Source organism: Bacillus cereus group sp. BfR-BA-01316, assembly GCF_022664195.1.
Classification (GTDB): domain Bacteria; phylum Bacillota; class Bacilli; order Bacillales; family Bacillaceae_G; genus Bacillus_A.
In genome coordinates, this window is sequence record NZ_JAKUGX010000006.1 from 1 (window position 1) to 115343 (window position 115343).

The window sequence follows — 115343 nt, forward strand, 5'->3', positions numbered from 1 at the left end:
CTTTTTTGTCATTTTGAACATTCTCCGATCCCAATTTTCCTCTTATTATACAAGAAATACCCTATAGAATAGACTTTTTTTAAGTGTCTATTCTATAGGGTACATTTTATTTGATTCTATAACTTTTTTTGTTACTATTGATAAGGATAGAAAAAATAAAGTAGTAGGGGAAAAGTACATGAAAAAAACAATTGATCATATCGGCATTGCAGTTCGTGATATAGATAGTACGATACGTTTTTATGAAAAAGTTTTGTTAGGAACTTTAATAGATCGATACGTAAGTGAAGCACCCGGTGTTGAAAGTGAAGTAGCCATTCTTGAAGTAGATGGTGATAGAATTGAATTACTTGCACCGACGAATAATACAACTTCTCCAATAGCGCGATTTATAAAGCAAAAAGGTAAAGGCGTTCATCACGTTGCGTATCGTGTAGATGATTTAGATGTAGCTTTAGAAGAATTGAAAGAACAAGGCATTCGAACGTTAGAGCATACACTTCGAATTAATAAACACGGTAGAAGATTAATTTACCTTAATCCGGCGGATACAGAGGGTACAATTATTGAGTATTGTGATTATCCAGAAGAGAAATAAAGGAAGTTTATACTTGAGAAGAGGTGTTACGTAATAACGTAACACCTTTTTTAATTTATTCATTTCACATTTCCTTCACAAATGATTCACGATAACTTTTCTTCTTTAGAAACTTACATAAATATATTTTATGCTATAATAATAATCAACTTTAAAAATGTAAGTTGCATCTATGATGGTAGTTACTAATATATTGAAAGTTTAGAGGTGAGTGATAAACAGAGAGTAATACGGTATAGATCCTTATACTTAATCAGGTTAATATTTTATCAAGAAATAAAACTTGGGAAGTAAAAAGTAATGAAAGTGTAGTGACGAAAAAGAAAGAAGTGAAATGAGTGTGAAAGTAATGAGAAGGTTAGGGGCATGGCTATTAATAGCGTGCGTGTTTATCATATTGATACCAAAAAGTGCATCTGCTCATGCGTATGTTGTGAAATCAAACCCAAATGAAAACGAAACGTTGAAAAAAGCGCCATCTGTTGTGAAAATTGAATTCGATGAGGACATACAAGTTTCGCGTTTTAATACATTGTTCGTAAGAGATACCTCAGGTAAAAGAGTAGATTTAAAAGATGCTCATATTGATAAGAAAAACAAAAAATTATTAGAAGCTGGGTTAAAAGAGAATCTCAGAAATGGTCTCTACTCTATTCAGTGGAAAGCTATTTCAGCTGATGGGCATCCAATTCAAGGAGTTATTCCATTCCGTATTGGATTAGCAGAAGCGGGAACAGACGATATACAAGTAGAAGAGATGGGCTATGTTCCGCAAATCGATATGATTATGGAACGTGGAATTTTATATACAGGTTTTTCTTTATTTATCGGTGTTCTATTATTTAATCTTATCCTATATAAAGGAAGTGCAAGTCAAGTTCGGTCGAGGAGTAAGAAAATAATATGGATCTCATTATTTGGGATATTCATTAGTTTACTATTCAATCTACCATTGCAAGCGAAAATGAATGCTGATGTTTCATGGTTAGAAGCATTCGATCCTTTATTATTAAAAGAAACATTACAGCTATCTGTTTTTGGTTATGTATGGATGGCTCAAATGGCTCTTATTAGTATGCTTATAATTGTTACATATTTTGCGGTGAAGCGTGAAAAGCTTTCATCTTTTAAAGTATGGAGCATTCCGATTGTATTGTTTATTGGCTTACTTGCAATGAAAGCCTTAAATAGTCACGCATATGGTTTAAAGTTTAAAGGAATTGCTGTCGTTATGGACTTTCTACATTTATTCGCAGCTTCGTTATGGATTGGGGGGCTATCATCGATTGTTCTTCTTTTACGTAAAGAGGATGACAAGTGGACTATGTATTGGGATGCGATCAAGCGTTTTTCGCCATGGGCAACAGGTGCCGTCATAGTGATTTTATTAACGGGTCTTTTTAACAGCACATTTTTTATTCCCACGATCCATTCCCTATTTGATACGAAGTATGGATTGGCCTTATTAGCAAAGATACTTTTATTCGTGTGTATGGGGATATTGGGAATTATTCATTATGTGAAAGCGAGAATGCGAGCGCAGCAAAGGTTAGGAGCTACGGTGAAAGTAGAGTTTATCATTGGAATTATCGTTTTTGTAATCGTAGCTTTTATGACAAATGTACAAACGCCGCCGATGCCTCCTACGGGACCTTTTACAGAGAGTAAACAATTAGATAATGGATATGAACTTACTTTACATGTAAGTCCTAATAAGGTAGGACAGAATACATTTCATATTACTTTGAAGGATGAGAATGGACAGCCTGTTACTGATATGGAACAAATTGTATTGACGACTCAATCTTTAGATATGAATATGGGCAAAGGTTCATTTAAAGTTTCGGCAGTGTCACCGGGAGAATATGAAGCGGAAGGAATGTATATTAACATGACAGGAAACTGGAATATACATGTTCATGGGTTAACAAAATCGCTTGATAGTTTCGATATAGATTATAAATTTATTGTAGGTGGCAGATAAAGTGAAACTTTAATCAGTGGGGGTTTTGTTCATCCCCACTGATTATTAGTTGAACCAATCGGGCTTTTACGGGCAGTAAGACTCCCACCTAACTTCTTTGCTCCAGCCGAATTTTGAGGTGGGAGTCTTACTGCCCGTTAATGCGGGATAAAGAGAAGTTACAGAGGAAAAGGAGTTATAAGAAAATGAAACGTATAAAAAAATTAGGAACAACAATGATAGCAACAATAATTGCAATGGGGATTTTTTCGTTACCTGTTAGTGCTCACGTAACTGTGAAACCAGCAACTTCTGACGTTAACTCTTGGGAGATTTATACGATAAAGGTACCAGTTGAAAAGGATATTGCTACAACAAAAGTTACACTGAAAATACCATCTGGAGTCGAGTTTCAACAGTATGAGCCAGTGCCAGGATGGAAAGTGGAAGAACAAAAAGATGCAGCTGGAAAAGTTAAAACTGTAATATGGGAAGCAACAGGAGAAGGGATTTTACCTGGTCAGTTTCAGCGATTTACTTTCGTTGCCAAAAATCCAGATAAAGAGCAAAAAATAGCTTGGGATGCATATCAACAATATAAAGACGGAGAAATTGTTGAATGGACAGGTGATGAGAAAGCTGAGAAACCACATTCCCTTACTACGATTGCAAAAGGTACGTCACTTACAGGAGAACATGGTGAAGTATCTAGTGTGGAAAAAAATGAAGGTACGAGCAGTATGCAAACAGTAGCAATTATTTTATCAATTTTAGCTATCGTATCGTCAGTGGGGACATGTATTTTTGTAGTACGTCGTAAAAAATAAGATATAAGAAAGAGCCTACAACAATAGGCTCTTTCTTATATCTTTTTATTTAACTTCAGCTTGTTGTCCTACAGCAAGTGCTTTCGGTTTTATATTTACAAAACAAATGCTTACGACAATAAATAATAGTCCAATAAATAAGCTCATTGTAATGGCCTCATGTAAGAAAATAGAGCTTACAATAATAGCGATAAGAGGGATAAGGAATGTATAAGCCCCAACTTTACTTGCCTCACCAGCTCCTACAAGTGTGAAGTAAGCAAGCCACCCCATTGCAATAACAAAGAATGAGATGAATAGTAGTACACTTACAAATGGTATACTCCAAGCGATGTTAGACCAACTTTCAAATTCTGAACCAAATCCGATTAAGCAAAATCCGCCAATAATAAGCTGAAGTGTTACCATCCAAATGGCATTAACGCGGTGTCCAGTTTTCTTAATAAATACTGTGCCGAGTGCCCAGCCGATAGCGCATCCTAAAGCAAGTAGTACACCGATAATAGAAATATGTCCAGTTAAACTACTAGAGCTAATAACCCCAACACCAATAAAACCAAGAATAAGTCCGAAAATTTTCAAGCCATACATTGCCTCTTCAAGCCAAATCCATGAGAAAATGCCGAGTAAGACAGGTTGGAGAAATACGATTGCGGAGAAGAGTCCGGCGGGCATATACTGAAGTCCGACAGTTTGTAGTCCGTAAAACAAAATAATATTGAGTAAAGATGAAATAAAGTATAAATGCCAAGTTTCCTTTAAATTTAATTGTTTGTATTTCGGTAATGCGAAAATAAGTAAGATAAATCCTCCTATTAAAGTTCTAATCCCTGCAAAGAGTACGGGTGGTGTGTAATGCAGAGCGAATTTAGATAACGGCCAATTAATTCCCCACATAATAACGAGAAATGTAAGGATTATTGCCGTCTTAGTTCGAGAAAGCTGTGTCACTGTAAGACCTCCTTGTTGTAATTCATTTCCCTATGATATGATATCGAGTGTAATAAATAAAATGAATCTTTTTTATGGGGAGTATAAGTAATTAGTTATGACCATTACACAACTTCAAGTTTTAATTAAAACGGTTGAATTAGGAAGTTTTACGAAGGCTGCTGGGATGTTGAATATGACGCAACCAGCTGTAAGTCATGCAATTTCAAGCATTGAGTCAGAATTAGGGGTTACCATTCTTATACGTGATAAACGAAAAGGGCTAATCGTTACAGAGGTGGGAAATCGAATTCTTGTACATATTAGAGAAATTTTGAACGGTGTGGAGAAGATTGAGCAAGAAGTTGCGATGGAGAAGGGGCATGAAGTTGGAACGATTCGAATCGGGAGTTTTCCGAGTGCTTCAGCATATTTCTTACCTAAAATGATTAATATCTTTCGTGAAAAGTATCCGAATTTAGAATTAGTTCTTTGCGAAGGTACACTTAAAGAAGTAGAAGATTGGCTATTATCACGAGTAATTGATATCGGAATTGTTATTTTGCCTAATAAAGATATGGAGATTGTGCCCTTAACGAAGGGGAAAATGGTTGTCGTCTTAAGAGAGGATCATCCTTTGTGTAAGAAGAAATCTATTACAATAAGTGATTTAGAGAATGAACCAATCATATTATGTAAGGGTGGATATGAACCTCCCATTATTGATATGTTTAAACAAGAGAACGTACCACTTCGGGCTGAATATGTAATTTCGACAGTTACAACAGCTTTAAATATGATTCAAGAAGGATTGGGAATCGCAATTTTGGCTGAGTTATCTTTAACGAGTTTACCAAAGAATATACAAACGAGAGAATTGGAACCACAAGTATGGAGAGAAATTGCTTTAGCTGTTCCTTCATTAAAGGACTCTTCACTCGCTGTACAGCTATTTATTGAAGAATTCCAAGAGTTATTTGCAGAATAAAAAGAGGTGTCTCATATATCATAATGGGACACTTTTTTAATTTGCTTATAAAAAATCTATAAAAAGGATTGACTTATTTTTTGGTTGTAACTATAATGATTACATCGGGTGGTGATTACGATGAAAATTAGTAGCCGCTTTTCTATAGCTGTTCATATTTTATCTATTTTAAAAAACAATCCATCTTCAGTTTGCACTTCGGACTATATGGCTGAAAGTGTAAATACAAATCCGGTAGTCATTCGTAAAATAATGTCTTACTTGAAACAATCTGGATTTGTTTACGTAAATCGCGGACCAGGTGGCGCGGGATTATTAAAGGATTTACATGAAATCACATTGTTAGATGTGTACCATGCAGTGAATGTAGTAGAAGAAGACAAACTATTTCATTTTCACGAGCAACCGAATCCAGATTGCCCAATTGGAGCGAATATTCAAGCGGTGTTAGAAGTTATTTTAATTCAAGCACAATCCGCGATGGAAGAAGTTTTGAGAAATATTACGATGGGGCAGTTATTTGAATCTTTACAACAAAAAATGAATGCATAATATGATAATCGCAAGTCTCTAAAAGAGAATGCATATTTTTTCCTTAAAATTGTAACTGTTCTGGTTACATCTGAAAATAAAAAGAAGGTAAGGTGCAAATAATATGGCTGTGAAAATGAAAGTATACTCAGATTTTATATGTCCGTTTTGCTTTTTAGCAAAAGGTCCATTAGATGAAGTAGCGAAAGAGAAAGATGTGGAAATCGAATGGATGCCGTTTGAATTGCGTCCAAGTCCATATTCTAAAATAGATCCTTGGAACGAGCCAGATAAGTTAGGTTCATGGGATTCTTTCATTCTTCCTACTGCAAAAAAATTAGGGGTTGAAATGCGTCTGCCACGTGTTTCTCCGCATCCATATACACATTTAGCTTTTGAAGGGTGCCAATTTGCGAAAGAGCGTGGACTTGGCAATGAGTATCATCACCGAGTATTTACTGCGTTTTTCCAAGAAGAGCAAAACATTGAAGATATTGATGTATTAACGAAATTAGCGGTAGAAGTAGGGCTTCCTGAAGCTGAATTTAAAGATGCTTTAGTAACTCGTAAATATAAAGAAAAACATCAAGAATCAATTCAGCATGCATATGATGAAGCGAATATTATGGCTGTACCAACTGTCATGATTGGAGATGAAGTCATTCAAGGACTTGCTAGTAAAGAAACGTTAGAAAGAGTAATTGATAAAGAAATCGAAAAGGATAAAACAAATTCATTTGAAGGTATGCAATGTAAGACGGATGGATATTGCTAATTCGTCTTGCATGAAAGAATCAAGTTGATTTGTTTAAATAAAAATAATAAAACATATATTTGGAGGAATTAAAATGTCAGCAACTACAACAAATTTAAAAGAAGCAATCGTGAACCGTCGTTCAATTCGTAAAGTAACAAAAAACGCTACAATAACAAAAGAAAGAATTGAAGAAGTTTTAAAAACAGCTTTACATGCACCAACATCTTTCAATATGCAAAGTGGCCGTATGGTCGTATTAATGGATGGAGAGCATGAAAAGTTTTGGGGTATCGTAAAAGAAACATTAAGAGCTCGCGTGCCAGCAGAAAACTTTGAAGCGACTGTAGAAAGACTAAAAGGCTTCTATGCAGGTGTAGGAACAGTACTATTCTTTGAAGATCAAGCAACAGTAGAAAAAATGCAAGAAAATGCACCATTGTATAAAGATCAGTTCCCATTTTGGTCTCATCAAGGAAATGCAATGTTACAACATACTGTATGGATGCTATTATCGGCTGAAGGAATTGGAGCGTCATTACAACATTACAATCCAATCGTAGATGCTGAAGTAAAAGAGACTTGGAACATTCCAGCAGAGTGGAGCTTAGTAGGACAAATGCCGTTTGGTGAGCCAAATGAACAACCAGGGGAAAGAACATTCTTACCTACTGAAGATGTAGTGAAATTTTATTAAGAAATACAATTCAAAACCAAAATTTAAAAAAGTTAGATAAATTAAAGGACAATACATATTAGTCAAATATAATATGTATTGTCCTTTTTTATTTAATATTCACGCCCGATTGGTGAAGGCTAATAATCAGTGGGGGATGAACAAAACCCCCACTGATTAAAGTTTCACTTTATTTTTTTGAAAGGACAGTAAACATCCCCGTCATGTTTGGTGAGTAATCTTTAAAATCATATTTTTCATAGAACGATTCTTTACCTTGTGATGCAAACAAACCGACAAACGCCTTATCGGGGGCATTCTGATTTAAGTATTCAACCAAAATATGCATTATTTCTTTCCCAATACCATTTTTCTGATAATCTGGATGAACCACTATATCTTGAATATAGAAATAGATAGCCCCATCACCAACAATTCTCCCCATGCCCACAATTTGTTCATTATCCTTGACTGTGATGCAGTGGATAGAATTCTTCAGTGATGTTTCCACCACTTCAAAATTCATATAATTAGTCCATCCAACAGACTCGCATAAATACTTGTACTCTTCCAATGTTGGAATGTTATTTTTAAACTCATATTTCTTCAAAATGTATCCTCCAAGTCCTCAATTTCAACAAATAAATAAATTCGACATTTTTTTATCTATTCCTCCTATGCAACTAAACCCCCTTTAGCTATTGAACATAATACCCTCTGTTTAGTCTATTTAATTTAGTACAGCTTATTTGTGTTATTTTATAAGAGTTTAGGGAAGAAATATAAGAAGTGATCTGGTTAAAAAGGAAGTGGAAATATGAGTGATGAGAAAAAATATACAGTGGTAGGTACTGAAGTCGAGGAAGTAAAACGTTTAAACAAAAATTCAGGGTTAACGTATAACCAAGTGAAGGAATTGTTAGCGAAGCAAATGCAAAAAAGAAATGATTAGATTGAAATAATTAAGCTTTTCATTTAGCATTTTTCTAGAGAGAGTTAAGTAATAGATAACTCTCTTTTTTCAATATAAAAAATTTACTAAGGAGCAACAGTCTAAAAATAGACGTTCTCCTAAAATATAGAGTTGAAAAATAGTTTTTAGAAAAGTATTAGATGAAAAATCAGACATTAAAAAAGAAAAAAAGGATTCTTCCTAATTAGTAAGAAAGATTGTCTATAGAAGTTCATAAAATGTAATATATCCAATTTCCATCCATTGAAGGGGGAGGTTAATTTTTAATGAATGAAGTGAAAAATTTCTTTCGAAGTAGAGGGTTTCAACGGTTTCTCGTTTTAATAATATTAGTGCTTGTATTGTATGGATTAAAAAGTATGATTAATTTAATATTAATTACGTTTATTCTCACGTTTTTGATGGATCGATTTCAAAAGTTTATTTCAAAAAAATTGAAAGTAAATAGGAAAGCGGTTATTGCTGGTTTATATATTGTATTAGTGACGTTTATTGTAACTACACTATATAAATATTTGCCTGTACTAACGATACAAATTTCACAATTGATTTATCAGTTTAAATTGTTTTTTCAAAACCCACCTGATAACGAGATAATTAAATATGCACTTTCGACAATTAATGGAATGGAAGTATCGAAATATATCGAACAAGGTGTAGATGTCATTTATCAATCGATAGCAAACATAGGAAAAGTCAGTTTACAAATACTACTTTCTCTTATTTTAAGCTTATTTTTCTTATTAGAAAAAGAACGCATTATAGCATTTACTTCGAAATTTAGAGATAGTAAGCTGAAAATTTTTTATGAGGAGATTGCATATTTCGGTGAAAGGTTTGCAAGATCGTTCGGAAAAGTGATTGAAGCACAGTTTTTAATTGCGGTTGTAAATTGTGTGCTCACTGTAATTGCACTTGTCATTTTAGAATTTCCACAGCTTCTTGTATTGGCTGTCATGGTCTTTCTACTCGGTTTGATTCCAGTTGCTGGTGTTATTATTTCCTTGTTTCCACTTTGTATAATTGCCTATAACGTCGGCGGGGTTATGTATGTTGTATACATACTAGTATTCATTACAATAATCCATGCTCTTGAAAGTTATTTTTTAAATCCAAAATTTATGTCTGCAAAAACGAATTTACCTGTTTTTTATACATTTATGATTCTTATCTTTTCAGAGCATTTCCTCGGAATATGGGGGCTTATTATCGGGATTCCAATTTTTATCTTTTTATTAGATGTACTTGATGTAAATAATGATGAACCGATTAAAGATAATAAATGATAGAAAATGACCGATGTTTTCTCTTGATGAAAACATCGGTCATTTATTATTTTTTCTTTGGAGGAGGTAGTTTAATGAAGGTATTTGCAATTAAAGCTATAATAACAGCAGCAAAAATAAACAATGCGATTACACCAACTCCCATACCTGCCCATCCGCCTATAAGGAAGATACTTATCGGTATTGCTAACAAGCTTAAAATAATTAGAATCAATCCGAGATTCTTATCATATTTTTTTGTTGGAAAAAGCGTTCTGATGATTAAGAAGAGGAAAAGTATTAAGGCTGTTACAGCTAATAAGAGGAGTACAATCGTCCAAGAATCATACATGAAATCACTCCTTTCTATTATGGATAATATTACAGTTTATATTGAGGGGGAACAAAATATATAAAAAAGCAATCCAACATAAATTGGATTGCTTTTTTGATTAAAATATACGATTAAAGTACAGGAGCCATTGTTCCTTTCAATACTTGAACAGAGTGATCGAATTTTAATTCTTCTTCTTCACTTAATTCAACTTCTAAAATTTCACGAACGCCGCCGCGGTTTAAGACAGCAGGTACGCCAATATAAACGTCTTGTTGGCCGTATTGACCTTCAAGATATGCTGATACAGTTAATACACTGTTTTCATTGTTTAAGATTGCTTTCGTTACACGCAGCAGTGACATACCAATGCCGTAGTATGTAGCACCTTTTCGTTCAATAATGTGGTAAGCTGCATCGCGAACGTTTATGAAAATCTCATCTAAATCTTTTTGGTTGTATGTGTTGTCTTTTCCAAGAAGTGTTTCTAGCTTTTGAATACCAACTGATACGTGACTCCAAACTGGAAGTTCTGTATCACCGTGCTCTCCGATAATATAAGCATGAATGTTATGAGGTCCAATATCGAAGTATTCACCTAACATATAGCGGAAACGAGCAGAATCAAGAGTTGTACCAGAACCGATTACGCGTTCTTTCGGTAATCCAGATTCTTTCCAAGTTACGTAAGTTAAAATATCTACAGGGTTTGTTGCGATTAAGAAGATACCGTCAAAGCCGCTATCCATAATGCTACGAACAATTTGCTTGAAAATTTTAGCGTTTTTCTCAACTAAATCTAAGCGTGTTTCACCTGGCTTTTGTGGCAATCCAGCTGTAATTACAACAAGATCTGCGTCTTTACAATCTTCATAACTACCTTTCCAAACCTTTGTTGGAGCTGGTGCGAAAGGAACAGCATGGCTTAAGTCCATTGCTTCTCCTTCAGCTTTTGCTTCATTTACATCAACTAAAACAAATTCTTCAGCTACAGCTTGGTTAATCATACAGTAAGCATAACTACATCCAACTGCTCCTGTTCCTACTAATACAACACGGTTAATACCTTTTTTCATGTCAAAATTCCTCGCTATTTCATTAATTTTATTATGTAAGATAATACGTCTTACTTCTATAGTTTCATATCTATTTTATTACATTTTATAAAAGATATTCAAGTAATTGAAAATGTATCCGCTCAATTACTTGAATGAAACATAGGAATTCTGTTAAACGAATATAATTCAGTAAAATCCTTCGTAAAAGGGGAATTGGCATGGGGAATCCATTATCGATGGAAAAAATGCTTCAAATTATTCATGAAGGGCTTGCCAAAACGAATAACCCCAAACGAATTACAGTTGCTGGTGCAGGGATATCTGGATTAGTTGCAGCATCTTTATTAAAAGAGGCTGGGCACGAGGTAACGATTATAGAAGCAAATAACAGAATAGGTGGCAGGGTGTATACGATTCGTGAACCATTTAGCGCAGGATTATATTTTAACGCAGGTCCTATGCGTATTCCGGATACTCACGATTTAACTTTAGCCTACATTCGTAAATTTAAACTACCGTTAAACCTTTTTATTAATAAAAATTCTTCAGATATAATTTATACGAATAACAAAAGAACGAGATTGGATGTGTTTGAAAAGGATCCAAGTGTACTTGGATATCCAGTTTTAGATAAAGAAAGAGGGAAAACGGCAGAAGAATTAATGTTAGAGGTATTAGAACCGATACTTAATTATATTAAGAAAGATCCTAATAAAAACTGGATTATTGTTGAAAAAAAGTATAAAACATATTCGCTCGGTTCATTTTTAATTGAGTACTATTCAGATGGAGCAATAGATATGATCAGAGTACTTCTTGATATGGAAGCATACATGGGAATGTCTTTAATTGAAGTATTACGAGAAATGATCTTTTTCACTTCAACGACGAAATATTATGAGATAACAGGCGGGATGGACGCATTACCAAATTCATTTTTACCGCAGCTAAAGGATAATATTTTCATGTCATATAAAGTAGAGAAAATAATTCAAGAAGATAACCAGGTAATGATGCAAGTGAATCATGAAAAAACGTTAGAGCAATTTATAGTAACGGGTGATATTGCTATTATCACAATTCCATTTTCAGCTTTGCGATTTGTAGAAGTCCAGCCGTATCATTTATTCTCTTATTATAAAAGACGGGCAATTCGTGAATTAAATTATATTGCATCGACTAAAATTGCGATAGAGTTCAAAAGTAGATTTTGGAAAAGAGCGGGGCAGTGTGGTGGTAAATCTATTACAGATTTACCGATACGTTTTACATATTATCTAAGCTATGGCATTCAGTCACCAGGGGCAGCTATCGTTATAGCAAGTTATACGTGGGCAGATGAAGCGTTAACGTGGGATAGTCTCTCGCATAGAGATCGTATTCGTTACGCATTAAAAAATTTAGCACAAATATATGGTAACGTGGTTTATAGTGAGTTTGTTACAGGCGCTTCTTTTAGTTGGAGTCAAAATCCGTATTCTTGCGGAGCATTTACAGCTTTTGAACCAGGGCAAGAGCTTGAATTGTTTCCATATATTACGCCGCCAGCGGGCAGAGTGCACTTTGCAGGAGAACATACGACATTAACACATGGATGGATGCAGGGAGCAATCGAGTCTGGAATTAGAGTTGCTCATGAAGTGAATGAAAATGAAACGATAATCTAGCAGTTTTGTTTACAAATAGGTATTCTTTTAATAAAATGATAAGTATAAATCATAATAATTACGCTTTGATGAAATTTGAAGTAGAGAAATGGATGGTCGGTCGAATGAGCAAAGTAGAAATTCATATATTAGGTGGTTTTTTAGGTAGCGGAAAATCAACATTGCTGCAAAATTTATTATTAGCAGAAAAGAAGAAAAATCGAAAAGTTGCTGTGTTAATGAATGAAATCGGTGAATACTCGGTAGATACAGATATTATTGGAAAAGAGAATGTGTTAAGGGAACTTCTGAAAGGATGTATTTGTTGTACGTTAAAAGAAGAGCTTGAAATACAATTACACTCTTTATATCAACAAGAAAGACCAGATGTAATTTATATAGAAACAACAGGTGTCGCACATCCAATTGAAGTGTTAGATGCATGTGTATCACCAATTTTAGCACCTTTCCTTGAAGTGAAATCTATAGTAGTCGTATTAGATGCAGTGAGATGGTTAAACCGAAGTGTATTAAGTGCAAATGTACAACAGCTATTACATGAACAAATGAAATATGGAAGTCATATTCTCATTAATAAATCTGATTTATTAACAGATGAAGATAAGAACAAAGTATTTGAAGACGTAAAAGCAATAAATAATCATGCGAAATTGTATGAAACAAAATATTGCAATATATCTTTAAATGATATAGAAGAAGCTGAATTTGGAAGTAATAAAGAGCATGAAACATTACATGTTAAACAGCATTTACATATACAAACAATGACGTATCAATTTACGAAATCGATTGATCAAGACAAATTATATGAATGGCTCTCGAATTTACCAGATAGTATTTATCGTGTGAAAGGTTTTGTGAAATTCCATGGAGATAAATACCCTCACTTATTCCAATATTCATTTGGAGTACCAACTTTATTAGAACAGGATTTCGGTTTCCCGACAAACTTGGTGATAATAGGGGAAGGGCTAGATAAGAAACAATTGGTTGAAGGGTTAGAGAAGGTCGAAAATAATTAATCAGTTTTTCTATTCATGTTTTTTATGTAAGCTGCAAATAATTGACTTAATGAATTAAGTTAATTATTTGCAGCTTTTTGCGTGATGATTACTGTAATGAAACAGTAATTTCATTTGAACAACGGAATATATATTGATTGTATGTCCGTTTCCATTTAATAGGAAGGTGATTATAGATTTGTGCCGAATGTAGAGGTTACTACAAGAGTTTTCCATTACCAATTTTGAAGTCATGATTACGGACAGGGGAATTTGGCGTATTTGATTCTATCAGAAAGAAAAGTATGGGGAGGATCACAATGTCGATGAAAAAACGTAAATGGCTAAAAACGGTGGTTACTGGTTGTGTTTTAGGGTCGTTATTAGTAACAGCAGCTTGTTCAGGAAAGAAGACAAGTACAGAAGATGAAAAAACAATTAAGGTAGGGGTTCTTGCTTCACTAACAGGCCCGCTAGAATCGTATGGAAAACAAACGGTAAATGGATTTGAATTAGGATTAGACTATGCAACAGGTGGAACAGGAAAAGTGGAAGGAAAGAGGATTAAGTTTGTTGTAGAAGATACGGAAACGAAAGCAGATGTAGCGGTTAAGAAGGCTACGAAATTATTAGAAGAAGAGAAAGTTGATTTTTTAGTCGGATCATCTAGTTCAAGTGATACATTAGCAGTTTTACCACTAGCTGAAGAGTATAAAAAGATTATGGTTGTAGAACCAGCAGTTGCTGATAGTATTACCGGGAAGAACTGGAATAAATATATTTTTAGAACAGGGAGAAGCTCTTCACAAGATGCGATTGCAGGGGCTGCCTCGATTGCTAAAAAGGATGTAAAGATTGCGACGTTTGCTCCAGATAATGCATTCGGTCGTGAAGGAATTGCTGCATTTAAAGCGGGAGCGAAGAAATTAGGTGCGAATATTGTAAACGAGCAATACGCTGATACGAATTCAACTGATTTCACTGCAAATATTCAAAATATTATTAGCTCAAAACCAGATTATTTATTTATCGTTTGGGCAGGTGCGAATTCACCGTGGAAACAGTTGAAAGATATGAATGTGGAAGCACAAGGTATTAAAATTTCTACTGGTGCACCTGATATACCGGCATTAAAAACGATGGATGCGTTAGTAGGAATGCAAGGATTTTCTGTATATTATCACACACTTCCTAAAAATAAGGTGAATGATTGGTTAGTAGAAGAACATAAAAAACGTTTTAATGGTGCTGTTCCAGATTTGTTTACAGCAGGAGGGATGTCAGCGGCAATTTCTATTGTCGAAGCTTTAAAGAATACAAAAGGTGATACAGGTGTAGATACGCTTATTAAGAAAATGGAAGGAATGGAATTTGAGACACCGAAGGGAAAGATGAAATTTAGAGAGAAAGATCATCAAGCATTACAAACTCTATATTCTATAACGCTGAAAAAGCAAGATGGTGTTGATTATCCAGTACCAGTGTTAGAGAGAGAATTAACGATGAAAGAGACCGAACCATCAATTCAGGATAAATAGACTGAATTTTCTGTTGTTTTTATATAAAGAGGGGATACCCTCTTTATACTTATTTCTTTCATAAACATGGTTTTCAGTGGGAGGGATTTCATGACACATTTGTTAGAGACGAAAAATCTTTGTGTATCTTTTGGTGAGCATCATGTTATTAAGGATGTTAATTTAACGGTACAAAAAGGAAAGCTCATTTCAATTATTGGACCGAATGGTGCTGGAAAGACTACTTTATTTAATTTGCTAAGTGGACAAATTTCTCCGACGAAAGGTGAAGTTTATTTTAAAGGACAGGATATTACAAAGCTATCGATTTCAGATCGAACGCGCTTAGGAATTGGTCGTTCTTTTCAGTTGACGAATATTTTCCCAGAACTAACAGTACTTGAAAATGTGCGTTTAAGTGTTCAATCATTCGTTCAAGACTATTACAGTTTCTTTCCGAATGCAGCCAAGTTAAAGCAGCAAACTGGAGAGGCGAGACGTCTTTTAAAAACAGTACTACTTCACGAGAAAGGAGAAGTAGTAGCTAAGGATTTAGCTCACGGGGAAAAAAGAAAGTTAGAGCTTGCTATGTTATTAGCATTAAAGACAGATGTATTGCTACTTGATGAGCCTACGGCAGGTATTTCAGTTGAGGAAGTTCCGGCTATTTTACAAGTAATTGAAAATATTAAAAAGAATCCAGAGAGCACAATCGTACTTATCGAACACAAAATGGATATGGTGCTAGATTTATCAGATCATCTTATCGTTTTATTTCATGGTGAGTTATTAGCGGAAGGATTGCCGGAAGAGATGATGAAAGACGAACGAGTACAAAGTGCTTATTTAGGGGGATTATATAGTGGCACTACTACAAGTGAATAATATAGAGACGTATTTAGATCAGTTTCATATTTTACAAGGAGTGTCCCTTTCGGTTGAGAAGGGAACGATTACAGTATTGTTTGGAAGAAATGGAGCTGGAAAAACAACAACATTGCGGTCGATTATGGGGTTTCACCGAATAGAAAATGGAGAAGTTTATTATGATAATACAAAAGTAAATGGATTATCTACACATTTAATTTCAAGAAAAGGTATAGGCTATGTACCAGAAAATCAAGGTATTTTTCATGATTTGACAGTAGAAGAGACATTCGCACTTGCTAGGGGAAAAAATGGGGAAGAAGCTGAAGAGAAGATAGAATGGATGCTCGAACTATTTCCAGATTTAAAGCAATTTTGGTATAAAAAAAGTGGGCTGTTAAGTGGGGGACAAAAACAAATGCTGGCAATTTCAAGAGCATTTATTAATAGTGATGGACTATTGCTTATTGATGAGCCGAGTAAAGGGCTGTCTCCAATTATGATAGAAAAATTAATGGTAGCTATTTTGAAAATGAAGGAAAAAACGACTGTTTTACTTGTTGAACAAAATTTTATGATGGCTAGTCAAATCGGTGATTATTTTTACATTATGGATAATGGGCGCATTGTGCATAACGGTTTCATGGAGGAACTGCGAGAGGATAAGGAAACATGTCATAAATATTTAGGTATTTCTTAACATTGATACGGGGGGATAGAACGTGGATGTGCTAATTAACTTATTTGTAAACGGCGTTTCGACAGGGATGCTTATTTTTTTATTAGCGTCTGGTCTATCACTTATTTTCGGTTTAATGAGCGTACTGAATTTTGCGCATGGTGGTTTATTTGCATGGGGAGCATTTACAGGCGTTTGGTTATTCAATATGACAGGTAGTTATTTATTAGCGCTAATTGGCGCAGTCGCTATGGGCATGTTTCTTGGTTTCATTTTAGAAAGATTTCTTATTAGACCAGTGTATGGAAACCATGTTCGGCAGCTTCTCGTTACACTCGGAGGAATGCTCGTTCTTAGCGAGTGCATCAAAATATTTTGGGGTCCTAATCCAATTGCTGCAAAATTACCGTTATGGCTTCAAGGAAGTTTTACATTTGGAGGAGTTATCTTAATAAAATATCGCCTATTCGTTATTTTAGTTGGGATACTAATTTATATCGCTTTACTATTACTGCTGAAAAAAACAAAGATAGGACTAATGATTCGCGCTGGTGTAATGGATAAAGAGATGGTTCAAGCTCTCGGAATTAACGTAAAAGCGATATTCTCGTTTGTCTTTTTATTAGGAGCAGGGATGGCAGCGTTAGGTGGTTTCCTACTTGCACCGTATTCTGGAGTTATTTTCGCTGAGATGGGTATGCAGTATGCAATTTTAGCTTTTATAGTAGTGATTATTGGCGGATTAGGTAGCGTACAAGGTTCAGCGCTAGCATCTTTAATTGTCGGATTAGCCGGTGCTTTTACAGCGTATTATGTGCCAGATTTATCTCTTGCAATCAATATGTTAATGTTACTATTTTTCTTAATAGTGAAGCCAACGGGACTCGTTGGTGAAAAGGGGTGACATGGTGAACAGCATATCGGGTCGAATTAAAGTATACTTCGGAGTTTTTATGCTCATTTGTTTAAGTGTATTTCCATTCGTAAATGATTCACGGAGCTTGTTAATTTTGTTCACTCAAATCTTCATCTTTGCTATTTTTGCTATGAGTTTTGATGTTCTCCTTGGATATACGGGTATTGTTTCATTCGGTCATTGTATGTTCTTTGGAATAGGAGCGTATGGTGTGGCACTCTTATTTGATCGGCAAGGGGTGTCTATAACGAACTTTTTTATAGGAATAGCAGTCGCAATAATCATTTCAGCAATCGTTAGTTATATAATCGGATTGCTTTCTTTACGGTTGAAAAGTCATTTTTATGCAATGTTAACACTTGCTATTTCTCAGTTGTTTTTTGTACTTGCTGAAAAATGGCGTGGGCTCACTCACGGAGGAGATGGATTTACATTTGGTGTACCAGATATATTCCGTGATCGTTTTACGTTTTATTATGTGACACTTATATGTTTAATAAGCATCTTCATTTTGTTACGTCTTTTCACAAAATCTTCTATTGGAAAAGTATTAAAGGCAATTTCACAAAATGAACAACGTGTTGAAGCGCTTGGATATAAAGTTCTCCATTATAAAATTATCGCAAGTGTTGTGGCAGGAATAGTGGCTGCGATTAGCGGTGGTTTATTCGTTATCACATTGCGTTTTGTCAATACGACGGTATTTTCAATTGAAATGACGCTAAATGCATTATTGATGACAATGATCGGGGGAGTAGGAACGTTAATCGGAGCAATCGCTGGAGCTGGGATTATTGAATCACTGAAATACTATTTATCAGAACTAGCATCGGAGTATCCGATTTTTGAAAGATGGACGATTATTCTTGGTTTATTATACATTATCGTGTTACTAGTTTTCCCGAAAGGATTAGTTGGAACGGTTAAGAATTTGAAGAATTTAAAAAAGAGTAAGAAGGAGAAAAGTACAGGGGTGGAGCAGAACGTGTGAAAAATCGATAGAAGAGAATGTAAGTGGAGTAAGAAAATAAAAATCCCTCCTTTAAGTAAAAGGAGGGATTTTTATTTTCTAGAAAAGTTATAACATATATAATTCGTGAAATTGTTATTTTGTAAAAAAACATTGTTCTAGTTGAATAGTTCAATTGGAATCTTTTTATCTAACTCTCGATTTGTAAAAAAATGAACAGCTAATTTCTCTATTGGAACATCTTCAATTGGAACTAGTTTATTATTTCTAATTGGTAAAAAAGCTATTCCATTTCCATCATTAATAAACTCTTCAATAAGCGAATATGAATCTAACTGTTGAAGTTGACGCTGAGATAGGTTGTTTTCTTTTAGAAATTGTATTGTCTTATTTCTAAAAGGGCACTTCTTGTCATTGCTAACGAAAAAAAGTTCCTTTGAATAGTCAATGGTACACTTTTCTTTCGCTTTTAATAAGCCTATAGAAATTGAAGTGGTAAATACTTTTTTAAACGCTGCGTCGGGATAATCATCATAAGTTATGATCATATCAACTATTTGTTGCTGTAGTAGTTTTTGTAAATAGCTACTACTTTCTATGTATATTTGATAATTCCTGAAATTTTCTTTAATACGCATACTTAAATAATTTGTCAAAATAGATTGTGAAGTCGCTATTACATAAGAAGTACCACTCGTTTTAATTTCATTTTTCGCTTCTTCTAATAGAGTTAATATTTTATTCGTGTAGTTTAATAAAATGTCACCAGAAGGTAACAGGGAAACACCTTTGTTATCTCTATGTAGTAAAGGAGTTTCTAACTCTTCTTCTAATTTTTTGATTCGCTCAGTTACATTTGGTTGCACATAACCTAGCTCTTTAGCAGCTTTACTAATAGAACCTTCACTGGCTACAGTTTTGAATATAATAAGATCATTAATTTCCATTTATCTCAGCCCCTTATACGGTATCATTATAAATGATACCAAGCATAATTTATACCTATTTTACGTTAGTCAGTCATCAGTTTATCATTATGTATATAAGATCGAAAGTGAGTGATAAACATGATTGGAATGCAATATAAGGTCATTTTGCCAAAGGATTATGATATGGAGATTATTAGGAATAGGGTAAAGGATAATGGGTATAAAACAGATGGTTTTCAAGAGTTGAAATTTAAAGCCTATTTAATTTCTGAGGCAAGTAAGGATGGGAATTTCTATAATTGTTATGCACCTTTATATATTTGGAATGCTCATGAAGGGATGAACAAATTTATCTTTGAAGGATATTACGATAATATTTTACAGTCGTTTGGGTGGCAACAAATAAATATAGGTGCTCCATTAGTTGTTAATCTAAGCGATGATTTTAAAAAAAGTAGATATGCTGTTGAATATGCAGGAAGTATTTCTCAAAGTAAATCTTTGATTGGGGCTCAATTTAATATTTTGAATCAGAATGTCCAAAATACGGAAAATTGTATAGGGAATGTAATAGTGTATAATCCGGATAAATGGGGATATAGTCAATTCAGTTTTTATAATGAAAAGCCTGAAATAGATATAATGGATAATGCTACTATATATGAGATTTTACACATTTCATAATGAAGTTTTGTTAAATGCCAAAATAAGAAAAAGGAATGAGAATATATGCCTTTTGTGAACGTGTATTATCCTGAAAATGATTATTTTCAAATGTTTTTACCTTATCGACTAAACGAATTTTTTTATAATCCATATTATTTGTTAGAACAAGAAGAAAAGAGAACAGAGAACATAATCCATGTTTCTATTACATGTGGACCAGGAAGAACAATAAAGCAAAAAAAGGAGTTGTATCAATCGATATCCTTTAGAATTTCGGAACATTCAAATATTAAGAGTGCTGACATTTTTATTACACTACATGAGACAGCTGCTGAAAATTGGTCATTTGGTCAAGGGGTGGCACAATTGGTAAAAGTGGAGGGGGAGCAAAATGATGAATGAACCAATTGAATTTTATATTCAAAAGAAAATGAGAGAAATAGCACCTGCATTTGCTCATTATAGTGAAGAGATATTGTTTGAGGAAGTGTGGCGGGATGCCACTTTAACATTAAGAGAAAGAAGTTTATGTACAGTGGCGGCACTAATTAGTCTCGGTAATACAGAACAATTACCATTTCATTTGAAGTTAGCTAAACAAAATGGGATTATGGAAAATGAACTGGTTGCATTAATAACACATATGGCTTTTTACGTTGGCTGGCCAAAAGCTGTGGCAGCTTTAAATATAACAATGAATGAGATTGAAAGTTAAGTTTAGGTTATACTCTGGTGAGGCGATTTTTTAAACTTTTTCTCTTGCATTACTATCACTTGAGTGGTAAAGTGATAGTAAGATTCACGATAGGAAGTGATCAAATATGCGTGAAAATACGATAGGATCGTTAATCTGGTTACGTTTAATACGATTTACGAACCAAAGTAATCAGATGTCAAATGAGTTTTTGAAACGTTTTGATTTGACGACAGCTCAATTTGATGTACTTATGCAAATACGGATTTATCAGCCCCTTACACAAATGGAGTTAGCGGAAAAAGTTACTGTGACGCAAGGTGGTATTTCTAGAATGTTAACACGTCTTGAAAAAGAAGAATATATAGTGCGTAAACAAGACTGGAAAACGAAAATGATTAGCCTTACTGAGAAGGGTGAAGCAGTCTTAGAAAGAGCATTGCCAGAGCAACTTGCATTTCAATCATCTTTTTTTGATGATGTATTAGATGAGGAAGAACAGAAAATACTATACGCGTTAATGACAAAAGTTCATAAGCAGAGTGAAAAAAAAGAATTACCAGTTGAGTAATTTTTTTTACACCATCAATTGACTAATCAAGTGATAATTAGAGGAGGAAATATTATGTATACAATTCCAGGGCATCACCACATTTCTATGGTGACAAAAAATGCGAAAACAAATAATGATTTTTATCAAAAAGTATTAGGATTACGCCGAGTGAAAAAGACAGTCAATCAAGATAATCCATTTATGTATCATTTGTTTTATGGCGATTTAACAGGGAGTGCTGGAACTGAATTATCATTTTTTGAAATGCCGAATGTAGGAAGAACAATTCGTGGTACAAATGCAATAACACAAATAGGCTTGCTCGTACCTTCAATAGAAAGTCTTACATTTTGGAAGAGACGTTTTGAGTCGCTCCAGGTGGCGCATGGGGAAATTACAACTTACGCTGGCCGAGACGCACTGCACTTTGAAGATCCAGATGGCCTACGGTTAGTGCTACTAAATAATAACGGTGAAGAGGTGCCTGAATATTGGACTGCATGGGATGAATCTTCTGTAGAGCAGAATCATCGTATTTTAGGTATGGGAACAGTTGAAATGACAGTGCGCAGTTTAAATAAATTATCAAAAACATTAACAGGTTTGTTTAGTTATAAAGAAGTATCTCGTTCAGATGATGAAGGGATTTATCAATCTATTGCTGGTCAATCTTTTGGAGAAATTTTGGTAAAACAGCAAGAGGGAGAGAGTGAAAGACCTGGAAAAGGAAGTATTCATCATTTAGCTATTCGTGTAAAAAATGATGAAGAACTGCGTTATTGGAATGAAGCGGTGAAAGATAAAGGGTTCCAATCAACAGGCATTATCGATCGCTTTTATTTTAAAAGCTTATATTTCCGTGAGTCAAATGGCATTTTATTTGAGATTGCGACGGATGGACCAGGATTTACTGTAGATTCAGCAGTTGAAAAATTAGGAAAAGAGCTGGATTTACCACCATTTTTAGAAGAGAGAAGAAAAGAGATTGAAGAGAAATTAATACCGCTTTATTAAAAGGGAGAGAGCAACTATGGAAAAATACCGTATTGATACAAGTAAAGGAATTGAATTTGGATTATATTCAATTGGAGATCATATTTTAAATCCACATAATGGTTCGAAAATAAGTGCAGAAAAAAGAATTCATGAACTAATTGAAACAGCTAAGTTAGCAGATGAAGCTGGAATTGATGTGTTTGCTGTCGGTGAAAGTCATCAAGCGCATTTTACAACGCAAGCTCATACAGTTATTTTAGGAGCTATAGCACAAGCTACGAAAAATATTAAAATCGCGAGTTCTGCAACAGTATTAAGTACGTCAGATCCGGTTCGTGTATATGAGGACTTTGCCACAATCGATTTAATTTCTAATGGTCGTGCTGAAATCGTTGCTGGTCGTGGATCTCGTATTGGAGGATATAGTTTACTTGGTTACGATGTGAATTATTATGAAGAACTATTTGAGGAGAAGATGGATCTTTTATTAAAAATAAATAAAGAAGAAAGTGTAACATGGAAAGGGCAGTTTAGAACGCCACTTGAACATGCGGCAATTATACCGAGAGCTAAAAATAACAATATGCCAATTTGGCGTGCTGTTGGAGGGCCACCTGCTAGTGCAATTAAGGCAGGACGCGCAGGTGTACCAATGATGCTTACGACACTTGGTGGCCCAGCTGTTAATTTTAAAGTTTCGATTGATGCATATCGTGAAGCTGCTGAGCAAAGTGGTTTTGATCCAGCGACATTACCAATTGCGACAACAAGTTTATTTTATACAGCAGAAAATTCACAAGATGCACTTAGTGAATATTATCCTCATATTAATGCTGGTATGCTTGCACTACGCGGTGGTGGATATCCAAAACAACAATTTACTAATGCAGTAGATCACCGTGATGCGTTAATGATTGGTAGCCCGCAACAAATTATTGAAAAAATGCTTTACCAATATGAGTTATTTGGGCAACAACGTTTTATGGCACAAATTGATTTTGGCGGTGTACCATTTGATAAGATTGAGAAAAACATTGAATTAATTGCTACTGAAATTATGCCGGCTGTTAGAAAATATACAACGAAATAATGATAAAAGTACCGGGAATATAACCTATTCTCGGTACTTTTTTATTTAGTCAGTTTGGAAAAATGACGAAAAAATGAATTTTTAGTTTAAAAAAAGGAAAGGATTTTTCTATTTGTGAATAACAATATTCTTGATTTGAATTTTGGAAATACATTTTTCACTTGACAAAATTCAAGAGGTTTTCATGTTGATATTCGAGGACAATTTTCAAGAGGAAAGTCAAGCGTATGAAGAGAAAAACGTAATGATAATTGATATAAGAGTATGTTGTATGTTTGAAAAATACGTTTTTAAAATATGAGAAATCTAATTCAAAAAAATTACAAAAGACATATTTCAGACAAAATCCTGTCAATAATACGTCAAAAATCACCTGAATTTATTATGTAAGTATATTATACAATTCGATTAACGAATAAAACACTACTGAAATAGTGAAAAGGTAAATCGTATGAAGAAAGTTCTTTTGTAATAATCCAAAAAACTGACAATCTATATTTTCAGAAAGTACATAAACGAATTTATCTTTTTGTATTTCCAAATGATTGAATTGTTCGTTATGAAGTGAATTCATACAATTCAATCGATATTACGATATAAAAAATTATGAAGGAAGTGACTTTAGCATGGAAACGCTCGAATTGGCACGAATACAATTTGCATCTACAACGATTTTTCATTACTTTTTCGTTCCGCTATCTATTGGTTTAGCTTTTATCATTGCGTTAATGCAAACGTTGTATGTGGTAAAGGGACAAGAAGTTTATAAGAAAATGACAAAGTTTTGGACACAAATATTCCTTGTTAACTTTGCAGTAGGTGTTGTAACAGGTATTTTACAAGAATTTCAGTTTGGTATGAACTGGTCAACATATTCACGTTTTGTTGGTGATGTTTTCGGACCATCACTGGCAATTGAAGGTTTATTAGCATTTTTCATTGAGTCTACATTCCTAGGTTTATGGGTATTCGGTGAGGATAAACTTCCGAAGCGAGTTCACCTTTTATGTATTTGGCTCCTCTCAATAGGAACAATGTTATCAGCATTTTGGATTTTAACTGCAAGTGCATTTATGCAGTCCCCGGTAGGATATGAAATGGCTGCAGATGGACGTGCGCAGATGAATGATTTCTTGGCGATTATTCAAAATCCACAACTATGGGTGCAATTCCCACATACAATTACAGCGGCACTTGCAACAGGCGCATTCTTTATTGCTGGTGTTAGTGCATGGAAAATTGCAAAACAACAAGAGACTGAGGTGTTTAAGAAGTCTTTCAGAGTTTCTATCGTTGTTGGAACAATTTCAACAGCATTGGTATTATTTTTCGGTCATGCACAAGCACAAAATTTAATTAAGACACATCCGATGAAAATGGCAGCAGCTGAAGCATTATGGAATACGAGTGAGGATCCAGCTCCATTTACAGTATTTGCAAAAATTGATACAGAGAAGAAAGAAAATTCGTTTGAAATTCAAATCCCTTATATGCTGAGTCTATTGTCATACGATAAATTTAGCGGTCAAGTAGAAGGAATGAATCAAATTCAAAAACAATATGAAGAAAAATATGGACCTGGGGATTATATTCCGCCAGTACATACTATGTTCTGGAGTTTTAGAGCGATGGTAATGAGTGGAACATTCATGCTTCTTCTAGGAGCGTACGGCTGGTTCTTATCAAGAAAAGATCGTTTAGCTGAAAAAACTTGGTATTTAAAATTAATGGTATATGCAATTGCACTACCATTTATCGGAAATACAGTAGGTTGGATTATGACTGAAATGGGACGTCAGCCTTGGGTTGTCTTCGGCGTTATGAAAACAGAAGATGCAGTATCTCCAAACGTTACATTTGGAGAAGTATTATTCTCTCTTGTTTCATTCACATCACTATATGTAATTATTGGAGGCATTACTGTTTACTTATTCGTTCGTATCATTAAAGGACATGCGAATAAGAAAACGAAAAAGGATTATCAAAGCCATGATCCATTTGATAAGGAGGAAGAGTATGTTATCTCTTAATGAGTTATGGTTTCTAATTATTTCAACCTTATTCGTTGGATTCTTTGTACTTGAAGGTTTCGATTTTGGTGTAGGAATCGTTTCAAGGTTTTTAGGAAAGAATGATTTGGAAAAACGTATATATTTAAATACAATTGGACCGTTTTGGCATGCAAATGAAGTATGGCTTGTTTGTGCTGGTGGTGCTATGTTTGCGGCATTTCCACACTGGTATGCAACTTTATTTAGTGGGTTCTATATTCCGTTTGTGTTTATGCTTCTTGCTTTAATTATAAGAGGCGTTTCCTTTAAATTCCGTGCGAAAATAGAAAACCATAAGTGGAAAAGTTTCTGGGATTGGGGCATGTTTATTGGAAGCATGCTACCTCCTATACTTTGGGGAGTTGCAATCGCAAACTTTATGACAGGTGTACCAATTGATGAAAGTAAAAATATGGTAGGCGGATTCATGAAATTACTTCACCCATTTGCGTTACTTGGAGGAGTTATGTTTCTTCTTCTATGTATTGTTCATGGTTTGCAATTCCTTACTATACGTACAACAGGGAAATTACGAGAACGCGCACGTATTGCCGCGACAAAGATTGCACCTTTTGCATTAATAACACTTCTTGTTTTTGCAGCTGTAGGGTTATGGAAAACAGATATTTTCACCGCACATGGTTCAGAGTGGCTAATGGTTCCAATTGGAGCTTTTGTAGCGCTATTTGTTTCTACTTTATTAAATAAAAGAAGAAGAGATGGTTGGGCTTTCTTTATGACGAGTTTAACAATCATTTTGCTAAGTGCAAGTGTGTTCATCGGTATGTTCCCGCGTGTCATGATTAGCTCATTAGGAGCGGTAAATGATTTGACAATTTATAATGCGGCATCAGGACCTTATGCATTAAAACTGATGAGCTATTTTTCTCTTGCTATTTTACCGTTTGTTATCGGTAGTCAAATATGGAGTTTCTATGTATTTAGACAACCTGTTAAGTCAGACAAAGATTTGGAGTACTAATGAAAAGAAAAAGAGGACTTCCGTCGTATCCTGGTAGCCGAGTTTTATATGTAACTTTAAGTCTTATTAGCATTTTAGAGGCGTGTAGTATCATTGCACAGACAGTGTTTTTAGCACGAGCAATCACATTTTTATTTCATGGAGAAACAGTGCAGGCTGTGCTAAATGAAACTGTTTATTTTGGGATCACGTTTGCAGCACGCCAAATGTTGGTGCGAGCATCGCAAATATTGGTTGAGCGTTTCGCTGAAAAAACAGGATTGGCATTACGTAAACAGTTAATAGAAGCATATTTTACATTAGGGCCGAGATTTGTCCAAACGAATGGGACTGGCCATCTGGTTACTTTATCGATAGAAGGTATTGAGAAATTTAAAACTTATATTGAATTAACAATTCCTAAAATGATTAGAAGTAGTATCGTACCAGGGCTAATTGTTCTATATGTTTTTACACTGGACATTAAGTCTGGAATTATTTTAGTTGTAACGATTCCAATTGTGATCATATTTATGATCCTTCTCGGATTAGCAGCGCAGAAAATGGCGGATAGCCAATATGAAACATATCGTGTACTTTCTAATCATTTTGTAGATACGTTAAAAGGATTAGAAACATTAAAGTATTTAGGAAAAAGTAAACAGCACGAAGGAAAGATTGAAAAAGTAAGTAAACGATATAGAAAAGCAACGATGCGTACTTTGCGAGTTGCTTTTCTTTCTTCTTTTGCATTAGATTTCTTTACGAGTTTATCAATTGCATTTGTAGCAGTTGGATTAGGGATACGGTTAATAGATGGGACAATTATACTGTTACCAGCTTTTACGATTTTAATTTTAGCGCCGGAATATTTTCTGCCGATTAAGCAAGTTGGAGCAAATTATCATGCTACATTAGATGGACAACTTGCACTGGAGCAAATAGAAGAAATTCTACAGAAACAAAAAGAAATAGAAAAGAAAGATTCAAATGTAGATATAGTATGGAATTCTTCTAGTAGCTTGAAATTACAAGATGTAAAAGTAAATAATGATGAATCTGAAAAGGCTATATTAGAGGGAATTGATTTTACTTGGCAAGGTAACGGTGCTATAGGCATTATTGGTGAAAGTGGGGCAGGGAAATCAACGCTAATCGATGTGTTAGCAGGATTTCTCCCCCTGTCGGATGGGAAGATGTTAGTAAATGGTGTAGAAATTGATGAATCTACTCGAGAAGATTGGCAAAAAAATATTGCTTATATTCCGCAACAACCTTATATTTTTCCACTTTCGTTAAAAGATAATATTTGTTTCTATGAAACGAATACACCTGATGAAGAGGTTGAGAGAGTTATAAATGAAGTGGGCCTTCGTTCGCTCGTTGCATCACTACCACATGGGATGTACGAAAGAATTGGAGAAGGTGGACGTATGCTTAGTGGCGGACAAGAACAACGTGTCGCTATGGCACGTGCACTTTTAAGTAAAAAGCCAATCATTTTATTAGATGAACCTACAGCACATCTTGATATTGAAACTGAATTTGAAATAAAGCAATCGATGTTACGTCTGTTTGAAGGTAAGTTAGTATTTCTTGCAACGCATCGTCTGCATTGGATGAAGCAAATGGATCATATTCTTATTTTAAATAAAGGGGAAATCAAAGAAAGTGGAACATATGAAGAACTTTTAAAGAATGAGACATTACATTTTTATAGGGAAGAGAGGGGAGAGCGATGAGTAACTGGATTAAACCTCATATACAGCAAAATAAAGGTAGAATGACGTTGACTATTTTCCTCGGGCTTCTTGGAGTTAGTTCAGGTGCGATGCTACTTTTCATTTCAGGTTATTTAATTTCTAAATCTGCTCTCAGACCAGAAAATGTAATGGCTGTATATGTTCCTATAGTTGCAACGCGTGCGTTTAGTATAGGGCAAGCTGTCTTTCATTATTTAGAGCGTTTAGTAGGGCATGACGTCGTTCTACGAATTTTAGAAAAAATGAGGACAAAACTATATAGAATTGTAGAACCACAGGCGCTATTTTTACGCTCTCGATTTCAAACTGGTGATGTACTAGGTGTATTGTCTGATGATATAGAACATTTACAGAATCTATATTTACGTACAATATTCCCTAGTATATTAGCGTTAGTTGTATATAGCATTTTCGTACTTGTTATCGGTGCATTTGACTTAGTATTTGCACTTATCTCAGCTTGTATGTTAGCTGTTATTGTTTTTCTTCTTCCATTCGTATCACTACTTTTGATGAAACGACATCATGTTGCTTTGAAGCGAGGAAGAAATCGTTTGTATCAACAATTGACAGATGCTGTATTTGGGTTATCTGATTGGCAGGCGAGTGGTAGAAAAGATGAATTTATTAATGCGTATGTAGGGCAAAATGTCCAGTTGTTAAAGACAGAAAAGAGAGTGAAACGCTGGTACCATATTCGAGACAGTGTCATTCATTTAATAGTGGGTATTGTAGTTATTTCAATGATTTTGTGGACTGGAAATCAATCAGCAAGTGGACAAATTGCACCTACAGTCATCGCGGCCTTCGTATTAATGACGTTATCAGTGACAAATGCGCTTATCCCTATATCAGATGCTATTGATCGAATTCCATCTTATGTAGAATCTGTTCACCGGCTTAATGGCGTAGAAAGTGATAGCGCTTTGGATGATAAGGAGTTACCTGGAGATAAAGAATACGTTGTACCAAAACATGTAGATATTGAACTGAGTAATGTGTCGTATAATTACCCGAATAGTAATGAATCTGTATTAAAAGGCGTATCATTGCAAATAAAGGCAGGAAAGAAAATTGCTATTTTAGGTAGAAGTGGAACAGGAAAATCTACTTTACTAAAACTGTTAACTGGGGCGCTACGTCCGGTGAGTGGCCAAATTATATTGAATGGTGAACAAGCTCATACGAATCTTTTGTCAAAATATATTTCTGTATTAAACCAAAAACCACATTTATTCGATACGACAATTGGAAATAATGTGCGGATCGGTAAACCAGAGGCTAATGATGAAGAGATATGGAAAGCGTTAGAGAAAGCACAGCTAGCACCGCACATTGCTTCTCTTCCTGATGGATTACAAACAAAAATGCATGAAATGGGAAAGAGGTTTTCTGGTGGAGAAAGGCAAAGGGTAGCATTTGCAAGAACTCTTATGCAAGAAGCATCGATCATTGTCCTTGATGAACCGACTATCGGTTTAGACCCTAAAACAGAATTAGCCTTAATAGAAACAATGTTTTCTGCAACAGAAGAAAAGACTGTTATTTGGATTACACATCATCTTGTAGGAATTGAACATGTAGATGAAGTTATTTTCCTTGATAGTGGCCAAATCGCTATGCAAGGTAGTCATGAACAGCTACTGAAAGAAAATGAGAAATATCGTAGGTTATACGAGCTTGATAAAGGTATATAAGAATGAAATGCAAAAAACACAAATTCTTGATAGTTCAAGGTTTGTGTTTTTTTGTATTTGTGGTGAAATCATATAGACTGTATAAGCTAGTTGAGCATGAAATGGTTATATATTGTTAGAAAGGGTGTTTAAAACCTATCCTTTCAAGGCAATACTTGAGTCATAGTGAATGGATTGTTGGAAGGCGTGATTATATGTTTGAAGAGGATGGCATTGTTTTAATTCTGGAGCCTGCTGATGAACGGAATATGAGGAAATTTATTTTTACAGTACCGAAGTCAGTTTATGAAAAAAAAGAGATTTTATTACATTACGGAACACCTTTAGGCCAAGGATATACGGATATTATAGAAGATATTGTTAGTGTACATATAGACATAGATATTGTAACGGTAATAGGGCGTGTGAGAGGATAAGGGAATGATAAGCTCCCCCAAAAAAAACAGATGTACTTAAAAATAAGTATGTCTGTTTTCTTAGGTAAATGAAGATAGTTGCGAGGTGGAAATGTATAAAATTAGTAGGGATAATTTTGGGACGAAAGGATCGAAGAAATAAAAATTCTTATTATGGTAATATGTTCGATATCGTTTGAAATACATGTTGAACAGGAGAATAATGATTTTTCTAGAATGTATATAATGAAGATGAAAAAATAAGGCGTGCTGTGATAAGGTGTATAAGGAGAAAAATAAGTGCTTATAAATGTACAAAAGAACTATTATTAGTAGGAGGTAAAATGAAGTTTATAAAAATAATGTTATTTTCAATTGTAGTTTCAATTGGTTTGATGGGATGCTCGATAGTAGAGGAAGGGAAGAACTCCCTAGATTATGCTCAAAAAGCGACAGACTATGTGAATAAAATAAGTGCATTTGCAAATGAAGCGCCAGGATTAGCTGAGAAGGCTATAAATGATGGAGAAGCTCGAAAAGAATTGGAAACGAAGCTTAGTGAAATTAAACAAGATATACCAGCTTTTAATGAATTAACACCACCGGATGTAGCAAAGGATCTTCACCAACAAATCGTCGGATATAATGAAAAGTTAAATACATTAATTGATACATCTATGAAAAAGATAGAGGAAGGAAAAATGGATGTAGAACAGTTTAAAAACTCTGAGCTTATGCAGACAATAGAACAAGTTCGTGATTTGAAAGATAAGGTTCAAAATCTAGGGCAGTGATGAATAAAGATAAAAAGATCCGTTTATCACAAACGGATCTTTTTATTATTGTATACAATAAACGATTACACCAACAACGATAATAATGTTGCCGATGATTTTTCGTTTCGTTATTTTTTCCCCTAAGAAATACCAGCTGAAAATTAATATAATGATGTAACTTAATGATTCTAATGCAGATGCTTGCTTTAATGCCAAGCCTTTTAATGCGATCACATTTAATCCGGCATTAATTACAAATAAAAAGTAGCCGATGATAACATAAGGATTCACATATTCTTTTATTCTAGAATCGTATTGTTGTAAAGTAGCCTTTTTTAATAATATTTGTGAGTAATTGGCTAAAATTATCCCAAATATCAATAATAACATATAACTATTCATCTTTTGTCACCACCACAATTCCGACGATAATAATAGCTGCGCCAAGTATGTGATTCCACTGTATCGTATCTCCAAATAGGAATACTGACCAAAGCATGGACCATAGTATTATAATCCCACGGTGTGAATATGCTCTAGAAATTTCAAAATTCTTAATGACTTGTTGCCATAGAATTGCATATCCGAATAAAAGTACAACAAGTCCGAAGTAAGCAATAAAAAATGAAATTGATGCAATAGGGAATTGAGATGCCCATTTCATGTAAACCATAATGATAGAATATATCAAGAAGGCCACATGTAAAAATACATAGTTTTTAATAGTTGGTTTCATATATTCACTCTCTTTTACATGTAAATAAATACATTTGAAATGAATTTATTTATTTAATCAATAGTTTCTTATTACATAATGTACATTGAAATTGTCTTTTCAGTACATATCATAGATTTTTGCTTATCATTTCACATTCCAAAATATATAGTAACATGTCTTCTATTGTAAAACAACAGAAGACATTAGGCACTATTTGTTATGAGTGATATCCACTTTCTTCTATTAAAAATGTAATTGTATTTTTCAGCATTACAAGATAGTGGAATAAGTGTCGTTAGTCTCTCCATCGCTCTATAATTTGTACCGTTTTATTTGTTGCATCCATCTCTACTTGAATACCTATTGGCAAAGTAATCATTGGATGAGTATGACAACAATCAAAATCGGCTAGAAAAGGAAGTTTTTGATTTTGTAATACTTCTAATAATATTTCGTAAGGTTTTCGATTTGTACCACAATCATCGAATTGCTCATGTTTTCCAAGGATGATACCTGAAATTTTATCAAAAACGCCGTTAATTTTAAGTAATGAAAAACTTCTTTCGATAGTAGATGCATCTTTTGAGCTATCTTCAATAAAGAGAATGTCACCCTCTTGAATATGTGGCATATAGGGGCTGCCTCAAATACCTTGTATAGTGTTTAAATTCCCACCAATAATACGTCCAGTAGTTTTTCCGCCCATTACTGAAATCCAATTGTTCGATCGAAGTTCTTTTTCCTGCGTTTTTTCTTCCCAATTAATAAATTCATCTGACCAAAATAACGGTTGGCTTAAGTTGTAAGGAAGATGTTGATCAGTTATTAAAGTATCCGCAAAATATTTGTACGTGCAATCTACGAAAGGCTCAAATTCACCAAAAGAAGGAACAAGTGCTGGACCATAAAATGTAGGAATTCCTGTTTTTGCATAAATCCCTAGTAATAATGCTGTTGTGTCTGAATAGCCAATCATTATTTTAGGGTTCTTTTGAAAAGTCTCATAATCAATATAAGGTAATAATGAATTTGAATTCAGTCCCCCAATTGTCGACATGATACAAGAGACGTTAGGATTTCTAATCAAGTTATTTAATTCCTCAGCACGCTCTTTAATGCTCCCGGAACGATAATAATCATATTGACCTGTTAGTGAACCTTCTAATATATGAAATCCTTTCTGTTCTAAGTATAATTTTGCTCGTTTAAACCTTTTTGAAGAAGTGTAGGTTACTGGTGAAGAGGAGGAGTAGATGCCGATTGTATCTCCATATTTCAATCTTTTTGGAAGTATCATTTGTATAATTCCTTTCTATTATATAGTGTTTTTGTGTTTATATGGTATTGAATATTCTTATATTTCGTTATTTTTAGTGTAACACATATGAAAAAGAGAAAGAGGTTGAAATAATAATTGCTGTAAGATGAATAAATATGCTTTTTACCTTGACGATATAAAGTAATTGTTGTTATGGTTAAACATGAGTGTATAAAAGATTTGCTAAAGGAGTTTTGGGATGAATCGGTTAAAATGGGGAATATTAACAATCCTATTAGCAGTAATTCTGGGTATATGTTGGTTCTTTTTCCAAGGAGTTCAAAAGAGTGAAACAAATGTAGATACTCAGCCTTTACAAGTGGCAGAGCTACCTAAAACAGGGCTATCTGAAAAAGTAGTTCCACCAAAATATATACCACCAGAAATTGATGCAAAAGCAGCTATTATTATCAATGCGAGTAATGGAGATGTTATTTATCAAAATAATGAAAATGAAGCTGTTGCCCCTGCTAGTATGTCAAAAATGATGACAGCATATCTCGTTTTAGAGAGTATACATAATGGAAAAGTCCGCTGGGAAGATCCAGTGAAAATAAGTGCGAAATCGGCACAAACAGAGGGTGCAAAAATCCCAATGCAAGTAAATGATACATTAACTGTTAAGGACTTATATCATGCGTTAATGATTGAATCGGCTAATAATTCGGCTGTCGCTTTAGCAGAACATGTAGCTAAGACAGAAAAAAACTTTGTTCAACTTATGAATGAAAAAGCCCAGCAGTTAGAAATGTCAGATAAAGCTAAATTCGCGAATGCTTCCGGATTACAGGAGCCCGACGGAAGTGAAACAAAAATGACAGCAGCTGACGTAGCAAAATTAGCGTATCATCTTATAAAAGACTACCCAGAAATATTAGAAGTGACTCACTTACGTCAAAGTCAGTTAGCATTTAACAATGTTAATGTTACAAGCACAAATGAGATGTTAAATAAAAATAATAAAGCTTTATATATAGAAGGAATAGACGGATTAAAAACAGGATTTACAGATAGCGCAGGGTATTGTTTTACAGGTACTGCAAAACAAGGTGATAATCGCATTATTACAGTTGTTATGGGGACAAAAGGTAAAACAAAACGTTTCACAGAAACACAGAAGCTAATGTCCTATGCTTTTCAATTGGTTAATTAGGTGAAGAAGTAAGTTAATTGCTATAAAAAAAGACAGACAGTTTATTTGAACCTTGATGTTGGTGATAATAAGCTGTTTTTTAATTTTTGAGAGTATGGGGAGTAAAAACTCAAGTGATATCATTTGAGTTTGTTTTTGTTTGTTGATAGTATTAAGTTAAGAACTTATTAATAATAAGTTTAAGAGGCATTATATGCTTCGTACATATGATACTGCCTCAAATGAAAAATTGGAGGGAATTGTAATGGCAAAAGATTTTTACTTAGCGATTGAAGACAGAAGATCTATTTACGAGATTAGTAAAGAGCAAGTAGTTTCTGATGAAAGAATTCAAGAAGTGATTTATCATGCTGTGAAACATACACCTTCGGCTTTTAATTCTCAAAGTGCAAGAGTTGTTGTATTACTAGGTGAACAACACGACAAATTATGGGATGTTACGAAAGAAACGTTACGAAAAATTGTACCTGAAAATAATTTTGCACCTACTGAAGAGAAAATGAATGCATTTAAAAGTGGCTATGGAACAGTTTTATATTTCGAAGATAGTAAAGTAGTAGAAAGTTTGCAAGAGAACTTTGCGTTATACAAAGACAATTTCCCTACATGGTCTCAACAATCTTCAGGAATGTTGCAATTTGCGATTTGGACAGCGCTAGAGATTGAAGGTTTTGGTGCTACATTACAACATTATAATCCGTTGATTGATGAAGAAGTAAGGAAAGAATGGGATGTACCTGGACACTGGAAGTTAACTGCGCAAATGCCATTTGGTAAACCAGTAGTTTCTGCAGGAGATAAAGAATATCAGGCATTAGAAACTCGTGTGAAAATTTACAAATAAAATAAAATAAAAGGTGAACAGAGATATAATCTGTTCACCTTTTTATACATGGTAAAAGTTTGTATGCTGAATTGTTTTCATCTGTTCTTTTAATTCGTTTTTCTTTGTTTCAATGATTGTTACCTTTTTAAATGTTGTAAACGATAATAAGTGAGTAAGAGCGTAGTAAAGTTCGATATTATTATTTATGTGATCGTCTATTATTTTTTCCACAAATGCAACTCCTCTTTTCATGTGATTATACATACTCTATCAATAAAACCCTAATAATTCCATATTTAGTAGGGAAACAAAATGGTCAATTGTGTTTTTTGAATGGGAATGCTCTCGAGTGGGGGGGTTTTTGTGCATGAAATCTTACAAATCATCACTTTGTTTAAAATCATACATAGTATAGAGAATTCATTTTCTTAAAATATTATACTATTGATAAATAAAGTGTTTTTTGTCATGATAAGAGTGTGCCTCATGAAAAAGAACTTTCTAGAAAAACATATTGTGTTTATGTATTAGATTAATGGAATTTCTATATTAGATAAAAAGTGTAAAATTTATATTGAAATAACGTAGGAAGTTTTTAAATTTTGATGTAATACATAAGAAATTTGAAAAAATCGTTGCAAAAACACACAGTTTAATGGTAAAGTTCACATGAAGTTCACACGGAAGTCACTTCAATCGTTTAAAATAAACGACGTGTGAAAAATAAAACTCTTGCTAAAAAATGGAACTGGATGAATATTTTACTTTGATAATATTGTAAAGTACTAAGTTTATAGTTTTTCTCAAGAGGATAGTAGGGAAAGGAAGTAAAGACAACTTATGAAAAAAGTAATCGCAGGTTTAGCAGCAGCATCTGTAGTAGGCGTAGCAGTTCCAGGAATGGATTCTGCTCATGCACAAGTTTCAAATGATGCGCTAAAAGAAATTAATGGACAAACACAAACTCAAACGACTGTAACTGAAACAAAAACAGTAGAAACAACTTCTGAATTAAAATACACGGTAACAGCTGATGTATTAAATGTACGTTCAGGTGCTGGTACAGGACATAACGTTATTTCTAAAGTAAAAGCAGGTCAAGTACTTCAAGTAATTGGACAAGAAAACGGTTGGTTCAAAGTTAGTGTAAATGGTCAAACAGGTTATGTAAGTGGGGACTTCGTAACAACTGGTGGCAATAAAGGAACTACTGTTCAACAAGGAACAGGTACTTACACAGTAAACGTTTCTTCACTAAACGTACGTACAGGCCCAAGTGCATCTCATACTGTTTTAGGTTCTGTAAATAAAGGTAAAACAGTTCAAGTTGTAGGTGAAGTTCAAGATTGGTTTAAAATTAACTTCAATGGTGGAACTGGATACGTAAGTAAAGACTTCGTAACAAAAGGTGGTTCAGCTGTATCTAACGAAACACAGCAACCAACTACAAACAACAACAACAATACTACTACAGTTCAAACTGGTGGTTCATATGTTGTTAATACAGGAGCTTTAAAAGTACGTACAGGTCCAGCTACATATAACCCTGTAATTGGTGGGGTAACAAACGGTACAGTATTAAACGTTACTGGCGCTGAAAATGGTTGGTATAAAATTAACCATAACGGCCGCACAGGTTACGTAAGTGCAGACTTTGTGAAGTTTGTAAAAGGCGGAGTGAACAATGTAGTTACTGGTGGTAACCAAGGTACGAACCAAGTACAAAAACCAACAGCACCAACAGGTGGAGATACATCTTCAATCGCTGGATTCGCTAGATCTTTAAATGGTTCACCATACAAAACTGCTGGTGTAACACCTGCTGGTTTTGACTGCAGTGGATTCATCCACTACGTATTAAATCAAACTGGTCATTCAGGCGCTCGTCAAACAGTTGCTGGATACTGGAGCTCTAAAACAAAAACTAGCAATCCACAACCAGGTGATTTAGTATACTTCCAAAATACTTATAAATCAGGTCCTTCTCACATGGGCGTTTACTTAGGAAATGGACAGTTTATCAGTGCAGAAAATGACGCAACTGGTGTACGCATTAGCTCTGTAAGCAACTCTTACTGGAGTAAGCACCTATTAGGTTACACAAAAGCATACTAAGAAAAAGTATTTTTTATACTTTTTGTATAGAGAAAAGGCTTTCCAGGGAAACTTGGGAAGCCTTTTTTATAGTTAGATAAACTGACAGTATAGTAGTATTTATCTCGCTATTTGCGGGATAATAATCAGCGGGGGATGGACAAAACCCCGCTGATTAAAGTTTCACTTTATGTCAATTTCCCACGCAAAAACTTAGCATATAAATCATGAAAATAGTTTGGACGGAATAAGTTTGCTGCATGACCTGCTAATGGAATTTCTTTATATAAAACGTTCGGAAGAATGGACTTCAAATCAAAGAGACAAGATTTATAGAGATGATCATGTTCTCCCATCACCCATAATATAGGATGGGGAAGTGCTTTTAATTTAGATTTCAAGTCGAATTCTAAGCGATGTCGTAATGACTCAGCAATAATGGACGAGTGTAATTGTAATCCGAAACGGTAATAAATATTTCGTGAAATAACAGCGAACGGATTTGCCCTTAGTATTCCACTTGGAAAAATAGTACTAGCATACTGAGAAAGCCAAGATGAATATTCATCACCACGTTTTTCCCAAAATTTTCGAAAAACATTATATAAACGGGAAGGGTTATTATAATGTCCACCAATATGACAAATGCTTAATACTTTTTCTGGATGCATTTGTGCAAATGTCGTAGAGATATAACAGCCATAGCTTAGAGCACAAATATGAGCCTTTTCAATTCCCTCTTTTTCATACAAGTTCAATAATTGATCTACGAGGCGCTGTATTGAAAAGTCGATAGCTTCTCCTTTATCGTCGCCGTGACCTAATAAGTCATAAGTTATAATGTTGTAGGATGCAGAAAATCGTTTATGCTCTTTTTTGAAGGCGCGGCGATTTCCAACTAATCCATGAATAAAAATGATTGTTTCCTTTTCGGAATGTTTATTTGTTTGCAAAAAGGATACTCCTTTCAATGCTGGAGATTTATATAGTATTTTAAATTAGCTAATTGAAAAAATCAGTTATTATTATTCTATGCGTAGTCTATAATTCACATAGAATAATAAGTACCAGGTAATAATATCAGATATTTACACTTGTTGTAAAGATGAGTTTATATGTATATTTTGTAAAAATAGAAAAAGTGTGTTTACATTCAGTTTACATTTATAGCGTATTCTAGTTTTAGAGATAATAGTTTTGTTTATAACGAGGAGATGAACGACAATGGAAGTTAGGAATATAGAAAAGAAAAAAGGGAATTGGAGGCAGTTTTTACGTCTTATTCGAGATACAAATCCACCGAAAGGCATTCTTATTTTTGCATTACTAATGAGCTTACTTTCTACTGGAGCGAGTTTGTTTATTCCAATGCTGACAAAAGGTTTAGTTGATAATTTTTCACTTTCCTCAATTAGTACGGGACAAATTGTTGGATTAATTGCATTCTTTATTATTCAAACAATTGCTGCGGGATTGTCTATTTATTTACTGAATTATATTGGACAAAAAATTGTGGCTGGACTTAGGGAACGATTGTGGAAAAAGGTACTTATTTTACCAGTGTCTTATTATGATCAAAACAGAACGGGAGATACAATTAGTCGTATGACAAATGATACAGGTGTTGTTAAAACATTAATTTCTGAGCATTTGTCAAACTTATTAACAGGCGGTATCTCAATTATTGGGTCATTAATTGTATTATTTGTTTTAGACTGGAAAATGACAATTTTACTTTTAACGGTTATTCCATTATCGGTACTAATTTTAGTTCCACTTGGACGGAAAATGTATAAGATTTCAAAAGCGCTTCAAGATGAAACAGCTTCGTTTACAAGTGTGTTAACACAAGTGTTATCAGAAATTCGTTTAGTGAAATCTTCAAATACGGAAAAAAGAGAATATGAAACAGGGAATACAGGTATCCAAAAATTATTGCAATTTGGTTTGAAAGAAGGAAAAGTGCAAGCATTAATTTCACCAGTTATGTCGTTTGTTTTAATGGCATTACTTGTTATTATCGTAGGGTATGGTGGAATGCGAGTTTCTAGCGGTGCATTAACAACAGGTGAACTTGTAGCATTTATTTTGTATTTAGTTCAAATTATTATGCCGATGAGCCAGTTATCTATGTTCTTTACTCAGTTCCAAAAAGCAATTGGTGCAACCGAAAGAATTAATACGATTTTAGAATATGAAGTAGAAGATCATGAGACAGGTATGAATGTTACAAATGCGAAGCAGTCGATCGTTATTGAAAATGTACATTTTGAGTATAACGAAGAAGAGAAAGTGTTGAAAAATATCGACTTCACGATTGAATCTGGAAAAGTAACAGCGATTGTAGGACCAAGTGGTAGCGGAAAAACAACTTTATTCTCGCTGTTAGAACGTTTTTATGAGCCAACTAGTGGTTTCATAAAATTAGGGAAAGAACCAATTACAGCATATTCATTACAGTCATGGCGACGTCAAATTGGTTACGTTTCACAAGATAGTCCGTTAATTGATGGAACGATTCGTGATAATATTTGTTACGGTGTTGAGGGTGAAGTGACTGACGAAGAAATTGAAAGAGTAGCAGCGATGGCGTATGTTGATGCGTTTATTCATGATTTACCAAGCGGATATGCAACAGAAGTTGGAGAGCGTGGTGTGAAGCTTTCTGGAGGGCAAAGACAACGAATTGCGATTGCTCGAGCGTTACTACGAAATCCGCAAATCCTTATGTTAGATGAAGCAACTTCAAGTCTCGATAGTAAATCAGAGTCTGTCGTTCAAAAGGCGTTAAATAACTTAATGAAAGGTAGAACAACTTTAGTTATTGCACATAGGCTTTCTACCGTAGTAGATGCAGATAAGATTATCTTTATTGAAAAAGGGAATCTGACAGGTAGTGGATCTCATGACGAATTATTACGTACACATGACATGTATCGTGAATTCGCAATGCAGCAGTTGAAAATTAAAGAAGGTGCCTTATAGAATGAAAACAATCAGTGAGGGAGCACTTCACTGATTGTTGATTTTTGAGAGTTGTAATAAGTATGTTAAGCAGAAAGGATATGATTCCTTGATACCTAAAATATTAATTGTAGATGATGATCCGCACATTAGGGAGCTTGTTACTCTATTTTTGGAACGAGAAGGTTTTCAAACATATGAGGCGGTTGATGGACTTGATGCTCTTCGAAAAATAGAAGAAGTGAAAATCGATATGGCGATTCTTGATATTATGATGCCGAATATGGATGGATTTGATTTATGTTATGAATTAAGAAAATACTATGATATCCCGATTCTTATGCTAACTGCCAAAGGGGAAACGTCTCAAAAAGTAAAAGGATTTCACCTTGGAACAGATGATTATCTTGTAAAACCATTCGACCCTATAGAACTAGTAGTAAGAGTAAAGGCATTACTGAAACGTTACCAAATTACAGTATCGCAATCTATTCAAGTTGGAAATGTACTGTTAAATCGTAAAACATTTGAAGTTACATCCGGAGAACAAACGGTTACGTTACCGCTAAAAGAATTCGAGTTACTCTTTACATTAGGTTCTAAAGCGGGAAGAACTTGTTCAAGAGAGCAATTAATTGAAGATGTATGGGGATATGATTTTGAAGGGAATGAACGCACGCTAGACGTTCATATTAATCGGTTACGTGAAAAATTTCAAGAAGAGAAGTCAAAGTTTAGTATTAAAACGATAAGAGGCTTAGGGTATCGCTTAGAGGTAAGTAAATGAGAAAAAGAGAACGAATGAGTAAGTTGAAGATGCTGAAAGTAATCGGAGCGATAATAGCGCTCTTTTCTTTTCTCACTATAATTTGGTCTATAGCATTTTATGTATCATCAAGTATAATAAATGCTCTTGAAATAAACGTATCGCCTTTTGTTACTTTTCTAATTAGTGACATGGTCGGCTTTGTATTTATTGTTCTTATTTGGACATTGATCGGAATATTAATGAGACCAAAACGAGAGGCGATGATTTGGACTATTATTGAACCGATACAAAAAATTGCAAAAGGAGACTTCTCCGTAAAAATACGAAATGAAGAAAAGTATGATGGAGAAATTGGTGTACTCGTAAAAAGTATAAATGATATGACAGAAGAGCTTAATGCAATGGAGAAAATGAGGCAAGAATTTGTATCGAATGTTTCTCATGAAATACAGTCACCTTTAACTTCTATAAAAGGGTTTGCTAGAGCATTACAAGATAATAATCTTTCTGAGGAAAAAAGAAAACATTATCTTACCATTATTGAAACTGAAACAACGAGATTATCTAAACTGAGTCAAAATTTACTGAAGTTAACCCTTTTAGAGTCTGAAGAGTATACACCAGAAAGAGTGACTTATCGATTAGATCAACAATTAAAGCAAATTGTATTAAATATTGAACCGCTCTGGGCTGAAAAGGAAATTGAATTAGATCTTGATTTAGAGAAAGTGCATGTAACTGCCGACCAAGAAAGTATGAGTCAAGTGTGGATTAATTTAATTCATAATAGTATTAAATTTACTCCAAGCGGTGGTACGATTACAATTCAGTTAAAAGAACATGAGGAATTAGTGGAAGTACGTATTCATGATAATGGAATTGGTATATCAGAGGAACAGAAGCAGCATGTTTTTGAACGTTTTTACAAAGCAGATTCTTCACGGAATCGCGCTCATGGAGGTAGCGGATTGGGATTGGCGATTGTAAAAAAAGTAGTAGATCTTCATCAAGGGGAAATTAAAGTTAAGAGCACGGAAGGAAATGGTGCGGAATTTATTGTACGTATTCCTTATTATAAAGAAAAACAGGATTAGGGAAGTTTCCGCATGCCCATCAACCTAGAGAATCAAAATCCCCCATAACTAAATTTCTATTCATTACTGACTACTGATAATGATGGGTTATGTTAATTAGAATATTTCATATTGTTAAAGAGTATATTTGAAAAATAGGTTTAAGTTGATGATTTTATAAAATAAAAGAAGGCGTTCCATATCTGGAATGCCTTTTCTTGATGTTTTGTTGCTAATGTGGGTTGTTAAGTTATTTATATTCGCTTAATTCTCGTTTCTTCTTGATGAGGAGTAATTGGCGCATTTGAAATATGGTGGAGGAACAAAGAAGGGTACACATTGGATATTCAACTTCGTAAAAAACGAGATCATCAGGCTGCATATGCCTTTATGAAAAGACACCTATTAAAGAAATTTACCTAGTTATTAAAATTTGCCACATCCTTTTCTTACATAACTATTAATTGATATGCCTATTTTAAAAAGGGTACATCTAATATTTTTTATGAATTAGTTTAAATATGGAAAAGAAAGGAATTTTCATGTCTAATATAAAGAAATTGACACTTTTTGGGTTAATTGGTATTACAATGGCTTTTTTTGGAACGGTACGAAGTGTGCCGACTCTTTCAATTACTGGTTGGACCCAAATCTTCTATATGTTGATAGCTGCGTTTGCATTCGCTCTACCTATTGCGTTAATGTCAGCTGAACTTTCTACGGCTTTCCCTGAAGAAGGTGGACCTCAAGTTTGGGTGGAAAATGCATTAGGTGAGAAATGGGGATTTGTCACCTCATGGTTATTATGGGTTCAAATGTTTTTTGGGATGGTAATGGTTGCGTCAACTGTTGGTATTCTATCGGGTTACGTTATTAATAAGCCAGAACTATCTTCAAACAACTACTTTATTTTTGCCATAATCTTAATTTCATACTGGAGTGTGACTTTATTAAACCTTAAGTTTGATATGGTAAAAGTTGCGGGTAACTGGGGCGCTGTTATTGGTGTGTACATTCCGTTTGTCATTCTTGTTGTTCTAGGTGTCATTTATATGATAAAAAACGGGATTCAATCGAATAGTTATTTAGGCGGCTTTAAGCCAAGGGATCTTATTCCTAATTTTAAGGACTTAGGAAGTTTAACTTATTTATCAGGAATTATCTTTATTTTTGCAGGAGTAGAAATTTCGTCTGTACATGCAAATAATATTGATAATCCAAAACGTAACTATCCAATTGCTGTTATCACTTCAGTAATTTTATTAGCAATTTTTAATATCATTGCTGGGTTAACTGTTTCAAATGCGGTATCAAAAGGTAAATTAGAGCTTGCGAATATAACACAGCCATATATGATTTTCACCAAAAATCTAGGGATTCCATCTATCTTTGTTAACATTATTTCTTTAATGATTTTAATTGGGGTTTTAGTTCAGCTAAGTGCATGGGTACTTGGACCAAGTAAATCTATGATTAAAGTGGCAGATGAAGGGAATTTGCCGAAGTTTTTTCAAAAGAGAACAGAGAAAGATATTCCAATCACTTTTGTGATGATTCAAGCAATTGTAATTTCATTAGTATCTATCTTATATATAGTAGTTCCAGATGTAAACAGTGCATTCTTAATAATAACAATTACAACAACAATTTTGTATTGTGTTGTGTACTCTTTAATTGCTATTTCAGCTGTTAGCTTGCGTTATAAGATGCCAGACGTTAATAGACCATTCAGATTAGGGAGTAAAGGGAATGGATTAATATGGACGGTCTCTATTCTTTCAATGATAAGTATTGTTTTTACGATTATTGTAAGTATTATTCCGCCATCTATTTTAAAGCCAAGTCAATATACTGGATATGTTATTTATCAAGTGGTCGTTACATTAGCAATGATTGGTATAGCACTTATCATCAACAAATTTAAAAAACCAGAGTGGAAGAAAGATAATAGCTCACCTGAGGATATAAGGAAATCAAGCTAAAGAACAAATAAATATTTGGTACGTATTCCTTAAGTTTTGTTATCAAATGAGCTGGCTTATTTGATTAACAGTGTTTTATATCCCGTTTTTGATGGCAGATATTAATTTATGTGTGAATTTTTTGTGCAGAAAAAATCAAAAAATAATAACGTATTTTGTATCGAGGTTACTTAGGGAATATTTGTGATAATTTGGAGGAAATGAAAAATGAACTATAAAATACCGGATATTAATTTAAAAGCATTATTCTTAGGTGATAAAGGTGAAAATGCCGATTTATTTAAAGAGCTGTTAATTAAAATCGTAGATGAACATGTAGGTTGGCGTCAAAATTACCAACCACAAGACCTACCAGTTATTACTCCGCAAGATAAAAGCTCGAAAAATTTCGTAGAAACTGCTGACCATATCCGCAGTGTAATGGATGTGTTATCTTCAAAACTTCGTACCAATTCATTACCATGGCATTCGGCAGGGCGGTTTTGGGGACATATGAATTCAGAAACATTAATGCCGGCTATTATTGCATATACAGCTGCAATGTTATGGAATGGGAATAACGTGGCGTATGAATCTTCTCCAGGCACTTCTCAAATGGAAGAAGAAGTAGGGCATGAATTTGCTGCTCTTATGAGTTATAAAAAAGGTGAGAGTTGGGGGCATATTTGTGCGGATGGTTCTATTGCTAATCTAGAAGGCCTTTGGTATGCAAGAAACATGAAATCCCTTCCTTTAGCGATTAAAGAAGTAGCTCCTCAATTTGTAGAAGATAAATCAGAATGGGAATTATTAAATATGTCTACAGAAGAAATTTTAAATATTTTAGAAAGAATACCTGGAAAAATTGATGAAATTAAAGCACATTCTGCGCGTAATGGTCAACATCTACAAGAGCTGGGCAAATGGTTGATTCCACAAACTAAACACTATTCTTGGCTAAAATCAGCGGATATTATTGGTATAGGCCTTGATAATGTGGAAACAATTGATGTTGATCATAACTATCGCATGGACATTGATAAACTTGAAGAAAAAATCCGAGAATTAGCTGCAGAAAAAATACCTATTCTTGGTGTGGTAGCTGTTATTGGTACAACAGAAGAAGGACAAGTAGATCGTATTGATAAGATTGTTGCGTTGCGCGAAAAATTAGCACAAGAGGGTATTTATTTTTACATTCATATAGATGCTGCTTATGGCGGGTATGCTCGAGCGATTTTCTTAGATGAGAACAATGAATTTATTGACTATAACAAAATCGATGAAACATATGTAAAATATGGCATTTTCAATTCGGAAAATGAATGGTTGACAGAAGATATTTACAATTCTTTCAAGGCAATAGACCAGGCTGAAACCGTTACAATTGATCCACATAAAATGGGGTATATACCATACTCTGCGGGTGGGATTGTTGTAAAAGATATTAGAATGCGTGATGTAATTTCTTACTTCGCAACATATGTGTTTGAAAAGGGAGCTGATATTCCTGCATTACTTGGTGCATATATGCTTGAAGGTTCTAAAGCAGGGGCAACTGCAGCCTCAGTTTGGACAGCCCATAAAGTATTACCATTAAACGTGACTGGTTATGGTAAATTACTAGGTGCAAGTATTGAAGGAGCTTACCATTTTTATCATTTTTTACAGGATAAACAATTTAAAGTTGGAGATAAAACTATTCATGTTTATCCATTAACAAAGCCTGATTTTAATATGGTTGACTATGTATTTAATGAAGAAGGAAACACAAGTTTAGCAAAAATGAACAAATTAAATCATGATTTTTTTGGTCAATCTTCTTATGTAAAAGGAAATATATACTACAATGAATTTCTTACTTCTCATACAGACTTTGCTATCCCTGATTATGGAAATAGCCCACTTCCATTTGTGAAAAGTCTTGGATTTAGTAAAGAAGAATGGGATAAGGAAAGAAAAGTAACAGTACTACGAGCTTGTGCATTATCTCCGTACGCTCATGATAAAGATGTATTCGATGAATACGCTAATAAGATTGAAAGCGCAATTCAAGAAAAACTTGAAATAATTTACAATGCGAAAAATAAAAGTAATGATGAATCTGTTTAAGGTGTAGTATACGATAAAAGTTGAAGAAGCACAGCGCAGTAGTTATAGATACAATTGCTGAGAGTAATATTAATGGTACAATCTGGGCGGCAATACGATTAAGAATGGTCCTTATGTATTTTTTAGACATAGGGACCTTTGTTTTCAGACACACTAAAAAAGCGAATTCTTAAAAATGAAAGGGGTTAGAAAAGCATGAACATCATTGACGAATTAGAATGGCGTAATGCTATCAATCAACAAACAGATGCAGAAGGGTTACGTGAGTTAGTAGAAGAGGAAAAAATTTCCCTGTACTGTGGGGTAGATCCAACGGGTGATAGTATGCATATTGGACATTTAATCCCATTTATGATGATGAAACGTTTCCAATTAGAAGGGCATCATCCAGTAATTTTAATTGGAGGAGCTACTGGGACAATTGGTGATCCAAGTGGACGTCAAACAGAACGTCAATTACAGACGTTAGAACAAGTACAGCATAATGTTGAGGCATTGACGACACAAATGAAAAAGTTATTTGATTTTGGTGGTAATAGTAAAGTGAAGATGGTAAATAACTATGACTGGACACATCAGGTAAATATTATTGAATTTTTACGTGATTACGGTAAGAATTTTAGTGTGAATACGATGTTAGCAAAAGACATTGTAGCAAGTCGATTAGGGAGCGGAATTTCTTTTACAGAATTTTCATATCAAATTCTACAAGCTATGGACTTCCATCATTTATACAAATACGAAGGAGTACAACTACAAATTGGTGGTAGTGACCAATGGGGCAATATAACAAGTGGGTTAGATTTAATACGTAAATTAGAAGGGGCAGAGGTAAAAGCATTTGGATTAACAATCCCCTTAATGCTAAAAGCAGACGGCACAAAGTTTGGTAAAACAGCAGGTGGGGCGATTTGGTTAGATTCAGAAAAAACAACACCATTTGAATTCTATCAGTTCTGGGTGAATACAGATGATCGCGATGTAATTAAATACTTAAAATTCTTCACTTTCTTAACGAAAGATAGAATTGATGAATTAGCGGTTAAGGTTCAAACAGAACCTCATAAACGTGAAGCACAAAAAGTATTAGCAGAAGAAATGACGAAATTTGTTCATGGTGAGCATGCGCTTTCGCAAGCATTAAAAATTACAGAAGCGTTATTTAGTGGGGATATTCGATCATTAACTGCAGATGAAATTGAACAAGGATTTAAAGATATGCCAACTTTCCACGCTTCAAACGAAACAAAAAATATTGTTGAGTGGTTAGTTGACCTAGGGATTGAACCTTCTAGACGTCAAGCAAGGGAAGACATTAATAATGGAGCTATTTCTATGAATGGTGAAAAGGTAACGGATGTAAATACAGATGTTACAGTTGGAAACTCATTCGATGGAAGGTTTATCATTATTCGTAAAGGTAAAAAGAATTACAGTTTGGTGAAATTAGGGAAATAGATTCTGTTGATGGTAACAGTTCACTTCCATTCAAGAAGAGCTTTGAATTTAGTGACGAAGAATAGGAACAGCACTATGAGCTTGTGCGTCATCTTCATATGCTCATGATAAGAATATGCTGTGAAGATGGCAAAAGCAATTCAAGAGAAACTCGAAACCAACTATAATGTAGTGAATAATTTAGTAGAAAATCATTTATCTACATAATTTATATTGTTACCGAATCCTAGCTAGGCAGTATACTTACTCCCTCGAAATTTAGCGGTGTTGAATACCCCCCATTTGTTTATATTATTTCGCGGTTTACCGGAAATTCCAAAAGTGAATCTAAAGAATTTAAAAAAGTTGATTAAATCCTATAATATTTTGTAGTTTATAAAACAACGTTGTTTGAGACTATCCTCTTTAAGTAGTAATTCAAAAACTCCTGGTAATGTGGAGAAAAGAATGAGACTTAGAGAGGACTTTTTTATGAAGAGAAGATTAGTTATCGATTTATTACTTTAGTTTTTCTTTAAATATGCATTTACCATTACTATAGTTACCTACAAGTAACCTACGCACATGAAAGTGCATCATTGCCTTTTTACATAAACATAGATACACTTTTAATATAATAAACAACTGAGATGATTAAGGAGTGTTACACTTGGCAGAATTATTACAAGGAAAAAATGCTTTAATTACAGGAGCAGGTAGAGGGATTGGTCGCGCTGTAGCGATCGCATTAGCGAAAGAAGGCGTAAATGTTGGTCTTTTAGCTCGTTCAGAAGAAAACTTAAAAGCAGTAGCGAAAGAAGTAGAAGCAGAAGGCGTAAAAGCTGTTATTGCGACTGCTGACGTATCTTCATATGAAGAGGTAACTACTGCAATTGAAACATTAAAAAACGGTTTAGGATCTATCGATATTTTAATTAATAACGCTGGTATTTCTAAGTTTGGTAAGTTCTTAGAACTAGACGTTGCTGATTGGGAAAAAATCATTCAAGTAAACCTAATGGGTGTATATTATGCAACCCGCGCAGCTTTACCAAGCATGATTGAACAACAATCTGGTGATATTATTAATATTTCATCTACAGCAGGACAAAAAGGTGCACCTGTAACAAGTGCATATAGTGCTTCTAAATTTGGAGTTCTTGGATTAACAGAATCGTTAGCGATGGAAGTTCGTAAACATAATATCCGTGTAACTGCTTTAACACCAAGTACAGTAGCAACTGATATGGCAGTAGATTTAGGATTAACTGATGGAAATCCTGATAAAGTTATGCAAGCAGAAGATATTGCAGAGTTTATCGTAGCACAGTTGAAATTAAATAAACGTACATTTATTAAATCAGCAGGACTTTGGTCTACTAATCCGTAAGGGATAAATATAAAATACAAAGAAGGGACATCTATTCTGTAATGGAGTGGGTGTCTCTTCTTTATTTTTTGTTTATGAAACAGAATTTTCTGTATAATCAAATATGAATGGTAGAAAAGCATTGAGAAATTGAAGGGGATGGTATTTACATGAGTACAATTGAGAAATGGACGGCTGTTGATCAATATATGAGTGATGTATTAATACCGAAAGATTCTACATTAGAAGAAGTTCTTCAAGCAAACGCTGCAGCTAATTTGCCAGCACATGATGTATCGCCGACTCAAGGGAAGTTTTTACAACTATTAGTACAAATTCAAGGAGCTCGTAACATTTTAGAAATTGGCACTCTAGGCGGATATAGCACTATATGGCTTGCAAGAGCATTGCCATCTGGAGGGCGAATTGTTACATTAGAAGCAAGTGAAAAGCATGCTGAAATTGCACGGAGCAATATTGAGCGTGCTAATTTGAATGATAGAATAGAAATACGAGTAGGATTAGCGTTAGATTCTTTACAGGAAATGGAAAAAGAGAAGTATGAACCATTTGATTTTATTTTCATAGATGCTGATAAACAAAATAATCCGGCTTATTTTGATTGGGCAATGAAACTATCACGCCCTGGCACTGTAATTATTGGGGATAACGTAGTACGTGAAGGTGAAGTTATTGACAATACTAGTAGCGATCCTCGTGTACAAGGGATACGTCGTTTCTATGAGATAATAGCTGCTGAGCCACGTGTAAGTGCTACAGCGCTTCAAACTGTCGGAAGTAAGGGATACGATGGATTTGTAATGGCAGTCGTTAAAGAATGATGTAAGGAGATAAGTGGAATGAAAAAGATGTTTGAACAATTATAACGTGTATCGTGTACAACGCAGTTAGCTCGTGGGCCTCCGATATACATAACACTATATGTTATATTAAAAAATTGGAGGTTGTGAGTAGATGAGAACTGAAAAAGAAATGCTAGACTTAATTATAAATACAGCAAAAGAGGATGAAAGAATTCGAGCTGTCATCATGAATGGATCACGTGTGAATCCGAATGTGAAAAAAGATTGTTTTCAAGACTATGATATTATTTATGTTGTAAAAGAAGTACAACCTTTTACATCTAATCATAATTGGATTCATAGATTTGGAGAAATAATGATTGTTCAAATGCCGGAAGAAATGTCATTACTTCCAGCAGAAGAAGACGGGAAATTTCCGTATTTAATGCAGTTCATGGATGGGAATCGGATTGATTTAACGTTAGTTCCAGTTGATTTAATAACTAAGTTCGTTGGACAAGATAGTTTAAGTAAACTACTTCTTGATAAAGATAATTGTATTGAAAAATTACCACCAGCAAGCGATAAAGATTACTTAATAAAAAAGCCTACAGAAAAAGAGTTTTTGGATTGCTGTAATGAATTTTGGTGGTGCAGTACAAATGTAGGGAAAGGGTTATGGAGAGAGGAACTTTCTTATGCGAAAGGAATGATTGAAGGTCCTGTACGAGATATGTTGATCGTAATGCTAGAATGGCATATTGGTATGAAAACAGACTTTACAGTTAATACAGGAAAGTTTGGGAAGCATTTTGAGCGATATGTTGACAAAGGTATGTGGGAGCAATTTAAAAAGATATTTTCTAATGCAGAATATGAGAGTATTTGGGAGTCATTCTTTGTAATGGGTGATTTATTTAGAGAAGTTGCGAACGAAATTGCTAACACTTATGGATATCAATATCCACAAGATGACGATGATAAAGTGACGAGCTATTTAAAACATGTGAAAACTTTGCCGAAAGATAGTACATCGATTTATCCCGCATTAACTAACGGGCAGTAAAACTCCCGCCTCAAAATTCGGCTGGAGCAAAGAAGTTAGGTGGGAGTCGGGCTGCCCGTAAAAGCCCGATTGGTTCAACTAATAATCAGTGGGGATGAAAACCCCCCCACTGATTAAAGTTTCACTTTATTAATTGTATAAAGTAGTAAGACTGTCCTAATTATGGACAGTCTTATTTTTGTATATTGATAAGAAATTCTCTAACAAAGTGCAGATGAATCACATATGAAATTTTAGGGAGGTTTTTATCATGTATTATTTTTATTCACCAGAAATGTTCGTTCCATTTCAATGGGGATTAGAACGAGATGTTTCGTATGCTTATATGCCGTATCATTCATTTTATTATGGAGACTATATAAACGCATTGCCATACGCATTACATGTTCCTCAAAATTATGAAGTTCAAATGAAAGAAGAGGATCGTGGATCATGGACACCATTTTCATGGGTCGAAAAATATGCGTATGCATTTTCAGGACCGTACAATAAAGCGGAAGTAGCTCTTACATTTGATGATGGACCAGATTTAGTATTTACGCCGAAAATATTAGATAAGTTAAAAAAGCATAATGTGAAGGCTACTTTCTTCCTGCTTGGCGAAAACGCAGAAAAGTATCCGAATGTAGTACAGCGTATTGCGAATGAGGGGCATGTAATTGGTAATCATACGTATAGTCATCCCAATTTAGCGAAAGTAAATGAGGCCGAGTACCGTAATCAAATTATAAAAACAGAAGAAATATTAAAGCATTTAGCTGGCTATGCTCCTAAATTTATACGTCCGCCGTATGGTGAAATACTTGAAAGTCAATTAAAGTGGGCAACGGAGCAAAATTTTATGATTGTACAGTGGAGCGTCGATACGGTTGATTGGAAGGGGGTAACTGCTGATACGATTACCAATAATGTGTTAGGGAATTCATTTCCTGGTAGTGTAATACTTCAGCATTCAACTCCAGGTGGGCATTTACAAGGATCTGTAGATGCGCTAGACAAAATCATTCCACAGTTAAAAACGAAAGGTGCACGTTTTGTAACACTTCCAAGTATGTTCCAGACATCGAAAGAAAGAAAATGAATGTGTTATCAATTGGGAAATACAGGATTATACCGTATAATGAAAGTGTAGGTTAGGAGGGGATATAATTGATGTATGCACTAGTAAATATAGGAATGAGTATATTGATTGGTATTATATTTATACTTGCTGCACTTATTCTTCAAAAGAATCCACCGACAGATATAAACGCAGCATATGGTTACCGGACGAAACGATCAATGAAAAATAAGGAATTATGGGATGCGGGTAACAGGTATAGTGCAGAAGTGATGAATCAAAATGGATTTATTATGATGTTAATTGGAAGTGTTACTAGTATATTGTTTAGATATCCCCATACAACAGCAGTAATTATGGCTGTCATGCTATTGTTAATCATTCGCTTATTTATGCGAGTAGAGAAAAGATTGAAGACACTTGAACAACAATGATGAATAAAATAGGACTCCCGGGCAATATAAGCTAGGAGTCCTATTTTATCCCGCATTAACGGGCAGTAAGACACTCACCTCAAAATTCGGCTGGAGCAAAGAAGTTAGGTGGGAGTCAGGCTGCCCGTAAACGCCCGATTGGTGAAGGCTAATAATCAGTGGGGGATGAACAAAATCCCCACTGATTATTAGCCTTCACTTTATTTACAAACTATTATTTTTTAGCAATTCTTTTGCTTGTTCTACAACAAATTCATAGTATTCAAGATCATATGGATAAATATCTTCAAATGTTATCGTTATCGGATTACTGTTTAAAACAGAAGTAGTCGTTATAGATGAAATATCTTTTTTTAGTAGTTGTAGAAAAGAAGTTGCATGTACTTTCATCACGTCGTCTACTTCTTCACCCGGTGCAAATGGAAGTGGTTTTATTACATTGTGAAAATACATATGACAAAACTCACGATCAGTAAGGTTTGAAATTTCATAATCTATTTTAAAGATTCCTTTGTATGCTAAATCAGTCGTATGAAAGGAAAGCCCCAATTCTTCTTCAATTTCACGAAGGCCGCCAATCTGTACATCTTCATCATGCATAATGTGTCCAGCTGATGTAATATCCCATATACCCGGCGCCTCCTTTTTATTTATAGAGCGTAATTGAAAATATAAAAACATATCTTCAGCATCTTTTTCTACAAACCAGCAATGAAATGTTTCGTGCCAATCACCGTCACGATGCACTTCATCACGTAATTTCTTTCCAAGTGTATGTCTTTCAGGATCAAATATTGTTAACCACTCTGTCATTTTAATTCCCCTTTCTGTAAATATTATTATACAATATTTGTATTGAATTTTGGGAAAATAAAGAAAAAGGAGTGATTATAAGTGAAGATAGAGAGTAAGGAAATAAAATCAATAATTTCAACTGAGGAAGAATTACGGCAAATATTGGGGCAACCAAGTGAGCGAGCGTTAAAAAAAGTTATTTCATCACTAGACCACCATTGCGTAGATTTTCTGTCTAAATCTCCTTTTCTAGTATTATCTACTGCAAATAAATTAGGAGAGTGTGATGCCTCGCCGAGAGGAGATGCACCTGGATTTGTATATGTATTAAATCAAAATAAAATTATCATCCCTGAAAGACCGGGTAATCGTCGCATAGACTCTATTTTAAATATTATTTCAAATCCAAATGTAGGGTTAATCTTTTTTATTCCTGGTCTTGGGGAGACACTCCGAATAAACGGCCGAGCATACATTACAAACGATGAAGAAATTTTGAAAGAAATGCAGGCGAATGGACGTAATCCGTTACTTGGAATTGTTGTTGAGATAGAGGAGTGCTATATCCATTGTGCAAAAGCTTTTATACGTTCAAAAATGTGGGATCCAAAATCGTGGTTAAATAAAAAAGAGCTACCTTCAGCAGCGAAGATGTTATTAGAGCATGCGAAAGTGAATGCTTCAGAAGAGGACGTTGCACGTTCTTTAGAAGAAAGTTATACGAAAAGATTGTATTAAAAAAATCTTTATTGATATAGTTTTAGAAAGTGGAGATCTTCTCGTTTTAAAATGGAATATTTATATATGAACCGTTGATTTACAAGCTAGTAAATTGCAAAAAAAGTAATAAGAGCAGTCGTTGTAAAATGTTATTGTGAAATATAATAAAAAAGTATCTTTAAAATAGTGAGTGAAAATAGGCTTGCTTTTTAAAATTTTCATAACTATAATAAGTTAACAAATAGACATGAACGAAAAAGTAATGACAAGGACATGAAATCATTTTTACGGTTTACAGAGAGGGAAGCCAAGGCTGTGAGCTTCCTAACACGAGAAGTGATTTTACCACCTTTGAACTTCAATAGTGAACGAGTGATCTAGTAATTATTGACGGTATCAGCCGTTATCTGAGCTTGAGCAATCTAGAAGAAAATAAGTCTAGGTTGGAACAAGGGTGGAACCACGAAAACACATTCGTCCCTTTCCTAGGGATGAGTGTGTTTTTTTATAGTCTTTAAGATTGAAAATTTAAAATAATTAAAAAATAGTATTGATTTTGTTTTTTATGCGAGTATAATGAGTTAACAAATATATATGAACGAAAAAGTAACGATAAGGACATGAGAACATATTTACGGTTTACAGAGAGGGAAGCCAAGGCTGTGAGCTTCCTAACACGAGAAATGATCTTACCACCTTTGAACTTCAATAGTGAACGAGTAATCTAGTAATTATTGACGGTATCAGCCGTTATCTGAACTTGAGCAATCTAGAAGGAAATAAGTCTAGGTTGGAACAAGGGTGGAACCACGAAAACACATTCGTCCCTTTCCTAGGGATGAGTGTGTTTTTTATTATTTTGAAGGGAGGTGCTGTAACATGAAACGATTTGTACGTACGGAAATAACCACCACCTGCACGGGAAAATGGCAGAGCAAGGTGATTGATAGAAGCGAAAAATAAAATTTTAGGAGGAGATTAGAAGATGAATAACGTTATTAATGTTGGGGTATTAGGTTTAGGTACGGTCGGAAGTGGTGTTGTTCATATTTTGAAGGAACATTATAAAAAAATCGCTCTTGATACAGGATATGAAGTGAAAGTAAAGACAGTCGTTGTACGTGATTTGGAAAAAGAACGTGATGTTTGTATTGATGGAATCGTAGTAACAAGTAATGTCGATGAAGTTCTAAATGATTCAAATATTGATATTGTAGTAGAGGTAATGGGCGGAATTGAAGAAGCAAAACAGCATATTATTAGGGCTTTACAAAACAAGAAACATGTCGTTACAGCAAATAAAGATTTAATGGCTGTATATGGTGCGGAGCTTTTGCAATTAGCAAATAAAAATGAATGTGACTTATGTTACGAAGCAAGTGTAGCGGGTGGGATTCCAATATTAAGAGGATTAGCAGATGGGCTAGCGTCAGATCAAATTGAAAAAATAATGGGAATCGTAAATGGAACAACAAATTATATGTTAACAAAGATGAGTCAAAATGGATGGTCGTATGAAGAGGCTTTACAGGAGGCACAAAAATTAGGTTTCGCAGAATCCGATCCAACAGCGGATGTAGATGGGCTAGATGCTGCGAGAAAGGTAGCAATTCTTGCAAACTTAGGTTTTTCGATGAATGTTTCTTTAGATGATGTGCAAGTTAGAGGTATTCGAAAGGTTGAAAAAGAAGATTTAGAGATGGCCGAAAAATTAGGATTTACTATGAAATTAATTGGTAAAGCGGAAAAACAAGGATCATCCATTCACTTAAGTGTAGAACCGACTTTATTACCAAGTCATCATCCGCTATCGAATGTGAATAACGAATTCAATGCGGTGTATGTTCACGGTCAAGCAGTAGGAGAAGTGATGTTTTACGGACCTGGAGCTGGGAAGTTACCAACTGGTTCTGCTGTAGTAAGTGACATTATTTCAATCGTTAAAAATATGAATCAAGTTCCGAAAAATAAAAGTGTATTAAAAGAACCGGAGCCGTATGAATTACAAGGAGATGAAGAAGTAGTTTCGAAATACTTTTTGCGTATTTCATTACGAGATGAGCCTGGAATGTTAAAAAAAATAACAGAATGTTTCGTTGATTATTCTGTGAGTTTAAAAGAGGTAATTCAATTACCTTTGAATCGTGAGCTTGCAGAAGTCGTTGTTGTGACGCATCGAACTTCAAAATATCAATTCGAACAAGTTTTAGGGGCGATAGAAGATGTCGCAAGTGAAATAAACAGTTACTACATTATTGAGGAGGAAAAACAATATGTATAAAGGACTATTAAAACAGTATGCTACTTATTTACCAGTGAATGAAAACACACCTGATGTTAGCTTAATGGAAGGAAATACACCCCTTATTCCATTATTAAATATATCAAAACAATTAGGGATTCAGTTATACGGAAAGTATGAAGGAGCGAATCCAACAGGTTCTTTTAAAGATCGTGGTATGGTAATGGCCGTTGCAAAGGCGAAAGAAGAAGGGGCAGAGGCAATCATTTGTGCATCTACAGGTAATACATCGGCATCGGCGGCAGCTTATGCGGCACGCCTCGGGATGAAATGTATTATCGTAATACCAGAAGGAAAAATTGCGCATGGGAAATTAGCGCAAGCAGTTGCTTATGGAGCGGAGATTATTTCAATAGAAGGGAATTTTGATGATGCACTTAGAGCTGTAAGAAATATTGCTGCAGAAGAGCCGATTACATTAGTAAACTCAGTGAATCCTTATCGAATTGAAGGGCAAAAAACAGCGGCATTTGAAATTTGTGACCAGTTGCAAAACGCACCAGATGTTCTAGCTATTCCTGTTGGAAATGCTGGGAATATTACAGCATACTGGAAAGGGTTCTGTGAATATGAGAAAGAAAAAGGCTATAAGAAACCAAGAATTCACGGCTTTGAAGCGGAAGGAGCAGCGGCAATTGTAAAAGGACATGTAATTGAAGCGCCTGAAACAATTGCAACAGCAATACGTATCGGTAATCCAGCAAGATGGCCGTATGCAGTAGAGGCTGCCGAACAGTCTAATGGTGAAATAGATATGGTGTCAGATGAAGAAATTTTACATGCGTATAGATTGTTAGCAAAAACGGAAGGGGTTTTCGCTGAGCCAGGATCAAATGCTTCATTAGCAGGCGTAATTAAACATGTTCAATCTGGAAAAATCAAAAAAGGCGAAACAGTTGTTGCAGTATTAACTGGAAATGGTTTAAAAGATCCTGATATTGCAATTTCTTCTAATAAATTAGAAATTGCAAGTGTGTCAAATGATATAGAACAAATTAAAGATCATATTAAAGGGGTGATTATGTCGTGATACCATTAAGAGTTCGTGTTCCTGCTAGTACAGCAAATGTTGGACCTGGATTTGATTCTGTTGGAATAGCTTTGTCATTATATTTAGAAGTTAGTGTAAAGGGAGAAGCTAATAAATGGCAAGTTATACATTCCTTTGACGATTCAATTCCAAAAGATGATAAAAATTTAATTGTTAGCACGGCATGTAAAGTATGTCCTTCTTTATCACCCCATATAATAGAAGTAACTAGTAATATTCCGCTGACAAGAGGGCTAGGAAGTAGTGCATCAGCAATTGTAGCAGGGATAGAACTTGCGAATCAACTTGGAAATTTGCATTTAACAACTGATCAAAAAGTTCAAATTGCTACAAATTTTGAAGGACATCCAGATAATGTTGCTGCTTCTATTTTAGGTGGAACTGTAATCGGAGCACTTGATGGAAAAAATGTTTCGGTTGTAAGGATTGAAAGTAAGGAATTAGGCGTAATTTCTCTTATTCCGAATGAAGAGCTAAATACGGATGAAAGTCGATCTGTATTACCAGAGATGTTTCCGTTTCATGAAGCGGTTAAGGCTAGTGCAATAAGTAACGTATTAGTAGCTGCGTTATGTCAAAAGAAGTGGGAAGTTGTAGGTGAAATGATGGAAAGAGATCATTTCCACGAGCCATATCGTTTAGAACTTGTACCGTTATTACCATCAATTCGTAAATGCGCAAAAGAATTCGGAGCATATGGTACAGCTCTTAGTGGCGCGGGACCATCCATTTTTATTTTAACTCCGTATGAGAAGCGTCAAGAAATTGCTGACCAATTAGCGAGAGTATTTGCAGCTATGAAAGTATGTGAGCTTGAAATCGATCATAAAGGGATTACTGTAAATAAGGAAGAACATATTGGATTATAAAGAAAGCTAGCATTGCTAGCTTTCTTTAAGTTATGGGGAATCTATTTTAAATGGAATTTTTTTGGGAGTGATAATATTTTAGAAAGAGAATATACAATGAATATTAATTTTAGAGGTGATTATATGAGTTCAAAAGAGTCACCAGAAGAAAAAAGAGAACGTATGAGACAAGGTGAATTGAAAAATAATCCTACCGGTTCTTTGAATGATGGACTCAATAGAGCAGAAACAGGTAACCCCGTTGATATGACAGGTGGTATGAATTGGAAAGGTACAGGGATATTAATTTTAGTGCTAGTTTTAGGATATATTATATACAGTTACTTTTTCAGTTAAGGAAAGCTTGTTAAAAATTTGATTTGTTTGAACTCATAAGTAGTGAAAATGAACTTATTTTTATACTTTGAAGAGGGCCGTCCAAAAAGTTTTTTTGGACGGCCCTCTCTTATTAATAGGTAGGATATTATTGTCATATTTTGTAGTTAAGTCGATATTCTTTGTCGAAGCTTCGAGATAAGTAGAGTTGTGTTTGATATAATTTCATGTGCTGTTGTAAATTTACTCAGTAAGAACATAACCCCATTTTAAAGTTCGGCTTTTGGGACAGTCTTCATTATTTTTTGCCACATTCCTGTAACAAAGCTCCTGTATATTCAGTGGTGGAGGTGCAGAAGATGAAAAAAATGATAGCGGTATGTCTTCTTACAACATTGTCACTTTCGACTTTAGTCGGGTGTGATGTAAAAGGTAATGATGCTTTACAAGAGTCTAAAATAAAGAAAGAAATGTATAAAGATTTTACGTATGAGGTTAATCCTGAGACGTTTACGTTAACTGTAGAACATGATGGTGTAAAGGAACAGGCATCGCAACCGTTACCGAAAATGAAGGTATCGAATTTGAAAAAAGACAAGGATCATACATCTTGGGAATATCCTGATCAAAAAGTAAAAGTAAATTTAGAAAAGAAAAAAGATCACTTAAATATTGAAGTGGAATCGACTGGTGCAGAAAGTTTCACATGGCCAAAAGTGCAAGCTGAAAATTATACACTTCCGTTATGGGAAGGTAAGCAAATTCCAAGTAATGATGAGAATTGGAAGAAGTTTTTAAAGGATGATGTATATTCATTTGCTGAATCATTTTCTATGAAGTTTTTTGCATTAAATGGTTCTAAATATTCAATCGTATATATTGCGAACAATATGTTTAATAATGAATTGAAATTTCATTCAGATCCGAAAATAGGGTTTGATTTTACACATGAATTCCCGAGTATAAATAAAAATAAAACATATGGCTTTCAATTATATGTGACAAATAATGATGCAGTAAGTATTGCTAAACTGTATAAGGATAATATTGTTGAAAAAGGTGAATTTAAAACATTACAAGAAAAGGCAAGAAAAAATAAAGAAATCGAAAAACTTTACGGGGCAGCCCATTTTTACTTTTGGAATCAAAATGGTTTATCAGAAAGTAACGTAAATTGGCCGAAGCTAAGAGAGCAAATAAATAGTCCGGTGTTTAGCCATATAAAAGAGCTCATTCAAAAAAATAGTTCAGAGCCTGGAGAACTGAATGTATTTGAGCGAGTAGGTAAACAAGATTTCATCGATAAGTATCAAAAAGAAGTTATTTTGCGTTATGTAAACGAAGCATTATCAATGAAGGAATTGTATAAAGAGGATATTTTCCCGAAAGTTGATCAGGTGGCTAGTGAGTTATTAAAAAAAGGTGTAGATAACTTATCGAAGATGGAGTTATATAACTTAAATAAGCATTTATTAAAGTCGATACTTGGTGATGCCGTTGAAGAAGTAAGTAAATGGGGTAACGCAGATGGAACGGATATTATAAAGGAAATGAAAGAAGCAGGGATAGACAAAGCGTGGATTGGTCTACCGAACTGGGAACAAGGATATATGCAACCTAATTTTGTTACAGAAGCTAAGAAAATGGGATATTTAGTTGGTCCGTATGATTCTTATCATTCCATTCACGAAAAAGGGGATAAAAATTGGAACACAGCTTCCTTTAATGATCCATCGTTATATGAAGAAGCAACTGTAACGAAGAAAAATGGAGAGAAAGTGCAAGGGTTTTTAGGGAGAGGCCGAAAATTAAATCCGACATTATCACTTCCTAGTGTAAAAGAACGAATGAACGATATATTACAAAATGGCCCTAAATATAATTCATGGTTTATTGATTGTGACGCGACGGGCGAAATTTATGATGATTATTCAACAAAACATTTAACGACACAAGAACAAGATTTAAAAGCACGATTAAAAAGAATGGATTATATCGCGCAAGAAAAAGGGATAGTAGTAGGCTCTGAAGGTGGAAATGATTTTGCAAGTAGTACAATTGCATTTGCGCACGGAATTGAAACGCCTGTAATTAAATGGGATGATGAAGATATGAGAAAAAATAAAACAAGCCCGTATTATGTCGGTGGGTATTGGTCACCAAATCAAAATGTTCCAGAAAAATATGCAAAACAAGTACCGTTGAAAGAAGAATATAAGCAAGTATATTTAAATCCAGTATATTCGGTGCCATTATATAAACTAGTATACAATGATTCGGTTATTACAACGCACCACTGGGAATGGGGAAGTTTGAAGGTAAAGGACGAGGTTGGAAATCGTATGTTATATGAATTATTGTATAATGTTCCACCTTTATACCATTTAGATGAAGTAGAGTGGAATAAGCATAAAAAAGAAATGACAGAGCATCTGAAAGTTTGGAATGATGTTCATGAAAAGGCAGTAAAAGAAGAAATGACGAACTTTGCATATCTGTCAGAAGATAAGCTGGTACAATCTGCTTCATATGGAAAAAACATTAAAATCATTGTGAATTTCTCTAATGATGATGTGGAAATAGAAAAAACGAAAATAAAAGCAAAGTCAGCTTTAATTAATAATAATGGGAAGCAAATAATATACACACCAAATGAGAAATAGGAAAATAAAACTATAATCAGACTGTATTAATCGGGATTTTACGGGCAACTTGACTCTTTATTCGTGCTGAAATTCGAGGTGAAAGTCTTGCTACCTGCAAATAACAGAATAATAAATCTGTAAATTTGAATGTTCTGAAGTATTGATTTTTTTTAGTTGATAAATAGTGACTTGCTAAAAATAAGCACGAGAGTATAATGTGAAATGGAATACATATTGAATTTATGAAGTAACCTTACAAAAATGTAAGGTGATTGAAAGGAAATTCAATATGAAGATTACTAGACATACATTATACTAGGAAAAGAGAAAGAGAGGAGAATGAACATGAGCTCTGAATTAGAACAAGATACGAGAAGCAGTAAAAAACGTTCTAAAAGAAAATCAATAAAATGGTTCATTTTAATTCCATTTTTCCTACTTATTTTTGGAGGAGTAGGATATGGATCGTTTATATATAACAAAGCAAAAGCTGTTGTAAGTGATGCATATGCAAAAATTGATAAGTCATCAAAAAGGGACAAAGAAGTGGAACCTTTAAAGGATAATATTTCGATTTTAATCATGGGTGTCGATGGAAGCGAAATGAGAAAAAGCCAATATGGTGAAGCGGTTCGAACAGATGCACTTTTATTAGCGACAATTAATAAAGATGATAAATCCGTTAAATTAGTAAGCATTCCTCGTGATTCACGTGTTTATATTCCATCTAGAAAGAAATTAGATAAAATTACACACGCACACGTATTTGGTGGTGTTGAAAGTACAAGAGATACAGTGGAAAGATTTTTAAATGTTCCAGTTGATTATTATGTGAAGTTTAACTTTGAGTCATTTGTACAAATTGTAGATTCAATTGGTGGTATTGATATTGATGTACCGGTTACTTTCACAGAACAAGATAGTAAAGACCAAGCAGGTATGATCCATTTAGAAAAAGGTTACCAACATTTAAATGGTGAACAAGCCCTTGCACTTGCTAGAACGCGTAAAATTGACAGTGACGCAATGCGTGGTCAAAGGCAACAACTTGTAATTGAAGCAATTGCGAAAAAAGCAATGTCTGTTCAATCAATTAGTAAAATGGGCTCTTTACTTGATGCAGTTGATAAAAATATGAAAACAAACTTAACGTTTGATGATATGCTTGCTATTACGAAAAATATGGCAGGATCTGATCTGCAAATGGAAAAGATGCAAATAGAAGGAACGGATAAACGTATTGGTGGTATTTATTATTACATTCCAAATGAAAAGAATGTAAAAGATATTTCAAAAAAATTAAATAATCATTTGGGTATAACACCAAAACCAGCTCGAAACGAATAGTAAAAAAGATTGGCCTCCGCCAATCTTTTTTTATGGAAATGTATTTGTAACTTTTCTGTAACGATTTTTTATTTCAGAAAAATTATACTCATATGTATGAGAATATTGGAGAAGCAAAAAGTAAAGTGAAATACTTAAAATTTGTAATAAGGAAAGATATCATATGCAGAAATGGATAAGCATTTTGGGAATCATTTTTATATTGACTGGATGTAAAATGTCTGAAGCTCCAACAAGTTTAATGGGAGCTCCTGCAAATGAAAAGTGGATTAATGAACTAAAAGAGCAAATAGATAAAGATTTGCCTGTTAATTATCGGTTGCTTACTCCAATGTCTAATAAAGATAAACAGATGATTTGGTCACTGGATTTTAAACAAGATAATAAAAAAGAAGCAATCGTATTTTATAAAGTACCGAATGAAGATCGGAGTATATATTTAGCTATTTATGCGGAAAGCAGCACTGGCTGGAAACTAAAGTCCACTCATACATTTGATGGTGAGAATATAGATATCGTTAAAGTCGGTGATTTTACAGGGAACGGGAAGCGAGAGTTATTAATTGGAATCTCTGTAAGTCGTGAATCTTTAGAACATGTAATGTATGTTTTTTCGGAAGAAAATGATGATATGAAGGAGATTTATAATCGGCAATATACGAAGTTATTTATAGAGGATCTAAATAGAAATGGCCTTAATGATATAAGCCTTGTTACTTATAAAAAAGATGAGCAATTGAAAGTTGAGTTCATTGAACAATTTAAGACTATGTCTGAAGTTACATTCGATCCATATATAAATAGTATTCAGCGAATACAAATGGGGCGTATTTCTAACATGTCAAAGGCAGTTGTAATTGATGCAGGAGTGGGGGCTCATTCAGGTATAACATATGTAGCAAAATTTGATAAGGATCATTATGAGGGACTACCTATAGACGGGAAAGAAGATTTATTCAATGAGTATGTTGTGGAAAGTAAAGACGTTAATGAAGACGGCATTATTGAATTTGTTCGTACTGTGCGTCCAAAAGGTTGGGAAGATAAATCACATGGTGATAGTCCGCTCTTTGAACGTTACATACAGTGGAGTGAAGATGGAACTAAACCTATAGAAGAAAGATATATCAATATAGAAAAAGGATATTTTGTGAAAATTCCTGAAGAGTTAATAGGAAAAATTACTATTCCAGATCAGCAAAAGGATTCAAGTGTTCAAAAGTTTTTGGATGCAACTACAAATGAAATATGGCTTGAAGTCCATATTTTTAAGCGGAAAGAATGGTTCAAAATAAAAGGATACGAGGCAGCAGTTAAAACGGCTTCTCATGTATATGCAGTACCGAAGCAATCAAAATTTGAAAAAATGAAAGCATATATAAAACCGCTAGCGGATTATCAACAAGAGTAGGGAGGTGGGAATTATGTCAACAATTTTAGTTTTAGAAGATGAAATACCAATCCGTAGCTTTATTGTCCTAAATTTGAAACGTGCTGGATTTTATGTATTAGAAGCTAGTACTGGAGAAGAAGCGGTACAGATTTTAAGTGAACATACTGTTGATGTAGCGTTACTTGATGTTATGTTACCGGGGATCGATGGTTTTCAAGTTTGTAAAGCTATCCGGGAAGAAAATAAAAAAATGGGCATTATTATGTTAACCGCCCGTGTACAAGATGGGGATATGGTACAAGGACTCGGAATTGGTGCAGATGATTATATTACAAAACCGTTTAGTCCAGTAGAATTAACTGCGCGTATACAATCTTTATTAAGAAGAATAGAAGTACATGAAGAAAAAACGAATACAATCACGTCTGGTCCGTTCTCGTTAAATATTATAGAAGAAAGATTATATAAAGGTGGACAATTAGTTGATTTAACACCTACAGAGTATATGATATTACAGTATTTAATGAATCAGGCTTCAAAGCCAGTTTCGCGTGATGAAATTTTAAATATGATTTGGGGAACCAATTACGTAGGCGAGACGAAAGTAGTAGATGTAAATATGAGACGTTTACGTCAAAAGATAGAATGTAATCCATCAGAACCTGAATTTATCCTTACTGTGTGGGGAAAAGGATATGTGTGGAAGGAAAGTATGAGATGAAACGGAAAGTGACTTTATATTTTATGACGGTCATTACACTTATGCTTGTATTATTTGAAGTAGTATTTTCAATCTCAATTTATCGATATTACTATAATGGTATTGTGCAATATGTAGAATCTCATGCGAAGACGACTACACGATTTTTTTCTGAATATAATTCATTATATTTTATTCGTTTGCAAGAATATAGTGGAGACATAATTGAAAGCTTCCAGTTAGAAGGAACCGAATTACAACTAATCGATCGACACGGTACAATTATACAATCGTCAAGTGGGCAAAAGGTTGAAGGTAAAGTGAGTATTCCTTATTCTTTACTAGAGGGGGAAATGTATCACCAAGTTATTACTACGAAAGATAACGTGGAACAATTAGAAGTATTAAGTCCACTCGTACATCAAGGGCAAACTATCGGTGTTTTAAAATATACGACTGTTTTAACACATGTAAATGCAAAGATTATTGAAATTATTATGTTTACTATTTCAGTCGGAATTGTCATTTCAGGTATCGTATTCTTAATCAGTAGACGATTGGCGAATTCGTTTGTGAAACCTATCGAATCTATTATTCATGCTTCTTCGCAAATTGCGGAAGGTACATTAAAGGAGCAAATTAAAGAGGATTATCCTGGTGAATTAGGTGAGTTAGCACACAGTTTAAATCATATGTCTAATAAAATAGAAAAAGCAGAAAAGATGAAAAATGAATTTATTGCTTCTATTTCTCATGAAATACGAACGCCTTTAACGGGAATTAAAGGTTGGAGCGAGACGTTAAAAACAGTAGATCATTTAACGGAAGAAGAAATAAAACAAGGTATGGGAATTATTTCAGGTGAGACAGACCGATTGATTCATTTAGTAGAGGAATTGCTAGATTTTTCAAGATTGCAGTCAAATCATTTTAATTTATATAAACAAAAGGTACAATTGTACGATATACTAGAGGAGACGATTTGGCAATTAACTCCTAAATCAGAAGAGAAACAGATTCATCTAGTTGCTAATTTAGAACGAGTAGAACTAGTAGGAGATCGAAATAGACTAAAACAAGTTTTCCTAAATATTATTCATAATGCTATTAAATATTCATATGAAAAAAGTACAGTTTACATTGAAGCGACCAAAAGTGAAGGACAAGCCGTGATTAAGGTGACAGATCAAGGTATTGGAATTGCTAAAGAACATCTACCATTTATAGAGCAGTCATTTTATCAGATTAATAACCATATTGAAGGTGCAGGCATTGGATTAGCCATTGTAAAAAAAATGGTGGAGCTTCATGGTGGTACGCTTAGTATTAAAAGTAGAGAAAGCGTAGGAACAACAATTTTGATAAAACTCCCACTATAATTTATATAAAGTTTATATAGTGTAATAAAAATAAATAGATGTATAATTATATTGGGTGATTTATATATGAGATTAATAGGGAGAGGAATTCGATAGAATGGAAAAGGCTTTTAAAATTAAACGAGTAGTAGTCGTTTTAATAGCGATTGCAGCAGTAGCTATTGGGTATTTCATGTTTCAATCTATTACTTCACCAGCAAAAGCTGTTGCGAAACAAGAAAATGTAATACAGCTTGCAAGTGAACAACCGAAAGTTGAAATGAATAAAACGGCACCAAGTCGTTTTAATGGACAGGAAAGAAAAGTTGCTTACCTTACATTTGATGATGGGCCAGGAAAATATACGGCTGAATTATTGAATATGTTAAAACAGCATGATGCGAAGGCGACATTCTTTTTAATTGGTGCGAATGTGAAACAGTTTCCTGATTTAGTAAAACGTGAAAATGCAGAAGGACATTATGTTGGAATGCATAGTATGACACACAATTTTGCGAAGTTATATAAAAATGGCGAGTATGTTAATGAAATGAAAGAAGATCAAGGCTTAATCGCAAATATTATTGGGAAAGCCCCTAAATTAACACGTCCTCCATACGGATCGATGCCTGGTTTAAATGAAGGTCTCCGAAATAAAGTAGTTGAGGATGGTTTAAAAGTGTGGGACTGGACAATTGACTCTTTAGACTGGAAATACAATAAAGTACCAGTTGATGCAGCGGCAGCGCAAATCGCTCAAAATGTATTAGCTGGTGCAACAAAACCGCAAGAAGTCATTTTAATGCATGACATTCACCCGCAATCAGTTGCTGCTGTGCCAGCAATTTTAAAGGGTCTAAAAGAAAAAGGTTATGAATTTGAAGCATATCATGAAGAGAATCACTTCCCAGTGAATTTCTGGCACGATAACCGTATGTAATTGGAGGAATTGAAGTTGAAGTATGGAAAAGTAGCAGTTGTTGGAGCATTATCAGTAGGATTATTATCAGGTTGTTTCGGTGAAAAGCCAGAAGAAAATTTACATACGGCTTTTGAAGCAGCAGCGACACAAGAAAAATCTTTAGTTGAGGATACGAAAAAATTAGAGCAATTAGAAAAGCAAGGGCAAGAACTATATTCTCAAATTTTACAAGAAGGTAAAGAACATAATGAAGCAGTTACGAAGAAAATTGAGCAAGCTACTGCAAATGTAGATGAGCGTGAAAAAGTATTGAAAAACGAGAAAGAACTGTTAGAAAAAGCTCAGAAGGAAACGAAATCGGTTCAAAGCAATATAGAGAAGCTTGAAGATAAGAAATTGCAAAAACAAGCAAAAGCAGTAGAAGAATCGTATGAAAATCGTTATGATGCCTTCCAAAAGATGAATGAGAATTACACGAAGGCGTTAGCGACTGAAAAAGAACTGTATGAAAAATTAAAAGTAAAAGAAACGAAGTTAAAAGAAATCGGTGAAAAAGTTAAAACTGTTAATGAGTTAAATGTGGAAGCGCAAAAGGCGAAAGAACAATTTAATACACATACAAAAGAGTATAATGATAATAAATTAGCATTTTATAAAGATGCACAGATTAAGATTAAAGAACAAAAATAAAGAGGTATTATAATCACGATAAAAAACCTATAGAAAAAGCCGAAAAAACATTGTAATAAAAAATGTTTTTTCGGCTTTTGTCATTAAATGAATAGAAAGGACTGGAATTGATATCATAAAAGAGTTATAGTGTATTATTCGAAGGGAAACATTGTAAAGTAAGGAGAATGAAATATGTCATATGAATTTTTATTCAAATTAGGTTTAGCACTCTTTTTAGGATTATTCATCGGGATAGATAGGCAGCTAAAGAATAAACCGCTTGGTGTGAAAACAAGTATGGTTATTTCTGTCGCAAGTTGTTTAATTACAATGGTTTCAATTGAATCAGTGAATGTGTATTCTGTACCGGGTCATACGAATATGGATCCAATGCGCCTTGCTGCCCAAATTGTAAGTGGTATCGGTTTCCTTGGGGCGGGGGTAATTTTACGAAGAAGTAATGATGTTATTTCAGGATTAACGACAGCTTCTATGGTATGGGCTGCTTCAGCTTTAGGTATTGCGATTGGAGCAGGATTTTATATACAAGCGACGGTTGCTATGGTTTTAATTATATTAGCAATCAATGTACTTCCTCACCTTGTGAAAATTGCAGGCCCATATTCATTGAGACAAAAGGACTTGTCTATCAAAATTACTGTAAATGAGCATCGAGAGTTAGATGGGATTTTTAAGCAAATTAAAAATTTAAACATGCAAGTGAAACGAGTGAAAATTAAAGATATTGATAACGGAGCATCTCAGCAATTGGAAATGGTTATTTTAGCGCCGGAAGATTTATATACAACGGAGCTATATAGTTCACTAAAAGAGATCAATCATGTTGTATCTGTTGAGGTTGAAAGTAGATAAAAAAAGAGTGGAAAGGGTGATGAAAATTCACTCTTTTTTTATATGGGATAAAACATTTTGCTATAATCATTTACAAAAGGGGATGAAAATGATGGAGATAAATATTAGGAGGGCAATGAAAGAGGATATTGTAGGTATAGCAAAAGTGCATGTGGAGAGCTGGAAAACCACATATAAAGGGATAGTTGCTAACGGAATTTTAGAAAATATAACGTATGAACAACGAGAAAACCAATGGGAAAGCATCTTCCAAAAAGAAGATGAGAACAAATATAGATTTGTAGCAGAGACGTTAAATGGAACAATAATTGGATTCATTGATGGGGGAGTTGAAAGGACAGGTACATATAATTGTGATGGAGAATTATATGCGATTTACCTATTACAACAGTATCAAGGATTGAAAATAGGGAATAGACTATTTCAAGCTTTACTCTCTGAATATAAAAAAAATAATATACAATCTCTTTTAGTTTGGGTGATTTCGAATAATCCGTCTAAAAAGTTTTATGAAAAATATAATCCTGAAAAAATTGATACAAAATTTTTAGAAAGACTAAATGTAAAAGAAATAGCATATGCTTGGCGAGATATGGATTGCTTATACAAATCATTATCAATTTAGATTCAAATAATTTTGTTATGTAAACTAAACATTTGAGTATTAAAAAATACATCAATGATTATATTGATGTATTTTTTTGCGTACGGATGTAATACCAAGAAAAGTCGGAAAGTTTGGTTAGGTGAAAAAATTCCGAAATATTTCTTGAAATGATTATCATTATCAATTAGAATCATAATTGATAATGAAATTCAATTATTAGAATTTTTATAAAAATTTGATAGTGTTCGTCTAAAAGAGGAGGAGCAGTATGCACCATGCGAAACAAATCGCGGAACATGCAACAATACAAAGCTTTTTAAATTGTTATTTAAGAGAAACAGGAAGTGGAGAATGGATTACGGAGGATAAAAGGATAGAAAATATTTTCTGCCATTCATTTCAAAGAGATGCTATCCCCACTTATTTATGCTGTCGGTTATCGGCACAAAACGTTACTTTGTATGGAGAGGTTATATATAAATCACCAACAGACCGTCATTTGTTTGGAGAACAATTTTATTATCAAATCGGAGAAGACAAAAATGTCATAAAAGCAGATTACGTTACGGTTATTACGTTTTTAATAAAAGAAATGTCTATCAACTATGGAGAAGGTACAAATCCTGCTGAACTTATGCTTCGAGTCATTCGTAGTTGTCAAAATATTGAGGAATTTACAAAAGAGAGAGTGAAGGATACATCCGAATTATATGGTTTCTATACGTCCTTTATAGAAGCGGAGCAATCTTTATTATTTGGACATTTAACCCATCCTACACCAAAGAGTAGACAAGGTATATTGGATTGGAAAAGTTCAATGTACTCTCCGGAGTTAAAAGGAGAATGTCAGCTTCACTATTTTCGAGCACATAAAAGTATAGTAAGTGAAAAATCATTATTAATAGATTCTACGACAACAATTATAAAAGAGGAATTAAAGAATGATGAAATTGTTAGTCAGGAATTTATTACGAAGTACTGTCAAGAAGATGAGTATTCATTAATTCCAATCCATCCGCTTCAAGCAGAATGGTTATTACATCAATCTTATGTGCAAAATTGGATGAATCAAGGTGCTCTTGAATATATCGGTCCAGAAGGTAAGTGTTATATGGCAACATCATCACTTAGAACGCTATATCATCCTCATTCGAAGTATATGCTCAAGTTTTCATTCCCTGTAAAGGTAACAAATTCAATGCGTATTAATAAATTGAAGGAACTTGAGAGTGGTCTTGAAGGTAAGGAAATGTTAAATACTAAAATTGGTGAAGTGTTAGAAAAGTTTCCAGGGTTTGATTTTATATGTGATCCAGCCTTCATTACACTAAAATATGGTATGCAAGAGTCCGGATTTGAAGTGATTATTCGGGATAATCCTTTTTATAGTGAAAATGCGAATGACGCTACTTTAATAGCTGGTCTAGTACAAGATGCTATCCCTGGAAAACGCACTCGTTTATCAAATATTATTCATCATTTAGCGGATCTAGAAAATAAAAGTTGCGAAGAGGTAAGTTTAGAATGGTTTAGACGGTATTTAAATATTTCTTTAAAGCCGATGGTATGGATGTATTTACGTTATGGAGTTGCATTAGAAGCTCATCAGCAAAATAGTGTCGTGCGATTGGAAGGTGGCTATCCAGTAAAGTTTTACTTCCGTGATAATCAAGGGTTTTATTTCTGTAATTCAATGAAATCGGTGCTAGATAAAGAATTGACCGGTATTGGTGAACAAACTGGGAATTTATATGACGATTATATTGTGGATGAAAGATTTCGTTATTATTTAATTTTCAATCATATGTTTGGGCTCATTAACGGTTTTGGTACAGCAGGGTTAATTAAGGAAGAAATTCTTCTTTCTGAATTAAGGTCTGTAATTGAATCGTTCCTTCCATTTAACCGTGAACCTTCTACATTTTTAAGAGAATTGTTAGAAGAAGATAAATTGGCATGTAAAGCAAATTTACTGACGAGATTTTTCGATGTCGATGAGTTAACGAATCCATTAGAGCAAGCAATTTATGTACAAGTAGATAATCCACTTGTTAGAGAAGTGGCTGTTCGTTCATAAGTAGTGCTAAAATTTCACGTAATACAAATAATGGAATTCGATATTCCGTATTATAGCGGAGGGATTTATGAAAGAAGAAGTTTATCACGCAAAAATATTGAAGGCACTCCAATCAAAAGAGTACATTTCAGTAAGAAGAAGAGTATTCCGGCAGTTAATAGAATCGTTAATTTATGAAGAAATCATTACGCCGATTCGTATACAAATGGGAGAGAAAATACTTTTTATTATACAAGGTCTTGATGAAAATAATCAAAATGTAACGTACCAATGCTATGGACAAGAACGTATGACATTTGGGCGTATTTGTTTACATGACTCATTAATAATGAGAGTTCAAGATGAGGAAGAAGAAATACAATCAGTTTCACAATTTTTACAGGAGATTTTTCGAATTGTTCAAGTGGATCGAATGAAATTGGATTCTTTTATTCAAGAATTAGAACAAACAATCTTTAAAGATACGATTGCACAATATGAAAGAAGTAGTGTGGAAGAATATGTTGCGAAATCGTACGATGAGCTTGAAAGTCTCTTAATAGATGGACATCCATATCATCCTAGCTATAAAGCACGCATCGGGTTTCAATATCGTGATAATTTTCAATATGGTTTTGAGTTTATACAGCCAATAAAGCTTATATGGATAGCAGTTCATCAGAAATATACGACTGTAGGTTATGAAAATGAAGAGAGTTACAACTGTATTTTGAAAGAAGAAATCGGAGAGCAGAAAATCGGAGAGTATTTAAATCGTATTCGAAAAATGGGCTGTGATTCGAAGCAGTATATGTTTATACCTGTTCATCCTTGGCAGTGGGGGAACTTTATTATTCCGAATTATGCTGACCATATACAGGATAAATATATTATTTATTTAGGGGAAACAGCGGATGATTATTGTGCGCAACAGTCTATGAGGACATTGCGAAATGTTACGAATCCAACGAAGCCGTATGTAAAGCTATCAATGAATCTACTCAATACTTCAACTATCCGTACATTAAAACCACATTCGGTTGTGAGTGCACCGGCTATATCGAATTGGTTAAATGAAGTAGTAAATCAGGATTCTTATTTAAGGGATGAATTGCGTTTGATTTTGTTAAAGGAATTTTCGAGTGTAACGTATGATTCGAATAAAAAGGCTACATACGGTTCATTGGGATGTATTTGGCGCGAAAGCGTTCACAAGTATTTGGATGAACAGGAAGATGCAATTCCTTTTAACGGATTATATGCTAAGGGGAAAGATGGTACACCGATTATTGATTCGTGGTTAAAGAGATATGGAGTAGAACACTGGCTACAATTGCTTATTCAAAAAGCAATTATACCAGTTGTACACCTCGTTGTAGAACATGGAATTGCGTTAGAATCACATGGGCAAAACATGATTTTGGTTCATGAAGAAGGAATGCCGACCCGAATTGCATTAAAAGATTTTCATGAAGGACTGGAGTTTTACCGTCCTTACTTGAAAGAATACGGGAAATGTCCTGATTTTACGAAAATGCATAAAACATATGCAAATGGAAAAATAAATAATTTCTTTGAAATGGATCGTATTGAATGTTTGCAAGAAATGGTTTTAGATGCGCTTTTCCTATTCAATCTAGGTGAATTAGCTTTCGTACTGGCCGATGAATATCAATTGAAAGAAGAGAGATTTTGGATCATGGTTGTCGAAGAACTAGAAAATCATTTTAGCAGATTTTCGCATTTGAAAGAACGTTTTGAAGCACTACAATTATATACACCTACATTCCATGCAGAGCAATTAACGAAGCGGCGTTTATATATGGATGTGGAATCACTTGTTCATGAAGTTCCAAATCCATTGTATGGAGCAAGGTAACTTAAAATACAAAAATCAGTTGTTACAGGGGGAAATCATGCTAATCGTTAATAAACAAGAATATAGCAAAAATGATTTTGAATTGAAATTACAAGTTTACGAGGAAATGGAACAGTTCCAAGAAGCAGAAGGAAATAGATTTGCCCTTTGTCTAAAAGATCCATTTGATATTATTACACTTGTGTTTTTCCTACGAGAAAAGAGAGCATCTGTACTACTTATTCATGAAGATACACCCAAGGATACAGCTATTGAAATGGCAAGGCGTGCAAATTGTACTGGACTTTTATACGTAGAAAGTAACGACTTTATAAAATTAGAAGTAGAAAAGCCATTGCAAGAAGAACCTTCGTTATTACAATATAGTTCAGGAACAACAGGGGAACCGAAACTGATTCGTAGAGCATGGACGGAAATTGAAACGGAAATCGATGCTTACAATGAAGTTTTAAAATGTGATGAAGACGAAGTGCCAATCGTTATGGCTCCCGTTTCACATTCATACGGTCTAATTTGTGGCACGTTATCTGCAATTACGAGGGGTAGCAAGCCTATCATCATTACTAATAAAAACCCTAAATTCGCATTAAATATAGTTCGTAATACAGAAAAACATATCATATACGCAGTACCACTTATGCTACATATTATGGGGAGTTTTCCACAAGGGACTTTTCAGTTTCATAAAATTATGCCATCAGGGTCACCTTTGCCAGAAACGCTATTTTACAAGCTGAAAGGGATGACGAAACATATGATGCAGCAGTATGGATGCTCTGAAGCTGGTTGCATTAGTATATGTCATGATATGGAAACACATTTAGATTTAGGAAAACCACTTCCTCATGTAAGTATTAACATTGGTTCAGATGAAAATGAGCCGGAAGAAATCGTAGTGAAAATTGCGGAAAAGGATATTTATACGAAAGATTTAGGGTATAAATCTGAGCGGGGCCTTCAATTTATGGGGCGTATGGATGATGTTATTAATGTATCTGGTCTAAAGGTCTTTCCTATAGAGGTGGAAGAAACGATGCTTCGACTAGAAGGCATTCAAGAGGCAATTGTATATCGCGGGAAGCATCCTGTGATGGGGGAAATAGTAAAAGCGAAAGTAATCTCTCGTATTGAACCGGTACAAATAAGAGAATGGTGCATACAGCACTTACCGTCTTACAAAGTACCTCATGAAATTGAAAGTGTAACAGAGATTCCGAAAAATAAAACAGGGAAAGTAAGTCTGAAGTTATTAGAGAGGGGAGAGATAACAACATGAGTCGTGAAACTTTAAAAGATGCAGTATTAAGCATTATGAGAGAAAAAATGGAACTGAAAAATGTAACGCATTTAGAAGAAACGATGCGTTTAAATCAAGATTTATATATTGATTCGGTAATGATGTTGCAGCTTATTGTATACATTGAAATGGAATTAAAGTTATGTGTTCCAGAGGATGAGATAGATCCAAAGGCGTTTCTTACAGTAGGCTCCTTGCTTGACTTTATGGAAGAGTTACAACCGTTACAAGCAGTAAATGTGAATAACTAACCTTTGAGAAAGTGGATGAGAGTATGACTTCAATTAAAGTTCACTGTTTAGTGAGTTGTTTTTGTGAAATTATAAAAAGGCGTAGTGACATAGATTTCCGTCCATTTTATTTCGGATTATGGGATGGAGACTTTGATATAACAGAAGGCGGGATTATTTCTTATCATTCCGAAAATATTAACCATGACAATTATTTGCTTTGGTATGAAAAATTGTATGGGATAAAAGTGAACGAATGGTATGATCATTCAAAAGGTAAGAGTATCAATGTAGAAACATTTTTAGAATTAGTGGAAAATAAGCCTGAAAATCGTTACATAATTGTAATGGTCGATATGTCTTTATTACCAGAGAGAGAAAATAAGTTTCATCAAAAACCGTTTCCACATTATTTAATGATATCGAAAACAGAGAAAGAAAATGAATGGTTCATGCTTGATCCTGATTTTCGCTGGGAAGGGAATATGGAAAAAGATAAAGTGCTTCACTCGGTTAAAGACAACCCATTTGGTGGAGGCTATTTCATTGATATAGAAGGAATTCAGGAGCCAAAACAAGAGATAGTAGAAAGTTATTTCATGGAAACATTCAAAAAGAATGATAATGAACTAACTATGGAATTAAAAAAATTAATTAAAAAAATGGTAAATGAAGAGGATGGGTATTCACTTTCGGGGCTCGTAGCGGCAGTAAAGCAAATACCCGTATTGGCAATACGTAAATATAGCTATGAACATGCCTTTGCATACTTCCATGAAACGTTACAATATTCGGAACAAGACTTTGATTATTGGTGTGATCTAGTGGAAGACATTGTACAAGGATTTACAAATGTACAGTACCGCGCAATCAAAATGGCAATGACAAAAAATAAAGATATGTTAATAACAATTGTTGAGAAGCTTGATGAAATGAATACAATTGAACTGCAAATTAAGGCTGAATTAGTGAGACAGTTTCTGTCATGGAAAGATATGAAAACAAATCAATCTGTCTTAACTTTTTAAAGCAATCTAACTGAATTTAAGATAAGGGAGTTCAAACCTATGAAATATTCACTATGCACAATTTCATTTCGCCATCAACTAATTTCATTTACTGATATTGTTCAATTTGCATACGAAAACGGTTTTGAAGGGATTGAGTTGTGGGGGACTCATGCACAAAATTTATATATGCAAGAGCGTGAAACGACAGAGAGAGAGCTGGATTTTTTAAAGGATAAAAATTTAGAAGTTACGATGATAAGTGATTATTTAGATATATCATTATTAGCAGATTTTCAAAAAACGCTGGAAAAATGTGAACAACTGGTAACACTAGCTAATTGGTTTAATACAAATAAAATTCGTACGTTTGCTGGGCAAAAAGGTAGTGAGGATTTCTCGGAACAAGAGAGAAAAGAGTATGTGAAACGAATTCGTATGATTTGTGATCTATTTGCTCAGCACAATATATATGTCTTATTAGAAACACACCCAAATACATTAACGGATACTTTGCCTTCTACTTTGAAATTGTTAGAAGAAGTAGACCATCCATATTTGAAAATAAACCTTGATTTTCTTCACATATGGGAGTCTGGTGCAGAACCGGTAGACAGTTTTCGTCGACTAAAGTCGTGGATACAACATTACCATTTTAAGAATATATCGTCAGCTGATTATTTACATGTGTTTGAACCTCATAATGTATATGCCGCAGCTGGAAGTCGTAAAGGAATGGTTCCATTATTTGAAGGTATAGTAAATTATGATGAAATCATTCAGGAAGTGAAAGATACTGACCATTTTGCTTCACTAGAATGGTTTGGAAATAATGCGAAAGATATCTTGAAAGAAGAAATGAAGGTATTAACAAATAGAAAATTAGAAGTAGTAACTTCATAAGATGGAATGATGTAAGAGTCTCGTTTAAGAGACTCTTTTTTTAAAAAGTAACAATAACCAAAAATTACCATGTATTTAATTTCGAATTTGATACAATTTAATATATATAAGGAGGTGATCGGTAATGGCTAGAAATCGTAACGCTAATCAATTAGCATCACATGGAGCACAAGCAGCTCTAGATCAAATGAAATATGAAATTGCACAAGAGTTTGGTGTACAGCTTGGAGCTGATACTTCTTCACGTGCAAACGGTTCTGTAGGCGGTGAAATTACAAAACGCCTTGTAGCGATGGCAGAACAACAGCTTGGTGGCGGATATACTCGCTAAATGTAGAAGGTTATAGGAGAAAGGAAGGGTTCTTCCTTTCTTTTTTATTTTCAATTAATTGGTATGGATATATTGTGAACAGGATTCAAAGAATAGGAGTAATGCTATATTTTACCCAATTTCTTTTGTTGTAAATGGAAAGTAGTAAAGATGAAATAGCCCTGGTGGAATGTAAACATAATTTCCAGCAGGGCTATTATATGGTAAGAAATATATGATGAAAGGTTCCGAAATCAACATGTTAAAAAAAGAAAACTGTTGTTTAATTGCACTTGCATCAGTTCCACTTGTTATGACGTTAGGTAATTCAATGCTTATTCCAATCCTGCCAACCATTGAAAAGAAATTACATATTTCATCTTTCCAAGTATCCATGATAATTACAATTTATTCTATCATTGCAATTATACTTATACCGATTGCTGGTTATTTATCAGATAGGTGGGGACGAAAGATGGTAATGGTTCCAAGTTTATTAATTGCAGCTATTGGAGGAGCGATAACGGGCTGGGTATCATGGAAAGTTGATAACCCTTACATTTGGATTCTTATCGGAAGAGCAATTCAAGGGATAGGTGCTGCTGGTGCTATGCCAGTTGTCATACCATGTGTAGGTGATTTATACAAAGATGAAAAACAGGTTAGTGCAGGTTTAGGAATTATTGAGACGTCAAATACATTTGGAAAAGTATTGAGTCCCATATTAGGATCAGCTCTTGCAGCTATTGTATGGTTCTTACCATTTTGGGCGATTCCAGTTTTATGTGTAATATCGATTATTTTACTACTGGTACTAGTAAAGGCGAAGAAACAAGAAGAAGAAGTCCCACCACTTAAAGAATTTATTCAATCTATTATCTCTACGTTTCGAGAAAAGGGAAGATGGTTAATTGCCATTTTTATACTAGGTGCAATTATTATGCTTATTTTATTCGGAATACTTTTTTATCTGTCAACTATACTGGAGTCGAAGTACGATATTCATGGTATATGGAAAGGGTGTGTACTCGCTATTCCTTTACTTGTACTATCACTTAGCTCATATATGGCTGGTAAAAAAATTGGAGATAAACAAGATATTATGAAAAAGTGTATTTATATTGGATTTTTACTGGCTGCTGTATCTGTCTTCTTACCTTTATTCCTAAAAGGAATCTATTTGCTAATTCTTTGTCTCGTTATTATGGGGATAGGAATTGGTATGGCGTTACCATGTTTAGATGCTCTTATTACACAAGGGATTGAAAAAGAGCAGAGGGGGACAGTTACGTCATTTTATAGTTCAATGCGATTTATCGGTGTAGCAGCTGGACCACCCCTTTATTCTTTTTTTATGAAAGGATCGGACCATGAAGTGTTTTATTTAACGAGCATCTTCGCTGCTATTGGTGCTGTCATTGCAATTATTTGGATTAAACCAGCAAAAGATAAAATGATGTTAAAACAGGAACCGGAACCAACTTCATAATCCGAAAGAGAATTGCATGCTAATTACATAACATGCAATTCTCTTTAATTAGTTAGGAAAAATAACTTGTTTTAACATATAAAGTGCGACTCCCCATATGATTAGCCCTGAAAATTTATTTAATACTGTAATCGTTTTTCTTGTCGAGTCTAATCCTTTTAGAAATTTTCCAACAAAAGCTAAACTAATAAACCAAATCCAAGAAACTATAATTGTTGCAAAAGTGAAAGCCCATTTCTCACTTCCTATGTACTGTATAGAGTTTGTTCCGATTACACCAATTGTATCTAAAATTGCGTGTGGATTTAGTAATGAAACCGATGCGGCGAAAATAATTTGATTTTTTAAAGGCATGCTTTTTTCTTGTTTTACATCATTTGAATGATCACTTCTCCAAATAACCCAGCCCATATACATAAGAAAGAAAAATCCAATCATATACAGAGTAGTTGTTAACCAAGAAAAAGTAAGGAGTACAAGGGATACACCTTGTACAGCAATTAATATTAATAATGTATCACATATAGATGCAGTCAAGACTACAGGAGCAGCTCTCCAAATATTTGGTTGACTAGCGCGCCTTGATTAAAGACGAAAACATTTTGGACACCTAATGGAATGATAAGACCAAATGCAAGGATGATACCGTGAATAATTGCTTCACTCATCATATTACCTCCTACTTAATTTGATTAGTTATGATAGTGTATATTGTATAGAAGAAATGAAAATTTGTATCCATCCATATGGTTGGATAGGTTACCAACCATAAAGTATGTGAGGTGATATAATGGAAAGGCTCGTTTGGAAACCTAATATGTCTTCGTCTATTCCTTTATATAAACAAATAGAATCTTATATAAAAGAAAGGATTGTTAATGGGGAATGGACAGTTGGAACTAAATTACCTTCACAAAGAGATTTGGCGCATACGTTTGAAGTGAATCGAAGTACAATTGTAATGGCTTTCGATGAATTAGTAGCAAAAGGATATATTGAGGGGAATGGCCGGAAGGGAACAATTGTTATAAATAATAGTGAGAGTACTTCTACATATGCCCCGCCTCCAAACTGGCAGTCTTATGTAGAAACAGGACTTCATTATCCGAATCTTCCTGCTGTACAAGAGATTAATCAAGCTGAATTTACTCCCAATGTAATTCGATTAGGAACAGGTGAACTTTCACCGCGTCTCTTGCCTGAGAAAAAGATGAAGGGTATTATTAGTAAAATTTTACAATCAAATGTTACACTTGGGTATGAGGAACCGAAAGGAAATCTCCATTTAAGAGAAAAAATTGCGGAATATTTAAAAGGGCATGGGGTATATGTATCTCCTGACTCTATTTTAATTGTTTCAGGGGCAATTCAAGCACTGCAACTTATTTCTATGGGGCTTCTTCCGAAAGGAGCGTCAATTTTATTAGAAAAACCATCATATTTATATTCGCTTAATGTATTTCAATCAGCAGGAATGCGCTTGATTGGAATACCAATGAATGAGAATGGTATAAATACTTCATATATTACAAAATATAAGAAACAATTTAACGCATCTATTTTATATACAATCCCATCTTTTCATAATCCGACCAATTTTAGTATGAACACTAAGAAGAGGGAAGAAGTGATGGAGATATGTAATGAAATTGGATTACCTATTATTGAGGACGCGGTATATCAAGATTTATGGTTCGATGCACCAGTTTCAAAGCCTTTAAAGGCATATGATAAAAATGGTATCGTGCTACATATTGGAAGTATGTCCAAAGTCATTAGTCCTGGTTTAAGAATTGGCTGGGTTGTTGGATCAGAATCCGTTATTCAAAGATTAGCAGATATAAAAATGCAAACTGATTATGGTTCAAGTTCTATATCCCAGCAGATTGCAGCGGAGTGGTTTGAAAATGGATTGTATGATGAACATTTACAGTTTGTAAGAAGTGAATTGAAAAAACGTAGAGATTTTATGATAAGTATGTTAGAAAAGTATTGTAGTGGCATTGCAACTTGGCATGAGCCAGTAGGAAGCTTTTACATTTGGCTACATATAAATCTACCAATTTCGAATCGTAGTTTATTTGACAAAGCTTTACAAGAAAAGGTGTTATTAAACCCAGGCACTTTGTATGATAGAAGTGCTAACCAATTTTTACGTCTTTCTTATTCCTATGCAACTGTAGAAGAAATTGAAGCTGGAATAAAAAAGATCGCGCAATTAATTAAAGGGTAAAAGGAGAAAACCATGAAGCAATATGTGATTTGCCAAATGATTGATGGAGATAAATATTTAGCTGCTTATGCGGAAACAAAACAGGATGCAATTGAAAAAGCAGAATTATTAGGGTTAAGAACTGGAAATCGTTACATAGTAATTACTGCAGAAGAAGCAGAGGGGTTAACTTATCCTTAAACAATAGGAGAGTACATAAGAAGTAAATAAGCCTAATAATGTACTATATTATTAGGCTTATTTACTATTAAAGTGTGACAGGGAAAATAATATAATTATGAGTCAAGTTGACGGAAATACCGATTTGTTTTTCGATCCTGATTTCCGTCTCTATATTCATCAACATATTGCCTGAAGTTCCAGGATTGCAAAAACTTATTAGCGGCATTATAACCAGAGTTATAGAGCCATTCTTTCTCTTCTTTAGTTAATTGAAAATTAGTACTTGTAATGGTTCCTGTTGGAATTGTAATAGTTCTAGCCTTTGATTCTTTATCTAAATGACGTAAATCATGAGCTTGCATCATTGTTTTAAATAGTCCTTTGAACATGGAAATAGGTTCTTCATAGTGGGCGGGATCAGCTTGAATCTCATCTTTTACAAAATGAAATCCAAAGGTAGGCCAGCGAGGAGAAGTCGGTGAATCGAAAATCCAAATTGGATAATTACTTAAGATACCGCCATCAACCATATAACAAGGTTGTTTCCATTTCGGTGTTCTCCATTTCACTGGTTCGAAGAAGAAAGGAATGGTTCCACTCATTCTTACTGCTTTAGCGATAGGGAAGCGATAATTTGAAAATCCGTAGTTTGGCAAGTCATCGGGAAAAATAACCATTTTACCATTGCTTATATCTGAAGCGATAATTTTGAGTTTATTCAAGTCTGGTAAGTCTGTAAACAAATGAATTCCTTTTTTTCTAAGCAGGTCTTCTAGCCATTCTTCGAGAAATACATTTGAATAAATGCCTAGAGTAGACCAAGCGCTTAATCCTTTACCAATAAAGGGGATTCTATCAAGAAAAGTTTTTTTAGTGAATTTTTCATAATCAATGTCTGTTACAATAGTTTTTAATTCGGAACAAGAATATCCTGCTGCTAGAAGAGCTGCAATAATAGCACCGGCTGATGTTCCAGCTAAACGTTCCCATTCATAACCTTTTTCGGCTAACGCGCAAATTGCCCCTACATGAGCAATTCCGCGTACACCGCCTCCCTCGAAAACACCATCAATCTTCATTAAACATACTTCCTTTCAGATGGAAAATTTGAAAATGGCAAAAAAGCACGTATTGTACGCGCTTTTTTACAATAGTTTTTAAGTTTACTAGCAGCCGAATCCGCCGCCCCAACAGCTAGCTCCGATGATGATTAGAAGGATAAATAAAACGATTAATAAAGCGAAACCTCCATAACCACAACCACCGCAACTACCGCCGTAACCGTAACCACCGCCGTAACCACCGCAACTATATCCGTAACCCATGTGGAATTCCTCCTTATATTAAAAGTGAAAATGAACGAGGGAAAGTATACTGTAAGAAATTATGAGATATCATGTTTGTAGGAACAATGTATACTATGCTCTTTTAAACTTGTTCGCGTACGAGGGATAAGCCCGTTTTTTTGAAGGCTTGTTGATTTTACGATGAATGGAGTATAATCTTTGTGCTATGATACAAATAAGTATGTAAATGTAAGGAGAATTTATGGATAAAAAAATTGAAGTATTAATTGATAAATATGGACTGACACATTTAAAAGAGGAGCTTATTAATACTGTATTTCCTTGTGTAAAAGTTGTGCCAAAACAACAGGAAACAATTGCGATAGGTAGTTCGAAAATGGGCGGAGTTCCTGATTTGCCGGGTTCATTTGAATATCCAACATACAAAGGGAGTCCTCTATACTTTATCGCACAATTTAATTTAAGTGATTTACAAAACGTTGGCATGGATCATAATCTTCCTAAGACAGGGATGTTATATTTCTTTAGTATTGAAAATTACTTTGAAGAAGATGTGGATCCAACCAAAGCTGGACGTGTGCTTTATTATGATATCCCTGTAGAGCAATTACGTAGAGCAGATGAAATACAAGCGAAATATAACCAGTGTGCAATTACTTTTGAACTGACATATAAATTACCAGAGCTTTTCATTGAAGATGAGGCTGATTCAGATCGTTTCTTGCAATTACTTGAAGAGCTAATCCCAGACAACTATGATAATCATCAAATGTTTGGAGAACCATTCTCTGTACAAGATGAGGTATTGTACGAGACTGAACAATATATGGGGATAGATCCACAGCATATGAAGCTCTTATTCCAAATTGATTCAGATACTAAAAATTGTAATATGATGTGGGGAGATTTAGGAATGCTTTATTTCTGTATTGGAAATGAAGACTTGAAAAATCGACATTTTGAAAATACATGTTGTGTGTTACAAACTTGCTAAAAAAAGGGTTGTTCTTTTTCTGAAAGAACAACCCTTTTTAAAATGTTAAATATGCATAATCTCATATGACCTTTTTTGAAAAGTATTGTATATTTATAGAATATAAGGAGTGACGAAATGAGAAAGACAAATAAGTATGTAACAGCTGCCCTGCTCTGTTCAACAATTGTAATGGGTGGCTTACACGCGTCATCTGTATCTTACGCAGCTACGAAATCGACTGTAGGTACTACACAATCAGATGCTAAATTGTTAGATGATTTTCGAAAAGAATTAAAAAAACATATTGATAATCGAGATGAAAATATTACAATCGCATATAAAACAAAAGGTAGAAATGCTAGAGATGTTATGGACCAATTATACAAAGAATATAATAAAATTGTAGATGCGGATGAGTATGTAAAATATAATGTAGCATCTACTAAGTATTCTATAAAAGGTATGCCAGGGAATTATACGTTTACATTACAAGTGGAGTATCGTGAATCAAAAGAACAAACACAGTATGTAAAGTCTCAGGCGAAAGCAATTGTAAATTCTATCATTAAACAAGGTATGGATGAACATGAAAAAGTGAAGGTAATTCATGATTATGTTGTGAAACATGTATCTTATGATACGTCTTATCAAGCGTATACAGCGTATGAAGCGTTAGCGAATCGTTCTGCAGTTTGCCAAGGATATACATTATTAACATATCAATTATTGCAAGAAGCAGGTATTCAAAATCATATTGTAACAGGTACAGGGAATGGACAAGCTCACGCATGGAATTTAGTGAACATTGATAACAAGTGGTACCACCTTGATACTACATTCGATGATCCGGTTCCAGATAAAGCTGGGCGCGTGACATATTCATATTTTAATATGTCAGACGAGCAGTTAAGCAAAGACCATGAATGGGATCGTAGTAAATATCCAGCGGCAACTACAAGTTACTTCAATGAATTAACAAACAAAATAAAAGCCGGTAGTTCAAAAACTGTCGTATATGAGCAAATGTTAAAAGAAACAAATTTAAAGTATTTGTCTGCACAATATGGAGCGGAAACTTACAATGAATTTAAGGGGAAATTACAGCAACAATTTGCTTCCAAGCCAGAAAAAGTAGAAGTACGATATAAGCAGTCAATGGATGGAACGATGCAAGATATAAAGAAAGTATTAAATGAAATAACTTGGCCAAAAGGTGCAAAGCGTGTATCTTATCAAGTTGCGCCATATAGTGCAATGACAGGTTATTCATTAGCGACAATTACATTTACGTATTAATGAAAAAGAGCATCTTTAAAAGGTGCTCTTTTTGCGTTTGGTTATAATCCTATTGATTATTTAGAATTGTGTGATAAAATAATTGAAAATAGAGGACATGATAGCTGAATGAATTTGTTCGAAAATAATATATTTGCATTGATATATTTTTGTCTAGTAATCGGACTTATCGTTTTGTTTTTTGTATCATTTACTCTGTTCATTAAAAGATTATTGCAAAACAACACTATGAAAAAACAACATGTGATCAATATGAATCAGAAGTTAGATCGAATTATAGAATTGCTTGAAAAAGATAAAAAAGAATGATGGAAGATGTATAAAAAGGAGAAGAAAATGGCGAATTATATAAAGGAATTACGTGAAAAAATAGGGCATGATTATGTTATTTTGAATTTTGCAGGTGGTTGTGTATTTAATGAATTTGGTGAAGTACTTCTGCAAAAAAGAGGGGATTTTGATGCATGGGGATTTCCGGGCGGTGCAATGGAAATTGGGGAATCTGCCGCAGAAACTGCCATTCGAGAAGTTAAAGAAGAAACAGGATTTGATGTAGAAATTGATGAGCTCATTGGCGTGTATACGAAATATTTTCAAACATATCCGAATGGAGATCAGGCACAGACAATTGTAATATTCTTTAAGTTTTCAATCGTTGGAGGGAACAAAAAAATAGATGGTGATGAAACGTTAGATTTGCAGTTTTTCCCTTTAGACAAAATGCCGCCATTGTTTAATAAACAACATGAAGATTGCTTGCATGATTTATTAGAGAAAAGAGTAGGGGTATTTCGTTAATATATAGAAAAGAAGCTAATTTCCATTTAGCTTCTTTTTCTATATAATTTACTTCCACCAATCATCAAACATAGATGCTGGGACTTGTCTTTTATGTTCACTCACTTTGTAACGCTTCTCGATCTTTTCAGAAACGTCAGCTGGAACGGATTTACCTTCTAAATAGTCATCTAATTGATCGTAAGTAATGCCTAGCTCTGTTTCATCAGCTTGACCTGGTTTTTCATCTAATAAATCAGCTGTTGGCATTTTTAAGTAAAGTCGCTCGTCCGCACCTAATTCTTGTAATAAAGCACGTCCTTGGCGCTTCGTTAAACCTGTTAATGGTAATAAATCTGCACCACCATCTCCGAATTTTGTAAAGAAACCTGTTACAGCTTCAGCAGCGTGATCAGTTCCGATAACAAGTAATCCTTGTTGCCCGCCGATTGCATATTGTGTAACCATGCGGATACGTGCTTTTACGTTTCCTTTATTGAAATCTGTTAATGAATCTCCTAATAAATTTGTATATTGATCTGAAAAGGCATCAACAGTTGTTGCGATGTCAAAAGCAACGGATTGATCTGGTTTAATAAATTGTAATGCTAATTGTGCATCATCTTCATCCTTTTGTACTTTGTAAGGAAGACGTACAGAGATAAACGTTGCGTTACCACCTTCATTACGAACTTCTTCGACCGCAAGCTGCGCTAAACGCCCTGCTAATGTAGAGTCTTGTCCGCCGCTAATACCGAGTACAAATCCTTTTGCACCTGTTTTTCTTACATAATCTTTTAAGAAATCAATTCGTTTACGAATTTCTACTTTCGGATCAATTACAGGCTGAACATGTAATGCTTTCATAATTTGTTCTTGTAATGTCATTATGTTTTCCTCCTATTCATTTTAAAGCAGTAAATAAGGTTATATGTATATTGGTACATATTTCTATCCTTTATTATTTCGCAAAACTAACGAATATACAATAGGGTGCGTGTATGAATAGTAGCTATTATAAATAAACTGTTTTATATAAGCAATTGTTTAAAACCTTTCAATAATGTAAGGTTTTTGTCATTTGAATCGATGGAAGGCATTTCCGAACTTTACTAATATAAAAGCATAGTTAGTAGAAGGGCGGAGAAGTAGTATGAACATTAGAGAACTCGCATTTCGAAATGTAACGCGAAATAGACGAACATACTCAGCTTATTTTTTGAGTAGTGCATTTGCCATTATGGCCTTTTTTGTATATTCATTTTTTGCGTTCCATCCGGCATTAAGTGCGGGAGAATTAGGGCAGTACGTATTTATAAGTATGTCTTTTGCACAGTCTATTATTTACTTATTTACATTCTTCTTTATTTTATATTCAATGGGAATGTTTTTGAAAACGAGAAAGTGTGAACTAGGAATTTTAATGATGCTAGGTATGACGAAATATCAATTAAAGCGTCTTATCTTCTTTGAAAATATCATGATTGGAATAGGGGCAATTATTTTTGGGATTCTTTCAGGTATGTTATTTTCAGGGATATTAATTTTTGTAGCCCCGATGATTTTAAAATTAGATATTTCTTTATCCTATTACATACCGATGAAAGCGATTGTTGTAACGAGTATTATGTTTTTCGTATTATTTATGATTATTTCATTGTTCAGTGCAGGAATGGTTCGTAAAAATAAAATCATGAAATTGTTTAGAGGATCAGCAGAGGCGAAACCAGAACCGAAGGCATCTATAATTTCTTCTATATTAGCAGTAGTATTGCTTAGTGCTGGTTATGCAGGAGCTCTTATGTCACATGGTGCAATGGTATTTGTAATGATGATTCCTGTTACAACAGTAGTCATTATTGGTACGTATTTGCTGTACAAGCAGTTGAGCGTCTTTATTATTAGACTATGTAAAAAAAGTAAACGTTTCTATTGGACACAGACAAATATTATTACTTTGTCAGATTTAGCATACCGTATGAGAGATAATGCCAGGATGTTCTTTATTGTAACAATTATTTCAACAGTAGCATTTTCAGCAATAGGTACATTGGTTGGTTTTGCTTCGATGACGAAAGAAATTATGGACAGACCAATTGCGTTTCACTATCATTCTAAGCAAGGAAATAGCAATGAGTCACAGCATCTGAAGATTATTGACGAAGGATTAAAGAAACATAATATAGCAGCTTCAAAAATAAATATTTCATCGAAGACAACGGAGGAGCAGTCGTTAAGAAGCGCCAGTTTTATAAAAGAATCAGATTATAAGGAATATACAAAGTTAACAGGAGAACCATTTAATACTGTATCAAATAAAGAGGCTTTATTTTTGTCAGTCGAAATACCAGGACCACCCATGAAAGAAAGAAAAGAAATTACTTTACCAAATGTGAATGAACCTTTAAATGTGAAAAAAGTTAATACTTCTTCATTAAGTAAAATACTAAGAGGTAATGTTTATGTAATCTCTAAAAATCAATATGATTCATTACAAGATGGATTTAAAGAAGAAAAAGATTATATGTATAAAACAAAAGGAACGAAAGATGAAATTGAGGTTGGTAAAGAGCTTACACATCAGATTAAGCCTTATCAAGAACATTCAACGTTTAGTGCAGAAGAGTACGATCAAAATCAAAGTTTACAAATCGCAGGACCCATTTTATTTGTAGGTTTCTTTATTGGTATTGTATTTTTCGTTTGTGCAGGAAGCTTCCTTTACTTCCGCTTATTTTCTGATTTGGAGGAAGATACTCGTTTATTTGAAATGATTCGAAAAGTTGGATTGACGAGAGGCGAATTATCGAAAGTAGTCACAATCCGCTTAGCGCTTTTATTCTTCGTTCCAGTTGGAGTTGCAACATTACACGGGGCAGTAGCATTAACGGCATTAGGACAAATGTTTGAGTACTCACTTTTTAAAGAGAATACGATTGTATTAAGTATTTTTGTAAGTATTCAAGTTCTATATTTCGTCATTATACGATCTCGTTATTTAAAACAATTGAAAGAAAGATTGAATATTCGTTAAATGTGTTTTTTTAACTTTTGTACTATATTTTCTAAAAAGAGTAAGCCATTACCAAATATATAGTGATAAAATGAAAATAGCGAGGTGAAAAAAATAATAGAGAATAAGGGGGGAGTAACATGAAAGCAACAGGAATTATTCGAAAAGTAGATGAATTGGGACGGATAGTTATTCCTAAAGAATTACGAGATGTATTAGGAATACAAATCAAATCACCACTTGAAATTTTTGTAGAAGAGGACAAAGTCATTTTACAAAAATATCAACCTTACAATGCTTGTCAAATAACAGGTGATGTTTCAGACCAAAATATTTCATTAGCAAATGGAAGCATTACTGTTAGTATAGAAGGGGCAAAACATGTAATAAAAGAAATTGAGCAGTTTTTGAACAAGAGTGAGATTTAGTCTTAATTTATATTATTCTTTTGAAAAACTGAAAAATAAAAGGACCATTAATGGGTCCTTTTATTTTGTTTATTGAGAAACATTTGAGAGGAAGGGAAATGGAACGAATAAAACGAATGTTAAATCTAAACGCATTCAATAGTGGTCTGAAATGAAAATAATATATTTTCAGGAGGGATTACGATGAACAGTAGTACAGCGAATAAACAAAAGGGTATACAGTTGATTCCGTTTACCGTAAATAAGGTGGTTGAACAAGTAAACGAAATTCCACCAGGTGTACAGCTGATTCACGCTCCAGAAGTATGGGAAAAGAGTGCGAAAGGGAAAGACATTGTCGTTGCCGTTTTAGATACAGGTTGTGATATAAATCATGTAGATTTAAAAGATCGTATTATTGATGGAAGAAATTTCACAAAAGATTATGAAGGTGATCCGAAAATTTATCTTGATAATAATGGACATGGTACTCATGTAGCGGGGACAATCGCAGCGACTGAAAATGGTGTCGGTGTTTTAGGTGTAGCGCCACTTGCTAAAATGCTAGTTTTAAAAGTGTTAGCTGGAGATGGTTCTGGAAGTTATGAGCAAATTATTGAGGCCATTCATTATGCTGTAAATTGGAGAGGACCGAATAAAGAGAAAGTGAGAATTATTTCAATGTCACTTGGTGGTCCGCAAGATGTACCAGAATTACATGAAGCTATTCAAAATGCGGTAAAACAAGACGTACTTGTCGTATGCGCTGCTGGAAATGATGGGGATTGTAACGATGATACTGAAGAATTAGATTTTCCAGGTGCTTATTCTGAAGTAATCGAAGTAGGTGCTGTTAATTTAGAGCGGAAAATTTCATGCTTTAGTAATTCAAATCAAGAAATTGATTTAGTAGCGCCGGGTGATGAAATACTGTCTACGTATCCAGAGGGGAAATATGCAGTATTAAGTGGTACTTCAATGGCGACGCCGCATGTCGCTGGGGCGCTAGCACTTCTCATAAAGCAGTGTGAGAGAGAGTACGGTAGAAAATTATCAGAGCCGGAAATATACGCGCAACTTATAAAAAGGACTGTACCTTTAGGGTATGAACGTACATCTGAAGGGAATGGATTAATAGATTTATTAAAAGAATAGTAATTACTAAAAAACATCTCATATTTATATGAGATGTTTTTTAGTATGGTTCTGTCGCATGTATTACAACATCTAATAAACCGGGGAATCTAGTATTTAAGTCTTCTTCACGAATTGAAATAAAATGCAGTGGAAAATAGTTTAAGAAGATTACAGACAGAGTATATTGATTTATATTATTTACATTTTACAAACTCTGAAACAAGTTACATAGATTCAATTGGAAAGCTTATCCGTTTAAAAGAAGAGGGGAAAATTCGTTCAATTGGGATATCAAATGTAAATGTAGAACAATTAAAAGAGGCGAATCAATATGGAGATATAGATGTTGTACAATCGCCTTACAATATGCTAGATCGTACTGCAGAGGAAGAACTTTTACCTTATTGTATTGAAGCGGGAATTTCATTTATTCCATATGGGCCACTTGCCTTCGGAATATTAGGTGGTAAATATACAGAAGATTTCAAATTAGATAAAAAAGATTGGCGCTATGATGTAAATCTTTTTGAGGAAAATACATATAAGAAAAACTTTAAGAGAGTTGAAAAGTTAAAAGGTTTAGCTAAAGAAAATAATATTGTAATTCCCCATTTAGCGTTAGCGTGGCTATTAAATAAACCAGGAATTGACGCTGTTATTCCTGGTGGAAAGCGTGCAGAGCAAATAAGAGAAAGTGTAAGAGCTGTGGACGTTTTATTGAATGAGAAGGATATGAAAAAAATGGAATCAATATTAGAGCATTAATAGAAAAGAGTGGTATTACCCTCTTTTCATATATAAGGAGATGGCAAAAATGAAAAGGGAGTTGCATCATAGAAGCGTTATAAAGAAAAAGCACTGTTTTAGCTAATCTAACTAAAACAGTGCTTTTCGTTTAGATTGAACTGTTGCCGCATTTTCATCATGTATTCCTGCTTCTTCAATAATTCGTTTTTTTACTTTATTTAATAGATGGTCTACTGCCTCACCAAAATAGTTAGCTTCGCTTTTTGTGCGGGCTTCTCGTAAACATTTATAGTTTTCTAGCAGTTCCTCTTTTTCGGAGTTTGTTAAGAAATCTTCTATTTTCTTTTTTGTCATACGAAACACCCTTTCTTCTGACAAACGACGCAATAGAAAATATTTATTTTTCATTATAACAATAATTTTTAAAGAAAGTATAGATTAACGTCGTAATAGTTTGTCAATTTCTTGAATTTTCTCATCAGCTTTCCCAATTTGTGTGTTTTTAGCCTGTTCACCACCTAAAGCTTGATGAAGTAAAAATGTTTGACCTGAAATGGCAGTTACAATAGATACTTTTATAATTTCTTTTATTGTGGTGACATCGAATAAAACGAGTCCAAGAAGTGCAGCTAGGCAACCGGTTAATATATCGGTTAAAAACCCAAAGTGGAAAAACGTTTTTAAACGGCGTGGAAGCAATAACTTACCTTGGTTATTGATCAGATGGGAAACGAAGCCAGTAACGCCACCAACTAGAACAGCAGTTAGCCATTGATACATTTCCATCGAATCCACTCCTTTTAGTGAATAAGATTCGTGTATTAAATATATATTCCTTTTTAAATTTTATATCAGCATATTGAGAAAATTTGTTCTGGCTATTTGCTTGTTCAATTTAATTATAACAGAAAAATCTGATATATTTCAGTCTATTATATGAAGCATTTTTTCACTAATATGAATTCAGAAAGAGGTGCGTGAAATGTATATAGATTATCGAATAAGAAGTGTAGATGGTTATACAAAAAATATAGGGGAACTAGTAAGTATGATGGAGCATACGCGGGCAGTAACATTACAGGAAATAGATGATTTAGAAGTGGAGCAATTGGATTTAATAATGCCGAGTGGTGGAAATTCAATTGGTGCTTTATTAAAGCATATAGCGGCTATAGAAAAAGTACATCAGCTTATTTCATTTCAAAATCGTGACTTCACAAAAGAAGAATTAGAAGTATGGAAAGATGCACTGTATTTAGGAGAAGCGGGGAGAACGATTCGTGGTCATGAAATACAGTATTATGTACAACTTTTGCAAAAAGTGCGAGAGGAAACACTAAAGTGTTTGAATGAGCAGGATGAAAAATGGCTAATGTCAGAAAGAAAGTGGCCTAATGGCGTAGCGTATAATCAGCACTACCTTTGGTTTCATGTGCTAGAAGATGAAATTAGTCATCGTGGACAAATTAAAATGCTAAAAAATAAGTTGTTTGAAAATTACGTTAAATAAGGTAGCTTTTTAATGAGATATTCCATATAATGAGAGTAATTAAATTTAGAACGGGGTGATGTATTATGGAGAAATTGACTTATATGAATAATAAACCAAATACAAAGGTGGACGGAAAGGGCGATACTCTATAAGTGAGCGCACAATCCTTCCACTGAGTTCAAACTAGGGAGGATATCAATTTGAATCAAAATATTTTAGAATCGTTCGGATGGGATTCTTTTTTTGAGGAACAAGCTGTAGAGAACTATGAAGTAGGACGTATTTTACTTGAGCATAAGCATATATATCGGATTATTTGTAATGATGGTGAATATGTAGCGGAACTGTCTGGAAAGTTTCGTCATGAAGCGTTAACGAAGGGGGATTATCCGGCAGTTGGTGATTGGGTGTATATAAAGAAAATAGAAAATGAGAAAAAGGCAATTATTCACCGTATTTTCCCGAGAAGAAGTTCTTTTTCAAGACAAGAAGCTGGTAACAGAACTGAAGAACAAATTATTGCAGCAAATGTAGATTATCTATTTTTAGTGAATGCTCTTAACCATGATTTCAACGTAAGAAGGATGGAACGTTATTTGCTATTGGCTTATGAGAGTGGTGCAATGCCTGTTATTGTTTTAACGAAGAGTAGTTTATGTGAAGATGTGGAACAGAAAATTGCAGAAACTGAAGCGGTAGCAATCGGTGTTCCGATATTTGTTGTTGATAGCCTAGTGTACGTTGGAATAGAATCATTGCAACAATTTGTTTCACCAGGAAAAACAATTGCTTTAGTTGGATCTTCAGGTGCAGGGAAATCTACTTTGTTAAATGCATTAATAGGAACACATGTAGCAAAAACCGGAGATATACGTGAAGAAGATAGTAAAGGGAGACATACGACAACTCACCGTGAGTTGTTCCAATTACCGAGTCACGGTTTAGTAATTGATACTCCTGGTATGAGGGAACTTCAGCTTTGGGAAGGAAGCGCGGCAATTCAAACTATATTTTCTGATATTGAAGATCTTGCAAATACTTGCCGCTTTCGAGATTGTAAACATGACGGTGAACCAGGATGTGCAGTGCGAAGTGCTATAGATAACGGAATTATACCCGTAGAGCGCTTGCTAAGCTATAAAAAGCTGCAAAGAGAATTGGCATATGTTATGAGAAAACAAAACATTACTCTGGCAAGAGCGGAACGAGATAGATGGAAAAAGATTTCTAAACAACATAAAAAAATGTAAAAAACCAAAGGGCTTGTTCCTTTGGTTTTTTGTATTTGTAAATTTTATAATAATATTATTCGTATATATAGACAAAGGGAATTTATTTGTTTAAACTTTACAAAGTGTTCATCAAAACAAGTTATAAAAATAGAAACTAAGGAATGGGATATATTCAAAATTAGCTCTATTTAATCTTTAAAGCTTAATATTGAAATGCAGGAGGTTTATAATGAGTAAACTAGTAAGTTGGTTTAGAGATATGAAAGTAGCAAAAAAGCTATTAATTTCATTTTTTGTTATATTAATTGCGGCAGTCTCTATTATTGGGGGCATGTCGTATCAAACAGCTAAAAAGAATTTTGAATCACAAATTATGAGTAGCGCTCAGGATAATATAAAAATATTGGATAATTTAATCAATCAAATGATTGAAGCGAAATTCAACGATGTAAATAATTTTGCACGAGTGATTCAGAGTGATATGTATCAAGGGGATAATCAGGATGAACTAAGAAAAACATTATCCCGATATATTAGTTTGAACAAAGATGTAGAACAAGTGTATGTTGCCGGAAACGATAAAAAATTTGTGCAAGAACCAAATATACAAATGGCAGCAGATTATGATCCAACAGCACGTTCTTGGTATAAAGATGCAGTGAATAAGCAAGGTGGAATTGTTGTCACTGAACCATATAAGGCACAAGGGAATGGACATATTCTCGTAACAATCGCAAAACAAACTGAAGATAAAAATGGTGTTATTGCGGTAGATTTAAGTTTAGATAATTTATTAAAAACAACAAAGTTAATCAATATTGGTAAAAAAGGCTATGCTTTCATTTTAGATGGAAAACAAAAAATAATTGCTCACCCTCAAGAAAAATCGGGTGACAAGGCAGATGATTCTTGGGCAAAGAAAATATACGAAGATAACCATGGCACTTTTTCATACACTTATGGTGGTAGTGAAAAGAAAATGGTATTCGCCACAAATTTAAAAACAGGTTGGAAAATTGCGGGGACGATGTACTCAAATGAAGTAGTTGAAGCTGCTCAACCTGTATTTTATAATATGTTAATTGTAATGTTTATTTCATTAGTTGTAGGCGGAGCGCTTATTTATTTCGTGACACTCTCTATTACCAAACCTTTAAAACAATTAGTTGTCACTTCTAAAGAAATAAGCGAAGGGGACTTAACTCAAACGATTCAAATACATTCAAATGATGAAATTGGACAACTTGCTAAAGGGTTTAATGAGATGACACATTCATTGCGTATATTAATTGGAAGAATTAATACTTCAGCAGGGCATGTTGCAGCTGCATCTGAAGAGTTAACAGCAAGTGTGAGACAAGCAAGTGAAGCAACTGAACAAATTACAATGGCAATGGATGAAATATCAAGTGGTGCATCGACGCAAACATCAAGCGTAGAAAATGGTGCCATGTTACTGTTTGATGTAACAGAAGGGATTCAACATGTAGCAAATAGTTCATCATCTATTAATACTGCGTCTGCTCATACTCGTGAAAAAGCAGAGGATGGCGGAAAACTAGTTGGAAAAACAGTAAATCAGATGCTGTTATCCAGTTATTGAATAATAAATCGAAGCAAATTGGTGATATTTTAGAAGTCATTCAAAATATTGCAGATCAGACAAATCTTCTAGCTTTAAATGCAGCAATTGAGGCTGCAAGAGCTGGTGAGCATGGAAGAGGCTTTGCAATCGTTGCTGATGAAGTACGAAAATTAGCAGAACAATCTAGTGTATCATCAAGTGAAATTAGTAAATTAATTTGTGAAATACAAGATGATATGAGTAAGACAGTAAAATCTATGAATAATGTAAATGAAGAAGTTCAATCTGGACTTGTTATTGCAAATGAAACGAAACAAAATTTTACTGAGATTTTACAATCTACAAATGAAATTGCTGATCAAATTAAAACGATGGTTGAAACGGCTAATGGAATGTCAAAAGGTGCAAATGAAGTATCTATTTCAGTTGGTCAAATTGCAATGACAGCACAAAATAATGCGACGAGTACACAAAGTGTTGCAGCGTCAGCTGAGGAGCAACTAGCTTCCATGGAGGAAATTGGTTCTGCAGCTGGTACACTATCTCAAATGGCTGAAGAGTTACAAGTATTAATTGAAAGATTTAAAGTATAAAAAGGGGAGGCTGCCTCAAAATAGCATTAGTGCTATTAGAGACCGTCTTTTAGCTGATAAACGGATTAGAGGTTCAATGTATGTAATGTTTGTCGAACAATAGAGGAATTTGTTAAGCGGGTGTATAATTAATATAATATAGACTACGTTTAAAGGAGATCAGTATGGGAGTGTATTGGGGAACGAAAAGACATTCTTGGCTTAGCTATGTCTCATTTTGGTTAAGTATTTTATTCTTTGTTGTTTTTTTAATTGAAGTGTTTGTATTGAAAGCACTTTCAAATAGCTCATTACAAATCGTTAAATATTTTTATTTTATATTTGTACCATTAAATATCATTCTTAGTCTAAGGTTACTATCTAAGAAGAATGAAAAGAAAGTATTACCGATTTTTAGTTTAATAGTATCGCTATTATTTGCAGGGCTAATTATAGTTTTAGCATTAGCAGCGACGGGAAAAGTCTTTTGAGGGGAGAGTGATTAAGGTCACTCTTCTTTTTTATATAGAATCTTAAATCTTTACCCTGCTATTGATGGGCAGTAAGACTCCTACCTCAAAATGAGGCAAGAGATAAGTTATCAGTAGAGAGTAGATAATGAATTAAGAATACTATATGTTTTATATGTGTTTATGAAGCAAATGAATGCGGTAAGATTCGTGATATATGGTACAATAAACATGGATAGTGATAGAGATAAAGGGTATATAAAATACTCATCGTTTTTTAGTAAGAGAGGGGTTATCTTATGCTATACGAGGATTTGATGACATTATTCCAAGCTGCTCCGATAGAATTGGATAGAGGCGGCTGGAAATATATAATCCAGGAACAAAATGATAATTATGAAATTGTTGATGAAATGTTAAAAAAGCAAATGAATGTTGAATTGTATTTTAATGAGTATGATGAGGTGAAAATCACTTTATATAAAGATGGAAGCCCTATTACTACTATGCAAAGAATTGCTATTTCAAAAGTTGAGTTAGATGAAGAGGAAGAAGGCATTCAATTCGTATTAGAACGCATGCCAAGTCGAAGGATTCGTTTGCAATTAAAGCCATACCTTGCAGTAGAAATGGGGCCGTACTGGGAAGTATGTGAAGACTGTGAATGAACATGAAAAAACATCCGTATACACGGATGTTTTTTCATGTTTTTTGAAGTTGTTTAAAGGCAATAATCGGTAGTAAAATGATGCTCGCCCAACCGATAATAGGGTATAGAATATGAAGTAATTCACTATATCCGATGAAACTAAAGCAATAACTAATTAGTAATATGAAGTAAATAATGTTATTACTTTTCCAGCCGGTAATGGATTGCATTTGTTTTGTCATTCCGAATATATTCCCAACTAATGTTGTGAATACTTCACCAAAAATGATAAGAACAAAGAAAAAATGGAAAGTTGCATTAAACCTTCTTACAACTTCAGCCATTGGGATGTTATATTGATAAAATTGTTCAACTGATAATATTGCTAAATGGCTACATAATAAAATAAAGCAAAGCCCCGCGCCTCCTAAAATACCACCCCATAAAATAGCTTTTCGATCTTTTACTTCACTGGCCAATGGGACGAGAACACTTTGGGCGAGAGAAAGATTTAATGCGACATATGTAATAGGGCTAGTAATCCATTTCATATTCCAACTTTCTGTAGGAACGGTGTCAATAATAGGAGTTGTACCATGAATAAAGGTTGTAATAGCAAGTCCGATAATAAAAATCATCATAATAGGTACGACAAGTGTATTCACTTCAAAAACACCTTGTAATCCCCGGCTCCCAATAATGAGGCAGGCGATGACTGTGATAAAAATACCAAGTTGTCTCGGGAGACGGAGTTGTTCTTCAAATACTGCCCCGGCTCCTGATAACATAACGCTAGTTACGCCAAATAATACGAGTAATAATAAAGTATTTACGACATTTCCAAATACATCCCCAAATAAATATTTATTAAATTCTTGCGCTGAAAATGCCCCGATTTGTGATGAAAGTAACATCATTTTTGTACCGAGCCAAATAAAAAAAAATCCACTTATACATATGCCAATGGTCCCGTACAATCCGTTAACTGTAAAAAATTCAACAATTTCTCGCCCAGTAGCAAATCCAGCTCCAACGACCGTTCCGATATAAGTAGCAGCGACTTTCTTTGCTACTTGCCATTGTTGATTATCCATGTTATCCCTCTTTCTTCTATGATGAGCTTGACTTACTATTATGCATATGTCTGAGCTTGGACAATTAGACATATGAAGTAGTTGAAAGGATACATGAATTATATGCTATTAGGGGAATATTAAGGTTGTTAAAACTTTGTTACATATAAGCTGTCCATTCGGAAGAATAGGGAATGTATGGTAAAATGAAGTTAGGTCATTAAAAGATAGTAACATGATAAGAGGAGTGGATTGTATGAGTACGAAAACGAATGTTGTTGAAGTATTAAACAAGCAGGTAGCAAACTGGAATGTGTTATATGTGAAACTGCATAATTATCATTGGTATGTGACAGGACCACACTTCTTTACATTACATGAAAAATTTGAAGAGTTTTATAATGAAGCAGGAACATACATTGATGAGTTAGCTGAGCGTATTTTAGCGCTAGAAGGAAAACCGTTAGCGACAATGAAAGAGTATCTAGCAACTTCAACTGTGAGTGAAGGGACAAGCAAAGAGTCTGCAGAAGAAATGGTACAAACTTTAGTAAATGATTTTTCTGCACTAATTCAAGAATTAAAAGAAGGTATGGAAGTAGCTGATGAATCTGATGATGAAACGTCGGCTGATATGCTATTAGCAATTCATACGACATTAGAACAACATGTATGGATGTTAAATGCATTCTTAAAATAAAGTGAAACTTTAATCAGTGGTTTTTTTCATCCCCACTGATTATTATCCCACTTCAATCGGGATAAACATAAATGGATTAAAAAACTCTATTGAAAAATTCTTTCAATAGAGTTTTTTATAATTTTTCAGTTTTCTTTTATGCTATAATATAGTAAAAAGGAGGCGATGTGATGTTTCGCTTTTTCAGAACTGGAAAAGAAGAGCGGGAAATTACGAAAGACGAATTAGAGCAAGCGATGGCTAAGTTTCTAGAAACGAATGCTAATATCGTTTATACAGTCTTAGTAAATGATGATTACACAGTAAATTATGATTTGTTAAAGCCCTATTTACCTGCATTTCCAACAAATTTTTTTCTGATAACGAAGGAAACGCTTGAGGTATTTGAACATACAGAAGAAAATTTAAACCTAGTTAAAGAAATTGATATCGTACAAAAGGCCGTAGATCAATATGTAACAGAAAAAGAAATGTTCCCAATTGTTGAAGATAGTGAAGATCGCCTCATATGCGGAGTGAAATTAGGACCATATTTAAATCGTATATTAAAAAGAAACTTATATATTTCAGAAAAACATTATTTAGTTTCAAGTAAACCAGACAAGAAAAGAAAGAATAGTGGGTAGATGTTATGAGAACAATAATATATTGTTTTCTTTTTTTGTTGTTAAAATATTGATTTTTCAGTCTATTTAACTTTATACTACAATTAGTGGATAGGAAGGAGTGGTGTATTATGCGTATACATACATTAATTATTAAATATCATTCTGAGAATCAGGTATTGTTAAGTTGAATTGTAGAATTCACCTACTTATACCGTGACCCTAGAATGATAGGAATATTGGAGAAACAATTATTATAAAAGGTTACGGGGGAATTTCTATATGAAAAATAGTATGACTTATATTAAGTTATTAAATGAAACGTTAGATTGTTATGCAAATAAAGGAAGTTTTGAAGCGTATTCTTATATAACGAAAAATGCTAAAGGTGTAATAGGTAATGAAGCGCAAATATATAATTTTAAATATGCATTAGCAAGTGCAGCAGGACTTGAAAAAGAAGCGTTGCATTTAATGAAGGAAGCTATTATAGAGAATGGATTTTGGTATGGAAATGAGTATTTAATTTCCGACGACGATTTAAAACCACTACATAAATTTGAAGAATTTCATGAAATGGTTCAATTATGTAAAGAAAGAGAAGAAGTAGCAAAGAAAACGGAACGAGCAGACGTGAAATATATAGACAGCAAGAAAAAGGCGAATTTATTAATTGCCATGCATGGTGACCAAGAAAACATACAAATAATAGAACCATATTGGAAATCAGTTTTGACACAAGGTTACACGTTAGCTTTACCAAAGTCTTCGCAAATTCAGTTTTCAGATGGGTTTGTTTGGGATGATATAGAGAGAGGAAGAAGGGAATTAAAAGAGCATTACGATAAGTTTATAGAAAATCATAAAGTAGAAAATGTAATTATTGGTGGTTTTTCTGCTGGGGCAAAAGTAGCTTTATATACTGTTTTACAAAAAGATATAGATGTGGATGGTTTTATTTTTATGGCACCATGGCTTCCAGAGATTGAAGAATGGAATGAGTTGCTGGGAGTGCTACAGGATAAACATATAAAGGGATATATAGTATGCGGGGATCAAGATGAAGATTGTTTCGAATGCACACAGCAATTTGTACAATTATTAAGAGATAAGAATATAGAACATAAGTATAAAGTTGTGCCTAACTTAAATCATGATTATCCTAGTCATTTTGATGAGTTATTAAAAGAAGCTATTGAATATATAGGAAGTGAAAACAATAAGTAGTTGTAAAAGGGAGATACATCGTAGTTGATGTATCTCCCTTTTACAACTATAAAGTGAAACTTTAATTAGTGAGGGGGTGTCCATCCTCCACTAATTATTAGCCCATACCAATCGGGCTTTTACGGACGGTTAATCTCCCACCTAGCTTCCGCGCCTGCGCCAAATTTTGAGGTGGGAGTCTTACTAACCGTTAATGCGGGATAAATTAAAAGCATTTGCTAATAAGCGATAAGAATTTAGTTTATCTTCAAATTGATGAGTAATTGTGACAATCATAAATTCGTCAGTATTGTATGCTTTGCTTAAGTTTACTATTTTTTCTTTTACAGAAGACGGATCACCGACAATCATACGTTGGCGATTTTCCTTAATGCGGAATAAATCATAAGCACTATACGAATAGTTTTGAGCGGTTTCGATAGACGGAGTACCAGTAGTCCGTTTGCCTTGCTCTAATAGTAAAATAGATAAATCAAGACTTGATGCAATCTTCTCCGCTTCTTCATTTGTTTCTCCACAAATAACAAAAATAGATACGATTGATTTTTGTTTATCACCTAAAAAAGAAGGTTGGAATTGTTCTTGATAAGCCTTCATTACTTCAGGCCCACCGTATCCATTAATGAACTGTGCAAATGCAAAAGAAGCTCCTTGCTTTGCGGCAATCATTGCACTTTCTCCGCTAGAACCGAGCATCCACATTTCAGGAGATGTTGGGATAACTGGAGTAGCCTTTAAGTTTGCATAATGATGGTTTTCTGGTACTTGATCATGTAAGTACATAGTAACATCTGCAATTTGTTCTGGATATTGATCAAGTGAGACCATTTTACCTTCTTGAAGTGCGCGAGTTGCTATCGGCATACCACCAGGTGCTCTCCCGACACCAAGGTCGATGCGGTTTGGATAAAGTGCTTCTAAAACGCGGAAATTCTCGGCAACTTTATATGGACTATAATGTGGAAGCATAACACCACCAGAACCAACTCTAATACAATCAGTTTTCGCAGCAATATGTGAAATGAGTATTTCTGGACTTGAACCAGCTAAGCTAACTGAATTATGGTGCTCGGATACCCAAAAACGTGTAAATCCTAGTTTTTCAACTTCTTGCGCAAGTGTTACTGTATGTGAAAAAGCTTCAGCTGCTGTGCTGCCATCAGAAATAGGTGATTGGTCTAAAACACTTAATTTAATCATAGAATATACCTCTCAATCTTAATGTACATTCTATTATATATTTACTTACGAAAAATGCGTAGTGAAATGCTCACACAAAAAAGAGGATTATATTATATCCGCTTTTAACGAGAAAATCCTCGTTCATAATGATTCATTTCGATTAAGTTTAATATATATTCGTAGTTATCAATTTCTAAATGTATTTGCTTGCGTTCTTCTTCAGTTAGTTTAACGCTAGTGAGTTTTTTACATAGCTGCTGTTTCTTTAATTCTAAATGTTTTTTTGTAGCATGATAATCGTAAGTACGTTTCATGTGTATCCACCCTTTCCTTACAGTTACTATCTGTATGTTTATAATATGAAGCATGTGGTAGGGGGAGAGCTGCACCTTATGTATTTTTAGTGAATTTTCAAATTGTGGCGGTGTTATGTTTAAGTGAATTTATGAATAAAATGCACTAAACCACTAATTCGTATTTCATGAAGTAAGGGGTGGAATTGTGCAGAAAGATATAATGTATAACACTGAGATGGATGAAACGTTAAAAGTTATAAATAAGGGATTAAAGAAGACGACACGTCCGAAACAAATCATTGTAGTAGGGGCTGGTATGGCTGGATTAGTTTCGGCATCTTTATTAAAAGCAGTAGGGCATGAAGTGAAGATTTTTGAAGCGAACAACCGTGTAGGTGGCCGCATAGAGACAGTTAGGATGGAAGATACCGGATTATATTTAGATGTTGGAGCGATGAGAATTCCGTATTCGCACAAATTAACGATGGCATATATAAGAAAGTTTGGGCTACAGGTGAGCCCTTTTATTAATAGGAATGAGACTGATATTATATACGTAAATGGTCGGAAAACAACGTTGAAACAATATGAAAAGGACCCAAGTATTTTAAAGTATCCGGTGGAAATGAACGAAGAGGGGAAAACGTCGGAGGACCTATTATTATTAGCGGTACAGCCAATTATAAATTTTATTAAAAGAAATCCAGAAAAAAATTGGGATATTGTAGTAAAGGATTTTGGGAAATATTCTACAGGGCAATTTTTAAAGTATCATCCTTATCAATATAATACGTATTTTTCGCCAGTAACGATTGAGATGATTGGTGTTCTATTAGATTTAGAAGGCTTTTTAGAAAGGTCATTCGTTGAGACGTTACGTTTTTTATACATTATGCAAGAGGAGAGCGGATTTTGTGAAATAATAGGTGGAAATGATAGATTACCAAAGTCTTTTTTACCACAATTAGAAGAAAATATTATATATAATCAAAAATTAATGAAGTTACATCAACATGATAATGGTGTGACAGCTTACTATCGGAATGAGGAAACTTTTGAATATAGTAGTATTACAGGGGATTTAGTTATTGTTACGATTCCGTTTTCGACAATGCGTTTTGTGGAAGTAGAGCCATTTGATTCTATATCTCATGCGAAATGGAAGGCAATTCGTGAATTGCATTATATGCCTGCGACGAAAATAGGAATTCAATTTAAAAGCCGATTTTGGGAAGAACAAGGGCAATTAGGCGGCAGAATTATAACTGATTTGCCAATTCGTTACGCCTATTATCCAAGTCATGGAATCGGTTCAAAAGGGCCAGCCATTATGCTAGGGAGTTATACGTGGTCATACGATGCATTACTATGGGATGGTTTATCAAAAGGTGATCGCATCTATTACACACTACAAAATTTAGCAACAATATTAGGTGGTCAAGTATATGATGAATTTATGTCTGGAATATCCAAAAGTTGGACATTGGATCCATATGCGCTTGGAGGGTTCGCACTTTTTCAAGCTGGTCAAGAATCTGAACTTCAACCAGCGATTGTAAAACCAGAAGGGAGAATATACTTTGCCGGAGATCACACAACGTTATATCACGGATGGATTCAAGGTGCAATTGAATCTGGGGTTTGTGTAGCGGTAGAGGTGAATGAGTAAAAACTATAAAATTCAGAAAATTATTTACTATATAACTTGAGATGGATATTATTATATATAAAAGATCTATAGGGAGTGTTTATAGTGAATCCGTTATTATTCGATTTTCCTACTGAATTTTATACCGAAAGGCTCATTATTCGAATGCCAAAACCAGGTGATGGTAAGGTTGTATATGAAGTGATTCAAGCTTCAATGAAAGAATTAAAGCCTTGGATGGTCTTTGCGCAAAAAGAGCAAACAGAGGAAGAAATAGAAGAGAGTATAAGAAAATCGCATATTCAATTTTTGCAGAGAGAAGATTTGAGATTACTAGTGTTTTCGAAAGAAACAGGTGAATTTATTGCCTCTTCTGGATTACATCGTATTATTTGGGACATACCTCAATTTGAAATTGGGTATTGGATAGATTCAAGGTTTAGTGGGAAAGGCTATATGGTAGAGGCGGCAAAAGGTATATTGGATTATGCTTTCGTTGAACTGAAAGCAAACCGTGTAGAAATTCGTTGTGATACTCAAAATAAGAAGAGTAGAGCGATACCTGAGAAATTAGGCTTTAAATTAGAAGGTATTTTAGAAAGTGCGAGTGTTGCGGTAGATGGGAATGGATTAAGAGATATGTGTGTATTTGCAATGACGAGAAATACATACGAGAAAGAAGAGCTATAAGTAGTAGCTCTTCTTTTTAAATTGTTTATTATGGTACAGGATGTCCGTTAGAGCTTTCGAAAATTGTAAACCATTGTTGGCGATCTAAGTTAACTTTTGTTGCCATTGTAGCCGTTTTTACTCGATCTAATTTGCCAGAGCCAACAATTGGCATTATTTTAGCTGGATGAGCAAGTAACCATGCATACATAACAGTATCAATGCTATCAACGCCTAGCTCAGTAGCAACTTTTTGCAGTGTTTCACGTAAACGTACAGCACGTTCAGTTTGGCCAGTAAAGATTTCTCCACCAGCAAGAGGAGACCAAATCATAGGATTGATTCGTTTTTCTTGGCATAAAGCAATAGTACCTTTTTCAAAATGTTCGAGCTGCATTGCAGATACTTCAATTTGATTTGTAATGAGCGGGAAATCTAAATATGAACTCAACATATTAAACTGTGAAGGTAAAAAGTTAGATACACCGAAGTGACGAACCTTTCCTTCTTGCTTTAAGCGTGAGAACGCTTCTGCCACTTCATTTGGGTCCGTGAATGGATCAGGACGATGAATGAGCAATACATCAATATAATCTGTATGTAAGTTTTGTAATGAATCCTCCGCGCTCTTTATGATATGTTCAGCACTCGTGTTGTAGTGAGCGACATATCGATTTGGAAATTTTGGTGATGGGGGAGCGATTCCACATTTTGTGACAATTTGCATGTTTTCGCGTAAGGAAGGCTTTAATTGTAACGCTTCTCCAAACAATCCTTCACATGTATATCCGCCATAAATGTCAGCGTGATCAAAAGTAGTAACTCCCATATCCATACAAGATTCAATAAAAGAAAGTAATTCTTGTTTCGTCATATTCCATTCTGCTAAACGCCAAAACCCTTGAATAATACGAGAAAATTCTAGTGTTTCGGCCATTTGAACTCGTTCCATTATAAGTACCCCCTTGATGAATGATAATGTTTTTGAAAAGGCTTTCTTGCTACATATTATTATATAGTTACCCGGTTGTACATACAATAAATATGTTTTGCTACAAAAACGTTTTTCTCTATATGCTATAATGTAGAAACATATAGCTATAAGGAGAGGTAAGGAATGATTCCAGTAACAATATTAACTGGTTTTCTTGGATCAGGGAAAACGACATTATTAAATCGGATTTTATCAGAGGATCACGGTAAGAAATTAGCAGTGATTGTAAATGAAATAGGGCAAATTGGTATCGATAATCAATTGATTATGAACGTTGAAGAAGAAATTATGGAGATGACAAACGGTTGTCTATGCTGTACTGTACGTGAAGATTTACTCGTTGCTTTAAAACAATTACTGGATGTAAAAGCAGAAGGGAAAATGGATTTTGATGGTTTAGTAATTGAAACGACTGGCCTTGCAAATCCAGGTCCGATTATTCAAACATTCTTTTTAGATCCTGTTATTCAATCTGCATATCAAATTAACGGTGTTGTAACGGTAGTAGATAGTTATCATATACATAAACATTTTGAAAAAGGGCTAGAGGCAAAGGAACAAATTGCATTTGCTGATGTCGTTTTAGTAAATAAATTAGATTTAATTGACGAAAGTGAAAAGGAAAATCTCTTACATGAACTGCAAGGAATTAATCCAACTGCAAAATTAATTGAGACGACTAACTGTGAAGTAGATATTCCATCATTACTACAAATACAAACATTTAAAACGAAAGATACGTTACAAATTTACCCTCATAAAGAACATAACCATCTAGAAGGTATAAAATCATTTGTATTACGCGAAGAGCGCCCGTTAGATTTACAAAAACTGAATGAGTGGATGTCAGCTGTTGTTCAAGAGCTAGGGGAGTATTTATATCGTTACAAAGGAATTTTATCTATTGATGGAGTAGATAAACGCATCGTTTTCCAAGGTGTACATACATTATTTGCTGCTTCGTACGATAGAGAGTGGCAAGAAGGTGAAAAACGAGTAAGTGAAGTAGTTTTCATCGGAAAAGATATTAATAAAGAATGGTTTCAAGAACATTTTCAAGAGTGTGTGAAGTAAGCCTGCGTAAATCGCAGGCTTATTTTTTTAGTTTCAAAAGATATATGAGTGAATTATAAAAAGCCTGTTTTCACAGGCTTGTATTTTCATCTATAAGCAATTCCATTACAACACCTACAACTGGGCCCTCATCATCAATATCACCATTTAAGCGAAATCCAAATGATTCATATAGTCCCATTGCAAGTTTGTTGTCTGGATGTAGACTTAAATTAATTTTTTTACATTCAAATTTTTGTTGTAAGAATTGGATTAATAAGCGAAGGAAACGTTTTGCATATCCTTTTCCTTGAAATTGTTGGTCAATCATAAAACGATCTAACCATACGCTTTCATGTTTTTGGGAATACCAACCGTACATTGCATATCCAACAAGTGTTTCTTCATCATATAATCCCAATGACGTTCCGTTTTCTTCATATAATGATTCTGCTAAAGAAAACGCATTGCTTTCAATAAATTGCTGCTGGTCTTTTGCTACGTCTAAAGCAGCAATTGAACGCCAATTATTTACTGTTACTTCACAAATGTGAAGATTCATAGTTCCAACTCACCTTCTAAATTATTATAGCTTAAAAGCTAATATGGATAATTTTACTTGTTATTTCGGTCAAGTCAAGGGTAAATACATAAAAAGGCAGCTGAATGATATATTCAGCTGCCTAGAAAATATAGTTGATTAGTTTGTTGCTTCTTTTAAAGTATTTACGTTTTCTTCCATTAATGTGAAGTAATCTTTATTGTTCTTTGCATCATCCTCAGAAATAGTAGCAAGGTGATTTAAGCGTAAAATTTTTGTACCTGTTTCTTTTTGAATAACTGATGCTACTTTTGGAGTAGAGAATGTCTCAAATAAAATATATTTTAAACCGTGTTCTTTTACTGTTTTTGTAATGTCAGCAAGCTGTTTTTGAGATGGTTCATCAGATGCTGAAATTCCAGCGATTGGAATTTGTTTTAGACCGTAGCGTTGTTCCCAGTAGCCATAAGCTGCATGTGAAACTAATATTTCTTTCGTTTTTGCATTTGCAACAACAGCTTTAAATTGATCGTCTAAATCAGTAAATTTTGTTTGTAGTGCTGCGAAGTTTTTTTCGAACTCTTTTTTATGTTCAGGTTGTAATTCTACAAGTGCATTTTTAATTTTTTCTGCTTGTTTCATCGCCAGAGTAGGATCTATCCAAACGTGTGGGTCTTTATCATGGTGATGTTCATCTTCTTTATGACCGTCTCCATGATCGTGCTGCTCTTCTTCAGATGAAGCACGAAGTTCTATATCTTTAGATGCATTTACAACTTTTACGTTTTCTTTTTTTAATGATTTTTCCATTTTTTCGGCAAATGGTTCTAATTCTGCCCCATTATAAACGAATAAATCGGCTTTTGCGATTTGTACAGTCTGTTTTTGACTCGGTTCAAATGTATGAGAATCTGCACCAGGTGGGTAAATTGCTTCTACATTTACATAATCACCACCGATTTTTTTTGTGAAATCAGCAAGTGGGAAAATGGTTGTATAAACAGTTAGTTTTCCATCTTTCTTGGCAGTATCTTCTTTTTTATTTGAGCAGCCAGTAAAAATTAAAGTGAAAATAAGTAAGAATGAAAATATAGTCAATTTTTTAAGCATGAAGTTCTCCTCTTTTCTTTTTTACGGATATATCTTCCCCAATTATAGAAGAAAAATATCGTTTTAATACAAAACGGAATAATTACGTTTTAGTTTGCGAGCCTAGTATAATACATCTTTATGAAAGTTGCAATAAATAATAATCATTACGATTTGTTTTTGTTATAAATTTGTCAAAAAGAACGGTATTAATTTTTATGATGGGTGCATATGTGACAATGTTACTTTCATATATTGGGAGGGAGCAGAAAAAAAGGGGATGAGTGCTTGGGTTACTTCATGGAGGCTATCTTATTAATACTTGCCGTAGTATTGCCATTATCTTTTGTTTTAATTTTTTTAAGGAGATTAATAAGTAATTTAGGAGATGCTACAACAATTACGAAATTGCCAGCGGAAGAAAAAGAAAAGAAAAAAGAGTAAGTAAAGCACTATGCATACGCATAGTGCTTTACTTATGATAAAATGGGAGAACGGAAACTCCTGTTAGCGACGATTAGCTATAGGAGAGAATAGTAAATAAAGAGGTATACACATATATGAATAAGCGAACAGCGTTAGTACTTGGCGCAAGTGGGTTAGTTGGACAAGAAATAACGCGACTATTACTTGACTCAGATTACTACGATTCGGTTACTATTTTTGTAAGGGAACCATTACAATTACAGCATGAGAAATTGCAACAGAAACAGGTGGATTTTTCAGTATTAGAGGAATATAAAGAATTTTTTGCAGTAGATGATGTTTTTAGTTGCTTAGGAACAACGATAAAAAAAGCGAAGTCGAAGGCGAATTTTAAAAAAGTAGATTATGAATATACGATACGAGCTGCCTGCTTAGCTGAAAAACAAGGCGTGCAAAATTTTCTTGTTATTTCATCAATGGGAGCAAAACCTAAATCATTTTTCTTTTACTCGCAAGTGAAGGGGAAAATGGAAGAGGAGCTGAAAAAGCTAGTTATTGGTGGCATACATATTTTCAGGCCGTCATTATTAGTTGGAAATCGACAAGAATATCGCTTTGGGGAAAGAATGGCTGAGAAATTATCTCGTATTCTTCCGTTTATATTTAAAGGGGCTTTTAAAAAGTATAAACCAATTTCAGCTAAAGATGTGGCGAAAGGAATGTATATAACAGCGCTGCGTGAAGAATCTGGTATTCATATTTATAGTTCAAACGATATTATAGAAATAAAATAAGTAAAACCGAGAAGAATAACTTTTACTGAAAGACAAAAGAAATAGAGTTTTAGGCTTGAATTAACATTAAATACATGTTGTTTAACACTTATACTAAAATGAAAGAGGAGTGGGGAGCCACTCCTTTTATCACGACAATTTATGATCTTAATTCCACTTTTATCCCTCATTACAGCTAATAAATTGAAGCCATTTTTGTATACAGCATATGTTTTTATAAAAAGTTTGATCAAAACATATTTAGAATCCTTTAATAGGGGTCACCATACATGCCCATCAAGCTAAGGTTGGGTATTCCATGAACTTCCGTTCTTGTTGCCTACATGCTTGATATTTTATTTCTTTGTTTTTAAAAATACGCATTCCAAATAAACCTTGATAAGGTGTATTTTTAAAGGTTATGCAGTTTTCTGCTTTTGATTGGATACAGTGCACTGATAAACAACGCCTAAAATATCAAAGACTGTCTTTTTCTCATATCGATGGGATTTCCGTCCGTTTTTCTGTAAGAGGTCAAACAGACGAAGGGAAATTTTTGATACTTCTTGGGTGTCTTGTTGTATAGCTTCATATACTAAGTACAGATGATCTTGAATCATATAAATTGCTTTATATTCACTTAATTCTTTTTGTTTTTTTTGTAGTAACAGCTGTCGCATTTTGAACATAGTGGAAGAACAAAGAAAAATAGCGATTAACTGTCCATAAAGATGACATTCTAGACGCTCTCGCTTAATATTGTGACAATGATTGATACCAAAAAGAGTTTAAATACAATCTCTATTTGCCAACGTAGAGAGTAAATCTCGTGAACATGTTCCATCGGAACAATTTCCCATGGGATGTTGGTAATATAAACATTGATTTCTGTTAAACGTTTACTTTTTTCAGAGTATGTAACCCCTTTTTTCTTTTCAACATAAGTTTGCTGTTTCCTACGTTTATGAACTTGAGTTGATGTGAGTCTGTATATTACAACTCGTGAGGGTAATTTTTGTTGTCCAACATAGGCATTTCGAATTTCATAAGTATCTCCCGGTTTTATCTGATGCATGATATGTTCAAGGTCAAGTAAAGCATATAAAGATTGCTTTTTTACTGTCCCATCCCGAAAGAATTCTGGAGATTCATTTTTCACATATACTCTATTATTTAATTTCAACCGTGAAACATAGAATACCCCTCGTTGATCCATCTGGTCTAAATCTTTTAGAGAAAAGTATCCTAAATCTCGAATACATAAATTTCCTGGTCGTAGGGTATCCAAACATTCTGTACCAAAGGTTTTATCATTATTTTTACCTGGTTCCATTTGGAAATTGAGGAATTTCCCACTATGTAAATCATACTCTAGTTGAATCTTAATACCAGCTGTTTGTGCACATCCTCCTGAACCAGGATAAATAGGGGCTAAATGGTTGGGTACTTGAAAAATAGTAGCATCTAAAATACGTATACGTTGAAAATAAGAAGTGTATTGGTTTAGGATTTGAGACGAATCGTTTAGTTTGCTTTTGATTAAAAGGGAAAATACCCGCTGTAGAAAGAAAACAGCGCATCGGTTAAAACGTTGATTAAGTCCTTCAGGACTCATAAGTGTAGCTGTATTTGCATAAAGCTGACTACATAATCGAGTAAGAGAATCGCTTGCTACCTGTTGACTAATCCAGATACATAAAGCAGCCAAATCTCGTGCGCCATACTTACTTTTACGTTTTACAAAACCTGTCTCTTGTGCAAGTTGTTGAAGAATATGTGGAGATAGATATCGCTGTAGTTCTTCAGCGAACAAGTGAAACTCATCTTGAATCGATAGATTCATACAAAAACGCCATCCTTTCTGTATATTTCTACAAAAAGAATAGCGTATTTTCATTGTTTTTTGGGGTTAATTTCTTAATTTTCATGAAAATGTATTTACAAACCCAAAATATGGTTGACAATTAAGGATTACATTCGTAATATTGATTTGTAGATTACAAATGTAATACAAGGGGTGGAATTTTATATAATGAAAGAATTACCTAAAATATCGGAAGCTGAATTAGAAGTTATGAAAGTTCTTTGGTCAAAATCTCCTCAAACGGCGAATGAAGTGATTGAAGCGCTAGAGGTAACGATGGACTGGAAACCGAAGACGATTCGAACGCTTATTAATCGATTAGTCCACAAAGAAGCTGTTTCTTACCATCAAGACAAAGGGCGTATGTATGCCTATTATCCTTTGGTGTCGCAAGATAGTTATTTACAAGTAGAAACAAAATCCTTACTCAAACGGTTCTATGGTGCAGCATTTAAACCTTTACTTGTGAATTTCTTAAAAGAAGAAAAGCTGTCTTCAGAAGACATTAACGAACTTAAACGAATTCTGGATGAGAAGAATGAGGAAAATCAGAGGAAGGATAGATCATAATGATAGATATGTTTGTAAACGTCTATCTACCTCGCTTTTTTGATTGGGTGATAGAAACCTCCATTATGGCAAGTATATTAGTTGGTCTAATCTTATGTGTAAAAATCTTACTTAGAAATAAGTTAACCCCACGATGGCAGTATCTATTATGGATGATATTAATTGTAAGACTTTTATTGCCATGGTCACCAGATAGTTCCTATAGTATCTATTCTATCCTTTCGTACAGTAATGGAACTCCAGTTATCTTTCACCAAGACCCTGTAACTGTTTCTCCTACAAAAGAACTTATGCAAGGATCGGCAGATATAGGTGATACAAAGGTAATCACAAATGAAGATACCTATACATCTAGTCCAACACAAAAAGCTGAGGAAAGTAAGAAACAAACGCACAATAATGAAAAGCAAGATGATGAGACGTTTTCATTTTATACAATCCTTTTATATATTTGGCTTGCTGTGGTTATCATTCTGGGCTTTACTACCATCATTATGAATAGGCGTTTATTACTCTACATAAAAAAACAACCTGTAATTACAGAACAAAGAATTGTTAAAATCTTTAAGAACTGCAAACAATCTATGTCCGTTCAACAGGATATCCCACTACTTTTGGCTGGGAAGATTTCAAGTCCAACTGTGTTCGGATTTATTCGGCCAAAGGTGCTATTGTCAAGTGTACATATGAAAGTACTAGATGAGCAACAGTTGCGATACATTTTTCATCATGAATTGGCTCACATCAAACGAAGAGATGTTGGAGTAAATTGGCTTATGCATGGCTTACTCATTCTAAATTGGTTTAACCCAATTCTTTGGTATGCCTACGCATGCATGCGGGAGGATCAGGAACTGGCATGCGATGCGTTTGCTCTTACATTTATAGATTCAGAGGAACAAATTGCATATGGTCATACCGTTATTAGTCTTTTAGAACATTACTCAAGTTATTATCAAGTGCCAGGCTTAGCAAACTTAAGTAGAAATAGAAGAACATTAAAAAGGAGAATTCTTATGATTAAAAAGTTCAAAAAGAACTCTTATCGTTGGTCTGCATTTGGAGTTGTTGCTTTTATCGCTGTATCATCCTTCTCTTTATTAAATGCACGTGCAGATGAGTCAAATAAGCATCAGAAAGAACAAACATTAGAAAAAATCAAAACAAAAGAAACCAAAAAAGAAGAAGATGTTTCTATTCATACAGTTGTAGAAAAGATAGTCGGTACAAAAGAACAGGCACATGCAGAATTAAAGATTTCAGAAGAACAATATAAAGAAATGATTGACAAAATAGCAGCGGCTAAAAAGTTTTTGACAAAAAAAGAATTTGATACATTAGTGAAATTGCAAGAAGATTGGTTTAGTCTCGAAAAAAAAGAAATAGCTTTAGGGGAGATGTTAAATGAAGAAGAACAAAATAAACTAGAAACAAACGGGAATTCTCAAGGTCCACTTTGGGAAAAAGTTAGAAAACATTTCCCATCTACAATAGAAGATGCGAAAAAACTAGTTGATTTTCCAATAAAAAAACCAAATTATATGCCAGAAGGATACCATCTAGTGAAAGAACAGGTTGACTCAGACATTACAATAGAGAAACCAAATCTTGTAGTTAGAACTGAATATATAGATGGAGATGATGGTCAAATCATCATCGAACAATCAGAAGTCCTAGGAGCGAAAAAAGATCCTTGGAATAGAAAAGGATTCCATATGTTTGAAGAATATGAACTACAGTTTGTACAAGGTATGGAGATGATTGGTGGAAACCAAGTGACCTTTGGTAAGTCCAGTGATAGTAATATAACAGGAATGAAAATGATTGTTCCTGCGAAAGATGGAAAAAGTGCGTATCAAATAGTAATCACCGTTAGTATTTTAAATAAAGCTGAATTAGAAAAGGTTATGCTTTCCATGCTGAAATAGAAAATAGTGTACTAGTTTTTCTTGACCAGGTCAAAATATGAAAACGATTGAGAGAGAAAATAAAATGAATATAGTGAACTTACGTCCTAAACAGCGGTCTAAGTATCGTATTATGCTAGGAACATGGTATTACTCTACAAAGAGGTACATCCAGTGGTTAGCAGACGGAAAAACATACGCAAAAACTTTACAACAAGAAAAGTTACCCTGTACAGCGATTCAGCACCGAACGATACTACTTCGTAAGCTCAAGGATGTAGATATGTGGTATCAACAGAATAAAGTTGTTAATTTAAAGATTGCCATTAAACAGCTAGATGGTATCGTCATTAGACCGGGAGAAACATTCTCTTACTGGCGTTTAATAGGTAAGCCTACTAGGAGAAAAGGGTATGTAGAAGGTATGATATTACACTATGGATCTTTTCAAGCAGGCATTGGAGGGGGACTTTGTCAGCTTTCAAATTTAATATATTGGATGACCTTACATACACCACTGACAGTAACAGAGCGATATCGTCATAGCTTTGATGTCTTTCCTGATTCCAAGCGGACCCAGCCGTTTGGAAGCGGAGCGACTTGTTCCTATAACTATTTGGACTTGCAAATTAAAAATGAAACGGACCAATCGTATCAACTTCACCTTTATATCACAGATAAACATTTAGTTGGTGAATGGAGAACAGCCTATCCGCAGCTTTATCAATATGAAGTTTATGAAAAAGAACACTCAATCCAATCTGCATACTGGGGTGGTTATATACGACACAATGTTATTCAACGTAGAGTATATAGCCAACAGAAACAGTTTGTAGAAGATCAATATGTAACGGAGAATCACGCTATAATGATGTACGAACCATTATTAGCTTGTAATAACGAGGAAAGTGGAGATTAATATAGCACACCAGTAGTTTATCCGGTTCTGGTGCAAAAAATAATGTCATTGTGTACACTGAAATTATGCATAAAAAGTACGTCACTCTTTCTCGTTAATATAAAAGAATAGTAACGTGCTTTTAACGTCAAGAATAGTCTAAATCCTTAAGTTGATGGATGTGGGGTCACCATATCAAAAAAAGAAAATTGTACGTTTAGACACAATTTAGACACAAAACAACCGATTCCTTGTACGTTAAGGAATCGGTTGTTTTTATTTTTATATTTATTGGACAGATGATTACTCCAAAATTGACGGATGCCCATTCTACCCCATGGAGATGTGGCGATCGCCCTTATAGAGCCTGCATCTAATCTCGTTTACTGATGAAATCTTTGTAAGCCGCAATTTTATATTCAAGCATCTCATCCGCAGCTTTTAACGTTCTGATTTGTTTCTTAATAGAGTGTTTATGTTCTTCTAAAAGGCTTAACCGCTCTAGTGCGGTATGTTCTCCTTCTAAAACTAATGAAGCATACTTCTTTATTTTCGCAATAGGCATTTGTGTTTCTTTTAACTTGATAACAAATTGCAGCCATTTAATATGAGAATCGTTATATCGTCTGTCTCCGCTGGCATTACGACCAGGAATTATAATTTTTTCCTTTTCGTAATACCGCAATGTATGTGTACTTATCTCTAAAATTTTAGCCACTTCACCAATGGTGTGCATAAGAAACCTCCACATTAATTTTTCTTGACTTAGAGTTTACTCTAATCATTATAATCAACTCATAGTTCATTCACAATCAAATCAATTGGATAAAATTCAGGAGGAATTTATATGAAATATACAGTTATTACAGGTGCCAGTTCAGGAATTGGGTATGAAACGGCTCTTGCTTTTGCGGCTCGCGGAAAAAACTTAATCGTAGCAGCTCGCAGAACGGAGGAATTGGAAAAGCTAAAATCAAAAGTGGCTGACATTAACGCAGACCTGGATGTTGTCATTCGGAACGTAGACTTATCTGTTACTGCAAATGTTTATGAATTCTACGAAAGTCTTCATGATTATCAAATTGAGACCTGGATTAACAATGCTGGGTTTGGAAACTTTGCTTCGGTTGGGGAACAAAATTTAAATAAAATTGAGACGATGCTTCACTTGAATATTGAAGCATTAACCGTTCTGTCCTCTCTTTATGTACGTGACTATGCAAATGTTGAAGGAACGCAAATTATCAATATTTCTTCAGGAGGAGGATACCTGATTGTTGCCGATGCTGTGACATACTGCGCGACAAAGTTCTATGTAAGTGCCTTTACAGAAGGTCTAGCACAAGAATTGACAGGAAAAGGGGCAGCAATGCAAGCAAAAGTCTTGGCTCCTGCTGCAACTGAAACGGAATTTGCTAAACGTTCTGTGGATGCAGATGAATTCCAATATGAAGGTGTAATTCCTAAATTTCATACGGCAAAAGAAATGGCTGGATTTATGTTAGATCTGTATGATAGCGAGAAGGTTGTTGGAATTGTGAATGGAGAAACGTATGAGTTCCAATTAAGAGATCCAATTTTTCCGTATGTGACGAGAACAAGAAAATAATTTTGTGTACCCAACTTGAAATTTTAGACCTTAAAGGAGCGTAAAAAACATGGGGAAATTTAAAGACATTCAAAATAATCATTTGGCATTCACACAATACTATCGTTGGTATCAAGTATATGAAGTCCCATTTAACAAAGCTCGTCTAGAAAACCAGTTAGACATTTTAGGGGATGAAATTG

General features: G+C 34.2%; 112 protein-coding genes, 7 pseudogenes and 2 other annotated features (1 of these 121 running past the window's edge). Of the genes and pseudogenes, 93 read left to right on the forward strand and 26 right to left on the reverse strand.

Annotated elements, in window-relative coordinates:
• The first annotated feature begins 178 nt into the window (after positions 1-178).
• The 3 genes from MR071_RS06880 to MR071_RS06890 all read left to right on the forward strand — a co-directional run bounded on the left by MR071_RS06880 (position 179) and on the right by MR071_RS06890 (position 3388).
• Positions 179-598 (forward strand): VOC family protein, encoded by a 420-nt coding sequence (locus tag MR071_RS06880; RefSeq protein WP_000750833.1) that lies wholly within the window; start codon positions 179-181, stop codon positions 596-598.
• A 334-nt stretch (positions 599-932) separates the two neighbouring features.
• Positions 933-2582, forward strand: a complete 1650-nt coding sequence (locus tag MR071_RS06885) for a copper resistance CopC/CopD family protein (RefSeq protein ID WP_242235506.1) — start codon at positions 933-935, stop codon at positions 2580-2582.
• Positions 2583-2767: 185 nt separating this feature from the next.
• Positions 2768-3388: a YcnI family copper-binding membrane protein gene (locus MR071_RS06890; protein WP_242235508.1), complete on the forward strand. Its 621-nt coding sequence runs from the start codon at positions 2768-2770 to the stop codon at positions 3386-3388.
• A gap of 45 nt (positions 3389-3433) precedes the next feature.
• Here MR071_RS06890 and MR071_RS06895 read toward each other — a convergent pair whose 3' ends face one another.
• Entirely contained in the window at positions 3434-4339 is a 906-nt protein-coding gene (locus MR071_RS06895) for a DMT family transporter (RefSeq protein WP_105586965.1), read from the reverse strand.
• A 97-nt stretch (positions 4340-4436) separates the two neighbouring features.
• Here MR071_RS06895 and MR071_RS06900 point away from each other — a divergent pair, with 97 nt between their 5' ends.
• From MR071_RS06900 to MR071_RS06915, 4 genes are all read left to right on the forward strand, one after another.
• The gene (locus MR071_RS06900; protein ID WP_242235510.1) at positions 4437-5306 is read left to right on the forward strand and encodes a LysR family transcriptional regulator; all 870 of its coding nucleotides are present in this window, start codon (positions 4437-4439) and stop codon (positions 5304-5306) included.
• Between the two features lie 120 nt (positions 5307-5426).
• Entirely contained in the window at positions 5427-5858 is a 432-nt protein-coding gene (locus tag MR071_RS06905) for an Rrf2 family transcriptional regulator (protein ID WP_002148752.1), read from the forward strand.
• A gap of 103 nt (positions 5859-5961) precedes the next feature.
• Complete coding sequence (locus MR071_RS06910; RefSeq protein WP_242235513.1) at positions 5962-6612, forward strand: DsbA family oxidoreductase; 651 nt, start codon at positions 5962-5964, stop codon at positions 6610-6612.
• A gap of 73 nt (positions 6613-6685) precedes the next feature.
• Positions 6686-7288, forward strand: a complete 603-nt coding sequence (locus MR071_RS06915) for a nitroreductase family protein (protein ID WP_105586963.1) — start codon at positions 6686-6688, stop codon at positions 7286-7288.
• 169 nt (positions 7289-7457) lie between these two features.
• On the opposite strand, the gene MR071_RS06920 is transcribed toward MR071_RS06915, so the two are convergent.
• The gene (locus MR071_RS06920) at positions 7458-7877 is read right to left on the reverse strand and encodes a GNAT family N-acetyltransferase (protein WP_105586962.1); all 420 of its coding nucleotides are present in this window, start codon (positions 7875-7877) and stop codon (positions 7458-7460) included.
• Positions 7878-8084: 207 nt separating this feature from the next.
• On the opposite strand from MR071_RS06920, the gene MR071_RS25470 reads away from it, so the two are divergent.
• Both MR071_RS25470 and MR071_RS06925 read left to right on the forward strand, forming a co-directional pair.
• Positions 8085-8219, forward strand: coding sequence for a hypothetical protein (locus MR071_RS25470; RefSeq protein WP_105586961.1), 135 nt, complete (start codon positions 8085-8087; stop codon positions 8217-8219).
• 287 nt (positions 8220-8506) lie between these two features.
• Positions 8507-9526: an AI-2E family transporter gene (locus tag MR071_RS06925; RefSeq protein ID WP_105586960.1), complete on the forward strand. Its 1020-nt coding sequence runs from the start codon at positions 8507-8509 to the stop codon at positions 9524-9526.
• Positions 9527-9572: 46 nt separating this feature from the next.
• Here the strand turns inward: MR071_RS06925 and MR071_RS06930 are convergent, their stop codons facing one another.
• Positions 9573-9857 carry a YesK family protein gene (locus MR071_RS06930; RefSeq protein WP_105586959.1) on the reverse strand — a complete coding sequence of 95 codons (285 nt, stop codon included), beginning with the start codon at positions 9855-9857 and terminating at the stop codon, positions 9573-9575.
• A 113-nt stretch (positions 9858-9970) separates the two neighbouring features.
• Positions 9971-10915, reverse strand: a complete 945-nt coding sequence (locus MR071_RS06935; protein ID WP_105586958.1) for an L-lactate dehydrogenase — start codon at positions 10913-10915, stop codon at positions 9971-9973.
• Between the two features lie 200 nt (positions 10916-11115).
• Between MR071_RS06935 and MR071_RS06940 the strand changes: the two genes are divergently transcribed.
• The 7 genes from MR071_RS06940 (at position 11116) to MR071_RS06970 (ending at position 18535) form a co-directional block, all read left to right on the forward strand.
• Positions 11116-12564, forward strand: a complete 1449-nt coding sequence (locus tag MR071_RS06940; protein WP_242235515.1) for a flavin monoamine oxidase family protein — start codon at positions 11116-11118, stop codon at positions 12562-12564.
• A gap of 104 nt (positions 12565-12668) precedes the next feature.
• On the forward strand, positions 12669-13586 hold the full coding sequence (locus tag MR071_RS06945; protein ID WP_181149530.1) for a CobW family GTP-binding protein: 918 nt from the start codon (positions 12669-12671) through the stop codon (positions 13584-13586).
• Positions 13587-13885: 299 nt separating this feature from the next.
• Positions 13886-15103 carry a substrate-binding domain-containing protein gene (locus tag MR071_RS06950; protein ID WP_242235517.1) on the forward strand — a complete coding sequence of 406 codons (1218 nt, stop codon included), beginning with the start codon at positions 13886-13888 and terminating at the stop codon, positions 15101-15103.
• A gap of 90 nt (positions 15104-15193) precedes the next feature.
• A complete protein-coding gene (locus MR071_RS06955; RefSeq protein ID WP_105586954.1) occupies positions 15194-15967 on the forward strand; it encodes an ABC transporter ATP-binding protein in 774 nt (257 codons plus the stop codon).
• The gene (locus MR071_RS06960) at positions 15945-16649 is read left to right on the forward strand and encodes a branched-chain amino acid ABC transporter ATP-binding protein (protein WP_105586953.1); all 705 of its coding nucleotides are present in this window, start codon (positions 15945-15947) and stop codon (positions 16647-16649) included. Before MR071_RS06955 ends, MR071_RS06960 begins: the two co-directional genes overlap by 23 nt.
• A gap of 22 nt (positions 16650-16671) precedes the next feature.
• Positions 16672-17532: a branched-chain amino acid ABC transporter permease gene (locus tag MR071_RS06965; protein ID WP_002148733.1), complete on the forward strand. Its 861-nt coding sequence runs from the start codon at positions 16672-16674 to the stop codon at positions 17530-17532.
• Positions 17533-17581: 49 nt separating this feature from the next.
• Entirely contained in the window at positions 17582-18535 is a 954-nt protein-coding gene (locus tag MR071_RS06970) for a branched-chain amino acid ABC transporter permease (protein ID WP_242235654.1), read from the forward strand.
• 137 nt (positions 18536-18672) lie between these two features.
• Here the strand turns inward: MR071_RS06970 and MR071_RS06975 are convergent, their stop codons facing one another.
• Positions 18673-19461 (reverse strand): LysR family transcriptional regulator, encoded by a 789-nt coding sequence (locus MR071_RS06975; protein WP_242235519.1) that lies wholly within the window; start codon positions 19459-19461, stop codon positions 18673-18675.
• 120 nt (positions 19462-19581) lie between these two features.
• On the opposite strand from MR071_RS06975, the gene MR071_RS06980 reads away from it, so the two are divergent.
• From MR071_RS06980 to MR071_RS07035, 12 genes are all read left to right on the forward strand, one after another.
• Positions 19582-20127 carry a DUF4865 family protein gene (locus tag MR071_RS06980; protein WP_242235520.1) on the forward strand — a complete coding sequence of 182 codons (546 nt, stop codon included), beginning with the start codon at positions 19582-19584 and terminating at the stop codon, positions 20125-20127.
• Between the two features lie 45 nt (positions 20128-20172).
• A complete protein-coding gene (locus tag MR071_RS06985) occupies positions 20173-20511 on the forward strand; it encodes a tautomerase family protein (RefSeq protein WP_375337510.1) in 339 nt (112 codons plus the stop codon).
• Positions 20501-20824 carry a carboxymuconolactone decarboxylase family protein gene (locus tag MR071_RS06990; RefSeq protein ID WP_070170025.1) on the forward strand — a complete coding sequence of 108 codons (324 nt, stop codon included), beginning with the start codon at positions 20501-20503 and terminating at the stop codon, positions 20822-20824. Before MR071_RS06985 ends, MR071_RS06990 begins: the two co-directional genes overlap by 11 nt.
• A gap of 106 nt (positions 20825-20930) precedes the next feature.
• Positions 20931-21374, forward strand: a complete 444-nt coding sequence (locus MR071_RS06995) for a MarR family winged helix-turn-helix transcriptional regulator (RefSeq protein ID WP_105586948.1) — start codon at positions 20931-20933, stop codon at positions 21372-21374.
• A 54-nt stretch (positions 21375-21428) separates the two neighbouring features.
• Complete coding sequence (locus MR071_RS07000; RefSeq protein ID WP_105586947.1) at positions 21429-22370, forward strand: ring-cleaving dioxygenase; 942 nt, start codon at positions 21429-21431, stop codon at positions 22368-22370.
• A gap of 16 nt (positions 22371-22386) precedes the next feature.
• Complete coding sequence (locus tag MR071_RS07005; protein ID WP_105586946.1) at positions 22387-23442, forward strand: LLM class flavin-dependent oxidoreductase; 1056 nt, start codon at positions 22387-22389, stop codon at positions 23440-23442.
• A gap of 626 nt (positions 23443-24068) precedes the next feature.
• Positions 24069-25472: a cytochrome ubiquinol oxidase subunit I gene (cydA, locus tag MR071_RS07010; protein ID WP_242235524.1), complete on the forward strand. Its 1404-nt coding sequence runs from the start codon at positions 24069-24071 to the stop codon at positions 25470-25472.
• The gene (gene cydB / locus MR071_RS07015) at positions 25459-26475 is read left to right on the forward strand and encodes a cytochrome d ubiquinol oxidase subunit II (protein ID WP_002126907.1); all 1017 of its coding nucleotides are present in this window, start codon (positions 25459-25461) and stop codon (positions 26473-26475) included. The genes cydA and cydB overlap by 14 nt, the downstream gene beginning before the upstream one ends.
• Complete coding sequence (cydD, locus tag MR071_RS07020) at positions 26475-28196, forward strand: thiol reductant ABC exporter subunit CydD (RefSeq protein WP_242235526.1); 1722 nt, start codon at positions 26475-26477, stop codon at positions 28194-28196. Before cydB ends, cydD begins: the two co-directional genes overlap by 1 nt.
• A complete protein-coding gene (gene cydC, locus MR071_RS07025) occupies positions 28193-29914 on the forward strand; it encodes a thiol reductant ABC exporter subunit CydC (protein ID WP_242235529.1) in 1722 nt (573 codons plus the stop codon). Before cydD ends, cydC begins: the two co-directional genes overlap by 4 nt.
• A gap of 194 nt (positions 29915-30108) precedes the next feature.
• Complete coding sequence (locus tag MR071_RS07030) at positions 30109-30330, forward strand: hypothetical protein (protein WP_105586942.1); 222 nt, start codon at positions 30109-30111, stop codon at positions 30328-30330.
• A 323-nt stretch (positions 30331-30653) separates the two neighbouring features.
• On the forward strand, positions 30654-31103 hold the full coding sequence (locus tag MR071_RS07035; protein WP_242235531.1) for a DUF6376 family protein: 450 nt from the start codon (positions 30654-30656) through the stop codon (positions 31101-31103).
• A gap of 45 nt (positions 31104-31148) precedes the next feature.
• Here MR071_RS07035 and MR071_RS07040 read toward each other — a convergent pair whose 3' ends face one another.
• The 3 genes and pseudogenes from MR071_RS07040 to MR071_RS07050 all read right to left on the reverse strand — a co-directional run bounded on the left by MR071_RS07040 (position 31149) and on the right by MR071_RS07050 (position 33100).
• Positions 31149-31487, reverse strand: coding sequence for an EamA family transporter (locus MR071_RS07040; RefSeq protein WP_002148709.1), 339 nt, complete (start codon positions 31485-31487; stop codon positions 31149-31151).
• Positions 31480-31821, reverse strand: coding sequence for an EamA family transporter (locus MR071_RS07045; protein WP_002086172.1), 342 nt, complete (start codon positions 31819-31821; stop codon positions 31480-31482). Before MR071_RS07045 ends, MR071_RS07040 begins: the two co-directional genes overlap by 8 nt.
• A 277-nt stretch (positions 31822-32098) precedes the next feature.
• A pseudogene (locus MR071_RS07050) lies at positions 32099-33100 on the reverse strand (S66 family peptidase).
• Between the two features lie 220 nt (positions 33101-33320).
• On the opposite strand from MR071_RS07050, the gene MR071_RS07055 reads away from it, so the two are divergent.
• Together MR071_RS07055 and MR071_RS07060 are read left to right on the forward strand one after the other, a co-directional pair.
• Positions 33321-34274 carry a D-alanyl-D-alanine carboxypeptidase family protein gene (locus tag MR071_RS07055; RefSeq protein ID WP_242235533.1) on the forward strand — a complete coding sequence of 318 codons (954 nt, stop codon included), beginning with the start codon at positions 33321-33323 and terminating at the stop codon, positions 34272-34274.
• A 244-nt stretch (positions 34275-34518) separates the two neighbouring features.
• Positions 34519-35118, forward strand: a complete 600-nt coding sequence (locus MR071_RS07060) for a nitroreductase family protein (protein WP_242235656.1) — start codon at positions 34519-34521, stop codon at positions 35116-35118.
• 42 nt (positions 35119-35160) lie between these two features.
• On the opposite strand, the gene MR071_RS07065 is transcribed toward MR071_RS07060, so the two are convergent.
• Positions 35161-35331: a hypothetical protein gene (locus MR071_RS07065; RefSeq protein ID WP_181149528.1), complete on the reverse strand. Its 171-nt coding sequence runs from the start codon at positions 35329-35331 to the stop codon at positions 35161-35163.
• A gap of 609 nt (positions 35332-35940) precedes the next feature.
• Between MR071_RS07065 and entFM the strand changes: the two genes are divergently transcribed.
• Entirely contained in the window at positions 35941-37215 is a 1275-nt protein-coding gene (entFM, locus tag MR071_RS07070; protein WP_242235535.1) for an enterotoxin EntFM, read from the forward strand.
• 167 nt (positions 37216-37382) lie between these two features.
• On the opposite strand, the gene MR071_RS07075 is transcribed toward entFM, so the two are convergent.
• Positions 37383-38147 (reverse strand): alpha/beta fold hydrolase, encoded by a 765-nt coding sequence (locus MR071_RS07075; RefSeq protein ID WP_105586937.1) that lies wholly within the window; start codon positions 38145-38147, stop codon positions 37383-37385.
• 271 nt (positions 38148-38418) lie between these two features.
• Between MR071_RS07075 and MR071_RS07080 the strand changes: the two genes are divergently transcribed.
• The 12 genes and pseudogenes from MR071_RS07080 (at position 38419) to MR071_RS07135 (ending at position 52242) form a co-directional block, all read left to right on the forward strand.
• The gene (locus tag MR071_RS07080; RefSeq protein ID WP_105586936.1) at positions 38419-40179 is read left to right on the forward strand and encodes an ABC transporter ATP-binding protein; all 1761 of its coding nucleotides are present in this window, start codon (positions 38419-38421) and stop codon (positions 40177-40179) included.
• Positions 40180-40267: 88 nt separating this feature from the next.
• The gene (gene hitR / locus MR071_RS07085) at positions 40268-40945 is read left to right on the forward strand and encodes an envelope stress response regulator transcription factor HitR (RefSeq protein ID WP_105586972.1); all 678 of its coding nucleotides are present in this window, start codon (positions 40268-40270) and stop codon (positions 40943-40945) included.
• On the forward strand, positions 40942-42021 hold the full coding sequence (hitS, locus tag MR071_RS07090; RefSeq protein ID WP_105586935.1) for an envelope stress sensor histidine kinase HitS: 1080 nt from the start codon (positions 40942-40944) through the stop codon (positions 42019-42021). The genes hitR and hitS overlap by 4 nt, the downstream gene beginning before the upstream one ends.
• A 306-nt stretch (positions 42022-42327) precedes the next feature.
• A pseudogene (locus tag MR071_RS07095) lies at positions 42328-42417 on the forward strand (IS6 family transposase); the annotation flags it as partial.
• A 125-nt stretch (positions 42418-42542) separates the two neighbouring features.
• The gene (tyrP, locus tag MR071_RS07100; protein ID WP_242235537.1) at positions 42543-43982 is read left to right on the forward strand and encodes a tyrosine-tyramine antiporter; all 1440 of its coding nucleotides are present in this window, start codon (positions 42543-42545) and stop codon (positions 43980-43982) included.
• 207 nt (positions 43983-44189) lie between these two features.
• Positions 44190-46073 carry a tyrosine decarboxylase gene (gene tdc / locus MR071_RS07105; protein WP_105586934.1) on the forward strand — a complete coding sequence of 628 codons (1884 nt, stop codon included), beginning with the start codon at positions 44190-44192 and terminating at the stop codon, positions 46071-46073.
• A gap of 195 nt (positions 46074-46268) precedes the next feature.
• The gene (tyrS, locus tag MR071_RS07110; protein ID WP_105586933.1) at positions 46269-47531 is read left to right on the forward strand and encodes a tyrosine--tRNA ligase; all 1263 of its coding nucleotides are present in this window, start codon (positions 46269-46271) and stop codon (positions 47529-47531) included.
• Between the two features lie 649 nt (positions 47532-48180).
• Complete coding sequence (locus MR071_RS07115; RefSeq protein WP_000818985.1) at positions 48181-48900, forward strand: 3-ketoacyl-ACP reductase; 720 nt, start codon at positions 48181-48183, stop codon at positions 48898-48900.
• Positions 48901-49049: 149 nt separating this feature from the next.
• The gene (locus MR071_RS07120) at positions 49050-49721 is read left to right on the forward strand and encodes an O-methyltransferase (RefSeq protein ID WP_242235539.1); all 672 of its coding nucleotides are present in this window, start codon (positions 49050-49052) and stop codon (positions 49719-49721) included.
• Positions 49722-49854: 133 nt separating this feature from the next.
• Positions 49855-50748 carry an aminoglycoside 6-adenylyltransferase gene (locus MR071_RS07125; RefSeq protein WP_242235541.1) on the forward strand — a complete coding sequence of 298 codons (894 nt, stop codon included), beginning with the start codon at positions 49855-49857 and terminating at the stop codon, positions 50746-50748.
• A gap of 250 nt (positions 50749-50998) precedes the next feature.
• Positions 50999-51829 (forward strand): peptidoglycan-N-acetylglucosamine deacetylase, encoded by an 831-nt coding sequence (locus MR071_RS07130; protein ID WP_242235542.1) that lies wholly within the window; start codon positions 50999-51001, stop codon positions 51827-51829.
• 71 nt (positions 51830-51900) lie between these two features.
• Entirely contained in the window at positions 51901-52242 is a 342-nt protein-coding gene (locus MR071_RS07135; RefSeq protein ID WP_105586929.1) for an SdpI family protein, read from the forward strand.
• A gap of 204 nt (positions 52243-52446) precedes the next feature.
• Here MR071_RS07135 and MR071_RS07140 read toward each other — a convergent pair whose 3' ends face one another.
• Complete coding sequence (locus MR071_RS07140; protein ID WP_105586928.1) at positions 52447-53055, reverse strand: NUDIX hydrolase; 609 nt, start codon at positions 53053-53055, stop codon at positions 52447-52449.
• An 81-nt stretch (positions 53056-53136) separates the two neighbouring features.
• Between MR071_RS07140 and MR071_RS07145 the strand changes: the two genes are divergently transcribed.
• The 22 genes from MR071_RS07145 to MR071_RS07250 all read left to right on the forward strand — a co-directional run bounded on the left by MR071_RS07145 (position 53137) and on the right by MR071_RS07250 (position 77982).
• Positions 53137-53775, forward strand: coding sequence for a pyridoxamine 5'-phosphate oxidase family protein (locus MR071_RS07145; protein WP_105586927.1), 639 nt, complete (start codon positions 53137-53139; stop codon positions 53773-53775).
• 235 nt (positions 53776-54010) lie between these two features.
• Positions 54011-54242, forward strand: a binding site (T-box leader).
• A gap of 115 nt (positions 54243-54357) precedes the next feature.
• Positions 54358-54589, forward strand: a binding site (T-box leader).
• Between the two features lie 153 nt (positions 54590-54742).
• Entirely contained in the window at positions 54743-56038 is a 1296-nt protein-coding gene (locus MR071_RS07150) for a homoserine dehydrogenase (RefSeq protein ID WP_242235544.1), read from the forward strand.
• A complete protein-coding gene (thrC, locus tag MR071_RS07155) occupies positions 56031-57089 on the forward strand; it encodes a threonine synthase (RefSeq protein ID WP_242235546.1) in 1059 nt (352 codons plus the stop codon). Before MR071_RS07150 ends, thrC begins: the two co-directional genes overlap by 8 nt.
• The gene (gene thrB / locus MR071_RS07160; protein WP_105586924.1) at positions 57086-57979 is read left to right on the forward strand and encodes a homoserine kinase; all 894 of its coding nucleotides are present in this window, start codon (positions 57086-57088) and stop codon (positions 57977-57979) included. Before thrC ends, thrB begins: the two co-directional genes overlap by 4 nt.
• Before the next feature lie 123 nt (positions 57980-58102).
• Positions 58103-58315 carry a DUF6366 family protein gene (locus MR071_RS07165; protein ID WP_105586970.1) on the forward strand — a complete coding sequence of 71 codons (213 nt, stop codon included), beginning with the start codon at positions 58103-58105 and terminating at the stop codon, positions 58313-58315.
• 338 nt (positions 58316-58653) lie between these two features.
• Positions 58654-60957 carry a glycoside hydrolase gene (locus MR071_RS07170; protein ID WP_242235548.1) on the forward strand — a complete coding sequence of 768 codons (2304 nt, stop codon included), beginning with the start codon at positions 58654-58656 and terminating at the stop codon, positions 60955-60957.
• A gap of 327 nt (positions 60958-61284) precedes the next feature.
• Positions 61285-62286, forward strand: a complete 1002-nt coding sequence (locus MR071_RS07175; RefSeq protein WP_142395890.1) for an LCP family protein — start codon at positions 61285-61287, stop codon at positions 62284-62286.
• Positions 62287-62449: 163 nt separating this feature from the next.
• Positions 62450-63697 carry a hypothetical protein gene (locus tag MR071_RS07180; RefSeq protein WP_105586921.1) on the forward strand — a complete coding sequence of 416 codons (1248 nt, stop codon included), beginning with the start codon at positions 62450-62452 and terminating at the stop codon, positions 63695-63697.
• A gap of 13 nt (positions 63698-63710) precedes the next feature.
• Entirely contained in the window at positions 63711-64400 is a 690-nt protein-coding gene (locus MR071_RS07185; protein ID WP_242235551.1) for a response regulator transcription factor, read from the forward strand.
• Positions 64397-65758 carry a sensor histidine kinase gene (locus MR071_RS07190; protein WP_242235553.1) on the forward strand — a complete coding sequence of 454 codons (1362 nt, stop codon included), beginning with the start codon at positions 64397-64399 and terminating at the stop codon, positions 65756-65758. The genes MR071_RS07185 and MR071_RS07190 overlap by 4 nt, the downstream gene beginning before the upstream one ends.
• Positions 65759-65855: 97 nt before the next feature.
• On the forward strand, positions 65856-66677 hold the full coding sequence (locus MR071_RS07195; protein ID WP_105586919.1) for a peptidoglycan-N-acetylglucosamine deacetylase: 822 nt from the start codon (positions 65856-65858) through the stop codon (positions 66675-66677).
• A gap of 15 nt (positions 66678-66692) precedes the next feature.
• Complete coding sequence (locus MR071_RS07200; protein WP_105586918.1) at positions 66693-67349, forward strand: YkyA family protein; 657 nt, start codon at positions 66693-66695, stop codon at positions 67347-67349.
• 174 nt (positions 67350-67523) lie between these two features.
• On the forward strand, positions 67524-68204 hold the full coding sequence (locus MR071_RS07205) for an MgtC/SapB family protein (RefSeq protein ID WP_105586917.1): 681 nt from the start codon (positions 67524-67526) through the stop codon (positions 68202-68204).
• Between the two features lie 88 nt (positions 68205-68292).
• The gene (locus MR071_RS07210) at positions 68293-68829 is read left to right on the forward strand and encodes a GNAT family N-acetyltransferase (protein ID WP_105586916.1); all 537 of its coding nucleotides are present in this window, start codon (positions 68293-68295) and stop codon (positions 68827-68829) included.
• Between the two features lie 250 nt (positions 68830-69079).
• Positions 69080-70888: an IucA/IucC family protein gene (locus MR071_RS07215; RefSeq protein ID WP_105586915.1), complete on the forward strand. Its 1809-nt coding sequence runs from the start codon at positions 69080-69082 to the stop codon at positions 70886-70888.
• A gap of 67 nt (positions 70889-70955) precedes the next feature.
• Positions 70956-72746 (forward strand): IucA/IucC family protein, encoded by a 1791-nt coding sequence (locus MR071_RS07220; RefSeq protein WP_242235554.1) that lies wholly within the window; start codon positions 70956-70958, stop codon positions 72744-72746.
• Between the two features lie 37 nt (positions 72747-72783).
• Positions 72784-74022 carry an AMP-binding protein gene (locus MR071_RS07225; RefSeq protein ID WP_242235557.1) on the forward strand — a complete coding sequence of 413 codons (1239 nt, stop codon included), beginning with the start codon at positions 72784-72786 and terminating at the stop codon, positions 74020-74022.
• Positions 74019-74294 carry a petrobactin biosynthesis protein AsbD gene (gene asbD, locus MR071_RS07230; RefSeq protein ID WP_002148642.1) on the forward strand — a complete coding sequence of 92 codons (276 nt, stop codon included), beginning with the start codon at positions 74019-74021 and terminating at the stop codon, positions 74292-74294. Before MR071_RS07225 ends, asbD begins: the two co-directional genes overlap by 4 nt.
• Positions 74295-74317: 23 nt before the next feature.
• Entirely contained in the window at positions 74318-75301 is a 984-nt protein-coding gene (locus MR071_RS07235; RefSeq protein WP_242235559.1) for a DUF6005 family protein, read from the forward strand.
• Between the two features lie 39 nt (positions 75302-75340).
• Entirely contained in the window at positions 75341-76183 is an 843-nt protein-coding gene (locus MR071_RS07240; RefSeq protein WP_105586911.1) for a sugar phosphate isomerase/epimerase family protein, read from the forward strand.
• Between the two features lie 124 nt (positions 76184-76307).
• The gene (locus MR071_RS07245) at positions 76308-76514 is read left to right on the forward strand and encodes an alpha/beta-type small acid-soluble spore protein (protein WP_000113539.1); all 207 of its coding nucleotides are present in this window, start codon (positions 76308-76310) and stop codon (positions 76512-76514) included.
• Between the two features lie 214 nt (positions 76515-76728).
• Positions 76729-77982: a bacillibactin exporter BcbE gene (locus MR071_RS07250; RefSeq protein ID WP_142395888.1), complete on the forward strand. Its 1254-nt coding sequence runs from the start codon at positions 76729-76731 to the stop codon at positions 77980-77982.
• A 48-nt stretch (positions 77983-78030) separates the two neighbouring features.
• Here MR071_RS07250 and MR071_RS07255 read toward each other — a convergent pair.
• Positions 78031-78650: pseudogene (locus tag MR071_RS07255) on the reverse strand (LysE/ArgO family amino acid transporter).
• 122 nt (positions 78651-78772) lie between these two features.
• On the opposite strand from MR071_RS07255, the gene MR071_RS07260 reads away from it, so the two are divergent.
• Together MR071_RS07260 and MR071_RS07265 are read left to right on the forward strand one after the other, a co-directional pair.
• The gene (locus MR071_RS07260) at positions 78773-80215 is read left to right on the forward strand and encodes an aminotransferase-like domain-containing protein (protein WP_105586909.1); all 1443 of its coding nucleotides are present in this window, start codon (positions 78773-78775) and stop codon (positions 80213-80215) included.
• 12 nt (positions 80216-80227) lie between these two features.
• Positions 80228-80395 (forward strand): DUF3933 family protein, encoded by a 168-nt coding sequence (locus MR071_RS07265; protein WP_000816387.1) that lies wholly within the window; start codon positions 80228-80230, stop codon positions 80393-80395.
• A 95-nt stretch (positions 80396-80490) separates the two neighbouring features.
• On the opposite strand, the gene MR071_RS07270 is transcribed toward MR071_RS07265, so the two are convergent.
• Together MR071_RS07270 and MR071_RS07275 are read right to left on the reverse strand one after the other, a co-directional pair.
• Positions 80491-81456 carry a patatin-like phospholipase family protein gene (locus MR071_RS07270; protein ID WP_105586908.1) on the reverse strand — a complete coding sequence of 322 codons (966 nt, stop codon included), beginning with the start codon at positions 81454-81456 and terminating at the stop codon, positions 80491-80493.
• An 87-nt stretch (positions 81457-81543) separates the two neighbouring features.
• Complete coding sequence (locus MR071_RS07275) at positions 81544-81702, reverse strand: YjcZ family sporulation protein (protein WP_002118476.1); 159 nt, start codon at positions 81700-81702, stop codon at positions 81544-81546.
• Between the two features lie 223 nt (positions 81703-81925).
• On the opposite strand from MR071_RS07275, the gene MR071_RS07280 reads away from it, so the two are divergent.
• The 4 genes from MR071_RS07280 (at position 81926) to MR071_RS07295 (ending at position 84754) form a co-directional block, all read left to right on the forward strand.
• Positions 81926-82678: a YwqG family protein gene (locus MR071_RS07280; RefSeq protein WP_105586907.1), complete on the forward strand. Its 753-nt coding sequence runs from the start codon at positions 81926-81928 to the stop codon at positions 82676-82678.
• A gap of 117 nt (positions 82679-82795) precedes the next feature.
• Complete coding sequence (locus MR071_RS07285; RefSeq protein WP_105586906.1) at positions 82796-83956, forward strand: transglutaminase domain-containing protein; 1161 nt, start codon at positions 82796-82798, stop codon at positions 83954-83956.
• A gap of 108 nt (positions 83957-84064) precedes the next feature.
• Entirely contained in the window at positions 84065-84265 is a 201-nt protein-coding gene (locus MR071_RS07290) for a DUF4083 domain-containing protein (RefSeq protein ID WP_002141377.1), read from the forward strand.
• Positions 84266-84292: 27 nt separating this feature from the next.
• Entirely contained in the window at positions 84293-84754 is a 462-nt protein-coding gene (locus tag MR071_RS07295) for an NUDIX hydrolase (protein ID WP_105586905.1), read from the forward strand.
• A gap of 48 nt (positions 84755-84802) precedes the next feature.
• On the opposite strand, the gene nadE is transcribed toward MR071_RS07295, so the two are convergent.
• Entirely contained in the window at positions 84803-85621 is an 819-nt protein-coding gene (nadE, locus tag MR071_RS07300) for an ammonia-dependent NAD(+) synthetase (RefSeq protein ID WP_105586904.1), read from the reverse strand.
• Positions 85622-85886: 265 nt separating this feature from the next.
• Here nadE and MR071_RS07305 point away from each other — a divergent pair, with 265 nt between their 5' ends.
• From MR071_RS07305 to MR071_RS07315, 3 genes are all read left to right on the forward strand, one after another.
• On the forward strand, positions 85887-87767 hold the full coding sequence (locus MR071_RS07305) for an ABC transporter permease (RefSeq protein WP_105586903.1): 1881 nt from the start codon (positions 85887-85889) through the stop codon (positions 87765-87767).
• A gap of 119 nt (positions 87768-87886) precedes the next feature.
• Positions 87887-88174 carry an AbrB/MazE/SpoVT family DNA-binding domain-containing protein gene (locus MR071_RS07310; protein WP_002148618.1) on the forward strand — a complete coding sequence of 96 codons (288 nt, stop codon included), beginning with the start codon at positions 87887-87889 and terminating at the stop codon, positions 88172-88174.
• Between the two features lie 183 nt (positions 88175-88357).
• Positions 88358-89308 (forward strand): serine protease, encoded by a 951-nt coding sequence (locus MR071_RS07315; protein ID WP_242235561.1) that lies wholly within the window; start codon positions 88358-88360, stop codon positions 89306-89308.
• Between the two features lie 40 nt (positions 89309-89348).
• Here the strand turns inward: MR071_RS07315 and MR071_RS07320 are convergent.
• Positions 89349-89432 (reverse strand): annotated as a pseudogene (locus MR071_RS07320) (transcriptional regulator); the annotation flags it as partial.
• On the opposite strand from MR071_RS07320, the pseudogene MR071_RS07325 reads away from it, so the two are divergent.
• Positions 89432-90055: pseudogene (locus MR071_RS07325) on the forward strand (aldo/keto reductase); the annotation flags it as partial. The pseudogenes MR071_RS07320 and MR071_RS07325 sit on opposite strands and share 1 nt — an antisense overlap.
• 111 nt (positions 90056-90166) lie before the next feature.
• Here MR071_RS07325 and MR071_RS07330 read toward each other — a convergent pair.
• Together MR071_RS07330 and MR071_RS07335 are read right to left on the reverse strand one after the other, a co-directional pair.
• Positions 90167-90391 carry a hypothetical protein gene (locus MR071_RS07330; RefSeq protein WP_002171494.1) on the reverse strand — a complete coding sequence of 75 codons (225 nt, stop codon included), beginning with the start codon at positions 90389-90391 and terminating at the stop codon, positions 90167-90169.
• A gap of 84 nt (positions 90392-90475) precedes the next feature.
• Complete coding sequence (locus tag MR071_RS07335; protein ID WP_105586900.1) at positions 90476-90823, reverse strand: DUF4257 domain-containing protein; 348 nt, start codon at positions 90821-90823, stop codon at positions 90476-90478.
• Between the two features lie 196 nt (positions 90824-91019).
• On the opposite strand from MR071_RS07335, the gene MR071_RS07340 reads away from it, so the two are divergent.
• From MR071_RS07340 to MR071_RS07360, 5 genes and pseudogenes are all read left to right on the forward strand, one after another.
• Positions 91020-91547 carry a DinB family protein gene (locus MR071_RS07340; protein WP_105586899.1) on the forward strand — a complete coding sequence of 176 codons (528 nt, stop codon included), beginning with the start codon at positions 91020-91022 and terminating at the stop codon, positions 91545-91547.
• Positions 91548-91729: 182 nt separating this feature from the next.
• A complete protein-coding gene (rsgA, locus tag MR071_RS07345) occupies positions 91730-92779 on the forward strand; it encodes a ribosome small subunit-dependent GTPase A (protein WP_242235563.1) in 1050 nt (349 codons plus the stop codon).
• A gap of 211 nt (positions 92780-92990) precedes the next feature.
• Positions 92991-94939 (forward strand): annotated as a pseudogene (locus MR071_RS07350) (HAMP domain-containing methyl-accepting chemotaxis protein).
• Positions 94940-95103: 164 nt separating this feature from the next.
• Complete coding sequence (locus MR071_RS07355) at positions 95104-95409, forward strand: hypothetical protein (protein WP_242235564.1); 306 nt, start codon at positions 95104-95106, stop codon at positions 95407-95409.
• A gap of 278 nt (positions 95410-95687) precedes the next feature.
• Complete coding sequence (locus tag MR071_RS07360) at positions 95688-96056, forward strand: DUF3979 family protein (protein WP_242235566.1); 369 nt, start codon at positions 95688-95690, stop codon at positions 96054-96056.
• A gap of 34 nt (positions 96057-96090) precedes the next feature.
• Here MR071_RS07360 and MR071_RS07365 read toward each other — a convergent pair whose 3' ends face one another.
• The gene (locus MR071_RS07365) at positions 96091-97131 is read right to left on the reverse strand and encodes a YkvI family membrane protein (protein WP_105586895.1); all 1041 of its coding nucleotides are present in this window, start codon (positions 97129-97131) and stop codon (positions 96091-96093) included.
• Positions 97132-97366: 235 nt separating this feature from the next.
• Here MR071_RS07365 and MR071_RS07370 point away from each other — a divergent pair, with 235 nt between their 5' ends.
• From MR071_RS07370 to MR071_RS07380, 3 genes are all read left to right on the forward strand, one after another.
• A complete protein-coding gene (locus tag MR071_RS07370; RefSeq protein WP_105586894.1) occupies positions 97367-97810 on the forward strand; it encodes a Dps family protein in 444 nt (147 codons plus the stop codon).
• A gap of 170 nt (positions 97811-97980) precedes the next feature.
• Positions 97981-98436: a DUF3939 domain-containing protein gene (locus tag MR071_RS07375; protein ID WP_105586893.1), complete on the forward strand. Its 456-nt coding sequence runs from the start codon at positions 97981-97983 to the stop codon at positions 98434-98436.
• 261 nt (positions 98437-98697) lie between these two features.
• Positions 98698-99642 carry an alpha/beta hydrolase gene (locus MR071_RS07380; protein ID WP_242235568.1) on the forward strand — a complete coding sequence of 315 codons (945 nt, stop codon included), beginning with the start codon at positions 98698-98700 and terminating at the stop codon, positions 99640-99642.
• Between the two features lie 183 nt (positions 99643-99825).
• On the opposite strand, the gene MR071_RS07385 is transcribed toward MR071_RS07380, so the two are convergent.
• Both MR071_RS07385 and MR071_RS07390 read right to left on the reverse strand, forming a co-directional pair.
• Positions 99826-100842, reverse strand: a complete 1017-nt coding sequence (locus MR071_RS07385) for an LLM class flavin-dependent oxidoreductase (protein WP_105586891.1) — start codon at positions 100840-100842, stop codon at positions 99826-99828.
• 104 nt (positions 100843-100946) lie between these two features.
• Positions 100947-101138: a DUF3896 family protein gene (locus MR071_RS07390; protein WP_105586890.1), complete on the reverse strand. Its 192-nt coding sequence runs from the start codon at positions 101136-101138 to the stop codon at positions 100947-100949.
• 187 nt (positions 101139-101325) lie between these two features.
• Between MR071_RS07390 and MR071_RS07395 the strand changes: the two genes are divergently transcribed.
• Entirely contained in the window at positions 101326-102789 is a 1464-nt protein-coding gene (locus tag MR071_RS07395) for a flavin monoamine oxidase family protein (RefSeq protein ID WP_105586889.1), read from the forward strand.
• A gap of 84 nt (positions 102790-102873) precedes the next feature.
• Positions 102874-103458, forward strand: a complete 585-nt coding sequence (locus MR071_RS07400; protein WP_242235570.1) for a GNAT family N-acetyltransferase — start codon at positions 102874-102876, stop codon at positions 103456-103458.
• A 28-nt stretch (positions 103459-103486) separates the two neighbouring features.
• Here the strand turns inward: MR071_RS07400 and MR071_RS07405 are convergent, their stop codons facing one another.
• Entirely contained in the window at positions 103487-104389 is a 903-nt protein-coding gene (locus MR071_RS07405) for an aldo/keto reductase (RefSeq protein ID WP_105586887.1), read from the reverse strand.
• A 165-nt stretch (positions 104390-104554) separates the two neighbouring features.
• On the opposite strand from MR071_RS07405, the gene MR071_RS07410 reads away from it, so the two are divergent.
• Positions 104555-105505, forward strand: coding sequence for a CobW family GTP-binding protein (locus tag MR071_RS07410; RefSeq protein WP_105586886.1), 951 nt, complete (start codon positions 104555-104557; stop codon positions 105503-105505).
• Between the two features lie 70 nt (positions 105506-105575).
• On the opposite strand, the gene MR071_RS07415 is transcribed toward MR071_RS07410, so the two are convergent.
• Both MR071_RS07415 and MR071_RS07420 read right to left on the reverse strand, forming a co-directional pair.
• Complete coding sequence (locus MR071_RS07415; protein WP_105586885.1) at positions 105576-106046, reverse strand: GNAT family N-acetyltransferase; 471 nt, start codon at positions 106044-106046, stop codon at positions 105576-105578.
• 138 nt (positions 106047-106184) lie between these two features.
• Complete coding sequence (locus MR071_RS07420; protein ID WP_105586884.1) at positions 106185-107135, reverse strand: metal ABC transporter substrate-binding protein; 951 nt, start codon at positions 107133-107135, stop codon at positions 106185-106187.
• A gap of 267 nt (positions 107136-107402) precedes the next feature.
• Here MR071_RS07420 and MR071_RS07425 point away from each other — a divergent pair, with 267 nt between their 5' ends.
• Positions 107403-107558 carry a hypothetical protein gene (locus MR071_RS07425; protein WP_157383767.1) on the forward strand — a complete coding sequence of 52 codons (156 nt, stop codon included), beginning with the start codon at positions 107403-107405 and terminating at the stop codon, positions 107556-107558.
• A gap of 116 nt (positions 107559-107674) precedes the next feature.
• Complete coding sequence (locus tag MR071_RS07430; RefSeq protein ID WP_105586883.1) at positions 107675-108334, forward strand: oxidoreductase; 660 nt, start codon at positions 107675-107677, stop codon at positions 108332-108334.
• A 398-nt stretch (positions 108335-108732) separates the two neighbouring features.
• Here the strand turns inward: MR071_RS07430 and MR071_RS07435 are convergent.
• Positions 108733-110156 (reverse strand): annotated as a pseudogene (locus tag MR071_RS07435) (IS4 family transposase).
• Between the two features lie 186 nt (positions 110157-110342).
• Here MR071_RS07435 and MR071_RS07440 point away from each other — a divergent pair.
• From MR071_RS07440 to MR071_RS07450, 3 genes are all read left to right on the forward strand, one after another.
• Positions 110343-110747 carry a BlaI/MecI/CopY family transcriptional regulator gene (locus MR071_RS07440; protein ID WP_374954551.1) on the forward strand — a complete coding sequence of 135 codons (405 nt, stop codon included), beginning with the start codon at positions 110343-110345 and terminating at the stop codon, positions 110745-110747.
• Positions 110747-112675 (forward strand): M56 family metallopeptidase, encoded by a 1929-nt coding sequence (locus MR071_RS07445; RefSeq protein ID WP_242235572.1) that lies wholly within the window; start codon positions 110747-110749, stop codon positions 112673-112675. The genes MR071_RS07440 and MR071_RS07445 overlap by 1 nt, the downstream gene beginning before the upstream one ends.
• A 64-nt stretch (positions 112676-112739) precedes the next feature.
• On the forward strand, positions 112740-113573 hold the full coding sequence (locus MR071_RS07450; RefSeq protein WP_016119196.1) for a VanW family protein: 834 nt from the start codon (positions 112740-112742) through the stop codon (positions 113571-113573).
• A gap of 352 nt (positions 113574-113925) precedes the next feature.
• Here the strand turns inward: MR071_RS07450 and MR071_RS07455 are convergent, their stop codons facing one another.
• A complete protein-coding gene (locus MR071_RS07455; RefSeq protein WP_105586708.1) occupies positions 113926-114288 on the reverse strand; it encodes a MerR family transcriptional regulator in 363 nt (120 codons plus the stop codon).
• Positions 114289-114399: 111 nt separating this feature from the next.
• Here MR071_RS07455 and MR071_RS07460 point away from each other — a divergent pair, with 111 nt between their 5' ends.
• On the forward strand, positions 114400-115161 hold the full coding sequence (locus MR071_RS07460; protein ID WP_242235574.1) for an SDR family NAD(P)-dependent oxidoreductase: 762 nt from the start codon (positions 114400-114402) through the stop codon (positions 115159-115161).
• 49 nt (positions 115162-115210) lie between these two features.
• Positions 115211-115343, forward strand: partial view of a hypothetical protein gene (locus tag MR071_RS07465; RefSeq protein ID WP_105586706.1) — the 5' end (the start) only. The gene runs 713 nt beyond the window's last position; the window shows 133 of its 846 coding nt (coding positions 1-133); its start codon is at positions 115211-115213; its stop codon lies off the right edge, out of view.

Coding starts and splice junctions, on each gene's coding strand:
- MR071_RS07285 (WP_105586906.1), top strand. CDS start 82,796: ATGAGAAAGACAAATAAGTATGTAACAGCTGCCCTGCTCTGTTCAACA.
- MR071_RS06880 (WP_000750833.1), top strand. CDS start 179: ATGAAAAAAACAATTGATCATATCGGCATTGCAGTTCGTGATATAGAT.
- MR071_RS07405 (WP_105586887.1), bottom strand. CDS start 104,389: ATGGAACGAGTTCAAATGGCCGAAACACTAGAATTTTCTCGTATTATT.
- MR071_RS07290 (WP_002141377.1), top strand. CDS start 84,065: ATGAATTTGTTCGAAAATAATATATTTGCATTGATATATTTTTGTCTA.
- MR071_RS07315 (WP_242235561.1), top strand. CDS start 88,358: ATGAACAGTAGTACAGCGAATAAACAAAAGGGTATACAGTTGATTCCG.
- MR071_RS07210 (WP_105586916.1), top strand. CDS start 68,293: ATGATGGAGATAAATATTAGGAGGGCAATGAAAGAGGATATTGTAGGT.
- MR071_RS07455 (WP_105586708.1), bottom strand. CDS start 114,288: ATGCACACCATTGGTGAAGTGGCTAAAATTTTAGAGATAAGTACACAT.
- MR071_RS06995 (WP_105586948.1), top strand. CDS start 20,931: ATGCGTGAAAATACGATAGGATCGTTAATCTGGTTACGTTTAATACGA.
- MR071_RS07410 (WP_105586886.1), top strand. CDS start 104,555: ATGATTCCAGTAACAATATTAACTGGTTTTCTTGGATCAGGGAAAACG.
- cydB (WP_002126907.1), top strand. CDS start 25,459: ATGTTATCTCTTAATGAGTTATGGTTTCTAATTATTTCAACCTTATTC.
- MR071_RS07055 (WP_242235533.1), top strand. CDS start 33,321: ATGAATCGGTTAAAATGGGGAATATTAACAATCCTATTAGCAGTAATT.
- MR071_RS07250 (WP_142395888.1), top strand. CDS start 76,729: ATGATGAAAGGTTCCGAAATCAACATGTTAAAAAAAGAAAACTGTTGT.
- MR071_RS07060 (WP_242235656.1), top strand. CDS start 34,519: ATGGCAAAAGATTTTTACTTAGCGATTGAAGACAGAAGATCTATTTAC.
- MR071_RS07450 (WP_016119196.1), top strand. CDS start 112,740: ATGAATATAGTGAACTTACGTCCTAAACAGCGGTCTAAGTATCGTATT.
- MR071_RS06980 (WP_242235520.1), top strand. CDS start 19,582: ATGATTGGAATGCAATATAAGGTCATTTTGCCAAAGGATTATGATATG.
- MR071_RS07175 (WP_142395890.1), top strand. CDS start 61,285: ATGAGCTCTGAATTAGAACAAGATACGAGAAGCAGTAAAAAACGTTCT.
- MR071_RS07420 (WP_105586884.1), bottom strand. CDS start 107,135: ATGCTTAAAAAATTGACTATATTTTCATTCTTACTTATTTTCACTTTA.
- MR071_RS07445 (WP_242235572.1), top strand. CDS start 110,747: ATGATAGATATGTTTGTAAACGTCTATCTACCTCGCTTTTTTGATTGG.
- MR071_RS06970 (WP_242235654.1), top strand. CDS start 17,582: ATGCTCATTTGTTTAAGTGTATTTCCATTCGTAAATGATTCACGGAGC.
- MR071_RS07120 (WP_242235539.1), top strand. CDS start 49,050: ATGAGTACAATTGAGAAATGGACGGCTGTTGATCAATATATGAGTGAT.
- MR071_RS06900 (WP_242235510.1), top strand. CDS start 4,437: ATGACCATTACACAACTTCAAGTTTTAATTAAAACGGTTGAATTAGGA.
- MR071_RS07195 (WP_105586919.1), top strand. CDS start 65,856: ATGGAAAAGGCTTTTAAAATTAAACGAGTAGTAGTCGTTTTAATAGCG.
- MR071_RS07390 (WP_105586890.1), bottom strand. CDS start 101,138: ATGAAACGTACTTACGATTATCATGCTACAAAAAAACATTTAGAATTA.
- MR071_RS07240 (WP_105586911.1), top strand. CDS start 75,341: ATGAAATATTCACTATGCACAATTTCATTTCGCCATCAACTAATTTCA.
- MR071_RS07125 (WP_242235541.1), top strand. CDS start 49,855: ATGAGAACTGAAAAAGAAATGCTAGACTTAATTATAAATACAGCAAAA.
- MR071_RS06945 (WP_181149530.1), top strand. CDS start 12,669: ATGAGCAAAGTAGAAATTCATATATTAGGTGGTTTTTTAGGTAGCGGA.
- MR071_RS07220 (WP_242235554.1), top strand. CDS start 70,956: ATGAAAGAAGAAGTTTATCACGCAAAAATATTGAAGGCACTCCAATCA.
- MR071_RS06915 (WP_105586963.1), top strand. CDS start 6,686: ATGTCAGCAACTACAACAAATTTAAAAGAAGCAATCGTGAACCGTCGT.
- MR071_RS07185 (WP_242235551.1), top strand. CDS start 63,711: ATGTCAACAATTTTAGTTTTAGAAGATGAAATACCAATCCGTAGCTTT.
- asbD (WP_002148642.1), top strand. CDS start 74,019: ATGAGTCGTGAAACTTTAAAAGATGCAGTATTAAGCATTATGAGAGAA.
- entFM (WP_242235535.1), top strand. CDS start 35,941: ATGAAAAAAGTAATCGCAGGTTTAGCAGCAGCATCTGTAGTAGGCGTA.
- MR071_RS07360 (WP_242235566.1), top strand. CDS start 95,688: ATGCTATACGAGGATTTGATGACATTATTCCAAGCTGCTCCGATAGAA.
- MR071_RS07375 (WP_105586893.1), top strand. CDS start 97,981: ATGTTTCGCTTTTTCAGAACTGGAAAAGAAGAGCGGGAAATTACGAAA.
- MR071_RS07135 (WP_105586929.1), top strand. CDS start 51,901: ATGTATGCACTAGTAAATATAGGAATGAGTATATTGATTGGTATTATA.
- MR071_RS06905 (WP_002148752.1), top strand. CDS start 5,427: ATGAAAATTAGTAGCCGCTTTTCTATAGCTGTTCATATTTTATCTATT.
- MR071_RS07295 (WP_105586905.1), top strand. CDS start 84,293: ATGGCGAATTATATAAAGGAATTACGTGAAAAAATAGGGCATGATTAT.
- MR071_RS07150 (WP_242235544.1), top strand. CDS start 54,743: ATGAATAACGTTATTAATGTTGGGGTATTAGGTTTAGGTACGGTCGGA.
- MR071_RS07305 (WP_105586903.1), top strand. CDS start 85,887: ATGAACATTAGAGAACTCGCATTTCGAAATGTAACGCGAAATAGACGA.
- MR071_RS06955 (WP_105586954.1), top strand. CDS start 15,194: ATGACACATTTGTTAGAGACGAAAAATCTTTGTGTATCTTTTGGTGAG.
- MR071_RS07270 (WP_105586908.1), bottom strand. CDS start 81,456: ATGAAGATTGATGGTGTTTTCGAGGGAGGCGGTGTACGCGGAATTGCT.
- MR071_RS07180 (WP_105586921.1), top strand. CDS start 62,450: ATGCAGAAATGGATAAGCATTTTGGGAATCATTTTTATATTGACTGGA.
- MR071_RS07170 (WP_242235548.1), top strand. CDS start 58,654: ATGAAAAAAATGATAGCGGTATGTCTTCTTACAACATTGTCACTTTCG.
- MR071_RS07430 (WP_105586883.1), top strand. CDS start 107,675: ATGAATAAGCGAACAGCGTTAGTACTTGGCGCAAGTGGGTTAGTTGGA.
- MR071_RS25470 (WP_105586961.1), top strand. CDS start 8,085: ATGAGTGATGAGAAAAAATATACAGTGGTAGGTACTGAAGTCGAGGAA.
- MR071_RS07415 (WP_105586885.1), bottom strand. CDS start 106,046: ATGAATCTTCACATTTGTGAAGTAACAGTAAATAATTGGCGTTCAATT.
- MR071_RS07000 (WP_105586947.1), top strand. CDS start 21,429: ATGTATACAATTCCAGGGCATCACCACATTTCTATGGTGACAAAAAAT.
- MR071_RS06885 (WP_242235506.1), top strand. CDS start 933: ATGAGTGTGAAAGTAATGAGAAGGTTAGGGGCATGGCTATTAATAGCG.
- MR071_RS07330 (WP_002171494.1), bottom strand. CDS start 90,391: ATGACAAAAAAGAAAATAGAAGATTTCTTAACAAACTCCGAAAAAGAG.
- MR071_RS07035 (WP_242235531.1), top strand. CDS start 30,654: ATGAAGTTTATAAAAATAATGTTATTTTCAATTGTAGTTTCAATTGGT.
- MR071_RS06890 (WP_242235508.1), top strand. CDS start 2,768: ATGAAACGTATAAAAAAATTAGGAACAACAATGATAGCAACAATAATT.
- MR071_RS07225 (WP_242235557.1), top strand. CDS start 72,784: ATGCTAATCGTTAATAAACAAGAATATAGCAAAAATGATTTTGAATTG.
- MR071_RS06975 (WP_242235519.1), bottom strand. CDS start 19,461: ATGGAAATTAATGATCTTATTATATTCAAAACTGTAGCCAGTGAAGGT.
- MR071_RS06935 (WP_105586958.1), bottom strand. CDS start 10,915: ATGAAAAAAGGTATTAACCGTGTTGTATTAGTAGGAACAGGAGCAGTT.
- MR071_RS07130 (WP_242235542.1), top strand. CDS start 50,999: ATGTATTATTTTTATTCACCAGAAATGTTCGTTCCATTTCAATGGGGA.
- MR071_RS06925 (WP_105586960.1), top strand. CDS start 8,507: ATGAATGAAGTGAAAAATTTCTTTCGAAGTAGAGGGTTTCAACGGTTT.
- MR071_RS07235 (WP_242235559.1), top strand. CDS start 74,318: ATGACTTCAATTAAAGTTCACTGTTTAGTGAGTTGTTTTTGTGAAATT.
- MR071_RS06910 (WP_242235513.1), top strand. CDS start 5,962: ATGGCTGTGAAAATGAAAGTATACTCAGATTTTATATGTCCGTTTTGC.
- cydD (WP_242235526.1), top strand. CDS start 26,475: ATGAAAAGAAAAAGAGGACTTCCGTCGTATCCTGGTAGCCGAGTTTTA.
- MR071_RS06985 (WP_375337510.1), top strand. CDS start 20,173: ATGCCTTTTGTGAACGTGTATTATCCTGAAAATGATTATTTTCAAATG.
- MR071_RS07365 (WP_105586895.1), bottom strand. CDS start 97,131: ATGGATAATCAACAATGGCAAGTAGCAAAGAAAGTCGCTGCTACTTAT.
- tdc (WP_105586934.1), top strand. CDS start 44,190: ATGAACTATAAAATACCGGATATTAATTTAAAAGCATTATTCTTAGGT.
- MR071_RS06950 (WP_242235517.1), top strand. CDS start 13,886: ATGTCGATGAAAAAACGTAAATGGCTAAAAACGGTGGTTACTGGTTGT.
- MR071_RS07275 (WP_002118476.1), bottom strand. CDS start 81,702: ATGGGTTACGGATATAGTTGCGGTGGTTACGGCGGTGGTTACGGTTAC.
- MR071_RS07310 (WP_002148618.1), top strand. CDS start 87,887: ATGAAAGCAACAGGAATTATTCGAAAAGTAGATGAATTGGGACGGATA.
- MR071_RS07080 (WP_105586936.1), top strand. CDS start 38,419: ATGGAAGTTAGGAATATAGAAAAGAAAAAAGGGAATTGGAGGCAGTTT.
- MR071_RS07335 (WP_105586900.1), bottom strand. CDS start 90,823: ATGGAAATGTATCAATGGCTAACTGCTGTTCTAGTTGGTGGCGTTACT.
- MR071_RS06990 (WP_070170025.1), top strand. CDS start 20,501: ATGATGAATGAACCAATTGAATTTTATATTCAAAAGAAAATGAGAGAA.
- MR071_RS07380 (WP_242235568.1), top strand. CDS start 98,698: ATGAAAAATAGTATGACTTATATTAAGTTATTAAATGAAACGTTAGAT.
- MR071_RS07140 (WP_105586928.1), bottom strand. CDS start 53,055: ATGACAGAGTGGTTAACAATATTTGATCCTGAAAGACATACACTTGGA.
- MR071_RS07340 (WP_105586899.1), top strand. CDS start 91,020: ATGTATATAGATTATCGAATAAGAAGTGTAGATGGTTATACAAAAAAT.
- MR071_RS07385 (WP_105586891.1), bottom strand. CDS start 100,842: ATGATTAAATTAAGTGTTTTAGACCAATCACCTATTTCTGATGGCAGC.
- MR071_RS07245 (WP_000113539.1), top strand. CDS start 76,308: ATGGCTAGAAATCGTAACGCTAATCAATTAGCATCACATGGAGCACAA.
- MR071_RS07045 (WP_002086172.1), bottom strand. CDS start 31,821: ATGAAACCAACTATTAAAAACTATGTATTTTTACATGTGGCCTTCTTG.
- MR071_RS07280 (WP_105586907.1), top strand. CDS start 81,926: ATGGATAAAAAAATTGAAGTATTAATTGATAAATATGGACTGACACAT.
- hitS (WP_105586935.1), top strand. CDS start 40,942: ATGAGAAAAAGAGAACGAATGAGTAAGTTGAAGATGCTGAAAGTAATC.
- tyrP (WP_242235537.1), top strand. CDS start 42,543: ATGTCTAATATAAAGAAATTGACACTTTTTGGGTTAATTGGTATTACA.
- cydA (WP_242235524.1), top strand. CDS start 24,069: ATGGAAACGCTCGAATTGGCACGAATACAATTTGCATCTACAACGATT.
- nadE (WP_105586904.1), bottom strand. CDS start 85,621: ATGACATTACAAGAACAAATTATGAAAGCATTACATGTTCAGCCTGTA.
- MR071_RS07190 (WP_242235553.1), top strand. CDS start 64,397: ATGAAACGGAAAGTGACTTTATATTTTATGACGGTCATTACACTTATG.
- MR071_RS07040 (WP_002148709.1), bottom strand. CDS start 31,487: ATGAATAGTTATATGTTATTATTGATATTTGGGATAATTTTAGCCAAT.
- cydC (WP_242235529.1), top strand. CDS start 28,193: ATGAGTAACTGGATTAAACCTCATATACAGCAAAATAAAGGTAGAATG.
- thrC (WP_242235546.1), top strand. CDS start 56,031: ATGTATAAAGGACTATTAAAACAGTATGCTACTTATTTACCAGTGAAT.
- MR071_RS07260 (WP_105586909.1), top strand. CDS start 78,773: ATGGAAAGGCTCGTTTGGAAACCTAATATGTCTTCGTCTATTCCTTTA.
- MR071_RS07005 (WP_105586946.1), top strand. CDS start 22,387: ATGGAAAAATACCGTATTGATACAAGTAAAGGAATTGAATTTGGATTA.
- MR071_RS06940 (WP_242235515.1), top strand. CDS start 11,116: ATGGGGAATCCATTATCGATGGAAAAAATGCTTCAAATTATTCATGAA.
- MR071_RS07460 (WP_242235574.1), top strand. CDS start 114,400: ATGAAATATACAGTTATTACAGGTGCCAGTTCAGGAATTGGGTATGAA.
- MR071_RS07355 (WP_242235564.1), top strand. CDS start 95,104: ATGGGAGTGTATTGGGGAACGAAAAGACATTCTTGGCTTAGCTATGTC.
- MR071_RS07205 (WP_105586917.1), top strand. CDS start 67,524: ATGTCATATGAATTTTTATTCAAATTAGGTTTAGCACTCTTTTTAGGA.
- MR071_RS07265 (WP_000816387.1), top strand. CDS start 80,228: ATGAAGCAATATGTGATTTGCCAAATGATTGATGGAGATAAATATTTA.
- MR071_RS07370 (WP_105586894.1), top strand. CDS start 97,367: ATGAGTACGAAAACGAATGTTGTTGAAGTATTAAACAAGCAGGTAGCA.
- MR071_RS07165 (WP_105586970.1), top strand. CDS start 58,103: ATGAGTTCAAAAGAGTCACCAGAAGAAAAAAGAGAACGTATGAGACAA.
- MR071_RS07030 (WP_105586942.1), top strand. CDS start 30,109: ATGTTTGAAGAGGATGGCATTGTTTTAATTCTGGAGCCTGCTGATGAA.
- tyrS (WP_105586933.1), top strand. CDS start 46,269: ATGAACATCATTGACGAATTAGAATGGCGTAATGCTATCAATCAACAA.
- MR071_RS07215 (WP_105586915.1), top strand. CDS start 69,080: ATGCACCATGCGAAACAAATCGCGGAACATGCAACAATACAAAGCTTT.
- MR071_RS06930 (WP_105586959.1), bottom strand. CDS start 9,857: ATGTATGATTCTTGGACGATTGTACTCCTCTTATTAGCTGTAACAGCC.